116 protein-coding genes and 1 pseudogene (2 of these 117 running past the window's edge) are annotated in these 108,751 nt (G+C 69.7%); 49 read left to right on the forward strand and 68 right to left on the reverse strand.

What is annotated here, in order from left to right:
• From HJG44_RS03290 to HJG44_RS03315, 6 genes are all read right to left on the reverse strand, one after another.
• Positions 1–2,980, reverse strand: the 5' portion of a protein-coding gene (locus HJG44_RS03290; protein WP_171216882.1) for a phage tail length tape measure family protein. Its footprint begins 440 nt before the window's first position; the window shows 2,980 of its 3,420 coding nt (coding positions 1–2,980); the start codon lies at positions 2,978–2,980; its stop codon lies beyond the left edge, outside the window.
• A gap of 9 nt (positions 2,981–2,989) precedes the next feature.
• On the reverse strand, positions 2,990–3,283 hold the full coding sequence (locus HJG44_RS03295; RefSeq protein ID WP_171216883.1) for a hypothetical protein: 294 nt from the start codon (positions 3,281–3,283) through the stop codon (positions 2,990–2,992).
• Positions 3,284–3,411: 128 nt separating this feature from the next.
• A complete protein-coding gene (locus HJG44_RS03300; protein WP_171216884.1) occupies positions 3,412–4,653 on the reverse strand; it encodes a phage major capsid protein in 1,242 nt (413 codons plus the stop codon).
• Complete coding sequence (locus HJG44_RS03305) at positions 4,650–5,354, reverse strand: HK97 family phage prohead protease (RefSeq protein ID WP_210260886.1); 705 nt, start codon at positions 5,352–5,354, stop codon at positions 4,650–4,652. Before HJG44_RS03305 ends, HJG44_RS03300 begins: the two co-directional genes overlap by 4 nt.
• A gap of 252 nt (positions 5,355–5,606) precedes the next feature.
• Complete coding sequence (locus HJG44_RS03310) at positions 5,607–5,873, reverse strand: hypothetical protein (RefSeq protein WP_171216886.1); 267 nt, start codon at positions 5,871–5,873, stop codon at positions 5,607–5,609.
• Positions 5,874–6,130: 257 nt separating this feature from the next.
• Complete coding sequence (locus HJG44_RS03315) at positions 6,131–6,472, reverse strand: hypothetical protein (protein WP_171216887.1); 342 nt, start codon at positions 6,470–6,472, stop codon at positions 6,131–6,133.
• A 28-nt stretch (positions 6,473–6,500) separates the two neighbouring features.
• Here HJG44_RS03315 and HJG44_RS03320 point away from each other — a divergent pair, with 28 nt between their 5' ends.
• A complete protein-coding gene (locus HJG44_RS03320) occupies positions 6,501–6,713 on the forward strand; it encodes a hypothetical protein (RefSeq protein ID WP_210260887.1) in 213 nt (70 codons plus the stop codon).
• Between the two features lie 138 nt (positions 6,714–6,851).
• A complete protein-coding gene (locus HJG44_RS03325; RefSeq protein ID WP_246736005.1) occupies positions 6,852–7,238 on the forward strand; it encodes a hypothetical protein in 387 nt (128 codons plus the stop codon).
• Here the strand turns inward: HJG44_RS03325 and HJG44_RS03330 are convergent.
• Positions 7,187–7,435 (reverse strand): hypothetical protein, encoded by a 249-nt coding sequence (locus HJG44_RS03330; protein WP_171216890.1) that lies wholly within the window; start codon positions 7,433–7,435, stop codon positions 7,187–7,189. The two genes, HJG44_RS03325 and HJG44_RS03330, sit on opposite strands and share 52 nt — an antisense overlap.
• Before the next feature lie 70 nt (positions 7,436–7,505).
• Here HJG44_RS03330 and HJG44_RS24350 point away from each other — a divergent pair, with 70 nt between their 5' ends.
• Positions 7,506–7,850 (forward strand): HU family DNA-binding protein, encoded by a 345-nt coding sequence (locus HJG44_RS24350; RefSeq protein WP_171216891.1) that lies wholly within the window; start codon positions 7,506–7,508, stop codon positions 7,848–7,850.
• Here HJG44_RS24350 and HJG44_RS03340 read toward each other — a convergent pair.
• The 3 genes from HJG44_RS03340 to HJG44_RS03350 all read right to left on the reverse strand — a co-directional run bounded on the left by HJG44_RS03340 (position 7,817) and on the right by HJG44_RS03350 (position 11,498).
• The gene (locus tag HJG44_RS03340; protein ID WP_171216892.1) at positions 7,817–9,178 is read right to left on the reverse strand and encodes a hypothetical protein; all 1,362 of its coding nucleotides are present in this window, start codon (positions 9,176–9,178) and stop codon (positions 7,817–7,819) included. The genes HJG44_RS24350 and HJG44_RS03340 overlap by 34 nt on opposite strands.
• Entirely contained in the window at positions 9,175–9,627 is a 453-nt protein-coding gene (locus HJG44_RS03345) for a hypothetical protein (RefSeq protein ID WP_171216893.1), read from the reverse strand. Before HJG44_RS03345 ends, HJG44_RS03340 begins: the two co-directional genes overlap by 4 nt.
• A gap of 410 nt (positions 9,628–10,037) precedes the next feature.
• Positions 10,038–11,498, reverse strand: a complete 1,461-nt coding sequence (locus tag HJG44_RS03350) for a class I adenylate-forming enzyme family protein (RefSeq protein WP_171216894.1) — start codon at positions 11,496–11,498, stop codon at positions 10,038–10,040.
• A 72-nt stretch (positions 11,499–11,570) separates the two neighbouring features.
• Here HJG44_RS03350 and HJG44_RS03355 point away from each other — a divergent pair, with 72 nt between their 5' ends.
• Together HJG44_RS03355 and HJG44_RS03360 are read left to right on the forward strand one after the other, a co-directional pair.
• Entirely contained in the window at positions 11,571–12,431 is an 861-nt protein-coding gene (locus tag HJG44_RS03355; protein ID WP_171216895.1) for an amidohydrolase family protein, read from the forward strand.
• A 15-nt stretch (positions 12,432–12,446) separates the two neighbouring features.
• Positions 12,447–13,226: an NAD(P)H-dependent oxidoreductase gene (locus tag HJG44_RS03360; protein ID WP_171216896.1), complete on the forward strand. Its 780-nt coding sequence runs from the start codon at positions 12,447–12,449 to the stop codon at positions 13,224–13,226.
• Here HJG44_RS03360 and HJG44_RS03365 read toward each other — a convergent pair.
• The 8 genes from HJG44_RS03365 to HJG44_RS03400 all read right to left on the reverse strand — a co-directional run bounded on the left by HJG44_RS03365 (position 13,204) and on the right by HJG44_RS03400 (position 20,297).
• Positions 13,204–14,211 carry an ABC transporter substrate-binding protein gene (locus tag HJG44_RS03365; RefSeq protein ID WP_171216897.1) on the reverse strand — a complete coding sequence of 336 codons (1,008 nt, stop codon included), beginning with the start codon at positions 14,209–14,211 and terminating at the stop codon, positions 13,204–13,206. The genes HJG44_RS03360 and HJG44_RS03365 overlap by 23 nt on opposite strands.
• A gap of 40 nt (positions 14,212–14,251) precedes the next feature.
• Positions 14,252–15,103: an amidohydrolase family protein gene (locus tag HJG44_RS03370; RefSeq protein WP_171216898.1), complete on the reverse strand. Its 852-nt coding sequence runs from the start codon at positions 15,101–15,103 to the stop codon at positions 14,252–14,254.
• Positions 15,104–15,105: 2 nt separating this feature from the next.
• The gene (locus HJG44_RS03375) at positions 15,106–15,882 is read right to left on the reverse strand and encodes an ABC transporter permease (RefSeq protein WP_171216899.1); all 777 of its coding nucleotides are present in this window, start codon (positions 15,880–15,882) and stop codon (positions 15,106–15,108) included.
• On the reverse strand, positions 15,879–16,685 hold the full coding sequence (locus HJG44_RS03380; RefSeq protein ID WP_171216900.1) for an ABC transporter ATP-binding protein: 807 nt from the start codon (positions 16,683–16,685) through the stop codon (positions 15,879–15,881). Before HJG44_RS03380 ends, HJG44_RS03375 begins: the two co-directional genes overlap by 4 nt.
• Before the next feature lie 8 nt (positions 16,686–16,693).
• Entirely contained in the window at positions 16,694–17,305 is a 612-nt protein-coding gene (locus tag HJG44_RS03385) for a cysteine hydrolase family protein (RefSeq protein WP_171216901.1), read from the reverse strand.
• Positions 17,306–17,310: 5 nt separating this feature from the next.
• Positions 17,311–18,318, reverse strand: coding sequence for an ABC transporter substrate-binding protein (locus HJG44_RS03390; protein ID WP_171216902.1), 1,008 nt, complete (start codon positions 18,316–18,318; stop codon positions 17,311–17,313).
• Positions 18,319–18,341: 23 nt separating this feature from the next.
• On the reverse strand, positions 18,342–19,190 hold the full coding sequence (locus HJG44_RS03395; protein ID WP_171216903.1) for an acetoacetate decarboxylase family protein: 849 nt from the start codon (positions 19,188–19,190) through the stop codon (positions 18,342–18,344).
• Positions 19,191–19,349: 159 nt separating this feature from the next.
• Positions 19,350–20,297 carry a nitrilase-related carbon-nitrogen hydrolase gene (locus tag HJG44_RS03400; RefSeq protein ID WP_171216904.1) on the reverse strand — a complete coding sequence of 316 codons (948 nt, stop codon included), beginning with the start codon at positions 20,295–20,297 and terminating at the stop codon, positions 19,350–19,352.
• A gap of 123 nt (positions 20,298–20,420) precedes the next feature.
• Here HJG44_RS03400 and HJG44_RS03405 point away from each other — a divergent pair, with 123 nt between their 5' ends.
• Complete coding sequence (locus tag HJG44_RS03405) at positions 20,421–20,855, forward strand: hypothetical protein (RefSeq protein ID WP_171216905.1); 435 nt, start codon at positions 20,421–20,423, stop codon at positions 20,853–20,855.
• Between the two features lie 28 nt (positions 20,856–20,883).
• Here HJG44_RS03405 and HJG44_RS03410 read toward each other — a convergent pair whose 3' ends face one another.
• The 4 genes from HJG44_RS03410 to miaA all read right to left on the reverse strand — a co-directional run bounded on the left by HJG44_RS03410 (position 20,884) and on the right by miaA (position 25,070).
• The gene (locus tag HJG44_RS03410) at positions 20,884–22,665 is read right to left on the reverse strand and encodes an acetolactate synthase 3 large subunit (RefSeq protein ID WP_171217291.1); all 1,782 of its coding nucleotides are present in this window, start codon (positions 22,663–22,665) and stop codon (positions 20,884–20,886) included.
• Between the two features lie 221 nt (positions 22,666–22,886).
• A complete protein-coding gene (locus HJG44_RS03415) occupies positions 22,887–23,054 on the reverse strand; it encodes a Flp family type IVb pilin (protein ID WP_171216906.1) in 168 nt (55 codons plus the stop codon).
• A 90-nt stretch (positions 23,055–23,144) separates the two neighbouring features.
• On the reverse strand, positions 23,145–24,044 hold the full coding sequence (locus HJG44_RS03420; RefSeq protein WP_171216907.1) for an EamA family transporter: 900 nt from the start codon (positions 24,042–24,044) through the stop codon (positions 23,145–23,147).
• A gap of 105 nt (positions 24,045–24,149) precedes the next feature.
• On the reverse strand, positions 24,150–25,070 hold the full coding sequence (miaA, locus tag HJG44_RS03425) for a tRNA (adenosine(37)-N6)-dimethylallyltransferase MiaA (RefSeq protein ID WP_171216908.1): 921 nt from the start codon (positions 25,068–25,070) through the stop codon (positions 24,150–24,152).
• A gap of 48 nt (positions 25,071–25,118) precedes the next feature.
• Between miaA and serB the strand changes: the two genes are divergently transcribed.
• Positions 25,119–26,021 (forward strand): phosphoserine phosphatase SerB, encoded by a 903-nt coding sequence (gene serB, locus HJG44_RS03430; protein WP_171216909.1) that lies wholly within the window; start codon positions 25,119–25,121, stop codon positions 26,019–26,021.
• 39 nt (positions 26,022–26,060) lie between these two features.
• Here serB and HJG44_RS03435 read toward each other — a convergent pair whose 3' ends face one another.
• From HJG44_RS03435 to HJG44_RS03470, 8 genes are all read right to left on the reverse strand, one after another.
• Entirely contained in the window at positions 26,061–26,582 is a 522-nt protein-coding gene (locus HJG44_RS03435) for a DUF421 domain-containing protein (RefSeq protein ID WP_346767079.1), read from the reverse strand.
• Between the two features lie 66 nt (positions 26,583–26,648).
• Positions 26,649–28,172: a DegQ family serine endoprotease gene (locus HJG44_RS03440; RefSeq protein ID WP_171216910.1), complete on the reverse strand. Its 1,524-nt coding sequence runs from the start codon at positions 28,170–28,172 to the stop codon at positions 26,649–26,651.
• A 77-nt stretch (positions 28,173–28,249) separates the two neighbouring features.
• Positions 28,250–28,444 carry a DUF2065 family protein gene (locus tag HJG44_RS03445; protein ID WP_171216911.1) on the reverse strand — a complete coding sequence of 65 codons (195 nt, stop codon included), beginning with the start codon at positions 28,442–28,444 and terminating at the stop codon, positions 28,250–28,252.
• 8 nt (positions 28,445–28,452) lie between these two features.
• On the reverse strand, positions 28,453–29,403 hold the full coding sequence (hflC, locus tag HJG44_RS03450; RefSeq protein WP_171216912.1) for a protease modulator HflC: 951 nt from the start codon (positions 29,401–29,403) through the stop codon (positions 28,453–28,455).
• Positions 29,400–30,584 (reverse strand): FtsH protease activity modulator HflK, encoded by a 1,185-nt coding sequence (gene hflK, locus HJG44_RS03455; protein WP_171216913.1) that lies wholly within the window; start codon positions 30,582–30,584, stop codon positions 29,400–29,402. Before hflK ends, hflC begins: the two co-directional genes overlap by 4 nt.
• 156 nt (positions 30,585–30,740) lie before the next feature.
• Positions 30,741–31,424 (reverse strand): dihydrofolate reductase, encoded by a 684-nt coding sequence (locus HJG44_RS03460; protein WP_171216914.1) that lies wholly within the window; start codon positions 31,422–31,424, stop codon positions 30,741–30,743.
• A 118-nt stretch (positions 31,425–31,542) separates the two neighbouring features.
• Entirely contained in the window at positions 31,543–32,028 is a 486-nt protein-coding gene (locus HJG44_RS03465; RefSeq protein ID WP_171216915.1) for a GNAT family N-acetyltransferase, read from the reverse strand.
• 5 nt (positions 32,029–32,033) lie between these two features.
• Positions 32,034–32,828, reverse strand: a complete 795-nt coding sequence (locus HJG44_RS03470; RefSeq protein ID WP_171216916.1) for a thymidylate synthase — start codon at positions 32,826–32,828, stop codon at positions 32,034–32,036.
• 245 nt (positions 32,829–33,073) lie between these two features.
• On the opposite strand from HJG44_RS03470, the gene HJG44_RS03475 reads away from it, so the two are divergent.
• On the forward strand, positions 33,074–33,652 hold the full coding sequence (locus HJG44_RS03475) for an SspB family protein (protein ID WP_171216917.1): 579 nt from the start codon (positions 33,074–33,076) through the stop codon (positions 33,650–33,652).
• A 3-nt stretch (positions 33,653–33,655) separates the two neighbouring features.
• Here HJG44_RS03475 and HJG44_RS03480 read toward each other — a convergent pair whose 3' ends face one another.
• On the reverse strand, positions 33,656–35,083 hold the full coding sequence (locus HJG44_RS03480) for a cytochrome P450 (RefSeq protein WP_171216918.1): 1,428 nt from the start codon (positions 35,081–35,083) through the stop codon (positions 33,656–33,658).
• Between the two features lie 43 nt (positions 35,084–35,126).
• Here HJG44_RS03480 and fumC point away from each other — a divergent pair, with 43 nt between their 5' ends.
• The gene (fumC, locus tag HJG44_RS03485) at positions 35,127–36,527 is read left to right on the forward strand and encodes a class II fumarate hydratase (protein ID WP_171217293.1); all 1,401 of its coding nucleotides are present in this window, start codon (positions 35,127–35,129) and stop codon (positions 36,525–36,527) included.
• Between the two features lie 265 nt (positions 36,528–36,792).
• Here fumC and HJG44_RS03490 read toward each other — a convergent pair whose 3' ends face one another.
• Positions 36,793–38,670, reverse strand: a complete 1,878-nt coding sequence (locus HJG44_RS03490) for an ABC-F family ATP-binding cassette domain-containing protein (RefSeq protein WP_171216919.1) — start codon at positions 38,668–38,670, stop codon at positions 36,793–36,795.
• Between the two features lie 121 nt (positions 38,671–38,791).
• Between HJG44_RS03490 and HJG44_RS03495 the strand changes: the two genes are divergently transcribed.
• Positions 38,792–39,802, forward strand: coding sequence for a Gfo/Idh/MocA family protein (locus HJG44_RS03495; RefSeq protein ID WP_171216920.1), 1,011 nt, complete (start codon positions 38,792–38,794; stop codon positions 39,800–39,802).
• A 43-nt stretch (positions 39,803–39,845) separates the two neighbouring features.
• Entirely contained in the window at positions 39,846–40,529 is a 684-nt protein-coding gene (locus tag HJG44_RS03500; protein WP_171216921.1) for a Crp/Fnr family transcriptional regulator, read from the forward strand.
• A 2-nt stretch (positions 40,530–40,531) separates the two neighbouring features.
• Here HJG44_RS03500 and HJG44_RS03505 read toward each other — a convergent pair whose 3' ends face one another.
• The gene (locus tag HJG44_RS03505) at positions 40,532–41,170 is read right to left on the reverse strand and encodes a TetR/AcrR family transcriptional regulator (protein ID WP_171216922.1); all 639 of its coding nucleotides are present in this window, start codon (positions 41,168–41,170) and stop codon (positions 40,532–40,534) included.
• Between the two features lie 174 nt (positions 41,171–41,344).
• Here HJG44_RS03505 and HJG44_RS03510 point away from each other — a divergent pair, with 174 nt between their 5' ends.
• The 5 genes from HJG44_RS03510 (at position 41,345) to HJG44_RS03530 (ending at position 47,029) form a co-directional block, all read left to right on the forward strand.
• Positions 41,345–42,496: an HlyD family secretion protein gene (locus tag HJG44_RS03510; protein ID WP_171216923.1), complete on the forward strand. Its 1,152-nt coding sequence runs from the start codon at positions 41,345–41,347 to the stop codon at positions 42,494–42,496.
• A 5-nt stretch (positions 42,497–42,501) separates the two neighbouring features.
• Positions 42,502–44,085, forward strand: coding sequence for a DHA2 family efflux MFS transporter permease subunit (locus HJG44_RS03515; protein ID WP_171216924.1), 1,584 nt, complete (start codon positions 42,502–42,504; stop codon positions 44,083–44,085).
• Positions 44,086–44,163: 78 nt separating this feature from the next.
• A complete protein-coding gene (locus HJG44_RS03520; protein ID WP_171217294.1) occupies positions 44,164–45,309 on the forward strand; it encodes an ABC transporter ATP-binding protein in 1,146 nt (381 codons plus the stop codon).
• Positions 45,306–46,220, forward strand: coding sequence for an ABC transporter permease (locus HJG44_RS03525; RefSeq protein ID WP_171216925.1), 915 nt, complete (start codon positions 45,306–45,308; stop codon positions 46,218–46,220). The genes HJG44_RS03520 and HJG44_RS03525 overlap by 4 nt, the downstream gene beginning before the upstream one ends.
• Positions 46,217–47,029, forward strand: a complete 813-nt coding sequence (locus tag HJG44_RS03530) for an ABC transporter permease (RefSeq protein WP_171216926.1) — start codon at positions 46,217–46,219, stop codon at positions 47,027–47,029. The genes HJG44_RS03525 and HJG44_RS03530 overlap by 4 nt, the downstream gene beginning before the upstream one ends.
• Here HJG44_RS03530 and HJG44_RS03535 read toward each other — a convergent pair.
• Positions 47,010–47,735 (reverse strand): helix-turn-helix transcriptional regulator, encoded by a 726-nt coding sequence (locus tag HJG44_RS03535; RefSeq protein WP_171216927.1) that lies wholly within the window; start codon positions 47,733–47,735, stop codon positions 47,010–47,012. The genes HJG44_RS03530 and HJG44_RS03535 overlap by 20 nt on opposite strands.
• A 275-nt stretch (positions 47,736–48,010) precedes the next feature.
• Here HJG44_RS03535 and HJG44_RS03540 point away from each other — a divergent pair, with 275 nt between their 5' ends.
• From HJG44_RS03540 to HJG44_RS03575, 8 genes are all read left to right on the forward strand, one after another.
• Complete coding sequence (locus tag HJG44_RS03540) at positions 48,011–48,997, forward strand: LysR family transcriptional regulator (protein ID WP_171216928.1); 987 nt, start codon at positions 48,011–48,013, stop codon at positions 48,995–48,997.
• An 87-nt stretch (positions 48,998–49,084) separates the two neighbouring features.
• Complete coding sequence (locus HJG44_RS03545; protein WP_171216929.1) at positions 49,085–50,059, forward strand: catechol 2,3-dioxygenase; 975 nt, start codon at positions 49,085–49,087, stop codon at positions 50,057–50,059.
• A 5-nt stretch (positions 50,060–50,064) separates the two neighbouring features.
• Entirely contained in the window at positions 50,065–50,784 is a 720-nt protein-coding gene (locus tag HJG44_RS03550; RefSeq protein ID WP_171217295.1) for a PIG-L deacetylase family protein, read from the forward strand.
• The gene (locus HJG44_RS03555; protein ID WP_171216930.1) at positions 50,781–51,470 is read left to right on the forward strand and encodes a 4-carboxy-4-hydroxy-2-oxoadipate aldolase/oxaloacetate decarboxylase; all 690 of its coding nucleotides are present in this window, start codon (positions 50,781–50,783) and stop codon (positions 51,468–51,470) included. Before HJG44_RS03550 ends, HJG44_RS03555 begins: the two co-directional genes overlap by 4 nt.
• 14 nt (positions 51,471–51,484) lie before the next feature.
• Positions 51,485–52,597 (forward strand): 4-oxalomesaconate tautomerase, encoded by a 1,113-nt coding sequence (locus HJG44_RS03560; RefSeq protein ID WP_171216931.1) that lies wholly within the window; start codon positions 51,485–51,487, stop codon positions 52,595–52,597.
• A gap of 19 nt (positions 52,598–52,616) precedes the next feature.
• Positions 52,617–53,519 (forward strand): DUF1932 domain-containing protein, encoded by a 903-nt coding sequence (locus HJG44_RS03565; RefSeq protein WP_171216932.1) that lies wholly within the window; start codon positions 52,617–52,619, stop codon positions 53,517–53,519.
• 260 nt (positions 53,520–53,779) lie between these two features.
• The gene (locus tag HJG44_RS03570) at positions 53,780–54,361 is read left to right on the forward strand and encodes an NAD(P)H-dependent oxidoreductase (RefSeq protein WP_171216933.1); all 582 of its coding nucleotides are present in this window, start codon (positions 53,780–53,782) and stop codon (positions 54,359–54,361) included.
• 216 nt (positions 54,362–54,577) lie between these two features.
• Positions 54,578–55,570 carry a YeiH family protein gene (locus HJG44_RS03575; protein ID WP_171216934.1) on the forward strand — a complete coding sequence of 331 codons (993 nt, stop codon included), beginning with the start codon at positions 54,578–54,580 and terminating at the stop codon, positions 55,568–55,570.
• Here the strand turns inward: HJG44_RS03575 and folB are convergent.
• Complete coding sequence (gene folB / locus HJG44_RS03580) at positions 55,567–55,935, reverse strand: dihydroneopterin aldolase (protein ID WP_171216935.1); 369 nt, start codon at positions 55,933–55,935, stop codon at positions 55,567–55,569. The genes HJG44_RS03575 and folB overlap by 4 nt on opposite strands.
• A complete protein-coding gene (gene folP, locus HJG44_RS03585) occupies positions 55,932–56,705 on the reverse strand; it encodes a dihydropteroate synthase (RefSeq protein ID WP_171217296.1) in 774 nt (257 codons plus the stop codon). The genes folB and folP overlap by 4 nt, the downstream gene beginning before the upstream one ends.
• A gap of 284 nt (positions 56,706–56,989) precedes the next feature.
• On the opposite strand from folP, the gene HJG44_RS03590 reads away from it, so the two are divergent.
• Entirely contained in the window at positions 56,990–58,009 is a 1,020-nt protein-coding gene (locus tag HJG44_RS03590; RefSeq protein WP_171216936.1) for an NADP-dependent oxidoreductase, read from the forward strand.
• 6 nt (positions 58,010–58,015) lie between these two features.
• On the opposite strand, the gene HJG44_RS03595 is transcribed toward HJG44_RS03590, so the two are convergent.
• Both HJG44_RS03595 and HJG44_RS03600 read right to left on the reverse strand, forming a co-directional pair.
• Positions 58,016–59,653 carry an ABC1 kinase family protein gene (locus tag HJG44_RS03595; protein ID WP_171216937.1) on the reverse strand — a complete coding sequence of 546 codons (1,638 nt, stop codon included), beginning with the start codon at positions 59,651–59,653 and terminating at the stop codon, positions 58,016–58,018.
• A 121-nt stretch (positions 59,654–59,774) separates the two neighbouring features.
• Entirely contained in the window at positions 59,775–60,173 is a 399-nt protein-coding gene (locus tag HJG44_RS03600) for a hypothetical protein (RefSeq protein WP_171216938.1), read from the reverse strand.
• 160 nt (positions 60,174–60,333) lie between these two features.
• On the opposite strand from HJG44_RS03600, the gene HJG44_RS03605 reads away from it, so the two are divergent.
• Positions 60,334–60,693: a phasin family protein gene (locus HJG44_RS03605; protein WP_171216939.1), complete on the forward strand. Its 360-nt coding sequence runs from the start codon at positions 60,334–60,336 to the stop codon at positions 60,691–60,693.
• Positions 60,694–60,702: 9 nt separating this feature from the next.
• Here HJG44_RS03605 and HJG44_RS03610 read toward each other — a convergent pair whose 3' ends face one another.
• Positions 60,703–61,740: a GntR family transcriptional regulator gene (locus tag HJG44_RS03610; RefSeq protein WP_171217297.1), complete on the reverse strand. Its 1,038-nt coding sequence runs from the start codon at positions 61,738–61,740 to the stop codon at positions 60,703–60,705.
• Between the two features lie 122 nt (positions 61,741–61,862).
• Here HJG44_RS03610 and HJG44_RS03615 point away from each other — a divergent pair, with 122 nt between their 5' ends.
• The 6 genes from HJG44_RS03615 to HJG44_RS03640 all read left to right on the forward strand — a co-directional run bounded on the left by HJG44_RS03615 (position 61,863) and on the right by HJG44_RS03640 (position 67,456).
• Positions 61,863–62,606, forward strand: coding sequence for an SDR family oxidoreductase (locus HJG44_RS03615; protein WP_171216940.1), 744 nt, complete (start codon positions 61,863–61,865; stop codon positions 62,604–62,606).
• Positions 62,607–62,641: 35 nt separating this feature from the next.
• On the forward strand, positions 62,642–63,706 hold the full coding sequence (locus HJG44_RS03620; protein ID WP_210260945.1) for an Ldh family oxidoreductase: 1,065 nt from the start codon (positions 62,642–62,644) through the stop codon (positions 63,704–63,706).
• 53 nt (positions 63,707–63,759) lie between these two features.
• Entirely contained in the window at positions 63,760–64,755 is a 996-nt protein-coding gene (locus tag HJG44_RS03625) for a C4-dicarboxylate TRAP transporter substrate-binding protein (protein ID WP_246736007.1), read from the forward strand.
• A gap of 24 nt (positions 64,756–64,779) precedes the next feature.
• Positions 64,780–65,274: a TRAP transporter small permease gene (locus tag HJG44_RS03630; RefSeq protein ID WP_171216941.1), complete on the forward strand. Its 495-nt coding sequence runs from the start codon at positions 64,780–64,782 to the stop codon at positions 65,272–65,274.
• On the forward strand, positions 65,274–66,557 hold the full coding sequence (locus tag HJG44_RS03635) for a TRAP transporter large permease (RefSeq protein ID WP_171216942.1): 1,284 nt from the start codon (positions 65,274–65,276) through the stop codon (positions 66,555–66,557). The genes HJG44_RS03630 and HJG44_RS03635 overlap by 1 nt, the downstream gene beginning before the upstream one ends.
• 173 nt (positions 66,558–66,730) lie before the next feature.
• Positions 66,731–67,456 carry a superoxide dismutase gene (locus HJG44_RS03640; protein WP_171216943.1) on the forward strand — a complete coding sequence of 242 codons (726 nt, stop codon included), beginning with the start codon at positions 66,731–66,733 and terminating at the stop codon, positions 67,454–67,456.
• A gap of 43 nt (positions 67,457–67,499) precedes the next feature.
• Here HJG44_RS03640 and HJG44_RS03645 read toward each other — a convergent pair whose 3' ends face one another.
• Both HJG44_RS03645 and HJG44_RS03650 read right to left on the reverse strand, forming a co-directional pair.
• Positions 67,500–68,423 carry a L,D-transpeptidase family protein gene (locus HJG44_RS03645; RefSeq protein WP_171216944.1) on the reverse strand — a complete coding sequence of 308 codons (924 nt, stop codon included), beginning with the start codon at positions 68,421–68,423 and terminating at the stop codon, positions 67,500–67,502.
• 92 nt (positions 68,424–68,515) lie between these two features.
• Positions 68,516–68,836: a hypothetical protein gene (locus HJG44_RS03650; RefSeq protein WP_171216945.1), complete on the reverse strand. Its 321-nt coding sequence runs from the start codon at positions 68,834–68,836 to the stop codon at positions 68,516–68,518.
• Between the two features lie 107 nt (positions 68,837–68,943).
• Between HJG44_RS03650 and HJG44_RS03655 the strand changes: the two genes are divergently transcribed.
• Entirely contained in the window at positions 68,944–69,192 is a 249-nt protein-coding gene (locus HJG44_RS03655) for a hypothetical protein (RefSeq protein ID WP_171216946.1), read from the forward strand.
• 72 nt (positions 69,193–69,264) lie between these two features.
• Here the strand turns inward: HJG44_RS03655 and rnk are convergent, their stop codons facing one another.
• Positions 69,265–69,705, reverse strand: coding sequence for a nucleoside diphosphate kinase regulator (rnk, locus tag HJG44_RS03660; protein WP_171216947.1), 441 nt, complete (start codon positions 69,703–69,705; stop codon positions 69,265–69,267).
• 275 nt (positions 69,706–69,980) lie between these two features.
• Positions 69,981–70,418 carry a DUF1810 domain-containing protein gene (locus tag HJG44_RS03665; protein ID WP_171216948.1) on the reverse strand — a complete coding sequence of 146 codons (438 nt, stop codon included), beginning with the start codon at positions 70,416–70,418 and terminating at the stop codon, positions 69,981–69,983.
• A gap of 158 nt (positions 70,419–70,576) precedes the next feature.
• Here HJG44_RS03665 and HJG44_RS03670 point away from each other — a divergent pair, with 158 nt between their 5' ends.
• The 4 genes from HJG44_RS03670 to HJG44_RS03685 all read left to right on the forward strand — a co-directional run bounded on the left by HJG44_RS03670 (position 70,577) and on the right by HJG44_RS03685 (position 72,434).
• Entirely contained in the window at positions 70,577–71,065 is a 489-nt protein-coding gene (locus HJG44_RS03670; protein ID WP_171216949.1) for an Hsp20 family protein, read from the forward strand.
• 67 nt (positions 71,066–71,132) lie between these two features.
• Complete coding sequence (locus HJG44_RS03675; protein ID WP_171216950.1) at positions 71,133–71,666, forward strand: Hsp20/alpha crystallin family protein; 534 nt, start codon at positions 71,133–71,135, stop codon at positions 71,664–71,666.
• 76 nt (positions 71,667–71,742) lie between these two features.
• The gene (locus HJG44_RS03680; RefSeq protein WP_171216951.1) at positions 71,743–72,102 is read left to right on the forward strand and encodes a hypothetical protein; all 360 of its coding nucleotides are present in this window, start codon (positions 71,743–71,745) and stop codon (positions 72,100–72,102) included.
• A complete protein-coding gene (locus tag HJG44_RS03685) occupies positions 72,099–72,434 on the forward strand; it encodes a hypothetical protein (RefSeq protein ID WP_171216952.1) in 336 nt (111 codons plus the stop codon). The genes HJG44_RS03680 and HJG44_RS03685 overlap by 4 nt, the downstream gene beginning before the upstream one ends.
• A 67-nt stretch (positions 72,435–72,501) precedes the next feature.
• Here the strand turns inward: HJG44_RS03685 and HJG44_RS03690 are convergent, their stop codons facing one another.
• Positions 72,502–75,024 (reverse strand): ATP-dependent helicase, encoded by a 2,523-nt coding sequence (locus HJG44_RS03690; RefSeq protein ID WP_171216953.1) that lies wholly within the window; start codon positions 75,022–75,024, stop codon positions 72,502–72,504.
• A gap of 147 nt (positions 75,025–75,171) precedes the next feature.
• On the opposite strand from HJG44_RS03690, the gene HJG44_RS03695 reads away from it, so the two are divergent.
• Positions 75,172–75,429, forward strand: a complete 258-nt coding sequence (locus tag HJG44_RS03695) for a hypothetical protein (RefSeq protein WP_171216954.1) — start codon at positions 75,172–75,174, stop codon at positions 75,427–75,429.
• 3 nt (positions 75,430–75,432) lie between these two features.
• On the opposite strand, the gene HJG44_RS03700 is transcribed toward HJG44_RS03695, so the two are convergent.
• A complete protein-coding gene (locus tag HJG44_RS03700; protein WP_171216955.1) occupies positions 75,433–75,987 on the reverse strand; it encodes a thioesterase family protein in 555 nt (184 codons plus the stop codon).
• Positions 75,988–76,171: 184 nt separating this feature from the next.
• Between HJG44_RS03700 and HJG44_RS03705 the strand changes: the two genes are divergently transcribed.
• Complete coding sequence (locus HJG44_RS03705) at positions 76,172–77,596, forward strand: FAD-binding oxidoreductase (RefSeq protein ID WP_171216956.1); 1,425 nt, start codon at positions 76,172–76,174, stop codon at positions 77,594–77,596.
• Positions 77,597–77,622: 26 nt separating this feature from the next.
• Positions 77,623–81,117, forward strand: coding sequence for an AsmA family protein (locus HJG44_RS03710; RefSeq protein ID WP_171216957.1), 3,495 nt, complete (start codon positions 77,623–77,625; stop codon positions 81,115–81,117).
• Here the strand turns inward: HJG44_RS03710 and HJG44_RS03715 are convergent, their stop codons facing one another.
• The 4 genes from HJG44_RS03715 to HJG44_RS03730 all read right to left on the reverse strand — a co-directional run bounded on the left by HJG44_RS03715 (position 81,118) and on the right by HJG44_RS03730 (position 84,319).
• Positions 81,118–81,513, reverse strand: a complete 396-nt coding sequence (locus HJG44_RS03715; RefSeq protein ID WP_171216958.1) for a hypothetical protein — start codon at positions 81,511–81,513, stop codon at positions 81,118–81,120.
• Positions 81,514–81,680: 167 nt separating this feature from the next.
• Positions 81,681–81,920, reverse strand: coding sequence for a ribbon-helix-helix domain-containing protein (locus tag HJG44_RS03720; protein WP_171216959.1), 240 nt, complete (start codon positions 81,918–81,920; stop codon positions 81,681–81,683).
• Complete coding sequence (locus HJG44_RS03725) at positions 81,910–82,107, reverse strand: DUF4169 family protein (RefSeq protein WP_171216960.1); 198 nt, start codon at positions 82,105–82,107, stop codon at positions 81,910–81,912. The genes HJG44_RS03720 and HJG44_RS03725 overlap by 11 nt, the downstream gene beginning before the upstream one ends.
• A 25-nt stretch (positions 82,108–82,132) precedes the next feature.
• The gene (locus HJG44_RS03730; protein WP_171216961.1) at positions 82,133–84,319 is read right to left on the reverse strand and encodes a primosomal protein N'; all 2,187 of its coding nucleotides are present in this window, start codon (positions 84,317–84,319) and stop codon (positions 82,133–82,135) included.
• Positions 84,320–84,553: 234 nt separating this feature from the next.
• On the opposite strand from HJG44_RS03730, the gene HJG44_RS03735 reads away from it, so the two are divergent.
• Positions 84,554–85,498 carry a tyrosine recombinase XerC gene (locus HJG44_RS03735; protein WP_171216962.1) on the forward strand — a complete coding sequence of 315 codons (945 nt, stop codon included), beginning with the start codon at positions 84,554–84,556 and terminating at the stop codon, positions 85,496–85,498.
• Between the two features lie 2 nt (positions 85,499–85,500).
• Here HJG44_RS03735 and HJG44_RS03740 read toward each other — a convergent pair whose 3' ends face one another.
• The 4 genes from HJG44_RS03740 to rpmB all read right to left on the reverse strand — a co-directional run bounded on the left by HJG44_RS03740 (position 85,501) and on the right by rpmB (position 89,149).
• Complete coding sequence (locus HJG44_RS03740; RefSeq protein ID WP_171216963.1) at positions 85,501–85,866, reverse strand: hypothetical protein; 366 nt, start codon at positions 85,864–85,866, stop codon at positions 85,501–85,503.
• Between the two features lie 57 nt (positions 85,867–85,923).
• The gene (locus HJG44_RS03745) at positions 85,924–87,009 is read right to left on the reverse strand and encodes an endonuclease/exonuclease/phosphatase family protein (protein WP_174873161.1); all 1,086 of its coding nucleotides are present in this window, start codon (positions 87,007–87,009) and stop codon (positions 85,924–85,926) included.
• 140 nt (positions 87,010–87,149) lie between these two features.
• Entirely contained in the window at positions 87,150–88,694 is a 1,545-nt protein-coding gene (locus HJG44_RS03750) for an acyl-CoA synthetase (protein WP_171216964.1), read from the reverse strand.
• A gap of 164 nt (positions 88,695–88,858) precedes the next feature.
• Positions 88,859–89,149, reverse strand: coding sequence for a 50S ribosomal protein L28 (gene rpmB / locus HJG44_RS03755; RefSeq protein ID WP_171216965.1), 291 nt, complete (start codon positions 89,147–89,149; stop codon positions 88,859–88,861).
• A 182-nt stretch (positions 89,150–89,331) separates the two neighbouring features.
• Between rpmB and HJG44_RS03760 the strand changes: the two genes are divergently transcribed.
• On the forward strand, positions 89,332–89,622 hold the full coding sequence (locus HJG44_RS03760) for a type II toxin-antitoxin system Phd/YefM family antitoxin (RefSeq protein WP_171216966.1): 291 nt from the start codon (positions 89,332–89,334) through the stop codon (positions 89,620–89,622).
• A complete protein-coding gene (locus tag HJG44_RS03765; protein ID WP_171216967.1) occupies positions 89,619–89,948 on the forward strand; it encodes a PIN domain-containing protein in 330 nt (109 codons plus the stop codon). The genes HJG44_RS03760 and HJG44_RS03765 overlap by 4 nt, the downstream gene beginning before the upstream one ends.
• A 72-nt stretch (positions 89,949–90,020) precedes the next feature.
• On the opposite strand, the gene HJG44_RS03770 is transcribed toward HJG44_RS03765, so the two are convergent.
• Complete coding sequence (locus HJG44_RS03770; RefSeq protein ID WP_430395028.1) at positions 90,021–91,019, reverse strand: threo-3-hydroxy-L-aspartate ammonia-lyase; 999 nt, start codon at positions 91,017–91,019, stop codon at positions 90,021–90,023.
• Positions 91,016–91,786 (reverse strand): enoyl-CoA hydratase, encoded by a 771-nt coding sequence (locus tag HJG44_RS03775; RefSeq protein ID WP_171216969.1) that lies wholly within the window; start codon positions 91,784–91,786, stop codon positions 91,016–91,018. The genes HJG44_RS03770 and HJG44_RS03775 overlap by 4 nt, the downstream gene beginning before the upstream one ends.
• A gap of 175 nt (positions 91,787–91,961) precedes the next feature.
• Between HJG44_RS03775 and rpoN the strand changes: the two genes are divergently transcribed.
• Both rpoN and HJG44_RS03785 read left to right on the forward strand, forming a co-directional pair.
• Positions 91,962–93,470, forward strand: coding sequence for an RNA polymerase factor sigma-54 (gene rpoN / locus HJG44_RS03780; RefSeq protein ID WP_171216970.1), 1,509 nt, complete (start codon positions 91,962–91,964; stop codon positions 93,468–93,470).
• Positions 93,471–93,551: 81 nt separating this feature from the next.
• On the forward strand, positions 93,552–93,908 hold the full coding sequence (locus HJG44_RS03785; RefSeq protein ID WP_171216971.1) for a hypothetical protein: 357 nt from the start codon (positions 93,552–93,554) through the stop codon (positions 93,906–93,908).
• Positions 93,909–93,917: 9 nt separating this feature from the next.
• Here HJG44_RS03785 and HJG44_RS03790 read toward each other — a convergent pair whose 3' ends face one another.
• Positions 93,918–94,346, reverse strand: coding sequence for an SET domain-containing protein-lysine N-methyltransferase (locus HJG44_RS03790; protein ID WP_171216972.1), 429 nt, complete (start codon positions 94,344–94,346; stop codon positions 93,918–93,920).
• A gap of 142 nt (positions 94,347–94,488) precedes the next feature.
• Positions 94,489–95,808: a phosphoribosylamine--glycine ligase gene (locus HJG44_RS03795; RefSeq protein ID WP_171216973.1), complete on the reverse strand. Its 1,320-nt coding sequence runs from the start codon at positions 95,806–95,808 to the stop codon at positions 94,489–94,491.
• 133 nt (positions 95,809–95,941) lie between these two features.
• On the opposite strand from HJG44_RS03795, the gene HJG44_RS03800 reads away from it, so the two are divergent.
• Positions 95,942–97,297, forward strand: coding sequence for a globin-coupled sensor protein (locus tag HJG44_RS03800; RefSeq protein WP_171216974.1), 1,356 nt, complete (start codon positions 95,942–95,944; stop codon positions 97,295–97,297).
• Between the two features lie 4 nt (positions 97,298–97,301).
• Here the strand turns inward: HJG44_RS03800 and HJG44_RS03805 are convergent, their stop codons facing one another.
• From HJG44_RS03805 to HJG44_RS03825, 5 genes and pseudogenes are all read right to left on the reverse strand, one after another.
• Positions 97,302–97,610: a hypothetical protein gene (locus tag HJG44_RS03805; RefSeq protein ID WP_171216975.1), complete on the reverse strand. Its 309-nt coding sequence runs from the start codon at positions 97,608–97,610 to the stop codon at positions 97,302–97,304.
• 18 nt (positions 97,611–97,628) lie between these two features.
• Positions 97,629–97,919 carry a 30S ribosomal protein S21 gene (gene rpsU, locus HJG44_RS03810; RefSeq protein WP_171216976.1) on the reverse strand — a complete coding sequence of 97 codons (291 nt, stop codon included), beginning with the start codon at positions 97,917–97,919 and terminating at the stop codon, positions 97,629–97,631.
• Between the two features lie 88 nt (positions 97,920–98,007).
• Positions 98,008–98,211, reverse strand: a complete 204-nt coding sequence (locus HJG44_RS03815; protein ID WP_171216977.1) for a hypothetical protein — start codon at positions 98,209–98,211, stop codon at positions 98,008–98,010.
• Between the two features lie 58 nt (positions 98,212–98,269).
• Positions 98,270–98,479 (reverse strand): cold-shock protein, encoded by a 210-nt coding sequence (locus tag HJG44_RS03820; protein ID WP_171216978.1) that lies wholly within the window; start codon positions 98,477–98,479, stop codon positions 98,270–98,272.
• A 258-nt stretch (positions 98,480–98,737) separates the two neighbouring features.
• Positions 98,738–99,808: pseudogene (locus tag HJG44_RS03825) on the reverse strand (esterase-like activity of phytase family protein); the annotation flags it as partial.
• A 92-nt stretch (positions 99,809–99,900) separates the two neighbouring features.
• Here HJG44_RS03825 and panC point away from each other — a divergent pair.
• A complete protein-coding gene (gene panC, locus HJG44_RS03830; protein ID WP_171216979.1) occupies positions 99,901–100,746 on the forward strand; it encodes a pantoate--beta-alanine ligase in 846 nt (281 codons plus the stop codon).
• Positions 100,747–100,858: 112 nt separating this feature from the next.
• Complete coding sequence (locus HJG44_RS03835) at positions 100,859–102,070, forward strand: SMP-30/gluconolactonase/LRE family protein (RefSeq protein WP_171216980.1); 1,212 nt, start codon at positions 100,859–100,861, stop codon at positions 102,068–102,070.
• On the opposite strand, the gene HJG44_RS03840 is transcribed toward HJG44_RS03835, so the two are convergent.
• The 6 genes from HJG44_RS03840 to HJG44_RS03865 form a co-directional block, all read right to left on the reverse strand.
• The gene (locus HJG44_RS03840) at positions 102,067–102,714 is read right to left on the reverse strand and encodes a 2-hydroxychromene-2-carboxylate isomerase (protein ID WP_171216981.1); all 648 of its coding nucleotides are present in this window, start codon (positions 102,712–102,714) and stop codon (positions 102,067–102,069) included. The two genes, HJG44_RS03835 and HJG44_RS03840, sit on opposite strands and share 4 nt — an antisense overlap.
• An 8-nt stretch (positions 102,715–102,722) precedes the next feature.
• Positions 102,723–103,508, reverse strand: a complete 786-nt coding sequence (locus tag HJG44_RS03845) for a VOC family protein (protein ID WP_171216982.1) — start codon at positions 103,506–103,508, stop codon at positions 102,723–102,725.
• Positions 103,509–103,536: 28 nt separating this feature from the next.
• On the reverse strand, positions 103,537–104,373 hold the full coding sequence (locus HJG44_RS03850) for an ABC transporter permease (protein WP_171216983.1): 837 nt from the start codon (positions 104,371–104,373) through the stop codon (positions 103,537–103,539).
• A 3-nt stretch (positions 104,374–104,376) separates the two neighbouring features.
• On the reverse strand, positions 104,377–105,354 hold the full coding sequence (locus HJG44_RS03855) for an ABC transporter permease (protein ID WP_171216984.1): 978 nt from the start codon (positions 105,352–105,354) through the stop codon (positions 104,377–104,379).
• 190 nt (positions 105,355–105,544) lie between these two features.
• Positions 105,545–107,134 (reverse strand): ABC transporter substrate-binding protein, encoded by a 1,590-nt coding sequence (locus HJG44_RS03860; RefSeq protein ID WP_171216985.1) that lies wholly within the window; start codon positions 107,132–107,134, stop codon positions 105,545–105,547.
• Between the two features lie 166 nt (positions 107,135–107,300).
• Positions 107,301–108,404, reverse strand: a complete 1,104-nt coding sequence (locus HJG44_RS03865) for a trypsin-like peptidase domain-containing protein (RefSeq protein WP_171216986.1) — start codon at positions 108,402–108,404, stop codon at positions 107,301–107,303.
• Positions 108,405–108,443: 39 nt separating this feature from the next.
• On the opposite strand from HJG44_RS03865, the gene HJG44_RS03870 reads away from it, so the two are divergent.
• Positions 108,444–108,751: the beginning of a lysylphosphatidylglycerol synthase domain-containing protein gene (locus HJG44_RS03870; protein ID WP_171216987.1), read on the forward strand. It continues 877 nt past the right edge of the window; 308 of the gene's 1,185 nt are visible here — the first part of the coding sequence; its start codon is at positions 108,444–108,446; its stop codon lies beyond the right edge, outside the window.

Raw genomic sequence — 108,751 nt, forward strand, 5'->3', positions numbered from 1 at the left:
GGTTGCCAAGCCCGAACCCGCCTCCGCCCCCGCTGCCGATCGCGACTTGGCTCAGCTTCGATCCGAAAGCGTCGAGACCGGAGCCGAACGAGCCGAGGCCGCTGGTCGCCTCGGTGGCACTCGAGGAGAGCGTGGAGAGGCTTTGCGTCGCCTGTTCGGTCGAGCGGGTGATGCCTTCCCAGTTCCCGATCCCGGAATTGCGGGCCCCGTACCAAGGCCCCCAGCCGCCGCTCCTCGCCTGGTCGAGTGCGAAATCGGTCTGCTGGCGCCACGTCGAGGGATCGCGCACGTTGATCCCGCGGGACAGTGCCGTGTTGCCGAGCCCGCCTCCGGTGAAGAGCTGCCAGGGTCCGAACGAGCGGCCCTGGTCGCCAATGGTCCCGGTCGGATTCGATTGCGTCAGGCCTTCCGAGCGCGCGACCCGGAGCGCGATGTCGGGATCGATGCCCCGCATAGCCGCGGCTTGGCGGATATAGCCCGCGACCTCCGAATAGCTGGCCGAAGCTCCGCCGCCGAACTTGGAGGAGTCCAGGATCTGGGAAGCGCCCGGGATCAGGTTCTGCCCGGAGCCCCCAATGCCCGGCAGACCGCCGGTCCCGATGCCTCCGTTCACCACCACCGACGCGGCGTTGACCGTCATGGACGCCGTCGTGGACTGCGCCAGCGGGTTCGGCAGCTTGATCCCGCTCGCGTCGCCGAAGATGCGCGAGATCCAATCGCCGGTCGCGCCGCCGCCTGGCTTCCCGAACTGGCCTAGCAGCCCCTCGGTGAGCGGGCGGGAGATCAGCCGATCGAACATCTGATCGGTCTGCCGGCCAAGCGAGTTCACGATCCCTTCGAGCGGGCTCTTGCCCTGCCGAACGTCAGAGAACGCCCCCGTGAGCAGCCCGCTCGTGCTGGAGCGCAGCTCGTCCATGCCGCCGACGACATTCTGTTGAACGCGGCGAAGCTCTTCCTGAGCCGCTGCTGCCTTGCCCGCGGCGGCCGCGAGCTGATCGAGCCGCGCCGAGTAGTCGGACAGATCGGTGATGCCTCGCCGCGTGAGGTCGTTCACAAGCTCCTGACGAGCGGCCATGGCAGCCGCGGCCTCGGTGCTCAGCGTGAAGCCGTCGCGCTGAACCCGGAGGGCGGAGACCTGCTCGTTGATCCGGGTCGCGGCGTCCCGGAGCGGCACGTCGATCTGCTCGCGCCGGAACGTCGCCTGCTCCAGACCCTTCGCGACGTTGAGGCCTCCGATGATGCGCTGATCGCCGCCCGCCGCCTTCGCGAGGTCCCGGTACTTCTGCTCGATCTGGGCAAGGCCGCGCTCGTAGGGGAGAAGCCCGGCAGCGTCGAAGGCGTCCTGTGCCGCCTTCCGGAGCTCATAGGCCGCGGTCCCGCCTGCCTTGAGCTTCTCCTCGATCTGCGCCAGTCCGGCCCGGGCGCGCTCGATATCCGGAAGGTTGGTGGCGTCCTTCAGTGCCCGGCCGAATGCCGCCGCATCTCCGGCAAGCTCGTCCAACTCCCGACCGCCCGGGAACATGCGATCGAGCACGCCGAGCGCCCGGGTCGACGCATCCCGATTCAGCTGATCGATCTCCCGCTGCATCGCCAGCGCGGATTGCCGCCGGCGCTGCTCCTGAACGTCGGAGAGATCCTGCGTTGTCTGCTCGACCTGCCGCGGCGTCATCGTCCGATAGGAGGGCACCTGCGCCCGGATCTGCGGGTCATCCAGCCCCATGGCCCGGAGCGCCTCGACGAGGTCCGGCTCCGTGGACGTGTCATTGCTCCGGAGCCGCTGCTGCAGCTGCGCCGCGCGCTCCTGGAGCGTGGGCTGCGCCAGCGCGCGACCGATTGCGTCCGCGGCGTTCGAGGCGCTGTTCTTCACCGCGTCCCAGGCCTGCGCCCAGGCGGAGGTCTGCTCCGTCACCTTGAGCAGCGACGGCACGAGCGCGGCGTAGAGCGTGCGCTGCGCCCCGAGCGTGTCGCCCATGGCCTGTTGCCGGCGGATGGCGTCGAGCGTGGTCCCGCTCAGGAACCCCAGCCGAGCGTTGAGCTGCTCGGCCCCCTTGGTCGGGTCCGCGAAGGCCCGGGCGAGATCGGTGTTCGCCTGCTCGAGATCCTGGCCCGTGGTGACCGCGTAGTCTCGCGCGACCCGAACGAGGTCACCGAACATCGCGCCCCCGACTTTCCCTGTCCGGGCGTACTCCGCCTGCATCGAACGGGCGGCGGAGATCGAGACGCTGCCGGCCGCAGCCGTCGCGAGCGCGGTCTGGTTGATGCTGTCCCGGGTGGCGCCGGTCGCCCGCCCTATTCCGGCGACAGAGCGCTCCACATCTCGTTGCTGCGTCTCGTAGCGATCCCAGGCTGCGGCGGAAGCGATCGCCGCGGCCCCGACTGCGGCCACGGATCCCACCAGCGCAGTGGTCGGGTTGATCAGCCCGAGCGCGCTCTGCCCGGCCTGCTTGAGCCCTGCGGCGATTCCGCCCTGGCCCGCGAGAGCCTCGTAGATTTGCGGCCCCTGCTGGCTGAGCACCGTGAACGGGTTCTGACCGCCTTGAAGCGACGCGACGACATCGAACAGCTGCGATCGGAGGTTTCCGACTTGGTGTGCCGCGAGCCCCGAGCTCCGGGCGAAATTCTCGTTCGCCTGAGCGGCTACCCCGTATTTCTGCGCCGCCAGGCCGAGCAGCCGGTCCCGCTCCCGCATGTCGACAAGGCCTTGACCGGCCGCGCGGGCAAGGCGGGTCTCCACCTCAGCGTACCGCGCCTGCGAGCGGTGAACCTCGTCCACAGTCCGCCTGAGCCGCTCCAGGTCGTTGACGGCGCTCGTCTGCCGACGCGCGGACGTTTCGCTAACCTGCCCCATCGTGCCGGCGCTGCGCGCGACGGCCTCTTGCGCCTGATCGAGGCGGTTAAGGTCGCTCGCAAGCTTGTCGACCCCCTGCGAGCTGCCTCGAATGACGAGCTCGCGGATGACGGTCTGCTGCTGGGCGGACAAGATGCGCTCCTAGTTCGGCAGGCCGGAGAGGGTGGCGTCGAGCAGCGGCTGGGCGCCGCCGAGTCGCTCTTTCAACGTCCAGAGGGCGCCCAACCGGAACGCATCCAGGTCCGCGTCGCTGGCGCCGCGGGCCCGAAGCCCAGGTTCGGCCCGGATCACCTCGACCAGCGCATCCTCAAGGATCTGTGCGACCTGCAGCGGCGTCGGCGATGCCGGCAGAGCGGCAACGGCCGCGATCATACCCTGCGCGACCTGCTCGGCACGGGCCTGCCCCTGCGCGATCATCTCGGCGAGCGATGGCATTTAGAGCTCCGTCGTGGAGAAGGGTTGCCGGCCGCGCCCGAACCCCATCGGGCCGCCGGCTTCTCGGCTGTTTCAGGCCACCTGCCGAGTGGGCCAGGCGCGGGATGGAGGCGCCCGCGCCGGTCTCGTCAGCTCGCGGAAACCAGCAGGAGCTTGATCGCCTCAGAGTTGGCTAGCCCGCCCCCGACGCGCTTGTACGCGTAGAACATCACGTAGGGCTTCGCGCTGAACGGGTCCCGCAGCCACTTGATGCCCGCCCGGTCCACGATGATGTAGCCGAGCTTGAAGTTGCCGAAGGCGATCGGCACTGCTCCCGCGACAACGTCGGGCATGTCCTCGCTGAAGGTGACAGGGTAGTTCAGCAGCATCGGCGGCGCCCCGGCGATCATGCTGTCGCGCCAGATATACGCTCCGCTCGAGTCCTTCAGCTTGTCGATCCTCGCGGCCGTGTTCGTGTTCATGAGCCAGCCGGCCCCTTGCCTATAGGGAGCACGCAGCGACCAGGTGAGATCCTTGAGGCCGTCGGCCGTGATCTCCGTCGCATGTCCGCTGGGGACCGTCTGAAGCGAGGACCAGGGACGCGAGCCGTCCTTTTGCGCGCTGGTCCCGTAACTCAGGAAGCCGCGGGGCTTCTTGACGCCGTCGCCCGTCACGAAGGACGCGCCCTCCGTTCGCCCGAACCGGTCGCTGATCTTGCCCTCGAGCCAGCCGCCAATGTCGAAGCCGGAATCGTCGAGCAGCCGCTGAGTGACCTTCGGGTTCGCATAGATCTCCTCCAGCGGGATCCGGAGAATGCCGACCTGCGGGGTGCTGGTCTCGGGACGGGACTCGGTCTCGCCGACCCACGTGGCGCCGACATCGTCCAGGTCCAGCGGCTCCTCGAAAGCGTCCCCCTGCGTGATGGTCTCTACGCGTGCCAGCTGACGCATGGGCGTGGTGTCGAAGAGCCTCTTCGTCATCCGGCTGGAAAGGACCGGGTGCACGAGGAAGCCGCCATCCGGATCCGAGCCAACGCTCATCGCCTTCAGCTCGGCGTCGTCGCCGCGGCGGGCGAAGGTTGCGAGGGCCTTGTGCTCGGCCGAGGCGTCGCCGGCCTTCATGTCAACGGACCCCGGGCGGTTCAGGCGCTTCTCGAAGCCGTCGAGACGGTCGCCGTGGGCCTGCAGCTGCGTGTCGAACTCGCCCAGCCGGGCGCCGGTCCGTTCGAGCAGCCCTTTCACCTCACCGTGATGCGCGGAGAACTGGCGCGAGAGCTCGGCCAGATCCGCCCCGCTCTCACGCGGAGCGTCGAGTACGGGCCGGGGCCCGACGGATGCGGAGAAGATGCGTGCGGCCGAAGCGCCGCCGAGAACCATGTCACGAGTGTTCATGCGGTGAACCCTTTCAGGGAGCTCAGAGAGCGAAGATCGGCGAGAGCCGCGCCGACGGCGTCAGCCGCCGCAGTGAGGGCGGGATCCGGGGTGTTAGGTTCGGAACGGGAAAGGCCGGACCATCCGGCCGCGGTGAGCCGCTTCGCCTCCGCCCGGGAAAAGCCGGCCCGGTGCAGGAAGCGCTCAAGGTCCGCCGGTGAGGCGATCGACTTCACATTGTCGACGAGCGCCTGGTCGTTCATCCCGAAGAGCACGACGGAGACCTCGAAGAGGTCGAGGCGCTTGATGGTGCGGTAAGGTTCGGAGGGCTTGGTGCCGAGGGTGAATTCCTTCACCCGGTAGCCGATCGACAGACCGTCGAGCTCCCCGGCCTTCATTGCTTCATGTACGGCGCGGCCACGGTCGGTATCGAGCCCGAGAAGCCGGCCCTCGACGTAGAGGCCCTTTGTGTCCTCGCTCATGCCCGTCCATTGGCCGAGCGGAATCGCGTCCATGGCCGATCCGCCGAACAGGCCGGGCCCATGCTGTAGGAGCATCTTCGGCAGCTTGCCGCGAGCCTTCCACTCGCGAAGGGTCTGCGCGAACGCGCCCTTGGCGATGACGTCGCCGCCGAAGTCCTCGTGGTTGAACACGGAACCGTAGCCGCTGAACGTGCCCTCGGCCGCGCCGGAGGCGAACTTGACCTCCAGGCCGAGCGACATCCGGCCCATCGGCTCGGTCGCGGAACGCTTCGTTTCGTCAGGAAATGACAAGGGCCACCTGCATGCGCGAAAGCGATCGGGCGAAGTGCCCGTTCAAGCCCTGCGAGAGCCGCCATCACGGCGGACTGCTAGGTGACCTTCTGAACCGTCCAGCCCGCATCACGCGGGTGGCAGTCCGTTCGGATCACCTATGAATGTAGACGGATCGATAGCCGTCGTAAATTAATGTGATCTGCGGCGGGCCGTCGCGGCCTAGTGCTTCAACACGGACGCGATCGCACCGGGATCTGCAGCGTCGTCCTCGACGAGCTTCGCCAACTCGCGCAGCATCTCTGCCACTCCCTCGCGGGATACGCCTTCGGTGAAGAGGATATCCGCGGCCTGGAACATCAGCGCGGCGCCGAGTTCAATTGGGGGCTGACCCATCTTCCGCCACTTCCCGACGATCATCGCCGCGTAGTCAGTCGCGAGGTCGCCTGGGGCTTCGTCATCCTGCTCAAAGCCTACGTCTTGGCTCATCGTAATGCTCCTCTGAAAATGCGATTTTTGTCCAATTACTTCCCGCCCTTCTGGGGCGAGATTTCCGTTGCGCAGCAAGGCTTTGGCGCGCGTCCACTTTCCAGTCGCTCGCTTGCGAAAACTGGTTTTCTGCGCAATAATTCCAGTTCTCAGGCACCTGAAATTTCGCCTCGCGCCGGAAAATAAATGCGCGTGGGACCCCGTGCGGTGGGGCGTCCTACCAGCGCGGGAACTTCTGCTCCCCCTACCCCCCTCGGTCACTGCCGCCTCCCGGGCGCGTCGTGGCTCCCGTCGACGAGGAAGGCTCGCTCGGCATCGAGACCAGCGCTGAAGCCGACGCGAGCTTGGGCAAGCCAGATGTCCCGCTCGTCCTCGCTGAGACCGAGAACCTGACGGCGATGATCAGCGGCCGTGCGCATTGCGCGCTCCGCACGCTCGTTGATGGCGGCGAGCTGCGCCTGGGCGTCCTTCGCAACGATCGGGATTCGCTGGATGGCGGTGACGGTGAAGCTGGCGATGTCTCGGCCGAAGCGGTCGGGATCAGCCGTTGGATCAGGGGTAGGGGCTTGCACTGGCGCGCGCCGGCGTGGATCAGGCATAGTGATCCTCCGAGGTAAGGCGAGAAGAATGAACGAGCGACGTGGTGTGCCGTCTCTGGTGAACTTCGAGGGGACGACCGTCGGAGAGTTGATCGACTTCCTTCGCGAGTATCCGCCCGACATGGGAGTCGTGTTCCAGGACGACGCGATCCTGGTCACGAAAGCAAAGGCCGGCTACATCATCCTTCGACTTGATGACCGAGCTGACTACGCCGACGCACCACCGCCCTACCAGGGATAGTCGGGATCGAGAGCCAATCGAACTATGTCGTTGAGGCGCCACACAGACCATGGGAAGTGGTCCGAGGCGAAGGTTCCGCACCGAGGCTGGAGTTGCATTTACGACGACGATCTTGGGGAGCCATCGCAGCTTTGCGAGATGTGCGAATCGGCAGAGGTGCGCTTCGTTCATTACATGCAGCACCCGGAGTACCCCGACGTCTTGGGCGTCGGCTGCGTCTGTGCCGAGCGCATGGAAGAGGACTACACGCGCCCGAGGGAGCGCGAGCGACGCCTCAAGAATGTCGCCAGGCGGCGGGCGGCTTGGCGTGGACGTGAGTGGCACCGTTCCGCCAAGGGCAATCCGTATGTGAATGTGAACGGCTTCAACCTGACCCTCTATGAGGCCGCGCGGGGCTGGCGTGTGTCGGTGGCGAACCGTGCGACCGGAGCCTCTCAGAAGGGCAAGAAGCTGTTCCCTGATCTGGCCGCCGCTCAGGCGGCGGCATTCGAGGCACTGATCTGGGCCGAACAGAACCTCCCGTGATCGACGATTGTTGCCGCGATCTCGACCGCGACCTCTTCCGGCACGCCCACGTCGAGCGCCCGGCTCAGCACGGCCAGTGCCGTCGGTCGGATCCCCGCGTCGCGAAGATCGGCCAGGATCGCGGCCGCATGCTCTGCCACGTTCAGCCGCGGCACGTAGGCCGGTGGTGGTCGGATCGGTTCGGCGATCGTCGGCATGGCTGGTCCTCGACAACTCACATCCATCATATATCGTTATGGATGTTGCCGTTATCGAGAGGCTTCCGTTATGAACCTGCCGGACTTGATCGAAGCCATGGCGAAGGCGAGCGGCCGGCCTGAGGCAGAATGCCGACGGCACGCCAATGCGTTCATCCAGGCCGTCAGGCTCGGGTTGCGCACCGATGGAGAGGTCGCGATCCGCTCGTTCGGCGCCTTTGTGGTCGACACATCCCCGGCGCGGCCGTGCAGGAATTTCCAGACCGGCGAGCCGATGCTGTCCGAGCCGAAGCGCAAGATCAGGTTCAAGCCCGCGCCTGACGTCGAAACGGGCCCGCCGCATCCGTTCGGAGCGCATCGGAAGAGGAGAGCGGGCGCGGATCATGCCGCCTCGCTCTCGGGCTCGAGCACCTGATTACGAGATCGCTCGGCACCGCCTTCGATGAGCGAGAACAGCCGCAAGGTCGGGAACACCGGGCCTGGATCGGGCGGGCGCTTCCCGCCGCGGCGGTGATGAGGCGGGCGCATTGCGCGCTCGCGATCCCACTCGGCCGGCGGGGGCAGGTCAGCGTCGTCGGCGAGCAGCCATCGCTTCAGGTTGGCGATGATCTCAGGAGAGAGGTCGAATGCGTTCGGCAGGCCAAGCGCGCGCCGCTCAGCGGCATGCATCGCGTTGGCGAGCTGCGGCCTCGAGATCCCGATCGCGGTTGCGACATCCTCTTGCCGGAAGGCTCGTCTGCGCTTGGCAGCGATGACGGCAACCCGGACAGCCTCGGGCATCTCGCCGGAATGCCAGCGATCCAGGACGGCCCGGAGCTCGTCACGAGCCTGCGGGGGAGCGAGGAACGACAGTTGCCTGGCGTCGCCTTCCTGAGCCGGGATGGCACTGCTTCGGCCGCAGTACCTAGAAGCTATGCTTCTTACTGTAGCCGTTGTGGTGCCAACCTGCCCAGAAACCTCGTTCCCGGTCGTGGACGTTGTGGTGCCAAGGTCACCGGGAGCGGCTCTTTCGATTGTGGACGTTGTGGTGCCACGGGCCACAGCCTGGTTCCGAAACCAAGTCCGTCGAGACACCCCCGCAGCCTTCCATGGCTCGGCTTTCGCGACCGTGTCGGCGTACGATCGGGCGCCTTCCGCTCTCCGCTTCTCGGCTTTGCGTATCCGCGCGTCTTCCCGCCTCGCAGCCTCACGCTCCTTCTTCGACCAGTCGATCGCACCGATCGTTCGGATCTCAAGGGCTGTCCTCTCGGCTCTCGTTAGACGAAGGCGATTCGCCAGAGCGTCGGCTTTGAGCGTCCGGCCCGGGTCCCTGGCGATCTCCCGCAGATCGTCGAGCGCGATCTCACCGAGAGCTTTCCGGCACCACTGGGATGCCCAACCGATCAGCCGCGCGAGCGGATCGCCCATGACAACCCGGTTCGGGCCTTCGTGCGGCGCCGGCTGAGCCAAGATGTGAGGTGCTAGAGCTCGGATGTAGATCTCGCCTTCGCCATCCGTGTCCACACCGCCGTCGCCGTGGCGATACCGGATGAGGCGTTCGCCCTCGGCGACTCTGAGGGTGTCGATCCCGGGGCGCCTCGAGATGCGTGCTGGGGTGTGCTCGTAGCCCAGCCGCAGCTTCGCAGAGAGCTTCCCGGTCTTGTCCCGGAGGGGCTTCGCCCCGCGCGGGACGACGCGCGCGACAGGCGCGTTCTGATCCTCGATCACCGCTGCGGGGAGGTGCGTCGGGCGGGGCGGTTTCATCGGCCCGCCTCCGACTCGGAGCGGCAGAACAGCGCCTCACGGGTCCGCAGCCACTCGCGCTCGCTTTCCTCGGCGATCTTGAGAACCTGGAGTTCGTACCCTGAGAGGTGCCGATTGATGGCGCCCTGAACGAGGTGACGAAGCTGGTCGGGCGGGAGGGCGTCTAGCTCACACGCGAAGGCGTGTGGCCATTTCAGGTCGGCCACCGTCTTCCGCTTCGGGACCCGAGTGGGCAACCTATGCAATCGGATCTGATCAAGCGTGACGCCCACCGTCTCGAAAACGACGGTGATCCCCTTCTCGGCGGCGAAGCGTGTCAGCTTCTCCTGCAGGCTCCGACCAGCATCCCTGCCCGCCCTGTCGAAATCGCCCAGGTAGTACACGTAGTAGGGCCGCTGATCGTCGCCGCGCGCCGTCCTACCGGCCGCGGGGCTTTGCTTTTGTGCCATGTTCGCGTCTCCTGAATCGAGACGCGACGGGGAACGTGAGGTCAGAAAATCAGTGACTTACCTAAGCTTCCCAAGTTGAATGTCGTCGGTTCGATCCCGATCGCCCGCTCCACTTCTCATTCGAAAATCCAACAACTTAAGGGCTTCCGCCGGAAGATCGGCGATCCGCGCGCGCGCGGACCCGATACGGCGCGGCAACGCATCTCGTAAGGGCGAACCGCACGGCCTGTCATGACGTGGCCAGCCGAGCCCGGACCGGCAAACCGCGCAGCCTTCCCTTCCTCCGGTAGGCCCGCCGTCGAGCTGAGCCAGGCCAGCAGCTTGGCGGCGCGCCGACTGCGCCCGACCGGGGGCGTCCGTCCGATCCGGTTTCGGATGGTCCGCATGCCCGCCGGGCGGAGAGCCTCCCGCTACTCGGCAGCGAGCAGGCGGGGGAGGGCGGCCCGCAAAACCTTCCCGCTCGTGTTGCGCGGCAGCGCCGTCACGAGCGCGAACAGCTTCGGCACCTTGTAGCTGGCGAGCCGGGAGCGGGCGTGATCCCGCAATTCGGTTTCCGCGACCTCCAAGCCCGGCCGGAGCACGATCGCCGCGGCGAGCTCCTCCCCGAGATCCGGGTGCTCGACGGCGAAGACGGCGACTTCGAGCACGGCCGGGTGGTCCGCGAGCGCCGCCTCGATCTCGGCCGGGTAGATGTTCACGCCGCCCCGGATGATCACGTCCTTGGCCCGGCCGGTCAGCTGCACATGGCCGGAGGGCGTGATGCGCCCGAGATCGCCGGGCATGAACCAGCCGTCCGGATGGGCCGGCACCACCGCACCTTCGGCGTCCACGAGACGCGTCGAGACGCCCGGGCCGCGGTAGCGGAGCCGCCCGATCGCCCCGGCCGGCAGCGGGCTTCCCTCCGCATCGACGACCTCGATCTCGACCCGGAAGGCGGGCCGGCCGACGGTCGCGGCATGTTCGAGCTGCTCGGCGGGCTGGAGAACCGCGATCCCGCCGCCCTCGCTCGTCGCATAATAGTCCGTCAGCCCCGGCGACAGGCGCTCCAGCGCGCGGCGGCGCAATTCGGGCGGCATGGCGGCACCGCTGACAACGAGGCGGCGTAGGCTCGGCATGGCCGGACCTTCCCCGGCCCATGCCTCGATCGTGCGGCCGACCTGCGTCGGCACGAGGAAGGTGACGGTCGCTTCCGCCTCGCGTGCGGTCGCGATCAGCTCCTCTGGCGAGACGGGCGGCGGCTTCAGGATCACGGTCGCGCCGGCGACGAGGAAGCTCATCGCGAAGGACCGTCCACCGCCGAAATAGAGCGGCGTCGCGAGGAGGTAACGGTCGCTCCCGTTGAACGTCATGCCGACCCACTGGCCGACGAAGCGCTCGTAGAGCTCGCGATGCGACACGAGCGCTCCCGTCGGACGGCCCGTCGTCCCGGAGGACAGCGACAGGACGACCGGCAGGTTTTCGTCGATGTGAACCGGAGGCGCCCGGCCGGCCGCCTCGCGCCAGGACGGGTCGATGCGGATGCCGCCGAAAGGTTCGGGCGTCGCCTCGTCGTCCTCGACGAGCGTCACGCGGCAGGCGAAGGCGCGCGCGACCGCGGCCTTTTCGGTCGCGGTCCAGCGTTGGTCGAGCGGCACGATCGTCCCGCCGAGCCAGGCGACGGCGTAGTGCATCAGGAGATGGTCGGCGCTGTCCCGCAGCGAAAGACCGATCCGGTCCCCAGCCGACACGCCCCGCTCCGCCAAGCCTGCCGCGAAGCCGAGCATCCGCGTGACAGCCGCCTCGTAAGTCAGGCTGCCCGCATCATCCCTGATCGCGACATGATCTGGCCTGCTTCTCGCATGATGAGAGAAGATGTAAGATAGGTTAAGCATCGATATTTTCGTTCTTGCTTCAGGATGAATGCGCGTCTATTCGCATCATATTCTGTCTCGGAGCGGGTTGAGATGACGGTTCGTGCGATCGATGCGGTGGTGAATATCTGGACGACGGAGGCGTTGTCGCGTCGACCCGGCTGGGCCGGCGGGTTCTTCGTCGGCAAGATGAAGGCGCAGTCCGGGCTGATGGGTGGCCTCTCGCTTGAGGAGATGATCGACCGGATGGACGCGGCCGGAATCGACCGCGCCTTCCTGATCGCGCCGAAATCCGGCCGCCTCGGGCTGCCCGGCTCCTACCACCTTCCCTACGAGATCGTGGCGAAGGCGGTGGAGCGTCATCCGGACCGGTTCTGGGGGCTCGCCGGCATCGACCCGACCGAAGGCATGAAGGGCGTGCGGGCCTTCGAGAGCGCCGTCCGGAACGACGGCTTCATCGGGGCGCATTGCTATCCGCATTGGTTCGAGCTCGCGCCCGACCACGCGAAGTACTACCCGTTTTATGCGAAGTGCTGCGAACTGGGCGTGCCGTACCAGCTGCAGGTCGGGCAATCGATGGTCTACGCGCCCGAGCAGCCGACCCGGAGCGTCGGCCGGCCCATCACCTTGGACGCGGTCGCCTGCGACTTCCCGGAGCTCAAGCTCATCGGGATCCATGTCGGGATCCCCTGGCACGACGAGATGATCGCCATGGCCTGGAAGCACCCGAACGTGTTCATCGGCTGCGACGCGCACAGCCCGCGCTACTGGCCGCAGAGCTTCGTGCATTTCATCAAAACCTGGGGGCAGGACAAGGTGATCTTCGGCACCGACTTTCCCGTCCTCGACTTCGCCCGCACGATGAAGGAGATCGACGCGCTCGACCTGGGCGAGGTGCCGCGCCGCAAGCTCCTCGTGGAGAACACGGCGCGGATCTACGGCCTGACCCTCTGACGCGAAGGCCGTCCCGTGAACGTCTTCCTGGTCTTCGCCCATCCCGAGCCCAAATCCTTCAACGCCGCATTGCGGGACCGGGCCGTCGACGTGCTTCGTGAATGCGGCCACGCGGTCGTCGTGTCGGACCTCTACGAAATGAAGTTCAAGGCCGTTATCGACCACGACGACTTCCCCGATCCGCTGAATCCGGCGATGCTGCAGATACCGCTGGAGCAGGAGGCGGCCCATGCGCGCGGGACGACAGCGGCCGACATCGCTGCCGAGCAGCGAAAGCTGATCGCGGCGGATCTCGTCATCTTCCAGTTCCCCTTGTGGCTCTATGGTCTGCCCGCGATCCTGAAAGGCTGGTGCGAGCGGGTGTTCTCGAGCGGGTTCGCGCACGAGACGACACCGAGCGGAGAGCGGCGCTGGTTCGAGAACGGCGGCCTGAAGGGCCGCAGGGCGATGCTGTCGCTCACCTGCGCGGGCGCCGAAACCGCTTTCCAGCCGGACGGGCGGCACGGCGACATGGACCGCATCCTGTGGCCGATCCACAACGCGCTGCGTTACGCGGGCTTCGACGTCCTGCCGCCGGTGGTCAGCTATGCGGTCCTCCGCGGCGGAGAGCTCGGCCGCGCCAACGCCCTCGACCGCCTGGAAGGCAGGCTTCGCGGGATCGAGACGGACACGCCCATCCCGTTCCACAGCCTGGACGAATACGACGACGCCCATCGGCTGAAAGCCGGGATCGCGCCGCGCACGCCGGGGCAGCATCGCGGCCCGGGCTACCTCAGCCGAACGCCTTCTTCCTGATCGCGTCCGTGAAGTAGCCGTCGTCCTTCGGTTCCGGGATGATGCCTGCCGCGACCATCAGGTCCCGGGCGGACACGAATGTGGCGGGCGCGACCGCGAGCTTGGCGCGGTGCACCGCCGCGAAGTTCGTCCTGGCGAAATCGAGCGATGCCACGCCCCGGTCGGGCGATTTCGTCTCGGGAATGTCGTAGAGCTTCGACATGGACGCGATCAGCGCGGGCGTGTCGGCGGTCGCGCCGATTGCCGCGAGCGTTGCATCCACGCCGCGCAGGAACCGGACCAGCGTCTCGGGCCGCTCCTCGACGGTCCGCTTGGTCGTGACGTAGAGGTCTCCGGGAGACGGCGCGACCTCGTCGATGCACCAGGCGTGGATCGGCTGCCCGGCCGAGCGGAGGCGATGCACGGTGAGGTGGGTCGCGATATAGCCTGAAAGCCGGCCGGCCTTGACCAGCTCGAAGGCGCTCGGCGCGTTGCCGGCCGCCTCGCGGGAAACGGAGCTCTTCGGGATCGAGGCCTTCGCCAGCATCATGTCGAGCAGGTTCTCGGTCGCGCCGCCGACGGAGATGACGCCGACCGTCTTGCCCGCCAGGTCGGCCGAGCCCTGTATCGGCTTGTCGCGGTGGCTGATGACCCAGAACAGGTCCTTGGGATAGACGCCCGCGATGGCGATCAGCTGCGGGTCGCGAACATAGGCCTTGAGGAGGTCCGTCCCGCCCGTGCGCGAGATCAGGACGTTCCCGGCCGTCAGCTGCTGGATCCCGAAGGCCGACCCCTTTCCGCCCTCGTTGACCAGATCGAGCCCCTGCTTGGCGAAGAAGCCACCGGAGGTGCCGTACATCGTCTCGGCATAATCGATCAGGAATCCGAAGGGCGTCAGGTAGGTCACGCGCTCGGGTGCCTGGGACAGGGCGGGTCGAGCAGAAGCGGCCCCGAAAAGGGCGCCCAAGCCGGCCGAGACGGCGCGGCGCGTCACCTGGGTGGTCATTGTGGAACTCCTGCCTGCTCGTGATCTCTGGGGCGAGGTCTCAGCTTGTCGCCGGCGGCCGCAGTCCGAGGATGCGGATCGCGTTCTCGCCGAGCAGCTTCGGCTTCGTCTCCTCCGGGATGTCGAGCGCGCGCACCTGCCTGACCGACTCGGCGATGGTCTGGACCGGCCAGTCGGTGCCCCACATGACCTTGTCGGCGCCGTCGTTGTTGCCCCAGTCGCGCTGGGCGATGAAGTCGACGAAATGCTTCGTCCAGGACGAGGGCGGCCAGGCGTCGGCGAGGATGTAGATGTTCTCGTGGACCCGCACGGCGCTCGTCATGTCGGCCTCGTGCGGGAAGCCGATATGGAGCCCGATGATCTTGAGCTCGGGAAAATCGAAGGCCACCTCCTCCAGCATGGAGGGATGCGCGCAGTAGCGTCCGCCGGAGCGCGGCGACTGCCGCCCGACCTGGAGCGTGATCGGCACCCCGAGCTCGCAGCATTTGGCGTAGATCGGCCAGTAGGTGCGGTGGTTCACCTCCACGCCGAACCAGTGCGGATAGACGTGCACGCCGATGAAGCCGAGCTTCGTCACCGCCCGCTCGATGTAGCGGAGCGTCTCCATGCCGCCGAGCGGGTTGATCCCGCACCAGCCGAAGAAGCGGTCGGGATGCGCTTGGAGCACCGGGTAGACCTCGTCGACATGGGTGGCGAGGAGCTCGCCTCCCACCCCGTTCTGCGCGACATTCGCGACGATCCCGGCCATCGCGACGCCGTTCCTGTCCATCTCGGCGATGTAGCTCTCCGCGACGAAGGGCTTTCGCGCCTCCTCCGAAATCTTCAGCACCTCGTAGAGCTTGAGCTGGGTATGCGGCTTGAAGTTCACCGTGACGTCGATGATGCGGCCCATGGTCAGGTCTCTCGCGTGATCAGGACGGATTCGTGCCAGGGCGTGACGAAGCGGCGCAGCATGACGACGAGCGCGTAGAGCAGGAACCCGATCACGGTCAGGATGATGATGACCGCGAACATGCCGGGGACGTCGAAGGCGTTGAGGGCCGCGACGGCCATGTAGCCGAGCCCGTTCGAGCCGCCGAGGTACTCGCCCACGATCGCGCCGATGATCGCCAGCACGATCCCGACCTCCATGCCCGTCAGGATGAAGGGGAGCGATGCCGGCAGTTCGACCTCCCGGAGCGACTGCCAGCGCGAGGCGTTCAGGCTCGTCATGACGTCCCGGTGCCCGCGCTCGACCGACTTGATGCCGATGATCGTGTTGGTCATCACCGGAAAGAAGGCGAGCACGGCCGCCATCACGACCTTCGAGGTCGGGCCGAAGCCGAACCAGACCACGAAAAGCGGCACGAGCGCGATCTTCGGCATCACCTGCAGGCCGACGATCAGCGGGTTCAGGGTGCGCTCGAGCCAGGGCGTCTTGCCGAGCAGCGCCCCGAGGCCGATGCCGACCACGACCGCGATGAGGAAGCCGGCGATCGTCTCGTAGAGGGTGTACCAGATGTGGTTCCAGGTGCGCGGGCTCTGCAGCAGGTCCACGATCGAAGCGCCCACGCTCGCCGGCGAGGGCAGGATCAAGGGCGAGACCTCGAAGGCGCGCACATAGCCCCACCACAGGAGGACCAGCGCGGCGAGGATCAGGGGCGTCGCGACGAGATGGACGTGGCGTTTCATGACATTGCGTCGAGGCGCTTGCGGAGATCGCGCACGATCGCCTGGAATTCGGGCCGGGTCGCCGAATCGCCGTCGCGCGGCCGCGGGAAGGGCACGTCGATGATCGTGTCCATCCTGCCGGGCCGCGGCGACAGCAGGACGATGCGGTCCGCCAGGAACACCGCTTCCGAGATGGAGTGGGTGACGAGCACGACCGTGCAGCCTTGCATCATCCAGATGCGCTGCAGCTCGACGTTCATGCGGTCGCGGGTCATCGCGTCGAGCGCGCCGAACGGCTCGTCCATCAGCAGGATGTGCGGATCGAGGCTCAGCGCCCGGGCGATCGCGGCGCGCTGGCGCATGCCGCCGGAGAGTTCGCGCGGCCAGCGCCGCTCGAACCCCTTGATGCCGACGAGTTCCGTGAGCGCGCGGGCGCGCTCCAGCCGCTTCGCCTTCGGCACCCCCCGCAGCTTGAGCGGCAGCGCGATGTTCTCCTCGATGCGCATCCAGGGGAAGAGGTTTGCCTCCTGGAACGCGACGCCGAGCTCCTGGACCGCACTGTCGTCACGCGCTCCTCCCTTCCAGAGCGGCCGCCCGGCGATCTCGACGGTGCCGCTGGTCGGCCGGATAAGCCCGGCCATGATGCGCAGCATCGTGGTCTTGCCGCAGCCGGACGGCCCGATGAGGACGACGAACTCGCCGCGGCGGATGGAGAGGTCGATCCCGGTGAGCGCCAGGACCTCGCCGCCGGCTTCCGTCCGATAGCGCTGCTCGAGCCCGCTCAGCCGGATCTCGGGACTGGACGCCGATGCCTCGCTGACCATGGCTGGCCTCATCCGGCGAGCGCCTTCTCGCGCATGTCCATCGCGGCCACGCCTTCCGCCAGGTCGACGATCCGCGCGAATCCGAAGGCGAGCGCCGCGAGCGACGCCTCGTGCCGGTCGGCGGCGAAGTCGCCGCAGGCGTCGCGGACGACGATGGTCTCGAAGTCGCGCTGGCCGAGGTCGCGGACAGTCGTCTCGACGCACATCGACGTCGTCACGCCCCCGACGATCACCCGCTCCACGCCACGCGCGCGGAGCATGCGCTCGAGGTCGGTCCCGATCAGGGAGGAGTAGCGGGTCTTGTCGATCACGATGTCTCCGGGCGCGAGGCCCGCAGCGGGCGAGATCTCGATGTCCGGCGTGCCGGCCCGGAGCGCGCCGATGCGCTTCAGATTGGGCCGCAGCTCGTTCACGAGGCGACCGCCATCGGAATAGTCGGGCCGGTAGACCATCCTCGTCCAGACCACGGGCACCTCGCGGCGGCGCGCCTCGGCCGCCAGTCGTCCGCAATTCGCCGCAGCCCGGTGCATGTCCTCGATGGACCGGCCCTGCAGGGCCATCGACCCGCCCGGGTCGCAGAAGGCGCGCTGGACGTCCACGAGGAGGAGCAGAACAGACATCCGGCTCAGCCGAAGGCCTTCTGCCACGCGGAGGTGTCGTAGAAGGCGCGGTCCTGCAGGGGCTGGATGATCTTCGCCTTGATCATGAGGTCGTAAGCCGACGCGAAGGTCGCGGGATCGATTTTCAGCTTGCTGGCGTAAGGGAGCTTGTAGTTCTCGATCGTGTTGCGCAGCACGCTCAGGCCCTTGTCGGGGCGCTTGGCCTCGAAGACGTCGTACTTCGTCAGCATCGAGGTGACGATCGTGCCCGGATCGCCCGCGGACACCATGGCGCCGAGCGTGTCGTGGACCGCTGCGAGGAATTTGGCGATCGCGTCGCGCTTGGCGTCCAGACCCTTCTTCGACACGATGTAGACCTGCCCGGGCGAGGGCGCGACGTCGTCGCAGCTCCACGCCTTCACGGGCTGCCTGTCGTGGTTGAGCGCCGCGACGGTGTCCCCCGTGGCGATGAAGGCCGCGACGCGCCCGGCCTTCACGAACTCGAACGCCGCCGGCGCATTGCCGACCGTCTCGCGCCTGACCTCGCCCGCGGGAACGCCGGCCTTGGCCAGCATCATGTCCAGGATGTTCTCGGTCGCGCCGCCGACCGAGACGAGGCCGAGCGTCTTCCCAGCCATGTCCTCGGGCTTGAGGATCGGCTTGTCGGCATGGCTGATCACGAAGAACAGGTCCTTCGGATAGCAATCCCCGACCGCGACGATCGAGGGGTCCTTCGCATAGGCCTTGATGAGGTCGGTCCCGCCCGTCCGCGAGATCAGGACGTTGCCGGCGCTCACCTGCTGCACGGCCATGGCCGAGCCTTTTCCGCCCTCGATGGTGATGTCGATCCCGCGCTTGCGGAAGAACCCGCCGGTGTCCCCGTACATCGTCTCCGTGAAGCCCATCAGAAAGCCGAAGGGCGTGAGGTACTTCACGGGCTCCAGCTGCTGGGCGAAGGCCGAGCGCGAGGGCAGGGCGAGGCCGGCGGCAGCGCCTGCGAGGACGTGTCGCCGGTTGACGAGGATCGAGGCCATGATGCTCTCCGGAGGCTGCTGATTCAGGCGGCGGATCGTGCGACGCCGCGCGTCGCGCCGGTCCCGTAATCGTGCAGGAGCCGGGCGACCCGGTCGGTGGTCCAGCCCCGCTGATAGAGGTAGCCGCCGGTCACCTCGATCGCGCCGAGCTCCGCGAGTTCCTCGTCCGGCGCCGTTCCGAAGGTGAGCTCGCCGGTGCCGGCCCAGACCGGCGACATCCGCGTGCCGCCGAGCGGCAGCTCGAACAGCTGCTCGAGGTCGGGCACGTCCGGGCTCGGGCTCGCCACGAAGCGGTAGAGGAACGTGCTGGCGCTGTGACCAGGCAGGCGGTCGAGCGGCTGCCCGCCGTCCGGGACGGCGACCGAGAGGCTCAGCACCCGCGCTCCGTAGCGTGAGACGGTACCGCCGGGGCGAGCGCCGGGACCCGCACGCGTAAGGGCAGGGTTCATCGGCTGGAGACGGGTCCGGTCGACCTGGGCGAGGCGCTTGGACCAGCCGAAGATCGGGCCCATCCCCATCGACCAGTCGCGGTCGACCCAGACGAAGGCGCTGTAGCGGCCGACGCGGTCGCCGAAGCGGCAATAGAAGCCGACGACCCCCTCGTTGTAGGTCGAGCGGGCGGGGTCCTGCCACGCCTGGTCCGGGTGGCTGGCCGCGACCTTCGTCATCTCGGCGATCATCGCCCAGCCTTCGCCGGTATCGAGCGGCTCGAGCCCGGGCGGCAGCAGCGGCGCGATCCGTGCGGGATCGGCCCGAAACGAAACATGGACGGCGTCGGCGCTGATGTGGTGAGGAAGCGGCTCCACGAGCGAGGACCGCCCGCTCGCCGTCCGGGGCATCGAGACGCCCTTCACGACGGCGATGTCCCGCACGCAGACGGCCTGGCTGCCCTCACGGCCCCTCTCCGATTGATGTCATACCATTAAGACAGGTGCGGCGCGGAGGGTAAAGGGCCGGATGCCGGGAGCCTGCCCGTTTGGGCGCCACGGGCCGCTTCTTTTCTGCTCTGCCGCGGCCCGTGGGCCGCCGGATCAGCTGCCGAGGATGTCGATGCCGGTCTGCTCCCGGCCGTCCACCACCAGCCGCAGGATCTCGGGCCGGGCGTAATGGCCCGCGGCATCCACGAGCACCTTGGCGCGGGCGATCGCGTCGAGGTCGATCTCGGCCGCGACGAGGCGCTCCTCCGACCCGGTATGGGGCCCGGCGAGGCAGGTCCCGTTCGGGCCGTAGATCGCCGAGAACCCGCCGCCCGGCACGAGCTCCTGCTGTGGGCCCAGCACCGCTTCCATGGCGTCGAGATACTGCCCGGTGACCGGGTTCTCGGCGAGAACGACGAAGCATTGCCCGGTGAGGGCGTGGGCCTTCATGAGCGTCTCGACCGTCGCGTCGAAGGCGCCGCCGCGCCCGCGCGTGGACGCGAATGTCGGCCAGCTCGCGCAATGGATCTGGAGCCCCTGCGCGATCAGCGCCTGCCGCGCGAGGTTCATCATGTGCTCGTAGCAGATGAGCCCGCCGACCTTGCCGACCGGCATGTCGAAGACGCGAAGCGTGGAGCCGTCGCCCTGGCCCCAGAGCATCCGCTCGGCGAAGGTGGGCTGCAGCTTGCGGTGGCGGCCGAGCAGCGTCCCGTCCTCCGCGACGAAGACCTGGCTGTTATACATCGTCCCGCCCGCGCGCTCGCTGATCCCGAGCACGACGTTCACGCGCGCCATCCGCGCGGCGTCCAGGACCGGCGCAAGGTCGCCGTCCGGCACATCGACCGAGTGCTGCCAATAGAGGTGATGCACGCCGTGCTGCCGACCCGGTGGATAGAGGTTGATCCAGTACGGAAATCCCGGGACGAAGGCCTCGGGAAAGCAGAGGAGCCGCACACCCTGTCGCCCCGCCTCGCGGATGAAGTCGCAGGCCTTGGCGAGGCTCCCCGCCCTGTCGAGCAGGATCGACGAGCCATGCGCCGCCGCGATGGTGAATGTGACCACTCGTCCCCCGATGCATTCACGCCGGCTGGTCCGGATGACAAACCCGACCTAGCCTCGGGCCCGAACTACTATCGCGCGGCTGCCCGGGTCGAGGAAGCGATCTCGATCGAAGGAGGAGACGATATGAGAGAGACGCAACTCGAGGTCGCGGTTCTGGCCGGAATGCGGGCGTCCGGGAGTGCCGCGCGGCTCTGCCTGCTCGTCGGCGCCTTGGCGGCCGCGCCGCTCGGGAGCGCCCACGCCCAGCGGGCGGACGGGACCTATCCGGCGATCCTCGCCTGCGACGGCGGCGGCGGGTCCGGGCCGGTCCGGGCGAGCGGCACGGCCACGATCGGGGGAGGGCGGGGGAGCTACGAGATCAGGGTCGGGTCCGGCCGCGAGACGGGCAGCGGCGCCCTGGCCGGCGGCAGGCTGAGCCTCTCGGGCAAGGGCCCCGGCTACGAGGCGCGCTATGCGGGTGAGGTGAGCGGCCGGGGCGGGTTCCTGACCGGATACCAGACCGGCGCCGGCGGCAAGAGCTTTCGCCGCGCCTGCCAGCTCATCCTCGGCGACGGGTAGCGCGGCGGGGCGGCCGCGCGCCGTCCCGTCACACGAGGAGCTTTCCCTCCTCGCCGATGACGGAGCCCAGATCCTCCACGCCCGTCTCGCCGAGATAGTCGTTGAGGATCATCTCGTTATGCGCCTTGCCCGACGGGATCATCGGGAAGCAGTTCTCCGTCTTGTCCACGACGCAGTCGAAGATGACCGGCCGGTCGGTCACGGCCAGCATGGCGCGGATCTGGTCGTCGAGCTTCGCCGGGTCGTCGCAGCGCATGCCGACCCCGCCATAGGCGTCGGCGAGCTTCACGAAATCGGGGAGCGATTCCGAGTAGCTCTGCGAGTAGCGCCCGCCATGCAGGAGCTCCTGCCACTGGCGCACCATGCCCATGTATTCGTTGTTGAGGATGAAGATCTTGACCGGCAGCCGGTACTGCACGGCCGTCGACATCTCCTGCATGTTCATCAGGATCGAGGCCTCGCCCGCGATGTCGATCACGAGGGCGCCGGGATGGGCGAGCTGCGTGCCGATTGCGGCCGGGAGCCCATAGCCCATCGTGCCGAGCCCGCCCGAGGTCATCCAGCGGTTCGGCTCGTCGAACTTGAAGAACTGCGCCGCCCACATCTGGTGCTGGCCGACCTCCGTCGTCACGTAGGTCTCGCGGTCCCTGGTGAGCTCGTAGAGGCGCTGGATGGCGTATTGCGGCTTGATGATCTCGGACGAGCGCCGGTAGGCGAGGCAGTCGCGTCCCCTCCACCGATCGATGGCGGCCCACCACTCGCCCAGCGCGGCCTTGTCGACCTGCGGCGAGGTCTCGCGCCACACGCGCAGCATCTCCTCCAGGACATGCGCGCAATCGCCGACGATGCCGATATCGGCCTTCACGTTCTTGGAGATCGAGGAGGGGTCGATGTCGACATGGATCTTCTTCGAGCCCGGCGAGAAGGCGTCGAGCCGCCCGGTGATGCGGTCGTCGAAGCGCGCCCCGATCGCGATCATCACGTCGCAATCGTGCATGGCGTGGTTCGCCTCGTAGGTGCCGTGCATGCCGAGCATGCCGAGGAAGGCCGGATCGCTGCCCGGATAGGCGCCGAGCCCCATCAGCGTGGAGGTCACCGGGAAGCCGGTCAGGCGCACGAGCTCGCGGAGCGCCGCCGCAGCGCGCGGGCCGGCATTGATGACGCCGCCGCCGGTGTAGAAGACCGGCCGCCTGGCGCGCGCCATCATCTCCACGGCGGCCCGGATCTTGAGCGGGTCGCCTTCCACCACGGGACGGTAGGTCTTGTGCTGGTTGTCGCCGGGCCGCTCGTACAGGCCCGACTTGAACTGGATGTCCTTCGGCAGGTCGATCACGACCGGGCCCGGCCGTCCGCTGGAGGCCACGTAGAAGGCCTCGTGCAGGATGCGCGGCAGGTCCTCGATCGATTTCACGAGGTAGTTGTGCTTCGTGCAGTGCCGCGTGATGCCGACCGTGTCGCATTCCTGGAAGGCGTCGGTGCCGATCAGGTGCGTCGGCACCTGGCCCGTGATGCAGACCACCGGGATCGAATCCATCATCGCGTCGGCGAGCCCGGTCACGGCATTGGTGGCGCCGGGGCCGGAGGTGACGAGCACGCAGCCGACCTTGCCGGAGGAGCGCGCATAGCCTTCCGCCGCATGGACGGCGCCCTGCTCGTGCCGGACGAGGACATGCGTCAGCGCGGGCTCGTGGAAGAGCGCGTCGTAGATCGGAAGTACGGCCCCGCCCGGATATCCGAAGACATGCTCCACGCCCTGGTCGCGAAGGGCGCGGACGACCATCTCGGCCCCGGTCATGAACTCGCTCATCAGCCGCTCCTCTTCCTTCCTCGCGCGTCGTTCGGAGCAATAAAAAAGGGCCCCGAGGGACCCTGCATGCGCCACCAGCCGGATAAGACGGGTCAGACCCGCTCCGTCGATGGCGCCTCCGATACGATAAGGATTGCGGGCACCCGCCCCTCCGGTCGAACCCGAGAGGCCGTACGCCCTCGGGCCCGACCGGTCAAGACCGTTTTCGGGACGGCGCGGCCGCGTCAGCGTGAGCTGAGATTCGTGCCGATGGCCGTGAAGCTCGTATTCAGGTTGCTGCCGATCGTTGAGAGCGCGCCGATGATGACGACCGCGATCAGCGCGGCGATGAGCCCGTACTCGATCGCGGTCGCGCCCGACTCGTCCTTGATGAAGCGGGTGACGATGTTCATGCGGTTACCTCCGTTCGGGGAGGGTACGAGCGGGGCGTGCTTTCGGTTTCTTTCCGGCGTCCGGGCAAGGCGCCCAGGGTTAACCAACCGCTAACGGTCGCCCTGATCCTTCCGGAGCGCCAGGGCGACGCCGCTCAGGGTCAGGGCCATGGCGAGGCTCTCCCGCCAGCCGAGCGGCTCCCCCAGAAGAAGCGTCGCCGACACGATGCCGATGACCGGCACGAGCAGCGTTCCGATCGCGGCGGTGGCCGAGGGCAGGCGCCGGAGTGCCGCGAACCAGGTCACGTAGCACGCCGCCATCGGGCCGAGCACCATATAGGCGAAGGCCAGGGCTCCGCCGGGGCTCAGAGAGCCGATGCGGCCGTGTTCCGAGGCGATGCCGAGGAGCAGCATGGGCGCGCAGGCGAGCCCGACCTGCCAGGTCGTCGCGACGACCGGAGTGACCTCGGTCACCGGCCGCAGCAGGAGCGTCGCGGCGGCAAAGAGGATGGCCGCGAGGAGCGCGAGCGTCACGCCGAGCCCCCAGCCGGGCGCGGTCGAGCCGCCCACCTCGCCCCCCAGCAGCACGACGATTCCGCCGAAGCCGAGCGCAAGCGCGAGCAGGTGGCGGTTGCTGGGCCGGACGTCGCGGATCGGCCAGTCCAGAAGGCAGACCCAGAGCGGCATCGTGTAGACGAGAAGCGCGGCCTCGGCGACGCTGAGCCACTGCATGGCCACGGTCGTGAAGCCCATCCAGGCGAAGACGTTCGCGAAGCCTGCGGCCGCGAGGCGCGCGACGCTCCGGCCGGGAACCAGGATCCGCTCCCCGCGCCAGCCTGCCAAGGCGGCGAGGAGGCCGGCCGCCGCGACCCCGGCGAGGCCGCGGGCGAAGAGCGGCGGCCAGTCCTGGAGGAGCACCTTGACGACGGGCCAGTTCAGCCCCCAGCCGACGACGGTGACGGCGAGGAGCAGAATGCCGAGCTGGCGGTCGGTGCGCTTTGCGGCGGCCACGGCGGCGTCATAGGGCCTGTCCGGGCCGCGACGAAGCGGCCTTCGCGCATGCCAGGGTCGAGGCCGCCGAGCCGGAAGGCCTCGTTTTCGCTGCGGTGCGGTTCTTCAGCCCCTGAGCATCGTCCGCAGCCGGGCGCTCGCCTCCTGGGGTGCCGCCCAGGTCCAGCCGTCCATCTGGTGGCGCGCCCAGGTGAACTGGCGCTTGGCGTAGGCGCGGGTATCGGCCTGGCCGCGGCGGATCGCCTCCTCGAGCGAGACTTCCCCGCGCAGATGGGCGAGGAGGCCGGGCACGCCATGCGCCCGCATGACGGGCAGCGCCGGATCGAGCCCGCGCGCGGCGAGCGCCGCCGCCTCGTCGAGCGCGCCCTCCCGGACCATCGCCTCGAAGCGCCGGTCGATGCGCGCGCGCAGCGCCGTCCGGTCGGGCGCGAGGAAGACCCTGGCGAGCCGTCGTCCCGCGAGCGGCCCCGGGACGCGGCCGTCATGGAAAGAGGAGAGCGGCCGCCCGGTCGCGGCCAGCACCTCGAGCGCGCGCAGGATGCGCTGGCTGTCGCCGGGCCGCAGGCGCCGGGCGGTCTCGGGGTCCCGGACGGCGAGCGCGGCATGGAGCTCCGGCGCTGGCCGGCCCGCGGCATCGTCCCGAACACGCGCCCGCACCTCCTCGGGGACGGGCGGGATGTCGGAGAGGCCCTCCGCGAGGGCCTTGAAGTAGAGCCCGGTCCCGCCGACGAGGATCGGGATGCGGCCGTCGCGGCCCAGATCCCGCAGCACCGCCTTCGCCGCCTGCAGGTAGCGGCCGACCGAGAAATTCTCGGCCCCGTCTACGGTCCCGAACAGGAGATGCGGCACCTCCGCCTCCTCGTCCGGCGTCGGCCGGTTGGTGACGACGCGCAGGTCGCGATAGACCTGCATCGAATCCGCGTTGACCACCGCGCCGCCGAGCTCGCGCGCCACCTCGATCGCCAGGGCGGACTTGCCTGAGGCGGTCGGCCCTGCGATGAGGACGGCCTCAACCTTCGACGACATTCGCTTCCACGGGCTGGCTTGCGGGCCGGGCCGGAGACGGGGCCTCGCGTGGCCGCATCCCTCACCTACGTCGCGACGCTGATATCAGACCCCAGCAGGCCGTCCATCGGGCCGGCGCTCCTGGCCGCGGCGAGCCGGACCCTCCCCGGCGCGCAGGCGAGGGTGCTGGCCGAGGGCCTAGCGGCCGAGCTCGCCTTCTCCGGCATGGATCCGGCTGACGCCGAGGCGGCGCTGCGCCGCCTCGTCCGGGACGAGCCGGTCGACGTCGTCGTCCAGCCGGCCGGGAGCCGGCGCAAGCGGCTGTTCCTGGCCGACATGGATTCCACCATGATCGGGCAGGAATGCATCGACGAGCTCGCCGACCTGGTGGGCCTCAAGCCCGAGGTGGCGGCCATCACCGAGCGCGCCATGCGCGGCGAGATCGCGTTCGAGCCGGCGCTCCGCGAGCGCGTCGCGCTTCTCAAGGGGCTGCCCGCCGAAGTCGTCGACCAGCTCCTCCGCGACCGCATCACGCTCACGCCCGGGGGGCGCATCCTGGTTGCGACCATGCGGGCCCAGGGCGCCTATGCCTGCCTCGTCTCCGGCGGCTTCACGCTCTTCACCGGCCCGGTCGCGAAGGCGATCGGCTTCGACGAGCACCGCGCCAACCGGCTCCTCGTCGAGGGCGGCCGCTTCGTCGGCGCGGTCGAGGAGCCGGTCCTCGGCCGCGAGGCCAAGCTCGCGACCCTGATCGAGCTGCGCGAGCGGCTCGGCCTGCGGCGCGAGGAGACGCTCGCGGTCGGCGACGGGGCGAACGACCTCGCCATGCTGGGGGAGGCGGGGCTGGGCGTCGCCTACCATGCGAAGCCGGCCGTGGCCGCCGCCGCCCACGCCAGGATCGAGCATGGCGACCTCACCGCCTTGCTCTACATGCAGGGCTATCGGGCGGAGGAGTTCGTCATCCCCGGGTGATAGATCGGGTCGGGCAGGAGCCGATCCCGGCTCCCGCCCTCAGATTCCCCGGGTCCGGCCCGCGGGCTTCTGCTCGTCCCCGCCTCTCACCCGGATCACGCTGATGTTCCCGTCGGGTTCCAGGCAGGCCCGCTTCACCTCGGCCACGCGCTCGATGCCGTGCTGGCGGAGCTGGCTCATCAGCTCGTCCTCCGTCAGCAGCTCCCGGTCCATGTTCCGGCGATTGAAGCGGCCGTCCTGGATCAGCGGTACGGGATCGCCTCCGCCGAGGCTTCGGAGGAAGGGCACCCGGTCGCTCAGCCAGTTGATGACGTAGCTCCAGAACAGGATGGTGCCGACCAGAAACGCGGCCTCGACCAGCGACTTGGCCTCGCCGACCATCGCGTTCTGCGCGGCCTCGGAGATGAGGACGATGACCAGGATGTCGGCGATGCCGACCTGTCCGGCATGGCGCTTCATCAGGTAGCGAAGCGCCAGGAAGAGCATCAGGTACATGATGCTGCCGCGGAGGAGGACCTCGGGGATCGAGGTCTGCGGCACCAGCATCTCGCGCCAGTTCACGGCCGCCTCCGCCTCGAAGGGCAGGGCACGGATGGCCTTGGGGGCGGGGGCGGAAAGCCGCCGCCGCTATTCGATCGTCACCGCGACGAAGCGGACCTCGCCCTGCGCGTTGGACACGAGCAGGAGGGCGGATTTCCGGCCCTCCTTCTTCAGCGCCTCCACGCGGCGCGTCACGTCCGCCGGGCTCGCGACCGGCTCCTGGCCGACCTCGACGATCACCTCGCCGGGCTGCATGCGCTTGTCGGCCGCGGCCGAGTTCGGGTCGACGCGGGTCACGACCACGCCCTTCACGCTGTCCTTGATGTTGAAGCGCCGGCGCAGCTCCTCGGAGATGCCGGACAGCTCCAGGCCGAGCGCGCGGCGCGTCGCGGTCGGGCTCTCGGTCGAGGGCTGGTTCAGCCCCGCCTTCTGGGCCCGCTCGCCGTCCTCGAGGCGGCCGAGTGTCACCTGCCGGGTCAGTTCCTGCCCCTTGCGCACGACCGTGACGTCGACCGCCTTGCCGACCGGGGTCGAGGCGACGATCCGGGGCAGGTCGCGCGATTCCTTGACCTCGCGCCCGTCGAACTTCGTGATCACGTCGCCGACCTCGAGGCCGGCGGGCTTCGCCGGGCCCTTCTCGTCGACGCCGGCGATCAGCGCGCCGCGGGCTCCGCCGAGCCCGAGCGCCTCCGCGGTCGCGTCGTCCACGTTCTGGATGCGGACGCCGAGCCAGCCGCGCCGGGTCTCGCCGAACTCGCGCAGCTGGTTGATCACCGGCAGCGCGGTCGCGGACGGGACCGCGAAGCCGATCCCGACCGAGCCGCCCGTCGGCGACAGGATCGCCGTGTTGATGCCGATGACCTCGCCGTTCATGTTGAAGAGCGGGCCGCCCGAATTGCCCTTGTTGATGGCCGCGTCGGTCTGGATGTAGTTGTCGTAGGGTCCGGACTCGATGTTGCGGCCGCGGGCCGAGATGATCCCGGCCGAGACGGACCCGCCGAGCCCGAACGGGTTGCCGATGGCGATCACCCAGTCGCCGGGGCGCATCGTCTCCGAATCGCCGAACGGGACCGCCTTGAGCGGCTTGTCGGGCTTCACGCGCAGGACGGCGAGGTCGAGCTTGTCGTCCTTGCCGACGATCTCGGCCTTCAGCTTCGTCCCGTCGTTGAAGCCGACGAAGATCTCGTTCGCCGTCCCGATGACGTGATTGTTGGTGATCACGATGCCGGAGGAATCGATCACGAAGCCGGAGCCGAGCGAGCTCGAGCGGCGCTGCGGGCGGGGGGCGCCGTCGTCGCCGCCGCGGTTTCCCTGCCCGCGGCGGTTGAAGAACTCCTCGAACAGATCCTCGAAGGGCGTGCCCGGCGGGAGCTGCGGCATCGTCCGGCCGCGCGTCTCGACCGTTGTCGAGGCCGAGATGTTCACCACGGCGTCGGTGACCTGGGCGGCGAGGTCGGCGAGCGATTCCGGTCCCTTCGCGAGCGCCGGCAGCGGGGCAGCGACGCTCAGGGAGGCCACGAGGGCGAGAGCGGCCGCACAGCCGCGGACCGCCCCGAGGGCGGCCTGCCATGCGGATCCTCCGGCCCGGACGGTCTCAGCGGTGGGAACCATGTTCACCCTCTCGAGGGCGCACGCCGATGGCGGGCGCGATGTCATTGGGGACTCATACGGGGCGGGAGCCCTGCCGTTCATGAGGCGAGCCGTCGCGCCGCCCACACCACGATGACGCCGACCACCGCCGAGACGATCCCGACGAGGCGCATGCGGTCGCGCGGCGAAGCGGCGGCCTCCATCATGGCGCGTTTCATCGCGTCCGGGAAGGACGCCAGAAGGAGGCCCTCGATGGCGAGGGCCAGTCCGAGCGCGGCGATCAGGTCGCTCATCCCGGCTTTCAGGGCCGGGCGGGCTGGCTTGTCGCAGTCTGGCCCGCATCCGCCGCCGCGGCTGCCCGCCCGCTCGGGGCGTTGAAGAAGCGGAAGAACTCGGAGCTGGGCGAAAGGACCATCCGGGTGTCCCCGGACCGGAGCCCGGCCTCGTAGGCCTGCATGGACCGGAAGAAGGCGAAGAAGCCGGGATCCCTGCCATAGGCTTCGGCCAGGATGCGGTTGCGCTCGGCGTCGCCGTTACCGCGCAGCTCCTCCGCCCGGCGCTGGGCGTTGGCCAGGATCACCGTCACCTCGCGGTCGGCTCGCGCCCGGATGCCCTGGGCGGCCTGGCTTCCCTGCGCGCGCAGGTCCGTCGCCTCGCGCTGGCGCTCGGTCTGCATGCGCTGGAACACGGCCTGGCTGTTCTGGTCCGGCAGGTCCACGCGGCGCAGGCGCACGTCGACGATCTCGACGCCGATGCCGCGGGCGGCCGCGTTCACCTCATCTGAGATCTTCTTCATCAGCGCCTGGCGCTCGCTGCGCACCACCGCTTCGAAGGTCGAATCGCCGAGCACGCTGCGCACCGTCGAGTTGATGATCGAGCCGAGCCGGTTGTTCGCCGCCGGGATATTGGCAACGGCCTGGTAGAACCGGAGCGGGTCGAGGATGCGGTAGCGCGCGAAGGCGTCGACGATGAGACGCTTCTGGTCGGCCGCGATGACCTCCTGGACGGGGAGGTCGAGATCGAGGACGCGCCGGTCGAAATAGACGACGTTGTCGACCAGCGGCAGCTTGAAATGCAGCCCCGGCGCAAGTCCGGACGGGAGCCCGACGCCGGGCGAGCGCACCTGCTGGACGGCGCCGAAGCGGAGCACGAGCGCGGTCTGCGTCTGCTGGACCACGAACATGGAGGCCACGAGCACGATCGCGGCGACCGCGGCCAGCGCGACGAGGCCGGTTCTGACGGTGGCGTTCATCGGGTCGCTCCCGGCTGCACGGTGGAGCCCGCGGGCTGGCCCGCCTGTCCGGCGGCGGGCGGGGCGGCGCGGCGGCCGAGCTCGCCGAGCGGCAGGTAGGGCACCACGCCCTGGCTGCCGTTGCCGTCCAGGATGATCTTGTCCGTTCCGCTCAGGACGCGCTCCATGGTCTCCAGGAAGATGCGCTCGCGGATCACGTCGGGCGCCTTGCGGTACTCTTCGTAGACCTGCGCGAAGCGCGAGGCCTGGCCGTTCGCCTCCGCGATCGAGCGCTCGCGATAGGCCTCCGCGCCCTGGACGATGCGGGTCGCCTCGCCGCGCGCCTCCGGCACGACGCGGCTCGCATAGGTCTCGGCCTCGTTGCGCAGGCGGTCCTGGTCCTGCCGCGCCGCCTGGACGTCGCGGAAGGCGTCGATGACCTGCGAGGGCGGGTCGACCTTCTGCAGGTTGACGCGGATCACCGTCACGCCGGCCCCATACTGGTTGAGGATGTTCTGGGCGAGCCGCATCACCTCGGCCTCGATCGCGGCGCGGTCGGTGGTCAGGATGTTCTGGATGTTGCGCCGTCCGACGACCTCGCGCATCGCGCTCTCGGCGACGACGCGCACGGTGCCGTCCGGATTCTGCAGGTTGAACACGAAGTCGGTCACCTTCGCGCTGTCCACCTGCCATTGCAGCGTGAAGTCGATGTCGACGATGTTCTCGTCGCCGGTCAGCATCAGGCTCTCGTCGCTCGTGCCGACCCGCGCCGGGCCGCGCCGGGCCGTCTCGACCGAGCGGGCGCCGATCTCGATCGTGCGCAAGGCCGTCACGTTCGGCTTGGAATAGGAGCCGATCGGGTAGGGGAGGTTGTAGCTCAGGCCTTCGCGGCTGAGCCCCACGAACTTGCCGAAGACGAGGTTCACGCCGACCTCGTCCGGCCGCACCGTGTAGATGCCGGTCGCGGCCCAGACGCAGAGCGCCAGCAGCGCGATCAGGCCGATGCCGCGGCCACCGATCTGGCCCGTTCCGCCGCCGCCCGGGATGATGCCCTTCAGCCGGTCCTGGCCGCGGCGGATGATGTCCTCCAGATCGGGAGGACGGTTGCCGCCTCCTCCGGACGGGCCGGAACCCCAAGGCCCGCCGGGCCCGCCGCGCTGGCCCCAGGGACCACCGCCGCCGCTCTGATTGCTCCAGGGCATTACGTGAAACCGTTCCCTTCTGCGCTCTCGTGGCCCCTCGGCCCGGCGCCTTGTCTTTGCCGCCTGTCTAGCAGTCAAGTTTCGCAGGTGGGAGTGAAAAGCCGTCGCGTCAACGGCGCGCAGCCAAACGCGGTTAAGCTTGAGGCGCTGCGGCGCTTAAGCCCGCTGGGGAATAGGCAGCTCGAACTGCTCTTCGGGCAGTCGCTCAAAGGAGGGGACCTTCTCGACTACCTGCTGCTTCAGCCAATCGGAGATGCGGAAATCCGAGACTAGAAAATCCGTCAATTCTCGCTGTCGGACAGATTTGAGGCGGCGCTCCAGAATGGAGATGCGGAACGGAAAGTCATCATCTTGGGAGCGTGGATAATCGCGCTCTTCAAGCGTTTTCCACTTTCTACCGTCAAATTTCTCATCAAAAAATGCATCTCCATCATCGAAATGACCGAAAACTTGAGTAAGAAATACCTTATTCACAAGATCTGCAAATACTTTATATATCTCCGCTCCGCCTATGATCATTAACTGGTTTCTCTCGTTTATTATTGAATATATATCAGCGAAGAAGAGCGCCGCCTCCCGGTTTTTGACCCATTTCAGCTCGTTTCCGTCGTTTCCATCTTGTCGGGAGACTACAATGTTCATTCTGTTGCGGAGGGGGTGCCCGATAGAATCAAAGGTCCGACGGCCCATCACCACCGCGTGCCCCTCTGTCACACTCCTAAAGAAGCGGAGATCGGTGCGCAGCCTCCATGGGAGCTTGTTCTCGCATCCGATTACGTGCTGGGGATGGCTCCTGGCCACCACGTAAGCGATCGAAGGCATCTTCACGGGTTTGGACATAAACTCTGGCTAAAACTGAGTAACGGTCGGGAGCCTCAATACGGGGCATCTCAAGGTGGGTCTGTAGCCCTCCGTCAATAGAGGCGGCAACACCGGAATGATGCGGTCCCGAGGAGAGTCATGACGGCTCCGACGCGAGTTGCGAGAGCGGCTCCCCGGCGAGCCGGTACCGCGTCCAGCCCGAAACGGGTTCCGCCCCGAGTGCGCGGTAGAAGCCGATCGACGGCTCGTTCCAGTCGAGCACCGACCATTCCAGGCGGCCCAGCTCCCCGTCGCGGCACCGCGCGGCAAGCCGCTCCAGCAGCGCCTTACCGAGGCCCTGGCCCCGATGGTCCGGCCGTACGAACAGGTCCTCCAGATAGATCCCGTGCCGTCCCTGGAAGGTGGAGAACGTGTAGTACCAGAGCGCGAACCCGGCCGGCTCGCCGGACCATTCGACGATGTCGCAGAAAATTCGCGGCTCGGGCCCGAACAGGGCGAGGTCCAGCACCGCGCCCGTTGCCTCGACGGCGTGCAGCAGCCTCTCGTACTCGGCCAGTTCGCGCACGAGCTGGAGCACGAGAGGCGCCTCGCCCGGCCGGGCGGGCCGGATGACGAGGCCCACCCCGTCTAGACCGCGATCGGCGCCCGGATCGCGGGCGCGGGGTCGTAGCCCTCCACGGCGACGTCCGCATAGGTGAAGTCGAAGATCGAGCGGATGGCCGGGTTGAGCTTCAGGCGGGGCAGGGGCCGCGGCTCGCGCTCGAGCTGCAGCCGCGCCTGGTCGAGGTGGTTCAGGTAGAGATGGGCGTCGCCGAAGCTGTGGACGAAGTCGCCGACCCCGAGCCCCGTCGCCTGCGCCATCATGTGCGTCAGGAGCGCGTAGGAGGCGATGTTGAACGGCACGCCGAGGAACACGTCGGCCGAGCGCTGGTAGAGCTGGCAGGAGAGCCGACCCTCGGCCACGTAGAACTGGAACAGGCAGTGGCAGGGCGCGAGCGCCATCCGGTCGAGATCGGCCGGGTTCCAGGCCGAGACGACGAGGCGGCGCGAATCCGGGTTGCGGCGGATCTCGCTCTCCACCCAGGCGATCTGGTCCACCGTGCCGCCGTCCGGCTTCTCCCAGGAGCGCCACTGCTTGCCGTAGACGGGGCCGAGATCGCCTCGCTCGTCGGCCCATTCGTCCCAGATCGTCACGCCGTTGTCCTGCAGGTAGCCGACATTGGTGTCGCCCTGCAGGAACCAGATCAGCTCGTGGACGATGGATTTCAGGTGCAGCTTCTTGGTCGTGACGAGCGGGAAGCCCTGCGACAGGTCGAACCGCATCTGGTGGCCGAAGACGGAGAGCGTGCCCGTCCCGGTGCGGTCGGTCTTGCGCACGCCCTCGGCGAGGATGCGGCGCAGGAGGTCGTGATAGGCCTGCATGTCGGAAGAAGTCCTCGGGCCCGACTTATCCGGGCCCTGCAGGCCGGCCGCAACCCGGAGCCCTCGCGGCGGCGGAGCTATCCCCCGATTCCGCGTCCCGCGGCGCCGCGCCGCAGGCGCGCCCGGGGCGTTGCCGCAATGCGGCATTCGCGGCCACTGTGCCGTCCTGCCACTTGACGGGCCTCCCGCCCGCCGGGCAACTCATGACGATCCCTGGCGGCTGGGGACAAGGTTCAGGACGCTCGATGTCGACGGATCTCATCCGGTACGACCTTCTCGTGCAGGAGGCGCTCAAGGGGGTCGTGCGGCGCGTCCTGGCGGATGCGGCGCGGGACGGCCTGCCGGGCGAGCATCATTTCTACGTGTCGTTCCGTACCGACCATGCCGGGGTGCGGCTCTCGCAGCGGCTGCGGGACAAGTACCCGCAGGACATGACGATCGTCCTCCAGCACCAGTTCGAGGCGCTCACGGTCAACGACCAGGCCTTCGAGGTCGGGCTGTCCTTCTCGGGCGTTCCCGAACGGCTGCGCGTGCCCTTCGACGCGCTCACCGGCTTCTTCGACCCCTCCGTCCAGTTCGGCCTCAAGTTCGAGACGAGCGATCCGGTCGAGGAGGCAGACGAGGCGGAGCCGGAAGGCCCGGCCGCCCAGCCCATCCCGCTCGCGCCGCCGAAGCCGAAGGGCAAGGGCACAGGGCCGAAGCTCGCCGCGCGCAAGACCGAATCGGCCGAGCGCGAGAAGCCGGCCAAGAAGGAGCCGGCGCCGGAGAGCGGCGGCGGCTCGGCCGAGGTCGTGAGCCTCGATTCGTTCCGCAAGAAGAGCTGACGGTCAGGCGTTCCGCCGGCCGATCCGCATCGGCAAGCCGCCGCCCGGCCGCAGCGTGACCCGCTGCACCGGCATGACCCGGTGGCCTTCCACCAGGGCGAAGCGGAGCTCCCGGACGAAGCGCGCGAGCACGATGACGGCCTCCTGTAGCGAGAAGGACGCCCCGATGCAGACGCGCGGCCCCGCCCCGAAGGGCAGGTAGGCGTAGCGGTCGATCGTCTCGCGCCGTCCCGGCATGAAGCGGTCGGGATCGAAATCGTCCGGCGCCTCCCACAGGGTGCGGTGCCGGTGCAGCACGTAGGGCGCGATCATGACGAGCGACCCGGCCGGGATTCGCATCCCGCCGAGCCGATCCTCGCCGATCGCGGCGCGGCTCATGAAGGGGACGGGCGGATAGAGCCGCATCGCCTCGTCCACGACGGCGCGCGTGAAGGCGAGCCGGTCGAGGGAAGGCGGGGCGTCCGGCCCGTCCGCGAAGGCGGTCTCGACCTCCCGCTCCACCCGGGCGCGCACCTCCGGTGCCCCGGATAGGAGAAAGAGCGACCAGGAGAGCGCGTTCGCGGTCGTCTCGTGGCCCGCCCCGATGAAGGTGACGATGTTCGCCCGGACCTCCAGGTCGGTCAGGCCCTGCCCGGTCTCCGGGTCGGTCGCCTTCAGGAGCAGCGTCAGCAGGTCCTCCGGAGCCGCCCTGCCCGAGGCCAGAAGACGCCTGCGCGCCTCGATCAGCTCGGTCACGATCTCGTCGAAGAAGCGCAGGGCTGGCCGCGCGCGGATGCGGCCGATCCGGGGCAGCCAGTCCGGCAGGCCGAACACGTCCAGCGGGTCGACGGGGCCGATCGCGTCGAAATAGCGGGTGATGGCGCGCCCGAGCGCATCGGGATCGCGCGCGAGCCCGTGCGTGAAGATGGTCCGCTCCAGCACGTCGAGCGTGACCCGCGTCATCTCCACGGCCACGTCCACGGTCCGACCGTCGCCGCGGCGGAGCAGGCGCCGGACGAGCCGCCGGGCGGCCTCGTCCATGGCGGGCGCGAAGCCCGCGACGTGGCGCGGCGCGAAGAGCGGCGCGAGGGCGCGCCTCTGCGCCCGCCATTCCTCGCCCTCCGCGGTCAGGAGACCGTTGGCGAGGCCCGGCGCCAGCACGCGCCGCTGCAGGTCGTCCTTGCGGTAGTTCCTGGCATTGTCGACGAGGACGTGCCGGATCGCGGCCGGATCGCTCAGCACCGTGATGCGGCCGAGCACGCCCTGGGCGGCGAGAATCGGCTTCTCGAAATGCTCCTCCGTCCAGCTCTCCAGCGGGTTTTCGCGCGCGGCCCGGAAGAACGTGAAGAGGTCCGGCGGGCGGCGCAGGGGACGCGGCGCGGGCGGCCGGAAGAGCCGCGTTCCGGAATGGATTGCGTCCGGGCGCGCCGTGGAGGAAGAAGCGGCCGTCATCCGCCAAAGTTAGTCCGAAGCCCGGCGATCAGAAGAGGCCATGATGTCACCTGCAGGAGAGACGCGCACCGAGTCCGACACGTTCGGGCCCATCGAGGTGCCGGCCCATCGCTACTGGGGCGCGCAGACGCAGCGCTCGATCCAGAACTTCAGGATCGGCGGCGAGCGCATGCCGATCCCTCTCGTGCGCGCGCTCGGGCTCGTGAAACAGGCCGCCGCGCTCGTGAACAAGGACCTGGGTGAGCTCGATCCCAAGATCGCCGACGCCATCGCGGCGGCTGCCGCCGACGTGGTCGCCGGCAAGCACGACGACGAGTTCCCCCTCGTCGTCTGGCAGACCGGCTCCGGCACGCAGTCCAACATGAACGCCAACGAGGTGATCGCGGCCATCGCCAACGAGGCGCTCGGCGGCAAGCGCGGCGGCAAGTCCCCCGTCCACCCGAACGACCACGTCAATCGCGGCCAGTCCTCGAACGATTCCTTCCCGACCGCGATGCATATCGCGGCCGCCCGGGAGATCCACGAGCGGCTTCTGCCGGCGCTCCGCCACCTCCACAAGGCGCTGGACGACAAGGCGAAGGAATTCGCCGACATCATCAAGATCGGCCGCACCCACACGCAGGATGCCACGCCCGTCACGCTCGGCCAGGAATTCTCGGGCTACGCCGCGCAGGTGGCGCTCGGCATCGCCCGGATCGAGGCGACGCTGCCCGGCCTCTATGCGCTCGCGCAGGGCGGCACGGCCGTCGGCACGGGGCTGAACGCGCACCCGAAATTCGCCGAGGCCTTCGCGGCCAAGGTCGCCGAGCTCACGGGCCTCCCCTTCGTGACGGCGCCGAACAAGTTCGAGGCGCTCGCCTCCAACGACGCGCTCGTCTTCACGCAGGGCGCCTTCACGGCGCTGGCGGCCGGCCTGTTCAAGATCGCCAACGACATCCGCTTCCTCGGCTCGGGCCCGCGCTCGGGGCTCGGCGAGCTGAGCCTGCCGGAGAACGAGCCCGGCTCTTCGATCATGCCGGGCAAGGTGAACCCGACCCAGGCGGAGGCGCTGACCATGGTCTGCTGCCAGGTCGTCGGCAACAACGCGACCGTCGCGATGGCCGGCAGCCAGGGCCATTTCGAGCTGAACGTGTTCAAGCCGGTCATCATCAACGCCGTGCTGCAATCCTCCCGCCTGCTCGGCGACGCGGCGATCAGCTTCGCCGACAATTGCGTCGTCGGGATCAAGGCGAACCGCGAGCGGATCGCGGAGCTGATGAGCCGCTCGCTGATGCTGGTCACGGCGCTCGCGCCCTCCATCGGCTACGACAACGCCGCCAAGATCGCGAAGACCGCCCACAAGAACGGGACGACGCTGAAGGAGGAGGCCATCAATCTCGGCCTCGTCACGGCGGAGGAGTTCGACCGGGTGGTCCGGCCGGAGGACATGCTCGCCCCGCATTGAGGGGGGCGCCTCTCCGCACTTTCCGCTCCCGGGACGGACGGCGCGTGCCCGCTCGTGCCCACCTCTCCCCTTGCGGGAGAGGTCGAGTCGACCGCGGCAGCGGGCGACCGGGTGAGGGGGTCGACCCCCAATCCGCCCTTCGCTGACGCGAAGGGCACCTTCTCCCGCAAGGGGGAGAAGGAAACGCTCACCTCCCGCTCATACCGGCGAAAGCCGGAATCCAGCCAGCCCCGGCACCGGCCTGCGTGAGCGGAGGTGCAGCTCGCTACCCCACCCCCTCCAGCTCGCCCGAAAGCGCGAGCCATTCGTCCTCCGCCGCGGCGAGGGACTTGGCCGCCTCGGCCCGCATGCGGGCGAGCTCGTTGGCCTTCTTCTTGTCCGTCTCGTAGGCCGAGCCGTCGGCCAGCGCCTTGTCGACCTTGGCGATGACGCCGGAGAGCCGCTCGATGCGGGCCTCGAGCACCTCGAGCTGCTTCTTCTTCGGCTCGGCCGACTTGCGGCGCTCGGCCGCCTGGCGCCGGTCCTCGGCACGGGAGAGGGGCTCCTCCTCCGGCTCGGGGGCGGTCCTGGCCGGCTTCTTCTCGCCGCCGGAGAGGACGAAGCGGCGGTAATCGTCCATGTCGCCGTCGAAGGTCGAGACGGTGCCGTCGGCGACGAGCCAGAGCCGGTCGGCGCAGGCCTCGATCAGGAAGCGGTCGTGGCTGACGAGGATCACGGCGCCCTCGTAGTCGTTGATCGCCTCCATCAGGGCGGTGCGGCTGTCGATGTCGAGATGGTTCGTCGGCTCGTCGAGGATGAGCAGATGCGGCTTGTTGAAGGCCGCAAGACCCATCATGAGCCGGGCCTTCTCGCCGCCCGAGATCTGCGAGACGGGCGTGTCCGCCTTCGGCCCCTGGAAGCCGAGCCGGGCGCAGCGGGCGCGGATCTTCGATTCCGGCTGGCCCGGCATGCGGGCGGCGACATGGGCGTATGGGGTCGGCGCGCCTGACAGCTCGTCGAGCTGGTGCTGGGCGAAATAGGCGACCTCGAGCTTGTTGGAGCGGGTCACCGTTCCCGAGAGCGGCTCGAGCTTGCCGGCGAGCACCTTGCAGAAGGTCGACTTGCCGTTGCCGTTCGAGCCGAGCAGCGCGATGCGGTCGTCCGGCAGGAGCGTGAGGTCGAGCCGCCTCAGGACCGTGCGGTCGCCATAGCCCGCCTCGACCCGGTCCATGGCGATGATCGGGGGCGAGAGCGGGCGCTCGGGCGAGGGGAGGTCGAAGGGCAGGACGTTGTCCTCCACGACCAGCGAGGCCGGTTCGAGCTTCGCCAGCCGCTTGATGCGCGACTGCGCCTGCCTGGCCTTCGAGGCCTTGGCGCGGAACCGGTCGACGAAGGCCTGGAGGTGCTTGCGCTCGGCCTCCTGCTTGGCTGCGAACTTGGCCTCCAGCCGCCGTTTCTCGGCGAGCTGGCGGGCGAAGGAGGAATAGCCGCCGCGCCAGAGCGAGAGCTTGCCCCGGTCGAGATGGAGGATGTGGTCGACGCAGGTGTCGAGGAGCTCCCTGTCGTGGCTGATGACGAGCACCGTGTGCGGGTAGCGCGCCAGATAGTCGTAGAGCCAGAGCGTGCCTTCGAGGTCGAGATAGTTGGTCGGCTCGTCGAGGAGGAGCAGGTCGGGCTCGGTGAAGAGGACGGCCGCGAGCGCGACCCGCATGCGCCAGCCGCCCGAGAAGGCGGAACACGGACGCGCCTGCGCCGCCGCGTCGAAGCCGAGCCCGTGCAGGATGGCGGCTGCCCGGGCCGGCGCGGAATAGGCGTCGATGTCGACCAGCCGCGTCTCGATCTCGGCGCGGCGCATCCCATCGGCGTGCTCGGCCTCGGCGAGGAGCGCGGCGCGCTCCCTGTCGGCCGCGAGCACGACGTCGAGCAGCGTTTCCGGCCCGCCCGGCGCCTCCTGCGCCACCGCCCCGATGCGCACGCCGCGGGGCAGCGCGACCGCGCCGCCCTCGCTCGCGATCTCGCCGAGGATCAGCCGGAACAGGGTCGTCTTGCCCGCCCCGTTGCGGCCGACGAGCCCGACCCGCGCTCCCGCGGGCAGCGCAACGGTCGCGCGGTCGAGCAGCAGCCGCTCGCCGATGCGATAGCTCAGTTCGTTCAGGTGGAGCATGGGCCCGTCATGGCGTCTGGCCGTGTCCGGAGCAAGGCCGCATCCTCGCCTCGACCCCGGGGGCCCGTCGGGCTAGAAGCGCTCGCCCTCCGCCGAGAGGAGGCGTTACGGTTGGACGAGATTGGGACAGTCGAGCGGGACGGCGCGGGTCGTCGTCGTCGGATGCGGCCGGTGGGGCCGCAACCACGTCAGGAACTATGCGGAGCTCGGAGCTCTCGCCGGGGTGGTGGACCGGCACCCGGAGCGGGCGGCGGCCATGGCCGAGGCGCACGGGGTGCCGGCCCTGTCCCTCGAGGACGCGATCGGCTCCTCGGACGTCTCGGGGATCGTGTTCGCGCTGCCCCCGTCCCAGAACCTGCCGCTCGGCCTCCGCGTGCTGGAGGCCGGCAAGCACCTGTTCGTCGAGAAGCCGCTCGCGCTCTCCGTCTCCGAGGGCGCGAGGCTCTGCGCGGCCGCGGAGGCAGGCCGCCGGGTGCTGATGGTCGGGCACATCCTCCGGTACCATCCGGCTTTCGCGGCCCTCCTCGGGCTGGTCCATGGAGGGCGGCTCGGGCGGGTGCGCTCGATCGTCTCCACCAGGCTCGACCTGGGCGCCATCCGCCGCGAGGAGGATGCGCTCTGGGCGCTCGCCCCGCACGACGTCTCCATGGTGCTGGCGCTGACCGGGGCCGAGCCGGACCGCGTGAGCGCGTTCGGCGGCTACCATACGCATTCCGACATAGCCGACACGGCCACGCTGGCCCTTCGCTTCCCGGGCGGCGCGGCCGCGGAGATACGCTCCTCCTGGCTCCATCCCTACAAGGAGCAGCGCCTCGTCGTGGTCGGGACGGAGGCCATGGCGGTCTTCGACGACCGCGAGCCTTGGCCCCGGAAGCTCGCGTTCCATCCATATCGGATCGTCGAGACCGGGGGCACCGCGCTGATCGAGCGCGGCGAGCCCGAGGCCGTTCCGGTCGAGGAGGGCGAGCCGCTCCGGCTTGAATGCCGGCAGTTTCTCCGGAGCATCGCCTCGGGCGAGCCCCCGCCCACGGATGGCCGGGAGGCGCTGCGCGTGCTCCGGGTGCTCGAGGCGGGCAGCGCGGCGTTGCTGTCCGGTTGCCAAGCAACATCGCCGCAACACTATAAAGCTTGACTCCCGCGGGCGATCCGGCAGCGATGCCGCCCGGGGGAACTACATGAACCGTCTGGCCGGCATTCCGCTGTTCAAGGACGCGGAGATCGATCTCTCTCGCTTCGAGACGCGCGTACGCTGGCGGAACTTCCTGCCGGGCGAAATCCTGGTCGATTTCGACGATCCCTCGCGGGACGTCTTCTTTCTCAACTCCGGCGACGTTCGCGTCCTCATCCGGACGCGCTCCGGCAAGGAGGTCATCCTCGGCGAGATGAAGCCCGGCGCGCTCTTCGGCGAGCTCGCGGCGCTGGACGGGGTGAAGCGCTCGGCCAACGTCACCGCGCTCACCCGGGGCGAGGTCTGCGTGATGTCCGCCCCGGTCTTCCAGGAGATCGTGTTCGGCGCCCCGACCGTCGCGGGCCGGGTCTTCCGCCTGCTGACGAGCCGGGTGCGCGAGCTCGACGCCCGTCTCATGGAGCAGACGGTGCTCGATCTGCGCCACCGGCTCTATTCGGAACTGCTGCGCCTCTCCGTGCCGCGGCAGGGAAGCGAGACGGAGCGGGTGGTGACGCCTCCGCCCTTCCACCACGTGCTGGCGGCGCGGATCGGCTGCCGTCGCGAGCAGGTCACGCGGGAATTCACCGCCATGGACCAGGAGGGCCTGATCGAGCGCAAGCGCGGCGCCCTCGTCCTGAAGCGGCCCGACATCCTGCACGCCCGCGTCCAGGCGGCGCTCCGGGAGGAATAGGCTCAGGCCGTCCCGTAGGCGGCGAAGAAGACGGTCAGGGCAGCCTCGATCTCGCGCGCGATGTCGTCGGCCTCCGGCTTCGGGCCGACGCCGAAGATCGCCCGCCGGAACAGGTTCGTCGAGCAGAGGCTGAGGAACTGCTCGGCGGCGGTCCGGGTATCGTCGATCCGCAGACGGCCCGCCGCGACCTGCGCGTCCAGATAGGCCTGCAGGCGGCGGGCGCCGGTCTGCGGCCCGGCCTCGTAGAAGGCGCGCCCGAAGCGGGGGAACTTGTCCGTCGCGCCGATCACCATGCGGATGGACGAGATGTGGTCAGGCCGCAGCATCGCCTCCAGGAAGGAGATGCCGAGCCGCCGCATGGCCGAGCGCACGTCGGGGTCGCTCTCGTCGAGCCGGAAGAGCGCCTCGGCCAGCCCCGCCTTCTCCTCGAGAGTCAGCGCCTCGAACAGCGCCTCCTTCGAGTCGAAATACACATAGAGCGTTCCCTTGGAGACCCGCGCCGCCTTCGCGATCTCCCCCATGCTCGCGCCGTCGAATCCGGCGGACAGGAAGATGCGGCGCGCACCCTCGAGGATCTGGCGGCGCTTGGCGCTGTCGGTCCCGCATGTCTCCGGTGGGGGTTCGAGCGTGTCTGTGGCCATGAGCTTCCGTCGGTTCATTGACCGAACCGTTCGGTCAACATATATGGTCGAGGTCCCGGAGGTCAATTCCGGGCCGGACCGGCGGTCGGGCCGGTCCGTCGGGAGTGATCGATGTTACGGTCAGGCGACCTTTCCTCACCTTCGAAACCTGACGTTCCCAGCGAGGCTCCGGACATGAGCCGCGGCGCATCGAGCCCCGTCGGGACCGCCGAGGTCGCGGCCTCGCGCAGCGGGCGCGAGGCTGCCGGGGATGGACATGCCGGAGCGCGCGGACCCTCGCGCAAGCGCGTCGTCCTGGTCGCGCTGCTCGCGGTTGCGCTGCTTGCCGGCGGCTATTTCGGCTACGGCTGGTGGACGCATGGGCGCTTCTTCGTCTCGACCGACGACGCCTATGTGGGGGCGGATGTGACGATCCTGGCCGCGAAGGCCTCGGGTTATGTCACGGCCGTGGAGGTGGAGAACAACCAGAACGTCCAGGCAGGGCAGGTGATCGCCCGGATCGACGACGGGGATTATCGGCTCGCTCTCAAGGCGGCGCAGGACAGGGTGGCGACCCAGGAGGCCGCGATCGAGCGGATCGGCCGCCAGATCGAGGCCGCGGAGGCGCAGGTCCGGCAGGCGGAACCCCAGATCGCCGCCGCGAGGGCCGATGCCGTGCGCACGGCCGCGGATTACGAGCGCCAGGCGAGGCTGTCCCAGTCCGATTTCGCCTCGCGCGCGCGGCTGGAACAGTCGCTGGCCGACCGCGATCGGGCCGCGGCCAACGTGCAGGCCGCGGAGGCGGCCCTTGTGGCGGCACGCGCCAACGTGGCCGTGCTCAGGGCGCAGAAGGACGAGGCCGAGCGTGTCGCGGCCGAGTACCGGACCGCGGCGGCGCGCGCCGAGCGCGACCTCTCCTTCACGGTCGTGCGGGCGCCCGTCTCGGGCGTCGTGGGCAACCGCGCCGTCGAGGTCGGCGCCTATGTCCAGCCCGGCACCCGCCTCGCGGCGCTGGTCCCGCTCGACACGGTGCGGGTGGACGCCAACTTCAAGGAGACCCAGCTCGCCAGGATCAGGCCGGGGCAGCGGGTCGAACTCGAGGTGGACGCCTTCCCAGGACGCGAGTTTCCGGGCGTGGTCGAGAGCATCGCGCCGGCATCCGGCGCCCAGTTCAGCCTGCTGCCGCCGGAGAACGCCACGGGCAACTTCACCAAGATCGTCCAGCGGGTCCCCGTCCGCATCAAGGTCGACCCCGGCGTCGCCGAGGAGGCGGTCCTGCGTCCGGGTCTGTCGGTCGTGGTGCGCGTGGATTCCCGCGATCCGCGGACCGAGCAGGCGTCCAGGTAGCCGCCATGGCGGGCGCAGCGCTCGCGACCCCCGCCCCGGAGGCGGCGGCCGCTCCGGCCGGGGAGGGGCGGAAGCTCTTCGCCTTCCTCTGCATGGTCTTCGGGATGTTCATGGCCATCCTGGACATCCAGATCGTCTCGGCCTCGCTCGCCGAGATCCAGGCCGGTATCTCCGCCTCGGCGGACGAGATCTCCTGGGTGCAGACCTCGTATCTCATCGCCGAGGTCATCATGATCCCCCTCTCGGGGATGCTGTCGCGCGTGCTCTCCACGCGGTGGATGTTCGTGATCTCGGCGGCGGGCTTCACCATGATGAGCCTGCTCTGCGCGACGGCCTCCTCGATCAACCAGATGATCGTGTACCGCGCGCTGCAGGGCTTCATCGGCGGCGGCATGATCCCGACCGTCTTCGCCTCGGCCTACACGATCTTCCGGCCGGAGCAGCGCAACGTGGTGACGCCGATCATCGGCCTGGTGGCGACGCTCGCCCCGACCATCGGCCCGACGGTGGGCGGCTACCTCACGGACCTGTTCTCCTGGCACTGGCTCTTCCTCGTGAACATCGTGCCTGGGATCTTCGTCACCGTCGCGACCTATCTCCTGGTCGATTTCGACGAGCCGGACCTCGATCTGTTCAAGAGCTTCGACTGGACCGGGCTGGCGCTCATGGCGGCGTTCCTCGGCTGCCTCGAATTCGTGCTCGAGGAAGGGCCGGTCAACGACTGGTTCGAGGACGAGGCCATCCTGATCGGGACGGTCATCTGCGTCGGGGCGGGCCTCGGCTTCTTCTGGCGCATGTTCGCGGCGCGCCAGCCGATCGTGGATCTCTATGCCTTCGCAAACCGCAATTTCGCGGCCGGCTGCGCGTTCAGCTTCGTGATGGGCATCGGCCTCTACGGCCTCACGTATCTGTACCCGATCTATCTCGGTCGCGTGCGCGGCTATTCGGCTCTGCAGATCGGCGAGACCATGTTCGTCACCGGCATCTGCATGTTCCTCACGGCGCCCATTGCCGGCCGGCTGATCGGCAAGGTCGATCCGCGCGCCATGATGGCGGCGGGCTTCATCGGGTTCGGGCTCGGGACCTGGTGGGCGTCGTACATCACCAAGGACTGGGATTTCTGGGAGCTCCTCGTTCCGCAGGTCCTCCGCGGCGTGTCGCTGATGATCTGCATGATCCCGATCAACAACATCGCTCTCGGCACGCTCCCGCCGGATCGCATGAAGAACGCCTCCGGCCTGTTCAACCTGACGCGGAATCTCGGCGGCGCGGTGGGGCTGGCGCTCATCAACACCCTCCTCAACAACCGGTGGGACCTGCATCTCGCCCGCTTGCACGAGAAGGTCACCTGGAGCCGCTCGGTCGCGAACGAGACGCTGCAGACGATGACGGGCGCCTATGCCCGGCTCGGCTCGGATGCGAGCCTCGCGGGGCTGAAGACCGTGGCCGGAATGGTCCGCCAGCAGGCGCTCGTGATGTCCTTCGCGGACGTCTTCCTGATCATGACCCTGCTGTTCGGCTCGCTCGCGCTGCTGACGCCGTTCATCCAGCGGCCGAAGCTCGGAGCCGCGCCCGCCGACGCGCATTGAGGCCGCCGCACGGCTTCGCTAGTGTCGCGCCGGTCACAAGGCGCGAGGTTCGACGACATCTTGTTCTTCCGGCGAGGTTTGGCCGATCCGGCGACGGACGGCTTCGGGGCGAACGCTCCTGGGGACACGCGGGGCGATCCGAAAACCCTCATCCGATTCGAGGCCGTCACGAAGCGCTTCGGGGCTCTGACGGCCGTCGACGGCCTGACGCTCGACATCTGGGAGGGCGAATTCTTCTGCCTGCTCGGCCCGTCCGGCTGCGGAAAGAGCACGCTTCTGCGTCTCCTTGCCGGCTTCGAGCATCCGGAAGACGGCCGCATCCTGCTGGACGGCCGCGATATCGCGGAGGAGCCGCCGCACCGGCGGCCTCTCAACATGATGTTCCAGTCCTATGCGCTGTTCCCGCACCTGACGGTCGCCCGCAACATCGCCTACGGGCTCGAGCGCGCCTCCCTGGCCAAGGCGGAGATCGCGGAGCGCGTGGCGGAGATGCTTCGTCTCGTCCGGCTGGAGGGGCTCGGGGACCGCTATCCGGGCCAGATCTCCGGCGGCCAGCGCCAGCGCGTGGCCTTGGCCCGCGCGCTCGCCCGCAGGCCGCGCGTCCTGCTTCTCGACGAGCCGCTCGGCGCGCTGGACCGTCGCCTGCGTGAGGAGACCCAGGCGGAACTGAAGGCGCTGCAGCACCGGATCGGGACGACTTTCGTCATGGTCACGCACGACCAGGACGAGGCCATGAGCATGGCGGACCGCATCGGGGTCATGGAGCGGGGGCGGATGGCGCAGGTCGGGCCGCCGCGCGAGGTCTACGAGCGCCCGGCGAGCCGCTTCGTGGCGGGTTTCCTGGGCGACGTGAATCTCGCGGACGCCAAGCTCGTCGCGAGCGACGGCGGCCTCGTCCGCGTCCTGACCTCCTGGTCCGAAAACCCGCTCGCGGTGGCCGCGGAGGTGGGCGGCGCCGCCTCCGGTGCGGCCCGCACGCTTGCGATCAGGCCCGAGAAGATCCGGTTCGCCGCCGAACGGGAACATGGCCCGGGTCTCAACCGCCTGCCCGGCCGCATCGTCGGCGAAAGCTATTTCGGCGTGGAGACCGTGTTCCGGGTCGAGGTCGCGCCCGGACAGGTCCTCCGGGTCTCCCGTCCGAACGAGCGCGCCCCCGCAGGCATGGCCGAAGGCGCCGCGGTCGAGCTCGTCTTCCCTCCCGATTCGGCGGTCCTGCTGCCATGAGCGAGGCCCGTGCAGCCGCGGTCGGCCGGCCGCTGGTGCTCTTTCCGCCCTTCCTTTGGCTGGCGCTCTTCTTCCTCGCGCCGTTCGCCATCGTCCTGAAGATCAGCCTGTCGGAGCCCGCCACCGCCCAGCCGCCATACCGGCCGCAGCTTCCATGGAGCCTCGACCCGGAAAGATGGCGCGCCTTCGTGGAAGGGCTCGGGCTGGAGAACTACCGGACCCTGCTCGCGGACGACCTGTACTGGGGAGCCGGGCTGGCCTCGCTCGGCCTCGCGGCCGTCTCGACGCTCCTGCTGCTGGCCGTGGGCTATCCGATCGCGCTCGCGATGGCCCGCGCCTCGGCCGCGTGGCGGCCGATCCTCGTTGCCCTGATCATCGTGCCGTTTTGGACGAGCCTCCTCATCCGGGTCTATGCCTGGATGGCGATCCTGAGCCCCGAGGGCTTTCTCAACCGGGCCCTCCTGGCGCTCGGCATCGTGGGCGAGCCGCTGCAGATCCTCAACACGAACGCGGCGGTGCTTCTCGGGCTCGTCTATTCGTACCTGCCCTTCATGATCCTGCCGCTCTATGCGAGCCTCGAGCGGCAGGACCCGACGCTCGCGGAGGCTGCCTCCGATCTCGGCGCCTCGCCTCTCGTGACGTTCTGGACCGTCACCTTTCCGCTGTCGCGACCCGGGATCGTGGCCGGAGCTCTCCTGTGCTTCATTCCGATCGTAGGCGAGTTCATCGTCCCCGACCTTCTGGGCGGCTCGGAGACGCTGATGCTCGGCCGTACCCTGTGGAGCGAGTTCTTCTCCAACCGCGACTGGCCGCTCGCCTCGGCGGTGGCCGTGGTGATGACGGTGCTGCTGGTCGGGCCGATCGTGGCCTATCGCAACGCCGAGGCGCGCAGGCTGGAGCCCCGGGGATGAGGCGCAGCCGTTTCACCTGGTTCAACGGCGTCGCCCTCGCGCTCGGGCTCGCCTTTCTCTACGTGCCCCTGGCGCTCGTCGTCCTCTATTCGTTCAACGGCTCGCGCCTCGTGACCGTCTGGGGCGGGTTCTCCACCCGCTGGTACGGGGCGCTGCTTGCCAACGAGCCTCTCAAGGAGGCGGCCTGGACGTCGCTGAAGATCGCGGTCGCCTCCTCCGCGCTCGCCACGCTTCTCGGGACGCTCGCGGCCTACGCGCTCGTCCGGCACGGCCGGTTCCGCAGCCGGACGCTTTTCACCGGCATGCTCTACGCGCCGATGGTCATGCCGGAGGTGATCACCGGGCTCTCGCTCCTCCTGCTCTTCGTCGCGCTCGGCCTCGAGCGGGGCTTCTGGACCGTGACGGTCGCGCATACGACGCTCACCCTGGCCTTCGTGGCCGTGGTCGTGCAGGCGCGCCTGGTCGATCTCGACCGAACCCTCGAGGAGGCTGCGGCGGATCTCGGGGCGCAGCCGGTCGCGGCCTTCCTGACCGTGACGCTTCCCCTGATCGCGCCCGCCGTCGGGGCGGGATTCCTGCTCGCCTTCACGCTGTCCTTCGACGACCTGGTCCTGGCGAGCTTCACGTCCGGTCCCGGCTCCACGACGCTGCCCATGCTGATCTACAGCAGCGTCCGGCTCGGGGTGACGCCCGAGATCAACGCGGCCTCGAGCCTCATGATGGGCTTCGTCGCCATGCTTCTCCTGGCCGCGGCCGTGATGTCCCGACGCCGGGGACGCGGCGCGGCGGTCAGATCAGGTCGCGGCTGAGCGCGAGCGCTACCGCATGCGCCCGCGTGCGGGCGTCGAGCCGGCGCTTCGCGTTTTCGACATGGGAATGCGCCGTTGCGGGGGAGATGCCGAGCGCGGCCGCGATGCCGGCATCGTCCAGCCCTCGCGCGACCAGCGTGAGCGCCTGGCGCTCACGCTGGGTCAGGGTGTCCGTCCCCGGGCTCGGCGCCTCGGCCAGCCGCCGCGCCGCCTCGAAGGCGGTCAGCGAGATCGCGACGGCCTCGGCCCGCTTCTCGGCCGAGAGATCGAGCCGCGGCGCCGCGAGGCTGATGATCCCGCGCCCCGGCCCGGGTCCGTGGACCGGAACGACGAGACCGTCGTGCCAGCCGAACTCGGCCGCGGCCGCAAAGATCGCCGGGCAGGCATCGGGCTGCTCCGCCCTGATCTCCGTCCAGGTGAAGGTCCGCGGGCTGCGGAGGGCCTCCAGCACGGCGATGTCCTCGTTGGCGAAGCCGCGCGCCGCATAGAGCTCGAGCCAGGCGCGCGGCCATTGGAGCAGGAGGAAGCCGCCGGGCCGCGGCTCGCCCCGGAGCATCCCGGCCGCAAACGCATTGAAGCCGAAGCGGCCGAGCTCCTTTCGGAACAGAGCGTTCAGGTCCTCCAGGCATGAAGCCCGGAACGCGTCCTGGGCGAAGCGCCTGATCTCCGGGGCTGGTCCGGACAGGTCGTCGTAGAGCTGGCGCATGCGGAGGACGATCGGCGGACGGAGGACAGTCCGATCATATTCGGACGGAGCGGCGCCTTCGTGAAGCGTCTCTCATCCGTTCCGGCTCGGCCCCCCGGGATCCCCGGACGAGCGCCGCCGGCGCGGGCACGGCATTCAGAAGATGCGGCCGCACGATTGCCTCACGGTTTGCGTGCGGTGCTGAACTGGCGCTTTTCCGGTGCGGAGGGGGGCGCTATCCAGTCGCGGAACGGGGTTGGGCGGGCGAGGCCGGGGCTGCCGAGGATCGAGGGGCTATGAAGCGGAGGTACCTGGAGCAGAAGCTCAAGGTCAGGACCCTGCGGGCCATCGACGCCATCGCGACGCATGGAAGCCTGCTCGGGGCCGCGAAGGCCCTGAACGTCGCCCAGCCGACCCTGACGCGCTCGCTGCAGGAGCTGGAGGAGACGTTCGGCTTCCGGATCTTCGACCGGCACGCCCGCGGCGTGCGGCTGACGCCGGCAGGGGAGGTGGTCTGGAATTCGACCCGCCGCATCCTGGCCGAGATCCGCCGGCTCGACGGCGATCTCGACCGCTTCCTGTCCGGCACTGCCGGGAGCGTCGCGATCGGAACGCTGCCGGTCGCCGCGGAAGGCGCCGTGCCGCGCATCATGGCGGACGCGAGGAGCCGCCATCCGGACCTGCAGATCCGGCTCGTCCAGGGCCGCACGGAGGAACTGCTGCCGCTGCTCGCGGCGGGCGACATCGAACTCGTGGTCGGGCGCCTCTACGGGCCGGACGCACCGGACGGCTTTCGGCGCGAGACGCACTACCAGGAGCCGATCTCCTTCGTAGCGCGGGCGGATCACCCGATTTTCCGGCTGGAAGCGGTGACGGTGGCCGATCTCGCCCGCTACAAGCTCGTGCTGCCGACCTTGAGCCAGCGGCTCGGCCGGGAGATCGAGCACATCCTGGCCGAGATCGGGCTATCCGGCCAGGCACGCCTGAGGTCCGGCTCCACCGGCCTGACGCGCGACCTCGTGCATCATTCCGACAGCCTCGCCATCCTGCCCAGCACCCTGATGTCGGAAGATTTCGAGCGCGGCACGATGCGGATCGTCCCCTTCCCGGTCCCGAGCGGGCAGCGGGACGCCGGCGTCATCTATCGCGGCGAGGTCCCGCTCTCGCCTGCCGCCGAGATCGTCCTGGCGATCATCCGCGAGACCATCGGGCGGATCGCCGGGCCCGGCGGCGCGGCGACCCGGGGGACCGAGCGCTTCGGCACGGCGGCAGGCGAGCTATAGCCATCCGTCATAGCTGGGGATGCGATCGTATAGGACGCCCGACCCCTCGGATTGTAAGAGCGCCGGCATCAGCGCGACGAGCTTCCGATGGTGCCCGAACCGATCACCGACATCGCTCATCTCGGCCATCTCGAGATCACGTCGAAGGTGCCGGAGAAGAGCCTTTGGTTCTTCACCGAGGTGCTCGGGATGACCGTCTCTGCACAGAGCGGCGATTCCGTCTATCTGCGCTGCTGGGACGACTACGAGCACCACACGCTGAAGCTTACGGCCGGCAAGCGGACTGGGATGCGCCACATGGCGTTCCGGACACGCTCACCGCAGGCGCTGGAGCGGCGCGTGGCGGCGCTCAAGGGCTCGGGTTTCGACATCGGCTGGACGGACGGCGATGTCGGCCACGGTCCGGCATTCGCCTTCCACGACCCGGACGGCCACAGGATCGAGATCTACTACGAGACCGAGTGGTACCAGGCGCCGCCGGAGCTGCGCCCGGCCCTGAAGAACCAGGCCCAGCGCTTTCCCGCGCGGGGCGCCAATGTCCGTCGGCTGGACCATCTCAACTGCCTCGCCGCGGACATCAAGGCGAACCGCGAGTTCTTCGAGACCTATCTCGGCTTCCGCCTGACCGAGCAGATCGTCCTCGACGACGGCCGCGAGGCCGGGATGTGGATGACCTGCACCAACAAGACCTACGACTTCGCCTATACGCTGGAGGCGCATGGCCATAAGGGGCGCTTCCACCACCTGACCTTCGCACTCGACAGCCGCGAGGAGATCCTGCGGGCGGCGGACATCTACCTGGAGAACGGCGTCCATATCGAGACCGGGCCGCACAAGCACGCCATCCAGCAGACCTTCTTCCTCTACGCCTACGAGCCCGGGGGCATGCGGGTCGAACTCGCCAATGCCGGCGCGCGGCTGATCCTGGCGCCCGATTGGAAGCCGATCGTCTGGACGGAGGCGGAGCGGCGCAAGGGCCAGGCCTGGGGACTCAAGACGATCGAGTCCTTCCACACGCATGGAAGTCCGACCCTCGAGGAGATGCTGGAGGACATCGCGTGAGCGAGATGCAGCGGACGGCGCTGGTGATCAGCGCCCATTCGGCCGACTTCGTCTGGCGCGCGGGGGGCGCGATCGCGCTCCACGCCAGGCGCGGCGTCGCCGTGACGGTGGTCTGCCTCTCCTACGGGGAGCGCGGGGAATCCGCGAAGCTGTGGCGCCAGCCCGGCATGACCCTGGAGCGGGTGAAGGCGGACCGTCGGAAGGAGGCGGAGAACGCGGCGGGGAAGCTCGGCGTCGCCGACATCCAGTTCTACGACCTCGGCGACTACCCGCTTCACGTCACGGAAGAGGCGCTCTGCCGCCTGGTCGACGTGTACCGGGCGATCCATCCGAGCTTCGTGCTGACCCATTCGCGCGAGGATCCCTACAACCACGACCACCCGGTCGCGACGGACTTCGCCCAGCACGCCCGCATCATCGCCCAGGCGCATGGGCACAAGCAGGGCGAGAAGGTGCTCGGCGCCCCGCCCGTCTTCCTCTTCGAGCCGCACCAGCCCGAGCAGTGCAACTGGAAGCCGAACGTCCTCCTCGACATCACGGAGGTCTGGGATCAGAAGCGCGCCGCGATCGAGTGCATGGAGGGGCAGGAGCACCTCTGGGAATACTACACGCGGGTCGCGCTGCAGCGCGGCGCGCAGGCCGCCCGGAACTCCGACAGGAAGATCACCTACGGGGAAGGGTACGAGAACGTCTTCCCGCATGTCGTCTCGGACCTGATCCCATGAGCGTCGTCGTCCGCAATGTCCCCCGCCTCGATCCGGAGGTTGTGCGCGGCCTCGCGCGATACGGGGTCGCGACCGTCCATGAGGCGCAGGGCCGGACCGGACTGCTCCGCTCCCATATGCGGCCGGTCTGGGCGGGCGCGCATGTCGCCGGCAGCGCCGTCACGGTCGAGGTCGCGCCGGCCGACAACTCGATGATCCATGTCGCGGTCGAGCAATGCCAGGCGGGCGACATTCTCGTCGTCGTCCCGACCTCGCCCTCGGACGCCGGCTATTTCGGCGAGCTCCTCGCCTGCTCGCTCGCCGCGCGTGGCGTCGTCGGGCTCGTCATCGAGGGCGGCTGCCGCGACGTGCGGGCGCTCGCCGAGATGAAGTTCCCGGTCTGGTCGAAGGCGATCTCGGCCCAGGGGACCGTCAAGGAGACGATCGGCTCGGTGAACGTGCCGGTCTCCTGCGCTGGCCAGATCGTCCGTCCCGGCGACATCGTCGTGGCGGACGACGACGGCATCGTGGTCGTTCCGCGCGTCAAAGGCGCTGCGGTGCTCAAGGCGAGCGAGGCGCGGGCGGCGAAGGAGGCCGACACGCGCGCCCGGCTCAAGGCCGGCGAGCTCGGCCTCGACATCTACGGCATGCGCGAGCGCCTGCGCGAAAAGGGCCTGCGCTACGTCGACCAGCCGGAGAACGCCTGACGGGGGAGGGGCCGATGCAGCGCGCGATTCCCTGCAGCGTCCTGCGCGGCGGGACCTCGAAGGGGCTTTACTTCCTGGGCCGCGACCTGCCGGCCGATCCGGAGGCGCGCAACAGGGTCCTTCTGGCTGTCATGGGCAGCCCTGACGAGCGCCAGATCGACGGGATGGGCGGCGCCGACCCGCTTACGAGCAAGATCGCCGTGATCGGCCCGGCGACGCGGCCGGATGCCGATGTCGACTATCTCTTCCTGCAGGTGGTCGTGGACGAGCCCCGCGTCGATGCCTCGCAGAATTGCGGCAACATCCTCGCCGGGGTCGGGCCGTTCGCGATCGAGCGCGGCCTCGTGAAGCCGACGGGCGATCTGACGCGAATCCGCATCCACATGGTCAATACGAACTCGATCGCGATCGCCTCGGTCGAGACGCCGGGCGGCCGGGTGAACTATGCAGGCCCCGCCCGGATCGACGGCGTGCCGGGCACGGCAGCCCCGATCATGCTCGAATTCACCGACATCGCCGGCTCGAGCTGCGGCGCGCTCCTGCCGACCGGCCATGCCCGCGACAGCTTCGGAGGCATCGAGGTCACCTGCATCGACAACGGCATGCCCGTCGTGCTGATGCGGGCCGCCGATCTCGGGGCGACCGGCTACGAGAGCCCGGAGGAGCTCGAGGGCAATACCGGCCTGAAGGCCAGGGTGGAGGAGATCCGCCTCGCGGCAGGTCCGGCCATGAATCTTGGCGACGTCACGCGCAAGAACGTGCCGAAGATGTGCCTCATCGCTCCGCCGAAGAATGGCGGCGCGGTCTCGACGCGGAACTTCATCCCGCACCGCGTCCACAAGGCGATCGGCGTGCTGGGTGCGGTCAGCGTCGCGACGGCCTGCGCGCTGGACGGCTCGGTGGCGGACGGAATCGCGGTGCGCTCCGCGGCGAGCGGGCCGCAGCGCTTCGAGGTCGAGCACCCGATCGGGTTCTTCACCGTCGAGGCGGACCTCGTCCAGGGGGCGGGCGGGCTGGAGGTGCGAAAGGCCGCCCTGCTGCGCACGGCCCGCATCCTCATGACGGGCGAGGTCTTCGTGCCGGAAGCCGCCTACGCGGCCGCCGCCCGCCGCCCCGACGCGGCCTGAGACCGGATCGGAGTTCCCCTTGCGCGCCATCCGATTCGCGATCGTCGGCTTCGGCGAGGTTGGCCGGATTTTCACGCGCGACCTCAGGGATCGTGGCGCGGTCTGCGTCGGCGCCTTCGACATTGCGTTTGCCGACGCCGTTTCACCGCAGCATCGGAACGCCGTCGAGGACGGCGTGCAGGTCTTTCCGAGCGCGAGGGAGGCAGCGGCCTCTGCGGACCTGGTGATCAGCTGTGTCACCGCCGGTTCGGCTCTTGAGGCAGCAAGGTCCTGTGCGGGCGGTCTCGCGCACGGCCCCTTCTTCCTGGACGTCAACTCGGTCTCGCCCGGCACGAAGGCGAGAGCCGCGGCCGAAATTGAGGCCGCAGGCGGGCGCTACGTGGAGGCGGCCGTGATGACGAGCGTACCGCCCAGGGGCGTCGCCTCGCCGATGCTGCTCGGCGGACCGCATGCCGAGACCTTCGGGGCGGCCGTCACGGGCCTCGGCATGAACCTGAAGGTGCATTCGGCCGAGATCGGGCGCGCCTCCTCGGTCAAGATGTGCCGGAGCGTCATGATCAAGGGCCTGGAGGCGCTCGTGACGGAATCCATGCTCGCGGCGCGGCATTACGGCGTCGAGGAGGACGTGCTTGCCTCGCTGGGCGACACGCTTCCGCATCCCGATTGGCCGGGCCTCGCCCGCTACGTGATGAGCCGCGCGCTCAAGCATGGCCGCCGCCGCGCCAAAGAGATGCGCGAGGTTGCCATGGCCGTCCGGGAGGCCGGGATCGAGCCCCTCCTGAGCTCGGCCACGGCGGAGCGGCAGGACTGGGCCGCGGCCAAGGGGAGGGGGATCGGCCGGGAAGCGCTCCGGACGGAGAGCCTCGCGGCGCTTCTCGATGCGCTCCTGGCGCTCGGTGAGGATGCGGCCCGGCCATCATGAGGGGATGTCTGCCGCCGGGGCAGCCTATGGGCTGACGCCGCATCCTCGGGCCGGCTCGGCGAAGAGCATCTGGTTGCGTGTCGCGGACGAACCGGCGGAAGTCCGCGGCACGGCGTAAGCAGCATGACGTGCCGGTTCATCTTGCATGCAGCCCTGAAGGCGCGTGAGAGGAGCGACTCGATGTTCTCGACCTCGACCCGCCGCGCCTGCCCCGCGAAGGTCTGGCCGTCGACCTGGGACCGATCCTGCAAAGGACAGCCATGCGCGTGCTCGTCGTCTTCGCCCACCCGCTCCAGGACAGCCTCCACGGCTCGCTCCACCGCGAGATCGTCTCAACGCTGAGGCAGGCCGGGCATGAGGTCGACGATTGCGACCTCTACGCCGAAGGCTTCGAACCCGTCCTCACGCCGGCGGCGCGGGCGCGCTATTTCGATCCCGAGCGAAACCGCGAGGGCGTCGAAGGCTACGTCGCTCGGCTGTTCGCGGCCGAGGCGCTCGTTCTCTGCTTTCCGGTCTGGTGCTTCGGCCCGCCCGCGATCCTCAAGGGCTTCATGGACCGGGTGATGATCCCGGGCGTCTCCTTCGCGCTCGGGCCCGACGGACGCATGCATCCGAACCTACGGCACATCCGCAAGCTCGTCGCGGTGACATCCTACGGGCGGCCGCGGCTGGATGCCTGGTGGATCGGCGACCCGCCCCGGAAGCTGGTCACGCGCTATCTGCGCTGGTTCATCGCCCGCGGCGCCCCCGTCCGCTATCTCGGCCTGTATGATCTGCATCGGAGCGAGGCGCGGCTCCGCACCTTTCGGGATCGGGTGCTGGCCGAGATGGGGCGCTTCTAGGCGCGGCCGATGCGCGTGCGCCATCTCGCGGCGCGGGTGTCGGCGTATGCGGCTGGCCACGGATATCGATTATCTATTTCTCGACGCGAGAATCCCCGCTGCCATGACGCGCGCCCCCCGAAATGATACCGCGCGGTGCCGCGCATCCCGGCGAAGCCGCGGTCTCGCGCGGTGAGGTCCTGGTTAGGCTGCCCGGGATCGCTTGCCCCGGGCCTTATGCTCTGCTGCGCGATCGCCGCCGCGGCGCTCGCGGTCGAACATGCCGAGCGCCGGCTCCTCGGTCACCCCTTCATCGAGGGCCTGGTGGTCGCGATCCTGCTCGGGATGGCGTTGCGCACGGTCTGGCAACCTCCCGAGCGGTTCCGCGCCGGGATCGCGTTCGGCGCCAAGCAGATCCTGGAAGTGGCGGTCGCTCTGCTTGGAGCCGCGATCAGCCTGTCGGCCATCCTGGCTTCCGGAACGGCGCTCCTTCTCGGGATCGCGGCGATCGTGACCTTTGCGATGGCGTTCGGCTGGCTGATCGCCCGCGGCCTCGGCCTGCCGAGCCGGATGGCGATCCTCATCGCCTGCGGCAACGCCATCTGCGGCAACTCCGCGATCGTCGCCGTCGCGCCGATCATCGGGGCCGATGCGAAGGACGTCGCCGCCTCGATCGCCTTCACGGCGGTCATCGGCGTGCTCGTGGTTCTCGGCCTGCCGCTCCTCGTTCCCCTGGCGGGGCTCTCGCAGCACGAATACGGGATCGTGGCCGGGCTCACCGTCTATGCCGTGCCGCAGGTGCTCGCCGCGACCGTGCCCGTCGGTGTCGCCAGCGTCCAGGTCGGGACGCTCGTCAAGCTCGTGCGCGTGCTGATGCTCGGGCCCATGATCCTGGTCCTGTCGCTCGTGGCGCGGCGGCTGCGCGCTGCTGGTCCCGAGGATGCGCGGCTCGGGCAGCCGGGACTCGGCCTGCTCGTTCCATGGTTCATCGTGGCCTTCCTGGTGCTGGCAGCCTTCCGGTCGGCGGGGCTCATTCCAGATGCGCTCGCGTCCGGGCTCGCGGCCGCCGCCGGATTGCTGGCGGTGGCGTCCATGGCCGCTCTGGGACTCGGAGTCGATGTCCGGGCGCTGGTCGCCGTCGGCCCGCGCGTCACCGCGGCCGTGACGGGCTCGCTGCTGCTCCTGATCGCGGCGAGCCTCGTGCTGGTCCGCATCATTCCCATCGGCTAGTCGGCCCGCCGGCGGGTGATCTCGACCGAGATGCCGTCGAGGATCGCCGGTACGGGTGCGCCCGGCTTATCCACCGTCACGGTAACGGCGTCGAGCGGCGGGAACTTCGACAGGAGCTCTCCTGCGATCGTCTCCGCCACGGCTTCGATCGTCCGGAAGCGGCGCCGGGTCGCAACATCGGTCGCGACTTGGGCGAGATCCGCATAGGACACGCCCGTGTGGAGCGTGTCCGTGCGCCCGACCTCGCGCAGGTCCAGGCGGCAATCGAGCGACACATAGAAGCGCTGCCCGATCCGCTCCTCCTCGGCCAGCACGCCGTGATAGGCATAGATGGCGATGCGATGCAGGACGATCCGGTCGCTCATCGGGGCCGCCTCAACACCGCGTCGACCACCTGCATCGCCTCCACGTGCTGGCGCACGTCGTGGACCCGCACGATATCGGCGCCGAGGGTTCCGGCGAGCACATGCGCCGCGATCGATCCGAACAGGCGCTCCCGCGGCGGCACGCTCCCCTTGTGGACGCGCCCGAGCACGGACTTGCGCGAGACGCCGACCAGCACGGGGAAGCCGAGCGCCTTCAACTCAGGGAGCCGCCGCAGCGCCTCGAGATGCTGCTCCGGGCTCTTGCCGAAGCCGATGCCCGGATCGAGCACGATGTGCCGGTCCGGGATGCCGGCGCGGCGCGCGATCGCGAGGGAGCGGTCGAAGAAGCGCCGCATCTCGTCCATGACGTCGGTGCTCGGGTCGATCGTCTCCCGGTTGTGCATGACGATCACCGGCGCGCCGTACTCGGCCGCGACATCCGCGATCGCGGGTTCGCGCTGGAGGCCCCAGATGTCGTTGACGATCCGCGCGCCGGCCGAGAGTGCCGCTCTCGCAGTCGCCGCCTTGTAGGTATCGATCGAGATCGGGACCTTGAGCCGGGGCGCGAGCGCCTGGATCACGGGGACAACCCGTGCCTGCTCTTCCTCCGCCGGGACCGGGACATAGCCCGGCCGCGTGGACTCGCCGCCCAGGTCGAGGATGTCCGCTCCCTCCGATTCCAGTGCGAGCGCGTGCGCGACAGCCGCCTCGGGCGACTGGAACAGGCCGCCGTCGGAGAAGGAATCCGGCGTGACGTTGAGGACGCCCATCACGAGGGTCCGCTGCCCGAGTCCGGCGAGCGGCTCCTCATGCGCATCCACGGCCGCTCTCTCCCCGCTCACGCGGAAGGCTCACAAGCGGAGAAGAGGGGCGCGTCGTTCGGCATCATGCCGGTCCTATACAGGCCGGGGCTTGTCCGGAGAACCGCAAGAGAGACCGCGGGGCGGCGAGCCACGAAGCTGGGCTGCCAACATTCGCGGGTGCGGACTGGCATCGTTCGCCGGCTGCACGATCCCGATCTTGCGTGTAGGAGGGCTCCGACCAGGAGCCAGAGATGACAGAAAGCCAGAACCGCCGCATCGTCCTCGCGAGCCGCCCGGAGGGCGAGCCGAAGCCCGAGAACTTCCGGCTGGAGACCGTGCCCGTGCCGCAGCCCGGAGAGGGCGAGGTGCTGATCCGGACGCGGTGGCTCTCGCTCGACCCCTACATGCGCGGACGCATGAGCGCAGCCAAGTCCTACGCCAAGCCCGTCGAGGTCGGGGCGGTAATGGAAGGCGGAACCGTCGGCGAGGTCATAGCCTCGCGCAACGATAGGTTCCGGGTAGGCGATATCGTGCTCTGCCATTCGGGTTGGCAGGATTACGCGCTCTCGAACGGGCAGGGCCTCCGCCGGCTCGACCCGGACGAGGCGCCGGTCCAGACCGCGCTCGGCGTACTCGGGATGCCGGGCATGACGGCCTATACCGGCCTCCTCAACATCGGCCAGCCCAAGGAGGGCGAGACGGTGGTGGTCGCGGCCGCCACCGGCCCGGTAGGCTCGGCGGTCGGGCAGATCGCCAAGATCAAGGGGGCGCGCGCCGTCGGGATCGCGGGCGGGCCGGAGAAGTGCCGCCTCCTCAAGGAGACCTTCGGATTCGACGTCGCCATCGACCATCGTGCGCCAGACTTCGCCGACCGGCTCGCGCAGGCCTGCCCGAACGGCATCGACGTCTATTTCGAGAATGTCGGCGGCAAGGTGTGGGACGCGGTGTTCCCGCTGCTCAACGACTTCGCCCGCGTGCCCGTGTGCGGGATCGTGGCGCATTACAACGACACGCAGCTCCCGCCGGGGCCGGACCGCACGCCGCAGCTCATGGGAGCGGTTCTCCGCAAGCGCCTGACGCTGCGCGGCTTCATCGTCTGGGATTTCGCCGCGCAGGCCGGGGAATTCGCCCGCGAGATGGGAGCCTGGGTAAAGGCAGGCCGCGTGCGCTATCTGGAGGACGTGGTGGACGGCCTCGAGAACGCGCCGGAAGCCTTCATCGGGCTGCTCAAGGGCCGCAACACGGGCAAGCTCCTGATCCGCGTCTCCTGACGCGGCTCAGAGCCTCTTCTGACGCAGCAGCAGCACCCAGCCGATCCCGAAGATCGCGATCAGCGCGGTGACGACCGCGAAGAAGGGCGTGCCGAGGTCGACGAGCCGCGGCGCGACCTGGATCGCGAAGGCGGCCACGACGATGGCGATCGAGACGCGCGCGGCCGCGCGCTCGATCCCCTGCGTCAGCTTGTCGATGCCCTTGATCTCGATCTCGACCGTGACCTTGCCCTGCTTGAGCCGCACCAGCATCAGGTGGATGAGGCTCGGAAGCTCGGTCGCGGCCCCGAACATGCTGGAGCCGAGCGTCTCGATCTTCCGGCGCATGCCGCCGATCGAGAATCGCGCCTTCATCCGCCGCTGGACGGTGGGCGCGGCGGCCGCGAAGAGGTCGAAGGTCGGGTCGAGCTGGCGCATCAGCCCGTCCCAGGTGATCAGCGCCTTGAACAGGATGGCGAGGTCCGTGGGCATCGCGAGGTCGTTCTCGCGCGCCATGGTCATGAAGTCTTCGAGCACGAGCCCGATGTTCAGCGGCTTCTTCGAGTGCCGGACCACGAAGCTCTGGGCCGCCGTGTCGAGCCGCGTCAGGTCGGGATTGGTCGCCCCCGTCCAGGCGAGGAGCACGCTGACCAGCCCATCGGCGTCCTGCTTCAGCATGGCGCCGATCAGCACGAGGAGCTGGGATCGGCGCCGCTCCGTGAGCCTCCCGACCAGCCCGAAATCCAGGAACGCTATGCGGTTGCCAGGAAGCGCGAGCAGGTTGCCGGGATGCGGGTCGGCGTGGAACACGCCCTCCACAAGCGCCATGTGCAGGAAGGCATTGGTGATCGTCTGGGCGAGCGCGGCAGGGTCCAGCCCGGCTGCGCGCACCCGCGCCTTGTCGGTCGGCGGAATGCCCTCGATGTATTCCTGGATGAGCACCTGGTCGTTGGTGCGGTCCCAGAAGATCTTCGGGAAGACGATGTCCGGCGAATCGGGGAAGATGGAGGCGAGGAGCTCGCAATTCGTGCCCTCGCTCATGAGGTCGAGCTCGCCGGCGATACCCGTCGCGAGCTGCTTGAGCTGCTCCTGGGGCTTGTAGCGGGACAGCTCCGGCCATTGCCGCTCCACGAGCGAGGTGGCGTGGCCGAGGAGCCGCAGATCCGCCTCGATGACCCGCCGCAGCCCGGGCCGCAGCACCTTCACGACCACGTCCTGGCCGTCCGGCATGCGGGCGCGGTAGACCTGCGCGATCGAGGCCGAGGCGATCGGGTTGCGGTCGAACTCGACGAAGATCTCCTCGGGATGGCCGCCGAGCGCCGCCTCGAGCTGCGGCTCCATGTCTTCCCAAGGGAGCGGGACGACCCGGCTGTGCAGCTTGCTGAGCTCGTCCGTCCAGACCGGCGGGAGCAGGTCGGTCCGGCTCGCTAGGATCTGTCCCAGCTTGATGAAGGTCGGGCCGAGCGCCTCGATGGCGCGCCGGACGCGCTCGGGCTGGGAGAGCCGGGAGACGTCGACGGCTGGGCTGCGCCAGCGGGCGAGCGGCGCGATCGCCCTCAGCCCGAGCTTGTCGACGACGTTCGTCACCCCGTAAGCGATGAGGACGCCCACGATCTGCTGGAGCCGCTGCCTGTCTCGGGCAGCCGCAAAGGCCGATTTCAGCATGCAGCGGCTTGGGTTCGCGCCTCTCCGGAAGAGGCTAGCAGCCCGGCCGGTCCGGCGTCGACTGGCCCGGACGCCGGTGCGCGGACCGAACCATGCCCGGCGCGCATTTCAGGCGAGGCGCTCAGCGTGGCGCATCCGGATGGTCGCGGTCCGGCCGCGGCGTGGCCGGGGCACGGCGAGGCGAGGACTTCCGAGGCTTCACCCGCGCACGCGATCGGACCTTCGCCTGCGCCGGTCCGCCTCGCGCGATGGAGGCTTCCGCGAGCTTCTCCAGCGCCGTCTCGATCTCGGCCCGTCCGGGCTGGCCGGCGGCTTCCTCGAGCGGCGGACCGGGATCCGGACGAGGCGCCTCCGGGCCGGGTGCCTCGCCGGATCCGCGCCGGCGCTCGCGTCCTGCGCTGCCGGCCAGGGCGAGCCCGATCAGCGGCAGGCTCGCCAAGCCTATCGCGAGGCGCCCGGCGAGCTTCAGCCCATCCTTTGCCAGCTTGTCGAGGCCGGGCGGCCGCGATCTCTCGCTCACCCGAATCGCTCCACTCGAGGAGATGTCGCCCCTTCATGGACCGAGAACGCGATCTCGCCAAAGCCTCCGCTTGTGGCGAACCGGCGCAGTCCACGCGCGATTGACCCGTTCGTCTGACCGCAGCACGCTGCGCGGCCGATGCGGGCCGGGAGGTGAGGTCATGAGCGACGACAAGGATGCGAAGACGGAGATCCCGAGCTCGGTCCGGGACTTCGCGGAGAAGAGCGTGGAGCAGGCGCGCAGTGCGGTCGGGACCTTGCTGGACGCCGCGCGCAAGACCGCCGAGTCCATCCAGACCAGCGCCAAGACGGCGGATACGCCGCCCGGTCAGGCGGTGTCGCGAGGCTTCGGCTTCGCCGAGCAGAACATCTCGGCCATCTTCGACTTCGCGCGGAAGCTCGTGCGCGCGCCCGACCTGAAGGAGGCGACGCGTCTCCAGGTGGATTTCGTGCGCGAGCAGGCCGCCATCATGGAGAAGCAGGTGGCCGAGCTGAAGGATCTGACCCCTCCGAAGACCTGACGGGCGAGGTCAGGGCAGCACGGACAGGTAGGGCAGCGGCTCCGGCCTGATATCGGCCGCAACGGCGTCGATCCGGGTGAGCGCCCGCGCGAGCGAGGCCTGCAGGTGCTCGCGCAAGGCCGCCGCGGCGGCCTTGCGCCGGTTCTCGTCAAGCGCCTCGAGCACCGCGAGGTGTTCGGGGAGGAACGGCTCGGACGGATAAAGCGGAGGCAGCCAGCGGTACAGGAAGCTGTGCGCGACGAGCAGCGACTGGTAGGAACGGAGCGCCTCCATCAACGTGCGCTGCCCGCAGAAGCCGAGGAGCTCGACATGGAGCTCCGCCTCGAGAGCGTCGAGCTCGGCTCCGCCGAGCGTTTCGGCCTCCGAGATCGCCGCCTCGATATTCGCCCTGAGCCGCCGCACGAGTTCGGGCGGCGCGGCATCGGCGGCCTTCAGCAGGGCGACCGGTTCCAGCGTCCAGCGCATCTCGTAGAGCTCGGCCACATGGTCGTGCGTGAGGCCTGGCGCGTACCAGCGCGCGCGCTCGTCCTTGCGGATGACGCCGCGCTGGTTCAGGCGGGCGACCACGTCGCGCGCGATCGTGCGGCTCACGCCGTAATGCTTGGCGATCTCGGCCTCGATCACGCGCCAACTCGCGAAGGCCGTGCGCGACACGATGCTCGTCTCGACCTCGGCGTAGATCCTCTCCCAGCCGGCGGCGGAGGATAGCTGCACCGGCTCCGGAGCGGGAGCGGCGCCGGTGCCGCTCTCGCCCCTTCCGATCGCCAGATAGCCGCGCCCGCTCGCCCGCTCCACCAAGCCAGCCTCGGCGAGAGCCGCGAGCGCCTGCCTTGCCGGAGCGCGGCTGATCCCGAAATCGGCGGCGACGCGCGATTCGAGCAGCCGCGCGCCATGCGGGATCGTCCCGGCGCGGATGCGGCTGGCCAGGATCGCGAAGGCCTGGTCGTGCAGCTTCGCGACCGTGCCATGCGTCGTCGCAAGGCCGGTCTTCGGCGGCCCTGGAGCGGTCCTGCCGCCGCTTCCGCCGTGATGCTCTCTCTCCGCCATCTTGCCGCCCGTGGACGCCAAGGGATTCGCCGTTGGTGGTGCTTGTCAACTCGCAGCGGGCCCGGTTACATCCTGATCGGCCAGTGTATGCATTGAACATCTCTGGCCGGGAGGAAGCGTTCTTGAGCGGAAGGCTGCGCGGTTTGACCGCCTTCGTGACGGGCGCCGGCCAGGGGATCGGCCGCGCCGTCGCGCTCGCCTTCGCGGCGGAAGGGGCGCAGGTCTTCGCCGCGAGCCGGACGGCCGCCAAGCTCGCCGATCTGCGCACGATCTCGCGATCGATCACGCCGATCGCCCTGGACGTCACGGACGGAGAGGCGGTCGCTCGCATTGTCGGCGACGCGTCCCCGCTCGACATCCTGGTGAACTGCGCCGGCTGGGTGCATGGTGGCACGCTCCTGGAGACGAGCGCCGCCGACTGGGCGCGGAGCTTCGACCAGAACGTCACCTCGATGTTCCACACCATCAAGGCGGCCCTGCCCGGGATGCTGGAGCGGCGCTCGGGCTCCATCGTCAACGTGGCTTCCGTGGCCTCCAGCATCACGGGCGTGGCCGGTCGCGCCGCCTACGGCGCCAGCAAGGCGGCCGTGATCGGCCTGACGAAGGCGGTCGCGCGCGACCACGTGGCGGACGGCGTCCGCTGCAACGCGCTCTGCCCGGGCACCACGCTGTCGCCCTCCTTGGAGGAGCGCATCCGGAGCGCGCCCGACCCGGAGGCGCGGCGGCGCGAGTTCGTCGCGAGGCAGGCGATGGGCCGGCTCGGGACGCCGGAGGAGATGGCCGCTGCGGCGGTCTATCTCGCAAGCCCCGAATCCGCCTTTACGACTGGCACCGTGATGGTCGTCGACGGGGGGCAGACGCTGTGAGCGCCGCGCTCGAGATCGTGGCCGCTCCGGGCGGGTTGCGCTTTTCCGCCAGCGCGCTCGCTGCCTTCTCGCGTGCTGCGCTCGCGGCGGCGGGTGCAGACGAGCCGAGCGCGGATGCCGCGACGCGCTCCATGCTGCACGCTTCGCGCCTCGGCATCGACAGCCACGGCTTCCGGCTCCTGCCGCATTACGCCAGGGTAATCGAGGGCGGGCGCGTGAACGGCCGGCCGAATCTGCGCTTCCAAACCGGGGCGGGAGCGGTCGCGATGCTCGACGCCGACCATGCCCAGGGCGCGCGGGCGGCCTATGCAGCGATGGAGCGCGCCGTCGAACTCGCCGGGCCGTTCGGGCTCGGGGCGGTCGCGATCCGCAACACCTCGCATTTCGGCGCGGCCGGCGCCTACGCGCTTGCGGCTGCGGAGGCCGGATTCATCGGCCTTGCGGCCTGCAATTCCGACAGCTTCGTCCGCCTGCACGAGGGCGCCGAGCGGTTTCACGGCACCAACCCGCTGGCGGTGGCCGTGCCGGCTGGCGCGGGACGTCCGTGGCTGCTCGACATGGCGACGAGCGCGATCCCGTATAACCGCGTGCTTCTCTACCGCGGCCTCGGGCGCGACCTCCCGCCCGGCGCCGCATCGGATGGTGCGGGCCGCGACACCTGCGATCCTTTCGCGGTCGAGATGCTGGCCCCGCTCGGCGGTTCCTTCGGCTTCAAGGGCGCGGGCCTTGCGGGGCTGGCCGAGATCCTGAGCGCGGTCCTGACGGGCATGCGGCTCAGCCCCGAGATCCTGCCCATGGGCGGACCGGACCTGTCCACGCCGCGCGAGATGGGCGCGTTCGTGCTCGCCATGCGGCCCGGCGCCTTCATCGACGAGGCCGTGTTCCGGTCCGGGATGGAGCGCTACCTTGGCGCGCTTCGGGCGTCGCGGGCCGTGGAGGGCGGAACGGTGCTCGCCCCCGGCGACCGCGAATGGGCCGAGGCGGAGGGGCGGGACAGGGACGGCCTGCCGATCGATCCGGACACCCTGGCCGCGTTCGGCGAGATCGCCGCCCGGTTCGGTCTCGGCGTGCCGGAGCGGCTCGGGACGGGTGCGCCATGACGGCTGAACGGACGGCAGCTTCGCGATCGCTGCCGGTGAAACGGGAGGGAAGGATGAACAAAGCGCGTTACTTGTCCGCCGCCTTCGGCATGGCCTTCGCCGCGGCCGCCCTGGCCGGCTCGACCGCCGAGGCCCAGCAGAAGACCTTCACGCTGCGCCTGAACCACGTGCTCGGGCCGAACGAGCCGTTCCATCGCGGCTTCCAGGACTGGGCCAAGCGCGTCGAGGAGCGCACCAAGGGCGGCCTCAAGATACAGGTCTTCCACTCCGCCCAGCTCGGTGTGGAGGAGGACATCATCGAGCAGATGCGCCAGGGTGCGGCGATCGGCCAGAACACGGATGCGGCCCGCCTCGGCAACTACGTCAAAAGCATTGCGGTCCTGAACGGACCCTATTTCGCGACGTCGCTCGAGGATGTCGAGAAGCTCGGCAAGGCGCCGACCATCGTGAAAGCGACCGATGAACTCGCCAGGCAGCATGGGCTCAAGGTCGTCTGCTTCGACTGGGTGCAGGGCTATAGGCACTTCTTCACCAACAAGCCGATCCGCAAGCCGGCCGATCTCGCCGGGCTGCGCATCCGCACCCCGCCGGCGCCGATCTGGCAGGAATCGATCCGGGCGCTCGGCGCTGCGCCGACCGCGATGGCTTTCGGCGAGATGTATCCGGCGCTGCAGCAGCAGGCGATCGACGGGGTCGAGCTCGTCTACAACAACATCCCGGCCGGGCGCTTCTACGAAGTGCTGAAATTCGCCAACGAGACGAAGCACATCATGCTGGTGAACTTCCAGGTGGTCGGCTCGAAGTTCTTCGACGGCCTGCCCGCCGAATACCAGACCGTCCTCGTCGAGGAGTGCAGCAGGGCGGGCCGGGAAACCTCCGAGAAGATCCTCGCATCGGAAGCGAATGTCAGGACGCAGCTCAGGAGCCGGGGCATGACGGTCGTCGAGGATGTCGACCTCGCAGCCTTCAAGGCGGCCGGCAACGCCGCTTACGAGAAGCTCGGGCTGATGGACCTGAAGAAGGCCGTCGAGGCCGAGATCGGCCGCTGACGGCAGTCTGACGGGGTGTCTACGATGAGGCGGGCCTACGACTTCTTGTGCCGCGGGGAGGCGGTGGTTGCCGGCACCTTCCTGGTCGCGATGGTCCTCCTCATCCTGCTCGGCGGGCTCGCCCGCCTGGCCCACATGCCGCTGAACTGGACGACGGACTTGGCGACCTGCCTCTTCGCCTGGGCGTGCTTCCTGGCCGCCGACATCGCCTGGCGCAACAACAGCCTGATGGCCATGGAGGTCCTGACGGAGCGGCTGCCCGAGCGTTTCCAGCTCGCCCTTCGCTTCGTCAACTATGCGCTGATCGTCGCCTTTCTCGCCTATCTTGTCGGCATGGGAGTGTATCTTTCCTGGGTGAGCCGCATCCGCAGCTTCCAGGGCATCCCCGGCGTCAGCTATTCCTGGGTGACCATGAGCCTGCCGGTCGGCGCGGCGCTGCTTCTGCTCACGACGGTCCGCAAGATCCTGGCCGAGCTGCGGGGGGAGCACGAGGCGAATCGCGCGGTGGACGTCGTCTGATGGTCCTCGTTCTCCTCGCCTTCACCGTCCTGCTCCTGATCGGGATGCCCATCGCGTTCGCGGTCGGGATCGCGGGCGTGGTGTTCTTCATCCAGAATCCTGAGCTTCCGGCGACGATCCCCATCCAACTGACGGTCACGGAGACGCAGAACTTTGCGCTGCTTGCGGTTCCGCTCTTCATCCTGGCAGGCAACTTCCTCAACGGCTCGGGGATCACGCAGAACCTCCTGAAGCTCGCCTCCGTCCTGACGGGGCGGCTCCGCGGCGGGCTCGCCCAGACCTCGATCGCGCTCTCCACCCTGATGAGCGGCGTCACCGGCTCATCGATCGCCGATGCCGCCATGAACGCCCGCATCCTCGGGCCACAGATGCTGAAGCGCGGCTATTCGAAGGGCTATGCGGCGGGCGTCCTCTCCTACGGCTCGCTGATGGCGCCGATCATCCCGCCCGGGATCGGCTTCATCCTCTACGGCACCGTCGGGCAGGTCTCGATCGGACGCCTTTTCGCGGCAGGCGTCATCCCGGGCTTCATGCTCTGGGCGTCGCTCGCCGTCGCGATCTCCATCACGGCACGCCGGCGCGGCTATGCACCAGAGCGGAAGACGTGGCCGAGCGTGGGCGAAGTGGCGGGCGCGGCCTGGGGCGGCATCTGGGCGCTTCTCTTCCCGATCGTGCTTTTGCTCGGGCTGCGCTTCGGCGTGTTCACCCCTTCCGAGATCGGCGCCTTCGCGGCGGTCTATGCAGTCGTGGTCGGATTCTTCGCCTACCGCATGCTCACGGCGAAGAGCTTCGTCGAGGCGGTGGAATCGAGCCTGATCGATATCGGCGCGGTGATGTTCCTCCTCGCGCTCTCGGCCGTCTTCGGCTACGGCATCATCTTCGAGCAGGTGCCCGAGGCCATCTCGAATTGGATGCTCGGCCTCACCGACGAGCCGCACATCGTGATGGTGCTCGTCGTGCTGTTCATCCTGGTTGCCGGGACCTTCATGGAAGGCTCGGTGCTCATCATCATGCTCACGCCGATCTTCCTGCCGCTCATCACGCAATACGGCATCGATCCCGTGCATTTCGGGCTCGTCTTCATCATCGCGGCGACCATCGGTAACTACACGCCGCCGGTCGGGGGCGCGATGTTCGTCGTATGTCAGGTTCTGCGCTGCCCGATCGGCGAGTACACGCGGGAATCGGTGCCCTTCCTGATCGCGGTCTCCATCGTGACGCTCGCCCTCATCTTCCTGCCGGGCCTCGTGCTCTTCCTGCCGAATCTCCTGTTCAATCCCTGACGGGCGGGCGCTCACGCGGCCGTGAGGCGGGCGCGTGATGGCGGGCCTTGGTGTCGCGTGCCGGAGCCACCACCTGCGCAATGTGGCCGCGCGCCGCAGTCACGAGAAGGCCTTCAACGCCACCCTACAATCCCGGCGGGCACCCGATGCGCCTCGCTCCAAGGAGGAACCGAATGACAGCCCTTCACCGCCGTTCGATCCTGGCCGGCTTCGCCGCGCTCGCCGCGACCCCGCTCGTGCGGCCGGCCCCTGCGCAGTCCCAGGCGCCGAGCGGCCCGTTCCGCCTCGACCCGTTGCCCTATGCAGCCAGCAAGAACGAGCCGCATATCGACGCGCAGACGATGGAACTGCATCACGGCCGCCACCACGCGGCCTACGTGACCAACCTCAACAACGCCCTGAAGGATCACGGAGACCTTGCCCGGAAGCCGCTGGAAGAGATCCTCGCCAACCTCGGCAGCGTGCCGGAAACGGTCCGCACGGCAATCCGCAACAACGGCGGCGGGCACGCTAACCATACCATGTTCTGGCAGGTGATGGGCGGCTCGGGCGGGGAGCCAACGGGCGAGGTGAAGGCGGCGATCGACCGCGATCTCGGCGGCTATTCCAAGCTGGTGGAGGACTTCAACGCCGCAGGCGGCCGCGTCTTCGGCTCGGGCTGGGTCTTCGTCACCGTCGACCGCACGGGCAAGCTCGCCCTGGTGACCAAGCCGAACCAGGACACGCCCCTCATGGATGGGCAGCGCGTGCTCTTCGGCAACGACGTGTGGGAGCACGCCTACTACCTGAAATACCAGAACCGCCGCCCCGACTACCTGAGGGCCTGGTGGAACGTCGTGAACTGGCCCAAGGTCGCCGAGCGTTACGCCGCGGCGAAAGCCGGCACGCTCACGATCTGACGCTCGAGAGGCTCCCGGTCCGCCCGGGCCGGGAGCGCCTTTATCAGCCCAGGACCTTCACCTGCGCTCCGATCTCCGCGCGGTTGTAGAGATCGATCGCGTCCTGGTTCACCATCCGGATGCAGCCGGAGGAGACGGACGTGCCGATCGTCCACGGCTCGGTGGTGCCGTGGATGCGGTAGAGAGTGTCCTTGTTGCCCTGCCAGAGATAGAGCGCGCGGGCGCCGAGCGGGTTGCCTGGCCCGCCATGCATGCCGATGCCGCTCTGCAGCTCCGTCAGCGAGCGTGCGAGCTTCGGGTCGCGCGCGATCATCTCCTTGGGCGGATACCAGTCCGGCCAGGCCTGTTTCGAGTTCACGGTCGCGACGCCCGACCAGGAGAAGCCCTGCCGGCCAACCCCGACGCCGTAGCGGATCGCCTGCCCGCTTCCCTGCACGAAGTAGAGATGGCGCGAGCGCGGATCGACCACGATCGTCCCGGGCGGCTCGCTCCCCCGGTAGGCGACCTCGCGGCGGAGGTATTCCGGATTGATCCGCGCGTAGTTGAAGGCCGGAACCGGGTAGGGCTCCGTGGTGATGCGGCCGTAGATGCGCCTGTAGTCGAAGGCACTGCCTGCCACGGGCGTGTCGACAGGTCCGGTTCTGCCGTCGGCCGGCGCACGGCGGCGCTGGCCGTACGGGTAGTGCCCGTAAGGATCGGCCGAGCCCGCCTGACCCGATCCGAAGGGGTCGTGGATGTGGTAGTCCTGCTGGACCTGAGTGTCGTAGAACGTATCGCGCGGCGGAGCGCGGTAGCGGCCCTGCCAGAGGTCGTCTTCCGCGCTCGGGTAATAGGGGTCGTCATGGAGTTCCCGCCGTCGGTATTGCGCGGCGGCCGGGGCGGAGGCCTCCAGCAGGGCGGCCCAGGCGGCCGCGCCCGCAAGCAGCCTGCGCCTCGACAGATCGGGGAAGGAACGCTCGTCGCTCATGGCGGAATGATACCGCCTCGCCGCGCCTCATGCCACGCGATCGCGCCGGGATGGTGGGCGCGCAAGAGCCTTCCGCAGAGCTGCCGCCGCGCTCAGGAACCCGCCCCGGCCGTCCGCTCCGTATCCGGCTTGCGCCGGCCGACCTCCGCGGCGAGGCGCGTGAAGGTGCAATCCTCGCCTCGGGCCGAGCGGCTGTTCGCCAGTCGCAGGAGGCGCAGCGGGAAGCGGATTGCCTCCACGTTGCTGGCCGAAAGCTCGGACGGTCGCGCGCCGTCCTCGGCGAGGCATCGCTCCGCATGTGCCAGCGCGGCGTCGATCTCGCCTTCCGAGAGAAGATTTTTGTCCCGCAAGGCCGCCATCAGGGCTGCGATCGCGGCATAGACACCTTCGAGCTGCAGGTTCGCTGTGTTCATCGAATTGGTCCGGTTCGGCACAAGCTGAACCATGAGGCCGCCCCTGACGTTCCGTTGCGCCGGATCGACGCCGCGGGGCGACGTTTGCCGGGCACGGGGTAGGGGCGATGGGAGCTGAAGCGCGCGAGGTGACGGATGCGGAGGGCGTCACCTGGACCTGCATCCAGGCCTTCGCGGGCCTCGGGAACTCGCCGGAGAAGCAGCAGGCGGCCCGAGTCGAGGGTGCGGACGAGGTTCAGGTCGTGTGCACGCCCTCCGGCGGAGCGCGCTCGCGGCGGTTCGCGCTTCCGCCTGACTGGAGAAGGATGGAGGATGCGGCCCTGCTCGCGGCCATCGCCGGCGGCGAGGAGGGCTGACGGAAAGATCCCGCTGGAAGGGCGGGCGGGCCGCGCAGCGGCCGGCACAAGTGCCGGCGCTCCCTCGCCGGTTCAGGCAGGAAGGGCCGTTTCCGGCGCGGCGGGGGAGGCGGTCTCGTCCTCCACCTCGAGCACGGTGAGATGCCGCACGTCGCCCGAGCGCGTGGTCCAATCGATGCCATCGCCCGCCTTGAGCCCGATCAGCGCGGCCCCGATCGGCGTCAGCACCGAGACCCTGCCCTGCGAGATGTCCGCCTCGGGCGGATGAACGAGCGTGACGTGCTGGACCCGACCGGTGGTCTCGTCCCGGTACGAGAGCCGCGAGCCCATGGCGACGTGGCCCGGGGCGCGCCGGCCCCGCGGCAGCACATGGGCGCGGTCGAGTTCGCCCTGCAGAAAGGCGGCCACGTCCGGCATCGTGTGCTCGGCCGAGCTGACGAGGCGGGACAGGGCTTCGTAATCCTGTGCGCTCAGCGTGATGCGCGGCTTCCGCGCGGTGTGATGTCGAGACATGTGCCGTTCCTCTCAGTCCGGGTCGAGTGGATGCGCGTCGCGAGCGCACGGGCCCTGCGGCCGCTTCGGGCGGCGCGCGAGACCTCGATTGACGTTGGTGGAGGGCGGCCCCGAATCCGGCCGCGACGGAACGCCGAATCCGGGGCCTAAGAGCCCGCGATGAGACGACCGGCCCGGTGCAGCGGGCGGAGAAGGAGCGCCAGGGCGTTCATGCGGCAAGGCTCGGCCATCCGGCCCCGCTTGTCAAACGGGGCGGCCCGGCAGGCGCGCCGCCGCTATCCCGGATGCAGCAGCTCCAGCGTGCGCGGGTCGGGATCGCCGTCGCAATAGCGGCCGAGCGCCGCCCGGAACGCGCCCTCCCGCCTTTCCGCCGCGGCGTCGAACAGCGTCATGCAGGAGCGGAACTTGAGGTCGTCGGGCGAGCCGAAGATCTGCCGGAGGGAGCGGCCTTCCAGGCCCAGGACGGCCTGCGTGCAGGCGATGAGCCGCGATCCTAGAACCGGGTGGGCGAGATAGGCCTTTGCCTCGTCGAGCCCCGAAATGCCGTAGAGGCGCGCGGTCGGGGAATGCCCGAGCCCGGCGAGCTGCGGGAAGACGAACCACATCCAGTGGCTCCGCTTCTGCCCGGCCTCGAGCTCCGCAAGCGCCCGCTCCCACACGGATTCCTGCGCCGCAAGGAAGCGGGCAAGCTTGAAAGGGTCGCCAACCGACATAGCCGCCGTCCTTCCGAAGGCCCTCCGCGGGGCCGGCGCGATACCCTTGACAGCCGCCAGGCCGCACCTAGCTCATTATCCGCCAAGGCCTTGTGAGGCTTGGCAGCGGGCGCCGGGGGTGTCCGGCGCTCTCATATCCATGTTGCTCATTGGAGGATATGGCTATGGGCTTCGATCTTACGCCTCTCTACCGCTCGACGGTCGGCTTCGACCGGCTGTTCGACATGCTGCAGCAGGCCGCGCGCGCCGAGGGCATGGGGAGCTGGCCGCCCTACAACATCGAGAAGACGGGCGAGGACGAATACCGCATCTCGATGGCGGTGGCGGGGTTCGGCGAGTCTGAAATCCAGGTGGTCCAGCAGGGCAATACGCTCGTCGTCTCGGGCCAGAAGCATCCCGAGCCCGAGGGCGTGGAGGTTCTGCATCGCGGGATCGCGACCCGCTCGTTCAAGCAGAGCTTCAACCTTGCCGACCATGTGAAGGTGCTGGCCGCGAACCTGGAGAACGGCCTGCTCACCATCGAGATGAAGCGCGAAGTGCCGGAGGCGCTGAAGCCGCGCCGGATCGAGATCGCAACCGGCGGGCAGAAGGCCATCCGGCAGGACAACGCCGCCCAGCCCCAGATCGGGATCGCCAAGGCGGCCTGACCTTGGGCGATCGTCCCGCGGGCGCCCCGCCCGTGGGACCCATCTCGCAGCAGCACAGGAGGACAGAATGGCAGTCAGGGATCTCATGCCTTGGGGTCGCACGCGCTCGCCGCTTCCGTCCGAACGGGCGGGCGGCGGCGAGCTCACCCCCTTCTTCGCGCTCCATCGCGAGGTAAACCGGCTCTTCGATGACGTCTTCAAGGGCTTCGACGGCAGCATCCCGTCCGTGTTCGGGCGCGGAGCGTCCTGGCCGAGCCTGGAGGTGACCGCGAACGACAACGAGGTGCGCGTCTCCGCCGAGCTGCCGGGCCTCGAAGAGAAGGATGTCGAGGTCACGGTCGACGGCGACGTCCTGACCATCCGGGGCGAGAAGCGCTCGGAGACGGAGGACAAGGACAAGCATTTCAGCGAGCGCTACTATGGCCGCTTCGAGCGCAGCCTCTCGCTGCCCTTCGAGGTGGACGAGAGCAGGGCGCAGGCCGGCTTCAGGAATGGCGTCCTGAGCATCACGCTGCCGAAATCGGCCAAGGCCGAGGAGCGGGCCAAGCGCATCCCGATCGGCGGCGCCGGGGCGTCCGGTTCCTCGGCCGCGAAGTCGTGAGGCGGAGTTCCGTGCCCGCTTCGGACCGGCCCGGGCGTCCGGGCGAGGTCCCTTACGCGGGGCGGAGGGCCTGAACATGTCCGGAGAGACGGGCGTCGTACCGAGCCCGGCTCGGCCGGCCGGCTTCGCCGGCGGGCGGCGGCCCCGGCCGCCGCTCGCCGAGGCGCTCGCCCATCCGGCCGAGTTCTACGCGAGCCCGCGCGAGGTCGCCTGCGACCCCGATCTGTGGCCGGACGAGAAGCGTGCGCTGCTCCTGTCCTGGGCGCGTGACGCGCTTGCCATCGAGCAGCTCGCGAAGGGCGGGCTTCCTGCCGAGATCGCGGCCGAATCGCGTGCGGACGCCGTCATCGACGCGCTCGCGGCGGGCGAGTATCGGGCCGCGCTCGAGACGATACGGGGCGAGCGTCGGCGAGCGTTTCGGAGGCGTGCGGGATGACGGCGTTCAATCCCGGCGACTGGCGTAGCTCCCTCCGGCTGTTCCGCGGCCCTCACGATCGCCGCAGGCCCGAGGAGCGCAACCGGGAGACCGTACATCGCTGGGCCATGATCGTGGCCTTCTGCACCTGCTTCGCGAGCCTTGCTCCACCTGGGACGTTTCCGGCGGCCCTCGCGGCGCTGCTGCTCGTGGCCGGGTTCGCCTCGCTCGCGCTCGCGTTTCTGCAGGGGCAAAGCCCCTTCGCGCCGCATCTCACCGGGTTCGACGAAGCCGCGTGGTCGTTCCTGGCAAGCCTCGCGCTCGGCTTCGGGCTCAGCCTGCCGGCAGGCTAGGAGGTGAGACGGATGCCCTCGCGGCAACCGCCGCTCGGTCCCGGGACCGAGCGGAACGCAATGCGATTCACCCCGCCCGCTCCACAAAGCTGTCCAGCACCATCTTCCGGCCGGCCTTGTCGAAATCGACCGTGAGCTTGTTGCCGTCGATTGCCGCCACGGTGCCGGGGCCGAATTTCAGGTGCAGGACGCGGTTGCCGATCTCGTAGGCGGAGGGGGCGCCGGTGGATTTCGCCAGGATCTCGCCCTCGATCAGCATCGGGCCGCTGCGGCCGCCGGGGCCCTTGCGCGGGCCGCGCGTCGAGGTGCCGAAGCCCTCGTTGTAGCGAGAGCGGCTGCTGCCATCGCCCCAGCGGCCGGAATAGCCGTCGTCCGAGAAGCCGCCGCGGCTGTCCTCGTCCGCCATGCCGGCGGCCTGCGTCCACTGGCTCGCGCCGAACCCGCCGCCCGAGGCGGCGCGCGCCTGGGCGCGCTGCCAGCCCGGCGTCGCGTAGCTCGAACCGAACGGCGTCATGCCCTCGAAGCGCGAGGCGCGGCCGGCAGAATAGGCGGCGGGCGCCTCCGTCACCTCGACATGGGCCTCCGGCAATTCGTCGATGAAACGGGAGGGCACGGTCGTGTTCCACAGCCCGTGCACGCGCCGGTTCGTGGCGAAGTAGATCCTGGCGCGCTTCTTGGCCCTCGTCAGCCCGACATGGGCGAGGCGGCGCTCCTCCTCGAGACCGGCGCGGCCGTTCTCGTCGAGCGCGCGCTGGTTCGGGAACAGGCCCTCCTCCCAGCCGGGCAGGAACACCGTGTCGAATTCGAGCCCCTTGGCGGCATGGAGCGTCATGATCGAGACGCGGTCCTGGCCCTCGGTCTCGTTCGCGTCCATGACGAGCGAGATGTGCTCGAGGAAGGCGGCGAGGTCCGGGAACTCCTCCATGGAGCGCACCAGCTCCTTGAGGTTGTCGAGCCGCCCGGCGGCATCGGCCGACTTTTCCTTCTGCCACATATCCGTGTAGCCGGATTCCTCCAGGATCTGCGCCGCGAGGTCGTGATGCGCGGTGCGGTCCATGAGCGAGCGCCAGCGGTCGAAGGAGGCCATCAGGTCGCGCAGCGCCTTGCGCGGCTTCGGCTTCATCTCGTCTGATTCGGCGAGGTAGCGCGCGGCCTGCATCAGGGGCACGCGCGCGGCGCGCGCATGGGCGTGCAGCCGCTGCAGGCAGGCCTCGCCGAGGCCGCGCTTCGGCACGTTCAGGATGCGCTCGAAGGCGAGGTCGTCCGCCGGCTGCGCGGTCGCACGCAGATAGGCGAGCGCGTCGCGGATCTCGGCCCGCTCGTAGAAGCGCGGGCCGCCGATCACCCGGTAGGGCAGGCCGAGCTGGACGAAGCGGTCCTCGAGCTCGCGCATCTGGGCCGAGATGCGCACCAGCACCGCGACCTCGGAGAGCCTCTCCTTCCTGGCCTGGATCGCCTCGATCTCCTCCGAGATCAGCCGCGCCTCCTCCTCGGAATCCCAGGCGCCCGTGATCGTCACCTTGTCGCCGGGCTCGTCCTCGGTATGCAGCGTCTTGCCGAGCCGGTCCTGGTTCCTGGCGATCAGGCCCGAGGCGGCGGCCAGGATGTGCCCGGTCGAGCGGTAGTTGCGCTCCAGCCGGATCACGGTCGCGCCCGGAAAATCGTGCTCGAAGCGCAGGATGTTGTCGACCTCGGCGCCGCGCCAGCCATAGATCGACTGGTCGTCGTCGCCGACGCAGCACAGGTTCTTTCGCGCCTGGGCGAGCAGCCGAAGCCACAGATACTGCGCGACGTTCGTGTCCTGGTACTCGTCCACAAGGATGTAGCGGAAGCGGTTGTGGTACTGCTCAAGCACGTCCGGATTGTCGCGCCACAGCCGCAGGCATTCGAGCAGGAGGTCGCCGAAATCGACCGCGTTCAGCGTCTTCAGCCGCTCCTGGTAGGCCGTGTAGAGTGCGGCGCCGCGGCCATTGGCGAACGAGGCGGCCTCGCCCGGGGGCACCTCCTTCGGCTGCAGGCCGCGGTTCTTCCAGCCGTCGATGAAGGAAGCCAGCGCGCGCGCCGGCCAGCGCTTCTCGTCGATCCCGTCCGCCGTGATGACCTGCTTGAGCAGCCGGAGCTGGTCGTCCACGCCGAGGATGGTGAAGTCCGAGCGGAGCCCGACGAGTTCGGCATGGCGGCGCAGGACCTTGGTGCCGATCGCGTGGAAGGTGCCGAGCCAGGGCATGCCTTCGCCCGCGGGTCCCACCAGGGCCGCGATGCGCTCCTTCATCTCGCGCGCCGCCTTGTTGGTGAAGGTCACGGCCAGGATGTTGGATGGCCATGCCTTCCCGGTCGCGATCAGGTGCGCGATCCGGGTCGTCAGCACCCGCGTCTTGCCGGTGCCGGCGCCGGCAAGCACGAGAACCGGCCCTTCCGTCGCCTCCACGGCCTGGCGCTGTTCGGGGTTCAGCCCGGCCATGTAGCCGCCAGGTCCGGCGGCGGGCGGCGCCACGGCGGCGCGCGCCCGTTCCGACAGGCTGGGACGGCGGGGCTCGTCCGGCTGTTGCTCGACGAAGTCGGGCGCGGGGAGGGCGCTGGCGCGATTCATCGTCCCATCTCTGGATCAAATCGCGAACGCCGTCGAGGCGCGCAGGGTCGCGGCCCGCCGCGGTGTTCGCGAAGTCCACCGCGAACCGATGGAGCGCGACGGTGTTGAGCCCCATATGGGGACGGGGCACCGGCTCAGGAGAGCAGCATGCGGTTCATAATGATGGGCGTCGCGGCGGCCGCGCTCGCGGCAGCCCCGGCCTTCGCGCAGATCGAGCGCCTGCCCGAGACCAGCCGCTCCGAGGCGCAGTCGAACGCGATCAACAACTCGCTGAACGCGCAGAGCCGGTCGCGCATCCAGACGCAGCAGAACCAGTTCGAGATCAACTCGCTGCGCAACGAGAACGCGATCCGCTCGGCACCCCCGCCGGTGGTCGCGCCGCCGGTGGCCCCGGCGATCCGCTGAGCGCTACCCGGCCGCGCCGACCCGCCCCGCCTTGATCCCGACGCTGCGCCCTAGGGCTTGCGGCCGGGGGAGGCGGTCGTGCACGGCCTTCACGGCCTCGAGCCGCGCCAGGATGTCCTCGGGAAACGGCGCCACGCGGCGCGTCGTCATGTCCACATGGAGGAAGAGCTGCTCGCAGGTGGCGGCGACCCAGCCCTCCTCGAGCTGGTGCGCCTCGAAATAGGCGTGCACCCGCTTCTCGTCGAAGTCGACGATCCTGACGGTGGTGCGGGTCACCGCCTCGGCCGGGAGCTCGCGGAGATAGGTCGTGTGCAGCTCGGCCGTGAAATAGGAGGCGTTGCGGCTCGCCAGGTAGTCGGGCCCGAGTCCCACCACCTCGAAGGCCTCGTCCACCGCCCGGTCGAAGAGCACGTGGTAATAGGCCATGTTCATGTGGCCGTTATAGTCGATCCAGCCGGGCTCGACCCGCACGGGCGAGGCCACGAACGGGGCGAAGACGAAGACGGGCTCCGCGACGACTTGTTCCGCGACGACTTGTTCCTCTTGGACCGGCGGCACGGGTTCCTCCTGCTTCCTCCAGCTACACACGATGGCGGCGGCCGGGCCAAGCGTCCGGTCCCGCGTAGCGAGCCGAACCGCCGCAGCCGGCGCGAGAGGGCCGACAGTGTTGCGCCCCGGCCACGTCTGCTAGGCTCCGGGCGCTATATTCCGGCCTGATCGCCGCCTCGCCCGGACGCCCGTGATGAATGTCGCCACACCCATTCGGCCAGCGCAGCGCCTGCGCCCGGACGAGGCAAGCATCGCCGATCTCACGGGCGAGCTGACGAAGCGCTTCGGCAACCGCGTCGTCACCAGCCTCGCCGTGCGCCAGCAGCACGCCCACACCACGACGTGGCTCGCCAACCAGCCGCCGGACATCGTCGTGCTGCCCGAGAGCGCCGAGGAGGTGGCCGAGATCGTCCGCCTCTGCGCGGCGCGGCGGGTGCCCGTGATCCCCTTCGGCACCGGGACCTCGCTCGAGGGCCACCTCAACGCCCCCTTTGGCGGCGTGTCGGTCGACCTGAGCCTGATGAAGCGGCTCGTCGCCGTGCATCCGGAGGACCTCGACTGCGTGGTCGAGCCGGGCATCACCCGCAAGGAGCTGAACGAGCAGCTCCGCGATACCGGGCTCTTCTTCCCGATCGATCCGGGCGCCGATGCCTCGCTCGGCGGCATGGTCTCGACCCGCGCCTCGGGGACCAATGCTGTCCGCTACGGCACCATGAAGGACAACGTCCTCGCGCTCACCGTGGTGACGCCGGACGGCTCGGTCGTGAAGACGGGCACGCGGGCGCGGAAGAGCTCGGCCGGCTACGACCTCACGCGCCTGTTCGTCGGCGCGGAGGGGACGCTCGGGATCGTGACGGAGATCACCCTGAAGCTGCACGGGATCCCCGAGGCGATCTCGGCCGGCATCTGCTCCTTCCCGACGGTGAAGGATGCCTGCGACGCGGTGATCGTCACCATCCAGTCCGGGCTGCCCATCGCCCGCATCGAGCTTCTCGACGAGGTGCAGGTGAGGGCGGTGAACGCCTATTCCAGGCTCACCCTCCCCGAGACCCCGCTGCTCCTCTTCGAGTTCCACGGCACCGATGCCGGGGTGAAGGAGCAGGCCGAGCGCTTCGGCGAGATCTGCGCCGAGTACAGGGGCGGCAACTTCGAATGGGCCACCAGGGCGGAAGAGCGCTCGCGGCTCTGGCAGGCCCGGCACGACGTCTATTGGGCGTCGCTGGGGCTGCGTCCGGGCGCGAAGGGCGTCGCGAGCGACGTCTGCGTCCCGATCTCGCGCCTCGCCGAATGCCTCGCCGAGACCAAGCGCGACATCGAGGAGCACGGGATGGTCGCGCCGATCGCCGGCCATGTCGGAGACGGCAACTTCCACGTCATGCCCCTGGTGATGCTGGAGGACCCTGCCGAGGTGAGGATGGCCGAGGACTTCATGCACCGGCTCGTCGAGCGGGCTATCGCCATGGAGGGCACCTGCACGGGCGAGCACGGGGTCGGCCAGGGCAAGATGAAGTACCTGAAGGCCGAGCATGGCGAGAGCGCGCTCGGGCTCATGCGCCTCCTCAAGCGCTCGATCGACCCGGACGACATCATGAATCCGGGCAAGATCGTGGGCGCATGAACGGCTGATCGGCGGGGGCCCGGCGCTTGCGCGACCTGCTGACCGTCCTGGCCGGGATCGTCATCCTGGCCCTGGTCGCGGCGATGGCGGTGCCACCCTTCGTGGACTGGCGGAGCCAGCGCGCCTATGTCGACGCGGCGCTGTCCCGCGCGACGGGGCTCGCGGTGCGGACCGACGGCGCCATCGACCTCCGCCTGCTGCCGACGCCCCGGCTCGCCGTGGAAGGGCTTCGGGTCGGCGACGGCGCGGCCGAGGACGCCTCGCTCCATGCGCGGCATGTCGATGCCGAGGTCGCGCTGACGCCACTCCTCTCGGGCGAGGTTCGCTTCCTCCAGAGCCGGGTCGAGCGGCTGGAGCTGAAGCTGCCGGCGGGAGCGGGGGGCGACTGGCGCATCCCGCGCGCGCTGCTCTCCGAGGACACCCTGCGACGCACCTGGGTCTTCGAGGACCTCGCCGTCGGCCAGCTTCTCCTCACGACGGTCGACCCGCAGACGGGCCGGACCGACCAGGGCTATGCGGAGCAGGTGCGGCTGCAGTCGCAGTCGCTCGCCGGGCCGTGGCGGGCGGAAGGTCTCGCCGGCGGGGTCCGCTTCAGCCTCGTCACCGGCGAGATCGCGCTCTCCGGGCCGACCAACGTGAAGCTCTCGACGGAGGGCGAGGGCCTGCCCCGGCTCGCCCTCGACGCCCGCATGTTCCTCGACCGCGGCCCCGGCGACGTCCATCTGCCGCGCCTGGAGGGGACCGCCCGCCTGGTGGGCGCGCGCGAGGCGGTGCCCGTTCCCTACACGGTCTCGACCGGGTTCAAGACCGCGGGCCGGCTCGCGACGCTGGACAGCGTCTCGGTCGAGGCGGGGGAGGGCGCCTCCACGCTCCGGCTCGGCGGCACGGGCGAGATCGCGCTCGATGCGGGGCGCCTCACCCTCGCGCTGGAGGGGCGGCGCCTCGACTGGGACGGGCTCGCGGCCGCCTACCGGGAAGCTTCCGAGGAGCTGCGCCGCCGCTGGCGGCCGCAGCCGGACATGCCGCTCGACCTGTCGCTCCGCCTGGACGGTCTGGCGCTCGGCGGCGAGGAGCTGACGGGGATATCGGCGCGGACGACGCTCGCCGGCGACCGCATCGGCATCGACCGGCTCGACTTTACCGCGCCCGGACAGACGCGCGTGTCCGCCAGCGGCGAGGTGTCGCTCGCCATGGGGGGCGGCGGCCATGGCCGGGTCACGCTGTCCGCCCGTTCGGCCGATAGGCTCGCGGCCTATCTCGGCCGGTTCGGTATCCCGGACTTCTCCGGGGACGCGCTCGCCGGGCGCGCGCTCGAGGCCTCGGCCGATATCACGGCCGCCAATCCCGTCGCCTCGCTCCGCAACCTCCAGGTCCGGCTCGGCGACGCGACATTGACCGGCGCCCTCCGCTACACGGCCGCCGAGGCGGCCTCCCGCGCCAGGATCGACGCGCAGGTCGCGATCCAAGGGCTCGATCTCGACGCCCTGCCGCAGCTCACCGGGCTCTTCGATGCCGGCCGGGCGATCGATCTCGGCCTCATCCTCGACGCCCGCAATGTCGGGTACGGGGTCGGCGAGCGGGGCGGGCGCGTCGCGGCGCGGTTCGCGTCCGAGGGCCAGAGCCTCACGATCGACCTCCTGGAGATCACCGACCTCGCGGGCGCCAATGCGAGCCTGCGCGGCCGCATCACGGCTGACGGCAGCGGGCGCATCGGCGGGCGTCTCCGGGCCAGGAGGGCCGCGCCGCTGATCGACCTCGTGGGGCGGGCCGCCCTGGGCGGCCTCGCCGAGCTCGTGCCCCCATTCCTGCGCGAAGCCCCGCTGGATGCGGCCGTGCTCGCCTCCCGGGCGCCTGCCGCTGCTGGGACCGAGCCGGCGCTGGTCACGAAGGTCTCCGGCTCCGCCGGAGGCGGCGGGCTCGAGGCGGAGATCACCTCCGCCGAGGGAAGGGTCGCGGAGATCTCCGCAACGCTCACGGCGGAACAGGCCGGGGCCTGGTTCGGCACGCCCGCGCTCGCGCGCCCGGCGCGCCTCGAGCTGAAGGGCGGGCGGGACGCCTCGGGGCGGCTCGCGATGCGCCTGGCGGGCGACGTCGCCGGACTGCGCATCGCGACGGTCGAACCCTTCGGCCTGTCGCCTCGCGACACGGCGGTCGAAAGCGGGGAAGCGCAGCTCTCCTCCGCCGACATCGCGCCGCTCCTCCCGGCGATCGGTCAGCGCGCGGCCGGGCCGGTCGATGCCGACGTGAAGCTTCGCGTCGGGCGCCGCGAAGGCGCGGCCCGGGTGGAGCTGACCGGTCACGTGGGGGAAAGCGTCGTGGACGCGGACCTGTCCGGCCCGAGCCTGCGCGAGGTCTCCGGCCGCGTGCTGCTCGGCCAGGTCTCGCTGCCCTGGATCGCCTCGGTTCTCGCGCTCGGCAGCCTCCCCGAGGCGCCCGCCGGCTCTCCGTGGGCGGCCGCCCGCTTCCCGAATGCGCCGAACCTGCCGGTCGGCGGTACGGTCGCCGTGCGGGCGGTCACGGCCGATCTCGGGCGGGGGCTCGCGGCGCAGCGCGCCGAGTTCACGCTGGCGACGACCCCGGACGGCTTCGCCATACGGGATTTCGGGGGCGCGTTCCTGGGCGGCCGGCTGTCGGGGACGCTCAGCGTGAACCGCCAGGGAGGGCTCGCCTCCCTCATCGGCGAGGGCACGGTGACGGGGGCCTCGCTCCCGGATCTCGTCGGCCGTCCCGTCCGGCAGGGGCGGATCAGCGGCAATCTTCGCTTCGGCGGATCGGGCGAGAGCCTCGCCGGCATCGTGGCCAGTCTGGGCGGCGCGGGCGCCGCGGAGTTCGAGGAGCTGGAACTCGCCGGTGCCGATCCGGAGGCGATCGGACGCACCGTCCAGCGCGCGCTGCGCGGCGACGACACGCTGGTCCCGGCGCGGCTCCAGGCCATCGCGGCCGAGGAGCTCGACCGGGCGCCGCTCAGGGTCGTCAAGGCCATGGGCCAGGCCACCTTCGTGTCCGGCGGCCTGCGCATCTCGCCTCTCGTGGCGGATGCTGGCGCGGCGACCTGGCAGGGATCGGCCGCGCTCGATCTCCGCACGCTCAGCCTCGACATCCGCGGCACGCTCACCGCGAAGGCGCCGCCCCGCAACTGGTCGGGCTCGGCGCCCTATCTGACGCTCGGCTGGGCCGGGCCGCTCGGCCGGGCGGCGCGCACGCTCGATGTCGGGCCGCTCTCCAACGGCCTCGCCTCCGTGGTGCTCACGCGCGAGCTCGACCGCATCGAGACCTTCGAACTCGACGCGGCAGAGCGGATGCGGATCAATTCGCGGGTCGAGATGGACCGAGCGCGGCGCGCGGCGGCCGAGGAGGCGGCGCGGCTCGCGCGGCAGCGGGAGGAGGCCGAGCGGGCCCGGCGCGACGCCGAGCAGATCATGGGCGGCGCGCGGCCGGCCGACGGGCCGGGCGGGCCGCTCCTCGCGCCCCCGGTCGATATCAGGCCGCCCGCGCAGGGCGGGGCGGCCTCGGGCGGCTGATCAGGCGCGCGGGCAGCGCGTCAGCTTCATGAGCCCGCCGGTCGTGCCGGCCGGAGCGAAGAAGGCGGAATCGAGCCGCATCCTGTTGGAGCCGTCGAGAATGAAGCGCCATTCGTCGCCCTCGCGCGAATCCGCCTTGGTCAGGTTCACGGTCAGCCGGTCGCCCGCGAAGGCGGTCGAGTAGTCGGCCGCGACGCGCGCCTTCCCAGCCGGGCCCGAATAGGCGAGGACGTCGCGGCCGTCGAACTCGACGAAGAGCTGCGCCTCCGAGCAGGCCTTGCCCTCGGCCGCCCAGGTGCCCGTGATGTCGAAATCGGGATTGGCCGACAGGCTCGGGCTCGCGCTCGCAAGGCAGGCAACGAGCCCGAGGGCCGGGGGAAGATAGGGTATGCGCATCGCTCTCGACTCCTTTCGGTCGCGCCGGCAGGCGGCCGCATCCGAGCCGCTCCGGAAGCCGGCGCGAGCCCGACGCTCAAAGTCGAGCTAGCGGCTGAACGAAGCATAAAGGAATGCGGCCGTCCCGCGGCGGTATCCCGACATGGTGAATCGACCGTGAGGCGGCCTCAGAGTGCCTCGCCGGCGCGGGCCACATAGGCGGCGAGCACGTGGACCCGGATGGCGGAGGACAGGTTGCTTCCGCCGCGGGCCCGGTCGATCTCGGCCACGAGCGCCTGGACGGAGAGGCCGCGCGCCTGGGCAAGCCGGCCGAGCGCGTCCCAGAACGGCTCCTCGAGCGAGACGCTGGTGCGGTGGCCGGCGATGGTCAGCGAGCGCTTCTTCAGCCTGCCGGCCTCAGCCTGCATCCGGCTTGTCCGTCCGCTTCAGCCGGTGGCCCTCGTGGCGGGCCGCGGACAGCTTGTCGTTGGCATCGCGCTTCTTCTTCTCGGCCTTGGTCAGGCCGAACTTCGCGCGGTTCCGCTCGGCCTGCCGCTCGGCTTCGGCGCGTTCGCGCGCCTTGCGGGCCTGGCGCAGGTTGATGATCTCGGCCATTCGGGTCGGGGCTCCTCGGACCTTCTTACAGGAAGCTCATCGGGTCGACATCCACGGCGACCCGCACGGAACCGCGCGGCTTGCCGGTCCGGATGAGCCAGTGGCGGAGATAGTCCTGCAGGTTCGTCTCGCGGCTGGCCTTCACCAGGAGGCGGAAGCGGTAGCGGCCGCGGATCAGCGCGAGCGGCGCCTCGGCCGGGCCGAGTACCATGACGCCGGGCGGCGGCTCGGCCACACGGGCGAGGGCGCGCCCGAAGGCCTCCGCCTCCGCCCGGTCGGCGGCCGAGACGATCAGGGCCGCGAGGCGCCCGAAGGGCGGCATGCCGGCGGCTTCGCGCGCGGCCGTCTCCTCGCGGTAGAAGCGCTCGGCATCGCCCGAGAGCAGAGCCGCGATCACGGGATGGTCCGGCTGGTAGGTCTGGACGAAGGCGCGGCCGGGCTTCGTCCCGCGCCCGGCCCGCCCGGTCACCTGCTGCAGGAGCTGGAAGGTGCGCTCCGCCGCACGCGGATCGCCGGAGGTCAGGCCGATATCGCCGTCCAGCACCCCGACCAGCGTCATGTTCGGGAAATTGTGCCCCTTGGCGACGAGCTGGGTGCCGATCACGATGTCGGCCTCGCCGGCCGCGATGGCGGCGAGCTCGTTGCGCAGCCGCTCGGTCCCGCCCGGAAAGTCGCTCGACAGCACGATGCGGCGCTTCTCGGGGAAGAGGCGTGCGGCCTCCTCGGCGATGCGCTCCACCCCCGGGCCGCAGGGCACGATCGTCTCGACCCCGCCGCAGGCCGGGCAGGTCTCCGGCACGCGCTCGGCATGGCCGCAATGGTGGCAGACGAGCGCGCGCCGGAACCGGTGCTCGACGAGCCAGGCCGAGCAGTTCGGGCAGCTGAAACGGTGGCCGCAGGCCCGGCACAGGGTGAGCGGGGCATAGCCGCGACGGTTGAGGAAGAGCAGCGCCTGCTCGCCGGCCTCGGTTGTCCTGCGCAGCTCCTCCACGAGGCGCGGCGACATCCAGGTCCCGCGCTCGGGCGGATCGCGGCGGAGATCGACCGCCTCGATGTCGGGCAGCGCGCGGCCGCCGAACCGCTCGGGCAGGGCGACCCGGGAGAAGCGCCCGCGCTGCACGTTCACGCGCGTCTCGATCGACGGCGTCGCGGAGGCGAGGATGACGGGCGCGTTCTCGAAGCGGCCGCGCACAATCGCCATGTCGCGCGTGTGGTAGCAGACGCCGTCCTCCTGCTTGTAGGCGGCCTCGTGCTCCTCGTCGACCACGATGAGGCCCAGGTCCCGGAACGGGAGGAAGAGGGCTGAGCGGGCCCCCGCCACGACCGCGACCTCGCCGGAGGCGACGCCCGTCAGGACACGCTCGCGCCGCCTCCCGGAGACGCCGGAATGCCAGGCCGCGGGCCGCGTCCCGAACCGCTCGGCGAAACGGTCCAGGAAGGCGGAGGTGAGCGCGATCTCGGGCGCGAGGATCAGGGCCTGGCGGCCCATGCGCAGCGCCGCCGCGATCGCCTCGAAATAGACCTCGGTCTTTCCCGATCCCGTGACGCCGTCCACCAGGATCACAGGATGCCGTGATCCTGCGCTCCCCTGATCCTGTGCCGCGGTCGCCACGGCGGCGGCGAGCACCTCGGCCGCGGCCCGCTGCCGCTCGGACAGGGCGGGGCGCGCGAAATCCGGATCGGGCCGCTCCGCCACGGGCTCGGCCCTGAGCGCGACGGTTTCGAGCGTGCCTTCGTCCACGAGGCCGTCGATGACGCCGACACCGACGCCCGCCGCGTCGGCGAGCTGCCGCTTCGTATGGACCAGCCCGCCCGTCGCGGCTTCCAGGACGCGGGCGCGGGCGGGCGTGACGCGCTTCGGAGGCGGGCCGGCGAGCCGCACGCCGATCCGGATCGTCTCGGGCGCATCGACCGGCACCTTGAGGGCGAGCGCCAGCGCCGAGCCCTTGGGCGCCAGCGTGTACCAGGCGAGCCAGTCCACGAGGCGGCGCAGCGCGGCCGGCATGGGCGGGACGTCGAACCTGCCTGAAACCGTTTTGAAGTTGTCGCCCGCGCCATGGCGGAGCGACCAGACGACGCCGTAGCGCTCCCGCGGCCCGAGCGGCACTGCGACCAGATCTCCCTCCGCGAGCGGGAGGTCCTCGGGCACCGCGTAGCTGTAGGTCTGGTCCAGCGCGAGCGGGATCAGGATCTCGGCGACGCGCGCCGTCATTCGGAAAGGCTCAACCCGGACCGGTCACGATGGGTGTGATCAGATCGTGAACATGGCGGTTAAGGCATGGGGAAGCAACTCCGCGCTGATTCTCCCCTGAAGGGGGAGGTGGCCGTCGCGCAGCGACGGACGGAGGGGGATGGAGAGCGGGCCCCCACCCGTCGGCCTGCGGCCGACACCCTCCCCTGCAGGGGAGGGATCAGGCGCCAGCCTTCCGAGGCTGAAGCAGCGCAGATGTTGCTGCCCGGCACGCGGGATCTCCACCGCACGGTCGCATCCTGGCTGTCGGCGCTCGGCGCGGAGCGCCGGCTCTCGCCGAAAACCGTGGACGCCTATGCGCGCGACCTGCGCCAGTTCCTGATCTTCCTGGTCGAGCATCTGGGAGAGCGGCCCTCGCCCAAGATCGTCACGGGCCTCAAGCCGGCTGACATCCGCGCCTTCCTGGCGCATCGCCGGCGTGCCGGGATCGAGAGCCGGTCGCTCATGCGCCAGCTCGCCGCGCTCCGCTCCTTCGGCCGCCACCTGGAGCGCGAGGGGCACGGCACCGCTTCCGCCTTCGCGGCGATCCGCGGCCCCAAGGTGGCGAAGGGCCTGCCGAAGCCCGTCGCGCCGGCGGCCGCGCTCGCCATGGCGGATGCCGGGACGCGGGCCGGCGAGCCGCGCGAGCCCTGGATCCTGGTTCGCGACGCCGCCGTGATCGCGCTGCTCTACGGTTCGGGGCTGCGCATCGCGGAGGCGCTCGGCATCGCGCGCGAGGATGCGCCGGTCGGGCAGGTCGATTCGGTGACCGTGACGGGCAAGGGCGGCAAGATGCGGACCGTTCCGGTCATCGCGCCCGTCCGCAAGGCGATCGAGGAATACCTGGCGCTTTGCCCCTATCGCCTGCCCGCGAAGGGGCCGCTCTTCGTCGGCCAGAAGGGCGGGCCGCTCTCGCCGCGGGTCATCCAATACGCCGTGGAGGGCATGCGCGGCGCGCTCGGCCTCGACGCGAGGGCGACGCCGCATGCGCTGCGCCATTCCTTCGCCACGCACCTGCTCTCACGCGGCGGCGAGCTCAGGGCCATCCAGGAGCTGCTCGGCCATGCCTCGCTCTCGACGACGCAGATCTATACCCAGGTCGATGCGGCGCGGCTGATGGCGGCCTATGATTCCGCCCATCCGCGGGCCCGCGCCAGCTAGGATCAGCCGCGCTTCTCGGCGTTCCACACGCCGGAGCAGCCGGTCGTGGTCTGCCAGGTGCCGCTGCCCGAAGCGCCCGAGACCCGTCCGGTCACCTGCGCGCGCTGCTCGCCGCGCGAGATCGTGCCCTTCACGGCGCCGCTCTGGCTGACGCTGCCCGAGGCGCTGAAGGCCTCCGTCCCGCCGTAGCGGATCGCGCCGTTCTGGACCACGATCGGGTAGCGGTAGGCGCGGTCGCAATTGCCCTGCCGGGTGATGACCTCGACGCTCCATTGCCCGTCGAACCTGTTGTCGCCCTTCTGGGCCTGCGCGGCGCCGGAGATCGCGGCTGCGCCGATGGCGAGGGCGAGCGTGACTGCGAGACGCAAGGGTGCCTCCTCGGATCGTTCGTCACCCTTGAAACGCCCGAAGTGGCTTTCTCGATCCTACCCGGGCGCGATCCGGCGCGCAGCCGGTCTGGGCCCGGAGGTGGGCGCGAACGTCGCGAGCGGCGCCTTCCCAGCCCGCAAGCTGTCGAGATAGGCCTCCGTGAAATCGACCTTGATCTCGGTCCAGAGCGGGAGGTGGTCGGACATCTGCCACGTCCGCCACTTCCGGTAGGCGGCCTTGTCGGTCTTGGCCGGCTTTCCGCCCTTGGTCGTCGTCGGCATCAGGGGCCGATAGGCCGTGTAATCGGGATCGTCATCGCGGAACACGTACTCGTTCCACGGAAAGCTGCCTGCCGCCGCGATCTCGGCAAGCTTCTGCTGGGTTCGCATGGCGATTTGGTCGTAGAAGTTTGCGCTCGCCAGCCCGGTCGGCTTCCGCAGCTCCGCCGGCACCGTGAAGCCGCCGCCGAGGAGCGCACCCATCAACGGATCATCCGGGCTGAGGATGTTGAAGTCCCCGAGCAGGATATAGGTCTCGCCATCTGCCTTCTGCCGCTTGGCGAAGAACTCGGCGACCTCCTTGATCTCCTGCTGGCGGCGCGCCGTGTCCGTCGCCGTGCCGTAGTAGATGTGAACCGTGCAAAGGTTGAACTTGAACCAGCCCGCCTGGAAGGCGACGAGGAACGGCGTACGGTTGAACTGGTCCGGCTTCTTCCCGCGGTCGTCGGGCAGCACGATCTCGCCAGCAATGTGCCGGAAAAGGATCTTGCGCGTGTCGTACACGAAGGCGAGGCGCTCGTTGTTCCCGCTCTGATCCGTCAGGATGTACGTCCAGTGCGGACCAAGGAGCCGCATGACCGTCTCGAAATCCGTCAGGTTGCGGTTGACCTCCTGGATGGCCACAAGGTCGAAGGCCGAGATGATCTCGGCGATATAGAGGAAAGCTTCCGGTGTTCGCGGCGAGGGGTTGAACTTGTTGGAGCCGAGGTCGCGAATGTTCCAGGTCGCGAGGTGGAAGGAGCTCTGCTTCGTTTTCGCCGTGACATGGGCGTCGAGCCCGGCCCGCAGCGCGAGCAGACGGTCGATCGTCCGGTCACGCGCAGGCGCGTCAGTCCAGGATTTGATGCTGGAGTATTGGACCATGCCGCGCTCCCTTGCCGGGCTCGGCCGCTCATCTTCGTGGAGCGGGTCGAACGCAATCTCCGAAGTCTCTCGTCAGAAACCCGGCAAGTAAACAGGAAGATGACGGCGGAGCAGCGCGACCCGGAGCCGCCGGGCGAGGCTCAGGCCTCCGCCCGCAGGATGCGGCGGATGATCTTGCCCGTCGTGGTCATCGGCAGGTCGGGCCGGAAGGCGATCTCGCGCGGATATTCGTGCGCCGAGAGCTTTTCGCGCACGAAGCCCTGGATGTCGGCGGCGAGCGCGTCGGAGGGCTCGTAGCCGGGCTTGGGCACGACGAAGACTTTTACGATCTCGGTGCGGAGTTCATCGGGTTTGCCCACGGCGGCGGCGAGCGCGACGGCGGGGTGGCGCAGCAGGCAATCCTCGATCTCGCCCGGCCCGATCCGATAGCCGGCCGAGGTGATGACGTCGTCGTCGCGTCCGACGAAGGAGATGTAGCCGTCGGCGTCGACCGTCGCCTGGTCGCCCGTCGTCATCCAGTCGCCGACGAACTTCCTCTCGGTCGCCTCGTCGTTGTTCCAGTAGCGCAGGAACATCACCGGGTTCGGCCGGCGCACGGCAATCTGCCCGAGTTCGCCCGGCTCGCAACGATTGCCGTCCGGACGGATCACGGCGACGTCGTGGCCCGGGAGCGGTTTGCCCGTGGCTCCCGGCTTGCCCACGCCGAGCGCAGAGCAGGTGCCCACGACGAGGTTGCATTCGGTCTGGCCATAGGCCTCGTCGATCGGGATGCCGAGCGTCTCGCGGCCCCAGGCGGCCGTCTCGACCCCGAGCGCCTCCCCGGCCGACATGACCGTCCGCATCTGGACGCCGAAGCGCTCGCGCGGGCGCGGCACGGCGCGCAGCATGCGGAGCGCCGTCGGCGGGATGAAGGCGTTGCGGATGCCGTGATCCGCCAGGAGCCGGAAGGCGGCCTCCGGGTCGAACTTGTCGAACTTCCGCGCCACGACCGGCACGCCGTAGCGCAGGCTGGGCAGGAGGCAGTCGAGGAGCCCGCCGGCCCAGGCCCAGTCCGCCGGCGTCCAGAAGCGGTCGCCAGGCTGGGGGAACAGCCCATGCGGGAAGATCATGCCGGGCAGGTGGCCGAGCAGCACGCGGTGGGCGTGCAGCGCGCCTTTGGGCGGTCCGGTCGTACCCGAGGTGTAGATCATGAGCGCCGGATCCTCCGCCGCGGTGTCGCGCGGCGTGAACTCGGGCGATGCGGCCTCGATGGCCTCCCAGAACCCTTCGATCGCGCCGTCCGGGCCGTGGATCGACAGCGTGGTCTCGAGCCCGGGCAGCTGATCGCGGATCGTGGCGACCTTCGCGGCGCCGGCCGTCCCGGTGATCAGCGCCTTCGCGCCGGCGTCAGTGAGCCGGTAGGCGAGGGCGTCCGCGCCGAACAGGGAGGCGAGGGGAAGCGCGACGGCGCCGAGCTTGTAGATCGCCACATGCGCGATCGGCACCGCCACGCCCTGCTGCAGCAGCACGGCGACGCGGTCGCCGGGACCGATGCCGCGGGCGCGCAGCGCGGCGGCGAGGCGGTTCGAGCGCTCGCGGAGCCGGCCGAAGGTCAGGATGTCGGTCGTGCCGTCCGGTCGGACCTCGATGACGGCCGGACGGTCGGGATCGGCGGCCGCCCAGCGGTCGGCGACGTCCACGCCCATGTTGTAGCGGGCCGGGATCTGCCAGCGGAAGCCGGCCCGCAGCGCCGTGAAATCGCGCGCGGGCGGGACCGAGAAGCCGATCCCGTCGGCGGGAAGCTTGGGAAGGGTCTCTAGCGCGGCGGGCGTGGCCGTCGCTCCGAGCTGCGCCTGAACGGCGAAAGGCCTCAGGCCGCCGCGGCGCTCTTCTCGGCGATCTCGCGCTTCAGGCGGCGGGCGCGGAGCGACAGCTCGTCGTCGGAGGCCTTGGCCAGGAAGGAATCGAGCCCGCCGCGATGCTCGACCGAGCGCAGGGCGTGCGCCGTGATGCGCAGGCGGACCGAGCGGCCGAGCTTGTCCGAGATCAGCGTCACGTTGACAAGGTTCGGCAGGAAGCGCGTCTTCGTCTTGCGGTTCGAATGGCTGACGAGGTTGCCCACGAGCACGGCCTTGCCGGTCAGTTCGCAGCGACGGGACATGGGACTGATCCTATAGGTCTCAAGCCGAGCCCGCGCGAGCCGAACGGCCCGGCGCCTGGATCGACACAATCTCGATGTGAAGGCCGGCCATATACGGAAGGAGTCCGGGAGCGTCAAGGACGGAAGGCGGCGGTCAGGCTGCTTTGCATTGACATAGCTATCTCGCGGAGCATCATCCAGCAATGCACACCGTCCGCCTCGATCAGCTGAGAGCCGAGCTCGGTGAGTACGTGCATCGTGCCGAGGCCGGTGAGACGATCATCGTAACCGAGGACGACCGCCCCGTGGCGAGGCTCGTGCCGCCTCTAAACGTGGGGGAGCCGCGGACCGAGGAGGACGTGCTCGCGCGCGGCGTTCGGGAGGGCTGGATAACACCGCCTTCAGAGCCTCGCATCGGAGTGCCACCATCCTTCCCCTGCATGTCGTTCGAGGACCTCATGGAGGAGATCGCACGGGACCGGGAGGACAGGTGATCTACCTGGATAGCTCCGTCCTGCTGGCCCACCTCTTTGCCGAAGCGAGGCGGCCAGACGGAGCTATCTGGACCGAGCGCCTGGTGTCCAGCCGATTGATCAAGTACGAGGTGCTAAACCGCCTGCACGCGCGCAGATTGGGAGGCGCGGCATTCGATGCGGCGGTCTCGCTCGTGCGATCGATGTACCTGCTGGACCTAGCTCCGGACGTCCTCGCGCGAGCGCGTGAGCCTTTCCCCCGTCCCATACGCACCCTCGACGGTCTGCATCTCGCCTCGCTGATGTACTTGCGGAGAACAGAGCGGGATGTGCAACTCGCCACCTAATGATCTGCAGATGCGAGAAACGGCGGTCGAACTCGGAGTACCTTGTCGGGAAGTCTAAATCGGCCTCCTCGGTCACCCCAGCAGCCGCGCGAGCACCCGCGAATCTACGTTGCCGCCCGACAGGATCACCCCGACGCGCTTGCCCGCGATCGGGACGAGGCCATTCAGCGCCGCGGCCGCCGCGAGGCAGCCGGTCGGCTCCACCACGATCTTCAGCCGCTCCAGAAGGAAGCGCATCGTCTCCACCAGCATGGCGTCGGAGACGGTCAGGATGTCCATCACGTCCCGGCGGATGATCGGGAAGGTACGCTCCCCGAGATGCGTCGTCAGCGCGCCGTCCGCGATCGAGACCGGGACCGGGATCGTGACGATCTTCCCCTCGCGGAAGGAGCGCTGGCCGTCGTTCCCGGCCTCCGGCTCGACCCCGTAGACCCGGCAGCCGGGCGAGCGCGCGGCGGCGGACAGGGCCGAGCCCGCCAGGAGCCCGCCGCCGCCGAGGCAGACGAACAGCGCGTCGAGCGGGCCAGTCTCCTCGATCAGTTCCAGGGCCGCCGTGCCCTGGCCGGCGATGACGTCCGAATGATCGTAAGGCGGGATCACGGCCAGGCCGCGATCGGCCGCAAGCCGGCGCCCGATCGCCTCGCGGTCGTCCCGGTAGCGGTCGTACAGGACGACCTCGCCGCCATAGCCCTTCGTCGCCTCCATCTTCAGGGCGGGCGCGTCCGCCGGCATGACGATGACCGTCTTCACGCCGAGCAGGTTTCCGGCATATGCGATGGCCTGGGCGTGGTTGCCGGACGAGAAGGCGACGACGCCACGCGCCTTCCCGTCGGCCGGGAGGGCGGCGATGGCGTTGTAGGCGCCTCGGAACTTGAAGGCGCCAGAGCGCTGCAGGTTCTCGCACTTGAAGAACAGGCTGGCGCCGCTCAGCGCATCCGCCGTGCGGGAGGTGATGACGGGGGTGCGATGGGCGACGCCGGCGATGCGCCGCGCCGCCGCTTCCACGTTGGCGAAGGTCGGGAGCGCCGGTCCCGGCGCGGGCTCGGTCAGGGCTGCGCTCATCGGGATCATCCGTGCTTGAAGGCGGGCGGGCGCTTCTCGAGGAAGGCGGCCATGCCCTCCTTCTGGTCGGCGGTCGCGAACAGAGCGTGAAAGACCCGGCGCTCGAAGCGGATGCCCTCGGCGAGGCTCGTCTCGTCGGCGCGGTTCACCGCCTCCTTGGTCATCATGACGACCGGAATGGACATGGACGCGATCGTTCGGGCGACCTCCATGGCCTCGTCGAGGAGCTTGGCGGCGGGCACGACGCGCGAGACGAGGCCGGAGCGCTCGGCCTCGGCGGCATCCATCATCCGGCCGGTGAGGCAGAGGTCCATGGCCTTGGTGCGCCCGACGAGCCGGGTGAGGCGCTGCGTTCCGCCGATCCCGGGCATGACGCCGAGCTTGATCTCGGGCTGGCCGAACTTCGCCGTATCGGCCGCGATGATGATGTCGCACATCATGGCGAGTTCGCAGCCGCCGCCGAGCGCGAAGCCCGCGACCGCCGCGACGATGGGCTTGCGCCGCTCCGCGATGCGGTCGGCGAGGCGGAACAGATCGTCCAGGTAGGTGCCCGGATAGGTGAGGCCGGACATCTCGGCGATATCCGCACCCGCCGCGAAGGCACGGTCGGAGCCGGTGATCACCGTGCAGCCGATGTCGGGATCGCCGTCGAATTCCGTCAGCGCCTTGACGAGCTCGGCGATGAGCGCGGAGTTCAGCGCGTTCAGCGCCTTCGGGCGGTTCAGCGTGATCCGGCCGACGCGCTCGGCGCGCTCGACAAGGATGTGTTCATGCATCGCGTGCGTTCCTCCGGACGGGCAACGCAGCGCTAGTTGACGGGATGGTCGCCGGCAAGATCGGCCGCGGCCGGGCGCCGCGGAGGGCGTGCTTGCCCTTTGACCTCGGCCTTCGCCTGAAGTAGACCGGAAGGACAAGCAAAAACCGTGCCTGACGTGGCGCGCGGGGCTCCGTATGGCGTTGTTGCAGCGACTGGAAATGCGCCAGGGCCAGTCCCTGGTCATGACGCCTCAGCTTCTGCAGGCGATCAAGCTGCTGCAGCTCTCGCATCTCGATCTCGTCAGCTACGTGGAAGCCGAGCTGGAGCGCAACCCGCTGCTGGAGGCGGGCGAGCGCGAGAGCGACGGCGCACCGGCCGGGCTCGAGCCCGACCATCCGGCGGCGGAGCTGATCCGGGCCGGCGACATCGACCTTGCCCGCGGCGAGATCGACGGCGACGGCGCGCCGCCGCTCGACAACGTCTTCGACGAACCCGCCGGGCCCGCCGCGTCCGAGCCGCAGGTGGAGGCCTTCACGCTGTCGACGCCCGCCTGGCAGAGTTCGGGCGGGTCCTTCGACGGCGAGGAGACGGACTTCGCCGCCAGGCTGACCGCCGAGCCTTCGCTGCACGAGCATCTGTCGGGGCAGCTCGACCTCGCGACCGCCAGCCCCGTGGACCGCTTCGTCGGCCGCCACATCATCGATGCCGTGGACGAGGCCGGCTATCTCGGCGAGAGCTGTGAGGCGCTCGCCGCCCAGCTCGGCGTCGAGCCGGCCGAAGTGGAGCGCGTCCTGGCCCTCGTCCAGGGCTTCTCCCCCTCCGGGGTCGCCGCACGCAATCTCGCCGAATGCCTGGCCATCCAGCTCCGCGAGCGCGACCGCTTCGATCCCGCCATGCAGGCGCTGGTCGGCCGGCTCGACCTCGTGGCGAGGCGCGACACGGCCACGCTCAGGCGGATCTGCGGGGTCGATGAGGAGGACCTGGCCGAGATGCTGGCCGAGATCCGCCAGCTCGATCCGAAGCCCGGACGCGCCTTCGGGGGCGGGCCGGTGCAGACGCTCGTGCCCGACGTCTTCGTCCGGGCCGCCCCGGACGGGAGCTGGATTGTCGAGCTCAATCCCGACACCCTGCCGAAGGTGCTGGTGAACCAGGCCTATCACGCGAAGGTCTCGCGCCAGGCCAAGGGCGAGGCGGAGAAGAGCTTCATCAGCGAGTGCCTGCAGAGCGCGAACTGGCTGACGCGCTCGCTCGAGCAGCGCTCGAAGACCATTCTCAAGGTGGCGACCGAGATCGTCCGACAGCAGGACGGGTTCTTCGCCCACGGGGTCGCCTTCCTCAGGCCGCTGAACCTCAAGACGGTCGCCGATGCGATCGGCATGCACGAGTCGACGGTGTCGCGCGTCACCTCCAACAAGGCGATCGGGACCGCGCGCGGCACCTTCGAGATGAAGTACTTCTTTACCGCTTCCATCCCGAGCGCCTCGGGCGCGGAGGCGCATTCCTCCGAAGCCGTGCGCCACCGAATCCGTCAACTCGTGGAGGGCGAGAGTCCGGACGACATCCTGTCCGACGACGCGCTCGTGAGGAAGCTGAAGACGGAGGGCGTCGACATCGCCCGCCGCACCGTCGCGAAGTACCGCGAGTCGCTGCGGATCCCGTCTTCTGTCGACCGACGCCGAGACAAGCGCGTCGGCATGCGCTGACAGGTCGCCCCGGCCGGGGAACGCGATCCGCTTGCGCGGGATTGAACCGGGACACGTCCAGTCCAGAGGAGGATGCGCCCGATGAAGTCCCTTGCTGCCGCGCTCGCCGCGGCCGTCACCCTGATCGCCGGCTCCGCATGGGCGCAGGCGACGCCGCCCGCGGCCGCCTCGCCATCCTCGCCCCCTGCGAGCACGGCCGAGAGCCAGACCGCTCCCGCCCAGATGCGCGAGACGGGACGACCCGGCCGCGGCGCCCATATCAAGATCGATGGCCCGGGCGGCGTCGAGGTGTCGATCCGCTGCGCCGACGGCGAGACCACGCGCGCCTGCGCCGATATCGCGATCCAGCTGATGGAGAGGGCGCGGAGCGTCTCGTCCGAGCGCCGCCGCGACTGGGACCGCGATCGGGACCGCGACGCCTTCCGGGACCGCGACTGAGCGCGCCCGCTATTCCGGCGTGAACCAGAGCGTCATCTGGTAGTCGATCGTCAGCTCCTCTCCGGCCTGGATGTCGCGGCGGGCGACGAGGTCGATCGCAAGCTCGTCGATGTGCCGGACGAAGTCGCAGTTCGGCGCGTAGGAATGGTTGAGGAGGCTCGTATAGCCGAGCGCGATGGCCGAGCGGCCCTCGTGCCGGTAGAGGTCCTCCTCTACCGTCCCGTGCTCCCACATGAACACGTAGGTGAAGACGATCGTAGGGTCGACCGCGGCGCGGTCAGAAGCCGGGATGACGAGCACCGGCGAACGCTCGATCAGCGCCCCGGCCGGGATGTCTGCCTCGGCCACGACGCCGCGGCCGCGCCGCCCCATCTGCAGGATGCGGAGCGGCAGCCGGTGGCCGGACCGGATCGGCAGGAGCTCGAAAGGGGCGTTCATCCTGGCCTGTTCCGGTGAGGCGACGCGCATGCGCGCCGGGGAGGTTGCGGAGCGGCGCCTGTCGGAGCGTCTCAGGAGGTGGCAGGAGCGCGCGGGCCGATAAGCGGGCGAAGCGGCCCGGGTTCCGCGCGATTCTGCTCATTTACGAGGCAGGCGGGTCGAGCAGCCCCAGCCCTTCCACGCGCGCGAGCTCGCGCGCTTGCAGCCTCTCGCCGATGTCGCGGCGGTAGCGCAGATCCGGCACCAGCACCCGGTCCGCGAGCGCATAGGCCTCGTCCCGGGCGGCCGCGATCGTCGCTCCGGTGCCGGTCACGACGGCCGTCCAGCCGTAGATGCCGCTCGTCACGAGCGCGCCCGCTCCGTCGAGCCCGACCTCGCCGTGGTGGAAATTGGCGCGATCGGCGGCGCCGAGTTCGCCCTCGAACAGCACGGGCAGGCCGACCGGGGCATCGGGGATCTCCCGGCGCGTATAGGGGAAGGGCGGCGTCGTCAGCACCACGCCCACCGCGAAGCCCGGCCGGGTCCGGAGGCGCGCGCCCGAGCGGGACGTCATGGTGCGGAACAGCTCGGCCCACGCGGTCTCCTGGAGCGGATCGAGGATCGCGAAGCCGGGGTAGCCGAAGCGGCAGGTGAATTCGAGCGGCCAGATGCCCCGCTCGTTCACGATCGTGTTGAGGTTGATATAGCCGAGATAGCGGTTCTCGCGCAGCAGCGGCGCCATCCGGGCGAGCGTCCGGGCGAAGAAGGTCCCGGTCCGCTCGTAGGTGACGACCGTGCCCATCTCGCCCGTCAGCTCGCCCATGTCGCCGGGGAAGAAGCGCTTGTGCTCCCAGTCGAGGCAGGCGGGCTCGAGGAAGCGCTCCCCGTCGAAATAGGCGCCCACGCCCATCTCCACGCCGTCGAGATGCTCCATCAGGATGAAGCGGGCCGGGTCCTCGCGTCCGCGCAGGCGCGCCCGAAGCATCGCGGCGACGTCGCGCCCGTCGGAGAGGCGCCCGACATAGTTGTCGGATGCCCCGAAGCCCTCGCCGGAGAATTTGAGCACGTAGCGGGCGGGCCGCTCGGCCAGGAAGGCGAGGGCCGGGGCGGCCGCGTCGAACTCCCACACGCCTGCGACCCGCAGCCCGATCCCGGCGAGCACCGCCTGCGCGAAGGCGCGGTCCTTCTCCAGCCTGTCGCCGAAGCCGGAGCCGCCGATCACGTTGAAGCCCTGCCCCCGCAGCTCGTCCTGGACGGCGCCCCGGCCCTTGGCGACGTTCTCGAACAGGACGATCCCGTCCGGACCGGCCTCGCGGATCCAGTCGAGCTCGGCCTGCCAGTCGCCGGTCCGGGCGACGATCCCGGCCATGGTGCCGTGCGCGAGCGGCTCGCCGATGAAGACCCGGACCTCGTGCCCGTCCTCGGCGAGGCGGCCGTAGAGCGCGCCGAGATCGCAGGTGTCGCCGATGCCGAGGAACCGCATGGCCCGGTGTGGCAGGCCGCCCGCCGGAGCACAACGCCGCGGCCGAAGGGAGGCTCTCACGGGGCATTAACATCTTCGTGCGAAACCCGGCCGGGGCCTCCCTGCGCCCGCCATTCCGGACCGAGCCGCCGCCATGGACCTTGCACCCTCCCGCGAGCTCCCGGCGAATTTCAGCCATCGGCTCCGGCTCTACCGCCTCGGCGAGGCCGAATTCGGGTCGCTCGGCCGGCTCTGGCCGCGGCTCGAGCCCGCCCTGCCGGGAGCGCTGGACGACTTCGTCGCGCTGGAACTCGGCAATCCGCCCACCCGCGCGCTGTTCGAGGCGCATGGCGCCGCGATCCGCCGGCTCGAGCTCGACCATCTCGCGATCGTCCTCTCGGGCCGGATCGATGCCGGCTATGTGCGCTCCTGCCAGAGCTTGGCAGCCGAGCACGACCGCCTCGGGGTTTCCGCCCGCACGCGGCTCTTCGCCCGCAACGTCGTGTTCGAGGCCATGCTGGAAGTCCTGCGCCGGCAGCACCGCGTCAGCGGCGCGCGCCTCGCCCGGGCCGTGCGCGTCGTCGGTGCGGCGCTCGATTTCGACGTCGCGATGACCATGTCGCTGCAGCAGGACGCCGCGCTCAGGGCATCCGAATCGCGGCGCGAGGCGGTGGAGCGCGCGATCGGCGAGTTCGAGCCCGCGATCGGGACGGTCGTGCGCTCAGTGGCGGCCGCCGCGGAGGCGCTGCGCACGAGCTCGGCCGAGATGCGCGCGGTCGCCAACGAGACCTCGTCCCGCATGAGCAGCGCCGCCCGCTCGGCCGCGGAGACGCAGGAGACCGTGGTGGCGGCCGCGACCGCGACCGACCAGCTCGCGCTCGCCATCGGGGAGATCGGCAGGCAGAGCGGCGAGAGCCTCGGGCGGGCCCGCAACGCGGCCGACGACGCCCGCACCTCCATGGGCGGCCTTCAGGAGCTCGCGCTTGCGGCCGACCAGATCGGATCGGTCGTGGAGCTCATTTCCAAGGTCGCCGGGCAGACAAACCTACTTGCGCTGAACGCCACCATCGAGGCCGCGCGCGCCGGCGAGGCGGGGCGGGGCTTCGCGGTGGTCGCGCAGGAGGTGAAGGCGCTCGCGAACGAGACCGCGCGCGCCACGGAGGACATCGCCCGCCAGACGGAGGCGATCCGCGCGGCGGCGCGGCGCTCCCTGTCGCAGATCGGCGCGGTGATGGAGGCGGTCGCGGGCATCTCCCAGGCCGCGACCGCGATCGCGGGCTCGGTGGAGGAGCAGGCCGCCGCGACCCGCTCGATCTCGGACGGCATCAAGGTCGTGGCCGGAACGACGACCCGGGCGAGCGAGGAGATGCGGGCGGTGGACGCGGCGACTGCGCGCCATCTCGCCGCGGTCGAGGCGATCGTCCAGTGGACGGACCGGCTGGCGGTCGGCTCCGGCGATCTGCGGAGCGGCGTCGAGCAGTTCTTCGCCCGCGTGCGCGGGACGGGGTAGAGGGTCACGCCTCGCGCGGGACGAGGCCGGGGCGCGCCGCGTGGCTCGCCCATCCGCCGCCGATCAGCGCGGCGGCGCCCGCAGCCCCCGAATCGGCGAGCGCCTGGAGAATCTCATCCTGCCGAGGCGTCCTGGTTTCGGCCGTGCGGGCGCGGGCGATCTCGAGCGAGATCGCGATGCCGCGCTCGAGCTCGGCCCGGGACAGGCCCGGGAAGCGGCCGAGCACGTCGCCGGCCAGATCATGCAGGTCGGACCAGGCCGAGTCCGGAAGGCCGGCCAGGTAGGTCGCCACGACGAGGGACGTCTCCGCCATGATCGGCCGGGGGAAGGCTCAGGAGCCGGTGGCGGGGATTGTGCTCGGGAGCGGCGCGGCTGCCGGGCGGCGGCGCGCGTCGAAGCTCCTGGGCTTCGGCTTCGGCAGGAGCCCTTCGCGCTGCATCTGCTTGCGGGCGAGCTTGCGCGCGCGCCGGATCGCCTCGCCGCGCTCGCGCGCCTTGCGCTCGGAGGGCTTCTCGAAAGCCTTCCGTTTCTTCAGCTCGCGGAAGATCCCCTCGCGCTGCATCTTCTTCTTGAGGACGCGTAGGGCTTGATCGACGTTGTTGTCGCGAACCAGGACCTGCAAGGGATCTCGCTTTCAGCGCCGGGCCGGAGACGGGCAGCGCAAGCTGGGGGTGGCTTCGGCGGCGTCGCCGCGAATGGGGAGCGCGGGCTCAGTCCTGCGCGTCTTCTGCGGCCGGCTCGGTCCGCTGGGCGGCAGGCTCGGCCTCGTTGCGGGCCGGAGGGCGCGGTGAGAAGCGCTTTCCGCGCTGCACCAACGTCGCCTTCGGCATTTCCTTCTCCGCCAGGTGCCCGGCGGCCTTTTCGACGGTCTCGGCCAGGGTGCGGCCGGTCGCGTTGCCGATGAAACGTGCCACGTCGAACCTCCGTCGGACAAGGAAGGCGGGAGGGGCGGCGCCCCTCCCGGATGCGTGATCAGGCGATCTGGAGGTTGCCCACCGCGACCTTGCCGGAGCGGCGGTCCTGCTCGGTGTCGAAGGCGACCTTCTGGCCCTCGACCAGGCCGCGGATCCCGGCGCGCTCGAGCGCGGTCGCATGGACGAACACGTCCTTGCCGCCGTCGTCCGGCGCGATGAAGCCGTAACCCTTGGTCTCGTTATAGAATTTCACGGTTCCCGTGGTCATGACGGGTGTCCTTTCGTCTCTTCTGCACATTGAAATCAAGGCAGCGCAGGCGCGCCGCGATTTCGGCTTCGCGATATTGGATAGAAAGTCTGAAGCGTGCGCCTAAAGAGGCGAAGCGGCCCAGTCGTCCGGCCAAAGTCGACACAGGGGACATAGGCCTGTTCGGGGCCGATTACAAGCCGGAGGGTGCCGGAAGCGGCCCGGGCCGCCGGCCCGAGCCCTGGACGGAACGGGCGCCTGGAGCGGCGCCCGGCAAGATCATCGCGCCTTCAGCAACTCGGGCACGGAGAGCAGCACGAACTCGTTGTCGTCGGCCTTGTTGGGTTCGCGGCTGGACGAGAACGGCAGGTTGTTGTCGTTGCCCACGACGATATGGCTCGCATCGACCACATCCACGTTCTCGATGGTGAAGAACGGGAAGGCGAGTGCGCCGTCGGTGAGCGGCTTGCGGGCCTTCCTGTCCGGATCGGCGATCCGCAGGAGGTCGATATAGCCGATCTTGCGGACCGGCTTGCCGACCTGCGCCTCGCCCATCTCGATCTTGTAGATGCGCTTCAGCTTCGGCAGGTCGTGGAAGCAGTCCGTGCGGCGCTGGCCCTCGGGGCAGGCCTTGTCCGGTACGCCCTCGCCGTTGTCGCGCTCGATGACGAGAGCCGTTGTCGCGTCGACCATGTTGAAGTCGCCGATCGCGGCGCCGTTCTGCTCCAGCACGTATTTCCAGTGCCGGCCCGTCCACCTTCCGGCCTGCGTGTCGAATTCGAGGATGCGCAGATACTCCTTCCCGCCCTCCTTCTCCCAGTCCTTCGCCTCGGCGTTCCAGAGCGGACCTTCCAGAAGCGGATAGAGGAAGCGGCCGTCCGGCGACGCCGCCATGCCCTCGTAGCCTTTCGAGCGGCGCACCTCGAAGGTGACCGCGCCGCCGGGCGCGGCCGGCGTCGTGACGGCTGGGTGGTCGGGCGAGCGGACCACCTTGCCGTCCACCTCCGTCTCGAAGACCGCCTCGACCTTGCCGGTCCGGTCGGCGCGGATGAGGAACGGACCGAACTCCTCGCCGATCCAGATCTTGCCGCCGACGGGCTGGATGCTCTCCGGGTCGAAGTCGGAGCCCGTGAGGTAGCGCGTCGTCGTGGCCTCGTTGGCGATGCGGAACGGCACCTTCCTGTCCGGGTCGCGCAGGAAGACTGTCTCCTTGCGGTCGACCTGGCCGGTTGCGAAGTCGATCGCGTAACGGTGCCAGTAGAGCATGGCGTCCGGAGAATTCGCCTTGGCACCCGCGCCGTTATCCGTCAGCACGAGGAAGGTGCCGTCGGAAAGCTTCCTGATGCCGGACCCGGCTCATGTCGGGCCGATGACAGGTTGACCTCCGCGGCCAAGCTTCGGAGAACCCGGCCTGGAACAGCCGCCAGGAGAGCGTAGGGAAAATGCAGCCGCCCGATACCGTCCGGACCGTGGCCGAGCTCAGGGCGCGCGTGGCCGCCTGGCGCGCGGCGGGCGAGCGGATCGCGCTCGTCCCCACGATGGGCGCGCTGCACGAGGGGCATCTCGCGCTCGTCCGCGCCGGGCGCGAGCGGGCGGAGCGGGCCGTCGTGTCGATCTTCGTCAACCCGAAGCAGTTCGCGCCGACAGAGGATTTCGACGCCTATCCGCGCGTGGCGGAGAAGGACCGGGCGGCGCTGGCGGGCCTTGCCGATCTCGTCTTCGCGCCGGGCGTGAACGACATGTACCCTCCAGGCTTCGCGACGGAGGTCACGGTGGCGGGGCCGAGCGGCGGGTTCGAGGGCGCCGCCCGGCCGGGCCACTTCGCCGGGGTCGCCACCGTGGTCGCGAAGCTCCTGATCCAATGCGCGCCGGACTGCGCGATGTTCGGCGAGAAGGACTGGCAGCAGCTCCAGGTCGTCACCCGCATGGCGCGCGACCTCGACCTGCCGGTCGAGATCGTGCCGCACCCGACGGTGCGGGACGAAGCCGGGCTCGCGCTCTCCTCGCGCAACGCCTATCTCTCGCCGGAGCAGCTCGCGATCGCCCGCAAGCTGAACGTCGTTCTCTCGCGCGTCGCGGGCGAGCTGCGGGTCCGCCCGGTGGCGGAGGTCCTAGCCGAGGGCAGGGCGGAGCTGGAGCGGCTCGGATTCGGGCCGATCGACTATCTGGCTGTCGCCGAGCCCGAGTCGCTCACGCCGCTCGACGTGCTCGCGCCTGGGCGGCCCGCCCGGCTTCTCGCCGCCGCCCGGCTCGGCCCCGTCCGCCTCCTGGACAACATGGCCGTGTGAGGTGCTGCACCCCTTGGGGTAGCTTGACCGCTCGCGCCGGCCGCGCCTAGCCTCCGGTCGAGCGTCGCCCGGAGGCGCCTGTCTCCCGAGAGCGCCGCCGGGAGGGCGTGCCATGTCGAGCGAGGAAGGCGGCGCCCTGTCGCGCCGCGCATTCACGAGCATTCTGGGCGTCGGCGCCGCAGCCGCCGCCTCGGGCGCGGCGTTCGGCCAGGCGCCGTCGCAGCGGCAGGGACCGCCGACCGTCGTCAGCAACCCGCCGCGCGATTTCAGCCCGCGTGGGGCGCCGACCACCTATTTCTCGGATCCCGACATCCTCAGCGTCGATCCGAGCTTCGACAACCTCGTCCAGCCGAACGCCGCCATCCAGCGGATCTGGACGGGCGCGCTCTGGGCCGAGGGGCCGGCCTGGAACGCGCAGGGGCGCTATCTCGTCTGGAGCGACATCCCCAACAACCGGCAGCTGCGCTGGATCGAGGATGACGGCCGCGTCTCCGTCTTCCGCACGCCCTCCGGAAACTCCAACGGCAACACCTTCGACTATCAGGGCCGGCAGATCTCCTGCGAGCACCTGAACCGGCGCGTCGTACGCTACGAGCTCGATGGCTCCGCGACGGTGCTCGCCGACAGCTACCAGGGCAAGCGGCTGAATTCGCCGAACGACGCGGTGCCCCATCCGGACGGGTCGGTCTGGTTCACCGATCCGCCCTATGGCGGCCAGCTCTACGAGGGCGCGCCGGACGAGGCGGGCGGCCCGTCCAACCCGTCCGGACGGATCAATCCGCGCCTCGGCCAGCCGCCGGAGGTCGGCCGCTGGCGGCGCGAGCTGCCGACCAATGTCTACCGGCTCGACCCGTCCGGCCGCCTCGACGTGGTGATCACCGAAGAGCAGGTGCCGGACCCGAACGGGCTCTGCTTCTCGCCGGACTACCGGCGGCTCTATGTGGCATCCACCGGCAAGGGCCCGGGCGACCGCGGGCCGGGCGGCAAGGGCGACATCCATGTCTTCGAGGTCGGGCCGGACAACAGGCTGTCGAATGGCCGCCGCTTCGCCGATTGCGTCGTCGACGGCGTGAACTGCAATTCGGACGGCCTGCGCTGCGACGTCGAGGGGAATGTCTGGGCTTCGTCCAATGCCGGCCGGAACCTCGGCTATAGCGGCGTCACCGTCTGGAATCCGGACGGCAAGCTGATTGGGCGGATCCGGCTGCCGGAGGTTTGCGGCAACGTGTGTTTCGGCGGGCCCAAGCGGAACCGCCTCTTCATGGCCGCGAGCCAGTCGCTCTACGCCGTCTATGTCGGCACCCAGGGGGCTGCCCCGGGCTAGCACGGCTTCGGCAGCTCTCGGTCAAGATGTCGCCTGAAGGCCAGCGCTCGATCGGCGAAGCCGTAGCGGTCCTGGCCCCAGAAGAGCTCGCCGTCGATGACGAGCGTGGGCGAGCCGAAGACGCCGAGGCGCTCGGCCTCCTCGCTGTTCGCCCTGTACTCCGCCTGCACGGCCTCGCTCTGCTCAGCCGCAAGCAGCGCCGCGCCGTCATAGCCGTTCTCGTCCGCGATGCGGCGGCGGGTGGCGGGGTCGGCGATGTTCTGCTCCTCCGCCCAGAGCGCGCGCAGGATCGCGTGCGAGAGCGGAAAGGCATCGGCGCCGCTCTGCTGGGCCGCGATCACCATCCAGCCGGCGTGCTTGTTCCAGTTCGGCGCCGGGTTCCGCATCGGGTAGTGGCGCGGCTCCAGATTGAGCGGCAGGCCGAGATAGTCGCGCCAGCGCGCCAGCTCGGTGCGATGATAATCGCGCCGAGGCTGCGGCCGGGTCCGGATGGGGACGCCGCCTGTCCTCGGCACGATCTCCTGGAAGTCGAAGGGCTTCAGCACGAGCCTCACCCGCTGCCGCCGCACGATGTCCTGCAGGCGCGGCCCGCCGAGATAGGCCCAGGGCGAGGACAGGGTGTAGAAGCAGGGGAGTTCAAGCATGGCGCCTCTCAGGCGATCGTCAGCCGGGCGCCGTGCGTCAGCGCAGGGTCGAGTTCGCGCGGGGCGCCGCCGCCCGCCGCGAAGACCGCCGCGAAGGGGCCCTCGCCGCGGCTCGCGAGGGTGGCGGCAAGCGCCCCCTCGGAAGCCGTCGGGCTCGCGAGGGTGACGATGGTGCCGTTCGCGAGCGTGAAGGAGGCGGTTTGGGCGGGCGTGCCGCCGACGCTCTCCTGGCGGATCGGGACCTCTCCGGTCCCGAGCAGCGCCGCGTTGCGCTTCAGCGACTGCTCCAGGTCCTTCACGGCGACCGTCAGCTTCGCCACGCCCGTGACCCCGTTCGGGTGGCGGCGGATCTCGCCCTCCTGCACGCGCAGGCGGCGGGGCGTGACATCCCCGCACAGGAAGGGCACGTCGGGGCGCGGCGAGCGGGCGGTCTGCCAGTCCAGGCGCTCGCCGTCCGGACGGTTGCGGCCGCCGGGTTCGGGTGAGGCGATGTCGAGCCCCCGCGCCTGCGCCCGCGCGACCACGGCCGCGATGTCGTCCGGCAGCAGCGCATAATCGACGAAGCCCTCGCCGACCCCGTGGAAGATGTCGGACCAGCGGTTGCCGGGATCCGGGCGCTTCCAGGCGATCAGCTCAAGATAGGCCCCGTCCTGCAGGACGACGAGCACGTTGTGCGTGATCCCGTTCGCATGTTCGCCGCCGCGGATCACCGTGAAGCCGAGCTCCGTGTAGTCGGCGAGGGCCTTGTCGAGATCGGCGACCGCGATCACGAGATGGTCGAGGGCGAGCGACATCTGGACTCCTTGTGTCGGGGGGGCCGGCTCACTCGCCGGCCTCGCGAAGCTGCGGGTTGAGCGCGTCGTTGAGACCCTGGCCGACGAGCGATACGGCGAGGACCGTGACGAGGATCGCGACGCCCGGGATCGCCGAGACGTACCATTGCGTGCGCAGGACGCCGCGACCCGCGCCGATCAGGTTGCCCCAGGAGGCGACGTTCGGGTCCGAGAGCGACAGGAAGGCGAGCGCGCTCTCCAGGAGGATGGCGGTCGCCATGACGATGCTGGCATAGACGATCACGGGCGGCAGCGCGTTCGGGAGCATCTCCCGCACGATGATCTTGGCGTCGCGCATGCCCAGCACGCGGCAGGCCTGCACGAATTCGCGGTTCTTGAGCGACAGGAACTCCGCCCGCGTCAGCCGCGCCGGGGCGGGCCAGGAGACGAGGCCGATCGCGACCGTCACGGTCGCGATGTCGGAGCCGAAGACGGCCACGAAGACAAGGAGGAGGAGGAAGCTCGGCAGCGTCTGAAAGGCCTCGGCGACGCGCATCAGCGCGGTATCGGCCCAGCCGCCGTAGAACCCCGCGAGCGCGCCGACCGCGATGCCGATCCCGATCGAGATCACGGTGGCGACGAGCCCGATGAGCAGCGCCACACGGGCGCCGTGGAAGATCTGCGCGGCGATGTCCCGGCCGCTCGGATCGGTGCCGAGCGGGAAGCGCGGATTGACCATCGGCCATTGCAGCGGCCGCCCCGCGAGGCTCAGCGGGTCCCGCGGGAAGACGAAAGGCGCCGCGATCGCGACCGCGATGACGAGGAGCAGGAGCGCGGCGCCGATGAGGGAGGCGGGGCTCCGACGGAAGCGGGCGAGGAACCGCATGGCTCAGCCGCCCGCCGCGATACGCGGGTCGAGCCACGCATAGAGCAGGTCGACCGCGAAGTTGATCAGGATCACTAGGATCGCCGACACGAAGACGATCCCGAGCAGCGTGTTCAGGTCGCGCTGGACCACCGATTCGTAGGCGAGGCGCCCAAGACCGGGCAGGGCGAAGACGCTCTCCACCACCACCGAGCCGCCGAGCATCGTGCCGGCCTGCAGGCCGAGGATCGTCACCATCGGCAGGAGCGCGTTCCGCAGCGCGTGCCGGACCGTGACGGCGGTCGGGCCCAGGCCCTTCGCCCGCGCCGTGCGCACGAAATCGAGATTCATCACCTCCAGCATCGCGGTCCGCATCACACGCAGGTAGGTGGCCAGGAAGATGAGGGCGAGCGTCACGGTCGGAAGCACGAGGTGATGCGCGATGTCGAGTGCGCGGGCGAGGCCGGTCGCACCCGAGCCGACCTCCTCGAAGCCGCCGGAGGGCAGCCAGCCGAGCGTGATCGCGAAGACCACGATCCCCATCAGGCCGAACCAGAAGGAGGGCGTGGCGTAGAAGACGAGGCCCAGCGTCGAAAGCAGCGTGTCGGGCCAGCGCCCTACCGTGCGGGCCGCGATGACGCCGAGCGTCATCCCGCCCAGGAATGCGAGCGCGAGCGAGGTCCCCATGAGGAGGAGCGTCACCGGGAGCCGCTCCGCGATCACGTCCGCCACGGGCTTGCCGTAGATGGCCGACATGCCCAGATCGAGCCGCACGAGCCGCAGGAGGTAGCGTCCGAGCTGCACCAGCGCCGAGACGTCCAGCCCGTAATAGCGGCGGAGCTCCTCGGCCGTTGCCGGATCGCCGCCGCCCATCTGCGCCATCAGCGCGTCTACGGTATCGCCCGGCGCCAGCTGCAGCAGGAGGAAGAGGCCGGCGAGGATGAGGAAGAGCGTCGGCAGGCTCGCGGCGAGCCGCCGAAGGGCCAGGAGCAGGATGGTCATCGAGGGATCAGGCTAAGCTTCGACGCGCTGCCGCGCCACCAGCGATCGTCATCCCGAGAAGGCGCGGATCCGTCTCGAAGCACGCGCAAGCGGTCCATCCTTCGTGACGCGCCGGATGGGCGCGCAGGCGTCAGGGCGAGGGAAGAGCCGCTGGCTCACGGGTTCGCCCCGGGGCCGTTTCGTGTCTCCCTCAAGCCTCGATCCAGGTGTCGTGCCAGTCGCCCGAGCCCCAGCGCGGGTAGTTGTGGTCGTTCTTCACCTTCTTCGAGGTCGCTGCCAGGAAGGTCCGCTCCGTCAGCATCCAGACCGGGATCTCGTCGTTCACGGCCTTCACCCAATCGGCATAGAGCGCCTTCCGCCTGGCGGGGTCGAGCTCGGTTGCCGCATCGTCCACGAGCTTGTCCACGACGGCGGACTGCCAGCCGTACTGGTTCGTCCAGGGCGCGCCCTTCGGGGAGCCCGAACGGTACCACACGGTCGTCGAGACCGCCGGGTCGCCCCGATACTGGTGCCAGCCCGTGGCCAAGTCGAAATTCCAGTCGCGATAGACCGTGGCGAGGGCGCCAGCATTATCCAGGTTCACGATCTCGACCCGGATCCCGACATTCTGCAGCGATTGCTGGATGAAGGTGGCGAGCAGCGGCACGTCTTCGCCGTTCTGGATCGGCACGAGCTTCAGGGAGAAGCGGATGCCGCCGGCGCCGCGCTTGTAGCCGGCTTCGTCGAGAAGCGCGTTCGAGCGCTTCACGTCGAATTCGTAGGGCGGCTTGCCGCCGGGATAGAACGCCGTCGAGGAGGACGGGATCGGCCCGGTTGCGGGCTTGCCCTCGCCGTAGATGAAGTTCTCGATGAAGAACGGCACGTCGATGGCATGCGCGATGGCGCGGCGGACGCGCACGTCCGCCAGCTCCTTGCGCCGGCAGTTGAACTCCAGCGTGTTGTTGAAGGCGTTCGCCTCAAGGCCCCGGCTGGAGACCGTGAAGCGCGGGTCGCTCTTCAGCCGGTCGAGGTCAGCGAGCGCGAGCGCGTTGTACTCGGAGGTCTGGACCTGCCCGGTCTCGAGCGCGGCGGTCGCTGCCGCCTTGTCCGTGATGAAGCGCCACACGATCCGGTCGAGATAGGGGAAGCCCTTGCGCCAGTAGTCCGGGTTGCGTTCCGCGATCACGAACTGGCCGCGCTCGTATTGCACGAACTTGAACGGTCCGGTGCCGATCGGCGCCGTGTTGGCCGGATTCTCGAGAATGTTCGTCCCTTCGAAGACGTGCCTCGGCGCGATGTAGCCGAGGTCGCAGAGCGCGCGCAGGAGGAGGTCGGCCGGCATCGGGCGGGAATACCTGAACACGGCCGTGTGCGGGTCCGGCGTGTCGACAGCTTCCAGATATTGCTGAAGCTGGGTGCCGTAGTTCAGGTACTTCTTCCACATCTCCATGGCCGTGTACTGCACGTCCGCGGAGGTGAAGGGCTTGCCGTCATGCCAGGCCACGCCTTCGCGCAGCCTGAACGTGAAGGTCTTGCCGTCCGGAGCTGCCTCCCAGCTCGTGGCGAGAACCGGGGCCGGCTTGCCCTGGGCATCGAGATCGACCAGCGCCTCCATGATCTTCGACGTGATGATGTAGACGCCCGTGGAGGCGCGGATCGCCGGGTTGAGGACGCGCTGCTCGCCGCTGAGCTGCACTGTCAGCACGCCGCCGCGTCGGGGCGATTGGGCGAGCGCCTCCCTGGCGGAGGCGGCGCTGAGCGCGGCCGCCCCGATCCCTGCCAACACTTCGCGACGATTCATGGGGGAACCTGACTGCCTTCGAGGCGCGACAGTATCGCTGCACTGCAGCAGGTCGGCAAGGACACCGGCTTTCAAAGACGGGCCGCTGGCGGAGAAGGATGGCGCTGCTTCCCCTCGGTTCTGCGGAACGATCTTCTCCGACCGGGCTTCCCCGACGCGCGCCGGCTTACCGCCGCGACGAGCCGAGATCGGCGATCTCCACCCTGAGCCGTTCGGTCTGCCCGTCGCGCAGGAGCTCGATCTCGATCGCCTGGCCGATCCCGGCCCGCTCGAGCTCGTCCAGAAGGTCGGAGAGCCGCGAGACGGCGCGGCCGTTCACCCCGACGATGACGTCGCCGAGCTCGCCCGTGACGGGATCGATGCCCCGGATGCCGGCGCGCTGGGCGGGCGAGCCCGGAATGGTGCGGACCACCACGACACCCGGGATCCCGAGCCGGGCGGTGACCGCCTCGGCGCCAGCGATGATGCCGATGCCCGGCTGCGGCATGCGGCCGTTCCGGATCAGCTCCGGCACGACGCGGTTCACGACATCGATCGGGATCGCGAAGCCGATCCCGGCGGAGGCGCCGGACGGCGAGAAGATCGCCGTGTTCACGCCGATCACCCGGCCGGCCGAATCGAGGAGCGGGCCGCCGGAATTCCCGGGATTGATCGCCGCGTCCGTCTGGATGACGTCGGCGAGCTCGCGGCCCTGGCCGGTCGGAAGCCGGCGCTGCAGCGCGCTGATGACGCCGGTCGTGAGCGTCTGATCGAGCCCGAAGGGGTTCCCGATCGCGAAGGCCGACTGGCCCACCTTGAGGTCTCGCGACGCCCCGATCGCGATGGGCGGCGGCGGCTCGCGCAGGCGGCCGAGACGGAGGACCGCCAAGTCGTAGTTCGGCGCCGTGCCCACGATGGAGGCGGAGGCGATCTCGCCCGAGGCGAGGCGAACGGCTATCGGGCCGGCATTCTGGACGACGTGGTTGTTGGTTACGATGTGTCCCGCCGCGTCCCAGACGAAGCCCGTGCCGGTCTGCTGCCCGCCGCCCTCCTCGCCTGTGAGGAGGTTCCGGTTCGCCCGCGACACGGCGAAGACGTGGACGACGGAGGGCGAGGCGCGCTCGAACAGCTCGATCGTGCTGCGCTCGCTCGCCGTCAGGTCGTCGCGCGGGGTCACGACGCGCGGCGCCTCCTGCGTATAGAGGAAGCGCGCGACATAGGGTTCGGCCACGAAGGCCGCGAGCAGCAGCACCGCAAGCGTCAGCGCGACGCGGCTCAGTCCATCCCGCACGGTCCTCGCCCTCACGCTTCAGCCCGGAAAACTGGCGGGGTGGCCCGGGTCCTCGCCGCCGGACGCTGTGCCGAGATCCGCGCCGGGGTCGCGGAATGGCCGGCCCCGGCCTATGAGGCTCCGGGACAGGCGTCAACGGTGCCGGAGAGGAGGGCGAGTGAAGTCGAGGGGACAGGCGTCGCGGCGATGCTGAACCGGCGGACGCAGCTTTCGCTCGCGCTGGTGGCCGGGCTCACGCTTGCGGTCGGAATCGCCGCACATGCGGGAATGGACGCCGTAGCGGAGGTGCTGAGCCGCCTCGGTGGAACCGAACTTCTGTGGCTCTGTGCGATGCAGGTGGGTTCGGT

This window comes from Enterovirga aerilata (assembly GCF_013044135.1).
Lineage (GTDB): Bacteria > Pseudomonadota > Alphaproteobacteria > Rhizobiales > Beijerinckiaceae > Enterovirga > Enterovirga aerilata.

Excerpts from the sequence above, each read along its gene's own strand:
- HJG44_RS03540 (WP_171216928.1), top strand. The coding sequence starts at position 48,011 with ATGAAGCGGAGGTACCTGGAGCAGAAGCTCAAGGTCAGGACCCTGCGG.
- HJG44_RS03370 (WP_171216898.1), bottom strand. The coding sequence starts at position 15,103 with ATGGGCCGCATCATCGACGTCACGGTGAACTTCAAGCCGCATACCCAG.
- HJG44_RS03725 (WP_171216960.1), bottom strand. The coding sequence starts at position 82,107 with ATGGCCGAGATCATCAACCTGCGCCAGGCCCGCAAGGCGCGCGAACGC.
- HJG44_RS03460 (WP_171216914.1), bottom strand. The coding sequence starts at position 31,424 with ATGTCCAAACCCGTGAAGATGCCTTCGATCGCTTACGTGGTGGCCAGG.
- HJG44_RS03390 (WP_171216902.1), bottom strand. The coding sequence starts at position 18,318 with ATGGCCTCGATCCTCGTCAACCGGCGACACGTCCTCGCAGGCGCTGCC.
- miaA (WP_171216908.1), bottom strand. The coding sequence starts at position 25,070 with ATGTCGTCGAAGGTTGAGGCCGTCCTCATCGCAGGGCCGACCGCCTCA.
- HJG44_RS03380 (WP_171216900.1), bottom strand. The coding sequence starts at position 16,685 with ATGGTCAGCGAGGCATCGGCGTCCAGTCCCGAGATCCGGCTGAGCGGG.
- HJG44_RS03300 (WP_171216884.1), bottom strand. The coding sequence starts at position 4,653 with ATGAACACTCGTGACATGGTTCTCGGCGGCGCTTCGGCCGCACGCATC.
- HJG44_RS03490 (WP_171216919.1), bottom strand. The coding sequence starts at position 38,670 with ATGCTCCACCTGAACGAACTGAGCTATCGCATCGGCGAGCGGCTGCTG.
- HJG44_RS03745 (WP_174873161.1), bottom strand. The coding sequence starts at position 87,009 with ATGGTCCAATACTCCAGCATCAAATCCTGGACTGACGCGCCTGCGCGT.
- HJG44_RS03535 (WP_171216927.1), bottom strand. The coding sequence starts at position 47,735 with ATGCGCCAGCTCTACGACGACCTGTCCGGACCAGCCCCGGAGATCAGG.
- HJG44_RS03770 (WP_430395028.1), bottom strand. The coding sequence starts at position 91,019 with ATGATCCCGATGAGCGCAGCCCTGACCGAGCCCGCGCCGGGACCGGCG.
- HJG44_RS03440 (WP_171216910.1), bottom strand. The coding sequence starts at position 28,172 with ATGGTTCCCACCGCTGAGACCGTCCGGGCCGGAGGATCCGCATGGCAG.
- HJG44_RS03845 (WP_171216982.1), bottom strand. The coding sequence starts at position 103,508 with ATGTCGCTCGCCCTCGACCATCTCGTGATCGCGGTCGCCGATCTCGAC.
- HJG44_RS03500 (WP_171216921.1), top strand. The coding sequence starts at position 39,846 with ATGAACCGTCTGGCCGGCATTCCGCTGTTCAAGGACGCGGAGATCGAT.
- hflK (WP_171216913.1), bottom strand. The coding sequence starts at position 30,584 with ATGCCCTGGAGCAATCAGAGCGGCGGCGGTGGTCCCTGGGGCCAGCGC.
- HJG44_RS03820 (WP_171216978.1), bottom strand. The coding sequence starts at position 98,479 with ATGACCACGGGAACCGTGAAATTCTATAACGAGACCAAGGGTTACGGC.
- fumC (WP_171217293.1), top strand. The coding sequence starts at position 35,127 with ATGTCACCTGCAGGAGAGACGCGCACCGAGTCCGACACGTTCGGGCCC.
- HJG44_RS03610 (WP_171217297.1), bottom strand. The coding sequence starts at position 61,740 with ATGGCGGAGAGAGAGCATCACGGCGGAAGCGGCGGCAGGACCGCTCCA.
- HJG44_RS03525 (WP_171216925.1), top strand. The coding sequence starts at position 45,306 with ATGAGCGAGGCCCGTGCAGCCGCGGTCGGCCGGCCGCTGGTGCTCTTT.
- HJG44_RS03635 (WP_171216942.1), top strand. The coding sequence starts at position 65,274 with ATGGTCCTCGTTCTCCTCGCCTTCACCGTCCTGCTCCTGATCGGGATG.
- HJG44_RS03630 (WP_171216941.1), top strand. The coding sequence starts at position 64,780 with ATGAGGCGGGCCTACGACTTCTTGTGCCGCGGGGAGGCGGTGGTTGCC.
- HJG44_RS03730 (WP_171216961.1), bottom strand. The coding sequence starts at position 84,319 with ATGACGGCGCGCGTCGCCGAGATCCTGATCCCGCTCGCGCTGGACCAG.
- HJG44_RS03415 (WP_171216906.1), bottom strand. The coding sequence starts at position 23,054 with ATGAACATCGTCACCCGCTTCATCAAGGACGAGTCGGGCGCGACCGCG.
- HJG44_RS03590 (WP_171216936.1), top strand. The coding sequence starts at position 56,990 with ATGACAGAAAGCCAGAACCGCCGCATCGTCCTCGCGAGCCGCCCGGAG.
- HJG44_RS03795 (WP_171216973.1), bottom strand. The coding sequence starts at position 95,808 with ATGCGGTTCCTCGGCATCGGCGACACCTGCGATCTCGGCGCGCTCTAC.
- HJG44_RS03835 (WP_171216980.1), top strand. The coding sequence starts at position 100,859 with ATGTCGAGCGAGGAAGGCGGCGCCCTGTCGCGCCGCGCATTCACGAGC.
- HJG44_RS03550 (WP_171217295.1), top strand. The coding sequence starts at position 50,065 with ATGCAGCGGACGGCGCTGGTGATCAGCGCCCATTCGGCCGACTTCGTC.
- HJG44_RS03670 (WP_171216949.1), top strand. The coding sequence starts at position 70,577 with ATGGCTATGGGCTTCGATCTTACGCCTCTCTACCGCTCGACGGTCGGC.
- HJG44_RS03840 (WP_171216981.1), bottom strand. The coding sequence starts at position 102,714 with ATGCTTGAACTCCCCTGCTTCTACACCCTGTCCTCGCCCTGGGCCTAT.
- HJG44_RS03850 (WP_171216983.1), bottom strand. The coding sequence starts at position 104,373 with ATGCGGTTCCTCGCCCGCTTCCGTCGGAGCCCCGCCTCCCTCATCGGC.
- HJG44_RS03510 (WP_171216923.1), top strand. The coding sequence starts at position 41,345 with ATGAGCCGCGGCGCATCGAGCCCCGTCGGGACCGCCGAGGTCGCGGCC.
- HJG44_RS03445 (WP_171216911.1), bottom strand. The coding sequence starts at position 28,444 with ATGAGCGACCTGATCGCCGCGCTCGGACTGGCCCTCGCCATCGAGGGC.
- HJG44_RS03340 (WP_171216892.1), bottom strand. The coding sequence starts at position 9,178 with ATGAAACCGCCCCGCCCGACGCACCTCCCCGCAGCGGTGATCGAGGAT.
- HJG44_RS03325 (WP_246736005.1), top strand. The coding sequence starts at position 6,852 with ATGTGCGAATCGGCAGAGGTGCGCTTCGTTCATTACATGCAGCACCCG.
- HJG44_RS24350 (WP_171216891.1), top strand. The coding sequence starts at position 7,506 with ATGAACCTGCCGGACTTGATCGAAGCCATGGCGAAGGCGAGCGGCCGG.
- HJG44_RS03720 (WP_171216959.1), bottom strand. The coding sequence starts at position 81,920 with ATGCAGGCTGAGGCCGGCAGGCTGAAGAAGCGCTCGCTGACCATCGCC.
- HJG44_RS03690 (WP_171216953.1), bottom strand. The coding sequence starts at position 75,024 with ATGAATCGCGCCAGCGCCCTCCCCGCGCCCGACTTCGTCGAGCAACAG.
- HJG44_RS03515 (WP_171216924.1), top strand. The coding sequence starts at position 42,502 with ATGGCGGGCGCAGCGCTCGCGACCCCCGCCCCGGAGGCGGCGGCCGCT.
- HJG44_RS03405 (WP_171216905.1), top strand. The coding sequence starts at position 20,421 with ATGAGAGAGACGCAACTCGAGGTCGCGGTTCTGGCCGGAATGCGGGCG.
- folP (WP_171217296.1), bottom strand. The coding sequence starts at position 56,705 with ATGGGCGTCCTCAACGTCACGCCGGATTCCTTCTCCGACGGCGGCCTG.
- HJG44_RS03650 (WP_171216945.1), bottom strand. The coding sequence starts at position 68,836 with ATGAACACAGCGAACCTGCAGCTCGAAGGTGTCTATGCCGCGATCGCA.
- HJG44_RS03475 (WP_171216917.1), top strand. The coding sequence starts at position 33,074 with ATGTCGACGGATCTCATCCGGTACGACCTTCTCGTGCAGGAGGCGCTC.
- HJG44_RS03315 (WP_171216887.1), bottom strand. The coding sequence starts at position 6,472 with ATGCCTGATCCACGCCGGCGCGCGCCAGTGCAAGCCCCTACCCCTGAT.
- HJG44_RS03385 (WP_171216901.1), bottom strand. The coding sequence starts at position 17,305 with ATGTCTGTTCTGCTCCTCCTCGTGGACGTCCAGCGCGCCTTCTGCGAC.
- HJG44_RS03785 (WP_171216971.1), top strand. The coding sequence starts at position 93,552 with ATGAAGTCCCTTGCTGCCGCGCTCGCCGCGGCCGTCACCCTGATCGCC.
- HJG44_RS03800 (WP_171216974.1), top strand. The coding sequence starts at position 95,942 with ATGGACCTTGCACCCTCCCGCGAGCTCCCGGCGAATTTCAGCCATCGG.
- HJG44_RS03790 (WP_171216972.1), bottom strand. The coding sequence starts at position 94,346 with ATGAACGCCCCTTTCGAGCTCCTGCCGATCCGGTCCGGCCACCGGCTG.
- HJG44_RS03605 (WP_171216939.1), top strand. The coding sequence starts at position 60,334 with ATGAGCGACGACAAGGATGCGAAGACGGAGATCCCGAGCTCGGTCCGG.
- HJG44_RS03505 (WP_171216922.1), bottom strand. The coding sequence starts at position 41,170 with ATGGCCACAGACACGCTCGAACCCCCACCGGAGACATGCGGGACCGAC.
- hflC (WP_171216912.1), bottom strand. The coding sequence starts at position 29,403 with ATGAACGCCACCGTCAGAACCGGCCTCGTCGCGCTGGCCGCGGTCGCC.
- HJG44_RS03675 (WP_171216950.1), top strand. The coding sequence starts at position 71,133 with ATGGCAGTCAGGGATCTCATGCCTTGGGGTCGCACGCGCTCGCCGCTT.
- HJG44_RS03775 (WP_171216969.1), bottom strand. The coding sequence starts at position 91,786 with ATGCATGAACACATCCTTGTCGAGCGCGCCGAGCGCGTCGGCCGGATC.
- HJG44_RS03805 (WP_171216975.1), bottom strand. The coding sequence starts at position 97,610 with ATGGCGGAGACGTCCCTCGTCGTGGCGACCTACCTGGCCGGCCTTCCG.
- HJG44_RS03595 (WP_171216937.1), bottom strand. The coding sequence starts at position 59,653 with ATGCTGAAATCGGCCTTTGCGGCTGCCCGAGACAGGCAGCGGCTCCAG.
- HJG44_RS03645 (WP_171216944.1), bottom strand. The coding sequence starts at position 68,423 with ATGAGCGACGAGCGTTCCTTCCCCGATCTGTCGAGGCGCAGGCTGCTT.
- rpoN (WP_171216970.1), top strand. The coding sequence starts at position 91,962 with ATGGCGTTGTTGCAGCGACTGGAAATGCGCCAGGGCCAGTCCCTGGTC.
- HJG44_RS03355 (WP_171216895.1), top strand. The coding sequence starts at position 11,571 with ATGACGGTTCGTGCGATCGATGCGGTGGTGAATATCTGGACGACGGAG.
- HJG44_RS03330 (WP_171216890.1), bottom strand. The coding sequence starts at position 7,435 with ATGCCGACGATCGCCGAACCGATCCGACCACCACCGGCCTACGTGCCG.
- HJG44_RS03680 (WP_171216951.1), top strand. The coding sequence starts at position 71,743 with ATGTCCGGAGAGACGGGCGTCGTACCGAGCCCGGCTCGGCCGGCCGGC.
- HJG44_RS03695 (WP_171216954.1), top strand. The coding sequence starts at position 75,172 with ATGCGGTTCATAATGATGGGCGTCGCGGCGGCCGCGCTCGCGGCAGCC.
- HJG44_RS03625 (WP_246736007.1), top strand. The coding sequence starts at position 63,760 with ATGAACAAAGCGCGTTACTTGTCCGCCGCCTTCGGCATGGCCTTCGCC.
- HJG44_RS03310 (WP_171216886.1), bottom strand. The coding sequence starts at position 5,873 with ATGAGCCAAGACGTAGGCTTTGAGCAGGATGACGAAGCCCCAGGCGAC.
- HJG44_RS03470 (WP_171216916.1), bottom strand. The coding sequence starts at position 32,828 with ATGCAGGCCTATCACGACCTCCTGCGCCGCATCCTCGCCGAGGGCGTG.
- panC (WP_171216979.1), top strand. The coding sequence starts at position 99,901 with ATGCAGCCGCCCGATACCGTCCGGACCGTGGCCGAGCTCAGGGCGCGC.
- HJG44_RS03575 (WP_171216934.1), top strand. The coding sequence starts at position 54,578 with ATGCTCTGCTGCGCGATCGCCGCCGCGGCGCTCGCGGTCGAACATGCC.
- HJG44_RS03705 (WP_171216956.1), top strand. The coding sequence starts at position 76,172 with ATGAATGTCGCCACACCCATTCGGCCAGCGCAGCGCCTGCGCCCGGAC.
- HJG44_RS03655 (WP_171216946.1), top strand. The coding sequence starts at position 68,944 with ATGGGAGCTGAAGCGCGCGAGGTGACGGATGCGGAGGGCGTCACCTGG.
- HJG44_RS03560 (WP_171216931.1), top strand. The coding sequence starts at position 51,485 with ATGCAGCGCGCGATTCCCTGCAGCGTCCTGCGCGGCGGGACCTCGAAG.
- HJG44_RS03345 (WP_171216893.1), bottom strand. The coding sequence starts at position 9,627 with ATGGCACAAAAGCAAAGCCCCGCGGCCGGTAGGACGGCGCGCGGCGAC.
- rnk (WP_171216947.1), bottom strand. The coding sequence starts at position 69,705 with ATGTCTCGACATCACACCGCGCGGAAGCCGCGCATCACGCTGAGCGCA.
- HJG44_RS03665 (WP_171216948.1), bottom strand. The coding sequence starts at position 70,418 with ATGTCGGTTGGCGACCCTTTCAAGCTTGCCCGCTTCCTTGCGGCGCAG.
- HJG44_RS03365 (WP_171216897.1), bottom strand. The coding sequence starts at position 14,211 with ATGACCACCCAGGTGACGCGCCGCGCCGTCTCGGCCGGCTTGGGCGCC.
- rpmB (WP_171216965.1), bottom strand. The coding sequence starts at position 89,149 with ATGTCCCGTCGCTGCGAACTGACCGGCAAGGCCGTGCTCGTGGGCAAC.
- HJG44_RS03555 (WP_171216930.1), top strand. The coding sequence starts at position 50,781 with ATGAGCGTCGTCGTCCGCAATGTCCCCCGCCTCGATCCGGAGGTTGTG.
- HJG44_RS03640 (WP_171216943.1), top strand. The coding sequence starts at position 66,731 with ATGACAGCCCTTCACCGCCGTTCGATCCTGGCCGGCTTCGCCGCGCTC.
- HJG44_RS03480 (WP_171216918.1), bottom strand. The coding sequence starts at position 35,083 with ATGACGGCCGCTTCTTCCTCCACGGCGCGCCCGGACGCAATCCATTCC.
- HJG44_RS03685 (WP_171216952.1), top strand. The coding sequence starts at position 72,099 with ATGACGGCGTTCAATCCCGGCGACTGGCGTAGCTCCCTCCGGCTGTTC.
- HJG44_RS03305 (WP_210260886.1), bottom strand. The coding sequence starts at position 5,354 with ATGTCGCTCGGCCTGGAGGTCAAGTTCGCCTCCGGCGCGGCCGAGGGC.
- HJG44_RS03735 (WP_171216962.1), top strand. The coding sequence starts at position 84,554 with ATGTTGCTGCCCGGCACGCGGGATCTCCACCGCACGGTCGCATCCTGG.
- HJG44_RS03320 (WP_210260887.1), top strand. The coding sequence starts at position 6,501 with ATGAACGAGCGACGTGGTGTGCCGTCTCTGGTGAACTTCGAGGGGACG.
- folB (WP_171216935.1), bottom strand. The coding sequence starts at position 55,935 with ATGAGCGACCGGATCGTCCTGCATCGCATCGCCATCTATGCCTATCAC.
- HJG44_RS03750 (WP_171216964.1), bottom strand. The coding sequence starts at position 88,694 with ATGGGCGTGGACGTCGCCGACCGCTGGGCGGCCGCCGATCCCGACCGT.
- HJG44_RS03715 (WP_171216958.1), bottom strand. The coding sequence starts at position 81,513 with ATGCGCATACCCTATCTTCCCCCGGCCCTCGGGCTCGTTGCCTGCCTT.
- HJG44_RS03375 (WP_171216899.1), bottom strand. The coding sequence starts at position 15,882 with ATGAAACGCCACGTCCATCTCGTCGCGACGCCCCTGATCCTCGCCGCG.
- HJG44_RS03760 (WP_171216966.1), top strand. The coding sequence starts at position 89,332 with ATGCACACCGTCCGCCTCGATCAGCTGAGAGCCGAGCTCGGTGAGTAC.
- HJG44_RS03545 (WP_171216929.1), top strand. The coding sequence starts at position 49,085 with ATGGTGCCCGAACCGATCACCGACATCGCTCATCTCGGCCATCTCGAG.
- HJG44_RS03855 (WP_171216984.1), bottom strand. The coding sequence starts at position 105,354 with ATGACCATCCTGCTCCTGGCCCTTCGGCGGCTCGCCGCGAGCCTGCCG.
- HJG44_RS03860 (WP_171216985.1), bottom strand. The coding sequence starts at position 107,134 with ATGAATCGTCGCGAAGTGTTGGCAGGGATCGGGGCGGCCGCGCTCAGC.
- HJG44_RS03570 (WP_171216933.1), top strand. The coding sequence starts at position 53,780 with ATGCGCGTGCTCGTCGTCTTCGCCCACCCGCTCCAGGACAGCCTCCAC.
- HJG44_RS03350 (WP_171216894.1), bottom strand. The coding sequence starts at position 11,498 with ATGCTTAACCTATCTTACATCTTCTCTCATCATGCGAGAAGCAGGCCA.
- HJG44_RS03530 (WP_171216926.1), top strand. The coding sequence starts at position 46,217 with ATGAGGCGCAGCCGTTTCACCTGGTTCAACGGCGTCGCCCTCGCGCTC.
- HJG44_RS03295 (WP_171216883.1), bottom strand. The coding sequence starts at position 3,283 with ATGCCATCGCTCGCCGAGATGATCGCGCAGGGGCAGGCCCGTGCCGAG.